Source organism: Mycolicibacterium arcueilense (genome assembly GCF_058536225.1).
In genome coordinates this window covers 1-111554 of the sequence record NZ_JBZTYL010000016.1, presented here as the reverse complement: position 1 = coordinate 111554, position 111554 = coordinate 1, and the positions used below count along the sequence as shown (strand labels likewise).

Below are 111554 nucleotides of genomic sequence, written 5' to 3'. Positions count from 1 at the left end.
CCTGCCTATCAGTGGGCTCCGGGTCGACAACTGCACTGTCGACGCCACCTCGACGACGGGCGGAAACGGTGGCATCGGCCTGGGCAACACTCAGGATCTGAACTTCGGCAAGATCGGGGTAACGCATTCTCAGCCCGTCGTCGCCTTCAGCGCCTCCGACACAAGAAACCTCTCGATCGCCGCGCTGAATTTATCGGTTACGCAGGCCGACGGGGTACCCGACGACTCGACGCCGAGCGCACTATTCGACAACTGTGAAGGTGCGATCAACGCTATGCATGTCAATTGGCCACAGGCCCCCGAGACCTGGACACCGGTTCACATCACGGCAAATGCACAACCGGTCGCAATCCGGAAGCTCTCGGTGAAGCCGAGCTCAATCATCGAACGCATGCGTACGGTGTAGGACCTGCTGGCCGCACCTGACGGAAAGGCACCCATGGCACCAGAGACCATCCGCAAAGCCGTCATTCCGGCGGCCGGTATCGGTTCGCGCCTGCTGCCGCTGACCAAGGCCATTCCCAAGGAGATGTTGCCGGTCGGCGACAAGCCCGTCATCGAGCACACCGTGCGTGAGCTCGTCAACTCCGGCATCACCGACATCACGATCGTGGTTTCTGGTGGAAAGAACTTGATAGAGGAGCACTTTCGTCCCAACACCACGCTCGTCGACCAGCTGCGCGCGGACGGCAAGGACGCGTATGCCGATGCCGTCGAGGAAGTCGGGGAGCTGTCCGCGCAGGGACACATCACCTACCTCCATCAGCACGGTCCGTACGGCAACGGCACTCCGGTGCTCAACGCCTCTCGATCCTTCGGCGGCGAGCCAGTCCTGGTGCTCTGGCCAGACGACGTGTTCGTGGCCGAAGTGCCCCGTGCCCAGCAGCTGATCCACGCCTACGAGCAGACATCGGCCCCGGTGCTGGCCCTGATGCCGATGGCACCGGAGGATTCACGCCGGTACGGAGTGCCGGTCATCAAGGAAGATCGGGATGGCGGACTACTCCGGATAAGTGGAATCGTAGAGAAACCCCAGCCGAACGAGGCCCCGTCCAACTACGCCGCGATCGGCGGCTATGTCATCACCCCAGGCGTCGTCGACGAACTGGCTGAACAAACCCGACGCTGGCATGAGGGAACCCAGACCGGCGAGATCTACCTGACCGACTCGATCAATGCCTACGCCAAAGACCATGCCGTCTACGGCCAGGTCATCCAGGGCCACTGGTGCGACACCGGCAATCCGTCCGATTACCTGGTCGCGCAGTTCGCTTTCGCCCTGGCTCATCCCGAATACGGCCCGGTGCTACGCGATCTAGCCACCCAGCTGGAAGGTCCGCTGCTTCATACGATTGCGCACGAGATCGGAGGCGACAGGTGATGTCGGACAGCAGGATCGCCATAGTCCACGAACGCTTCACCGAGATCGCCGGTTCGGAGAACGTGGTCGAACAATTAGCCCTGCAATGGCCTGACGCAGAGGTTTTTGCGGCGATCACCAAACCGGGCAGCATCCCGGACGGCATCACGCACCCTCCGCACGCGACGTGGCTGAACTATGGTTATCGCCTCCTCGGACAGCGTTCCTACGCGCCGCTGGCACCGCTGATACCAGCAGCGTTCCGGCACATGGATCTTCACGACTTCGACGTCGTGGTGGTGAGCCATCACGCCTTTGCCACCCAGGCGGTGTTCGCCACAGATGCTCCCGTGATCGCCTACGTACACAGCCCGGCTCGATGGGCATGGGAACCGTCGATGCGTGCCCAGGAAGCCGGCGGGCCGGCGGGCGCCGCAGCACTCGCCGTGCTGGGCCGGATAGCGAAAAAGGGCGAGAGCACGGCTGCCCCCAAGTTGCGCCGTATCGTCGCCAACTCGACGGCCGTCGCTCAGCGGATCAGCGAGTGGTGGAACCGGGAATCTACTGTCGTGCACCCGCCGGTCGACACTGACGGGTTCACCCCGGATCCATCGGTCGAACGGGAGGATTTCTTCCTTCTCGCAGGCAGGCTCGTGCCCTACAAGCGACCGGATCTTGCCATTGCCGCGGCAACCAAGGCCGGCGTGCGACTGATGGTCGCCGGCGACGGGCGCTCGATGAAACAGTGCCAGGACCTGGCTGGACCGAACGTGACTTTTCTCGGCCGGGTACCTCACGACGAGTTGCTCAGCTTGCACCGGCGAGCGCGCGCATTGCTCATGCCCGGAATCGAGGACTTCGGGATCGTTCCGGTGGAGTCGATGGCGACGGGCACCCCCGTCATCGCACTCGGGGCGGGGGGCGCGCTCGACAGCGTGGTCCCCGGGTCGACGGGTGCGCTGGTTCCGCTGGGTAGTGACCCGGAAATCATTGATGGATTCGTCTCGGCCATAAAGGCTTTCGACCCATCAGCATACGACGGGTCCAGCATCCGGCGGTGGGCGGAAGGGTTCTCAGAAGCCAACTTCCGCGCGAAGATGCAAACAGTTTTGGACGAAGTATTGGGGTGATGCATCGGGGCGACCGAGTCAGCCCACACCCGTACGGTTGACGATCGAATCCGGCGTTACCGACAGTGTCCGAATGGCCAGTGAGTGCGCCTTGAAAGTCTCGGCGGTGAACTGGACCGGAACCCAGGTCTCGGGGGCTTGTGGCCAACTGACGTCCATCGTGTTGATCGTGCCATCGCTGTTGTCGAAGTACGCACAAGGTATCGAGTCGTCGTCCGCCTCGTTCGTCTGAGTGATCGAGAGCTTCACCGCGCCGCCATTCAAACGGTGCGAGTTCTCTGCCAGGAACACGACGGCGAGTTGGGCGTGAGTGACGAAAACCTTGTCGATGTTCAGATCGTGGGTGTTGCCGAAACCTACGCCTCCATTTCCCTCAGATATCGATGTGGCAGTGACATCACATCCGGAGAGCTCGAAGCCCGTGACAGGTCGTGTGGTCAGTGATTCCACACGTACGGCCCAGTTGGTGCAGTTGTGTATGCTCACGTCGATCACTGCCACGTCGAAGTCGGTGAAACGGTTGTCCCCTTTGGGGTCTGGGCGGCCCAGCAGGTGTATACCCAACTCACAATCAGCGACCGTGATGTCTTCGAGCCGCACGCCGCGAGATGCCACGTGCAGCCACTCGCTTTCGGACGTGATCTGCGCCGTCGAGTCGACCATCACACCGGCGCCTGATCGCTTATCCGTTACGTCGACCCTACGCAGGAGCACCCGGTTCGCGCCTGAAAGTCGAACGCCGTTGGCCCGACCGCCGGAAACCCTGACATCGGTTATTTCGAAATCCGAGTTCGACCAATCGGTAAGGTCAGGAAAAGCGAAGGTCTGCGCATCCCCATCGAACGTGGGTCGATCGGAATATTCGGTAACCAAGGCAAGACCATCGTCCCCGTTGCCGGTCGCGGTATGGCGGCTGACACTGGCGCGTCGGCATGCGTTGAAATGCAATCCGTCGGCCGCCGTCTCATGTGCTTGCAGATTCGTGACATCGATATCGGAAACACCGACGAAGATGACACCTGCCTGCGGGCTGGACCGGACCTCACAATCGGAGAGGACCACGTTGCTGACCGGTGCGGGCGAACCGATCCACCCGTGGAGCATACTGCTCAATCCCGTCGGATAGCCGACGATCCTGATCCCGTCACCCAACGAGCGCGGCGGCCGAGATGCCCATCGAATCTTCACCTTGCGCAGGGCGATACGCGAAGCCGGACCGCGAATCAGGACTCCGTGGCTGGTACCAGTGGCCTCGGCCTCGTTGATGTTGTCCATGACAAGCTCAGCGTTGCCGTCGAACTCGATGGCCACATCGGAGATTCCGGTGATGGCGATCGCAGCCCCGCCGCTGGGGTACTGCTCGGCGAATCGGTACTTTCCATTCGGGAAGTACAGGGTGTCGCCCGCCCGCAACGCCTTGACCGCGGCCTGGATCGCAGCTGAATCGTCGGTCTCGCCGTCTCCCGTGGCGCCATAGTCACGCACATTGATCGAAGGCTCCTTTGTTGAGCGCGTACACCCCGCCAATCCCGCCAAGACAATTGCCGAAAGCGCAGAGCGTCGTGAAATGCTCACCGCGCACCGGCAAGATCGGCCGTCGATTTCTTCCCGAACGGCCATCGAGCCGCCAGCACAGCACATGCCACCGTCGACAACAGAAGGAAGATGACGAAGCCATAGCTCACAATCTGGATACGCCACACCTCGGAGAAGCAATACGCAAGAACGCCACCTGAAGCGGCGATCACGGTGTTGTACCGGACGACCTTGGCCAGCAGGAGCCCGCACAACCCGTAAAGCAGAAATGTGTAGTACCAACCCCACGCTCCGAAGTCGGAGTAAATATCGGCGAACACGGAATTGGTGAAGAAGCTGGATCCGAACGATGCGGAGTAGCCGTATACCTCGGCACCTTTCCAGCTGTTGTCCTTGGTCACTTTGTTGAACTGCAGGAACGTTGGTTCGATCGCGTTGATCGAATCGACCGGATCGCCGTCCTTCTCCCAGGATCCCTGCATGATGGCGCCCGACGCGCCCAGCTGCACCTGGGCGGGCACCGAGAGATACGCGCCCATCTGGAAGAAGTTCATCGCGATGGGGCTCGTAACGCCGACGTCGCGATAGTAATTGGCGTTGCGGAAGTAGTTGAGCACAGCCAAGAGTGAGAATCCCACCACCAGAATCGCAATAATTGCCATCCATCGGCGCCGCCGCGCACCGGGACTCCGGGACGGTACCGCCGTCTTCGCCCAAATGACGAGATAGACGACGGCTGCCATCAGCAAGGACAGCCGACTGGAGATCACCGCGTCCAAGAACAGCAGAAGGACCCCGGCCACCATCAGAGGCCACCCGACGATCTTCTTCCTCCACAGGTAGACACCTAGTGGCGCCGCGAGAATCGGGGCATAGCGGAGTGTTCCGATGCCGGCAGACTGGGATATCGACTGGCTGAACGCATTTGCCTGCTGAGAGCCCAGAGCGCCAAGGATCGACGTCGCGCTGGCGATCTGGACATAGGTGTAACCGACACCGACCACGGAGATCGCCAATACCAAGAGGAAATAGCGCTTTTCGAATTGCGAGGTGGACGTCATCGCCATCACCTTCGGAGCCGGCGGGCGACCCGCGGATCCGATCCGCCACCCGATGGTCGCCACCGCGACAATGGTCGCGTACCAGACCACCAGTAGAACAACGCCTTTCGGTTCGACTGGGGAAGGGTCCGGCCATCCTGCGAGCTTTTCGAACGGCCCGCTCCGAAATGCGCGGTTGCGCCACGCGGCCAGGGCCATCCACGCGACGAAAGACATCGTGACCGGAACCAATATGAACAGGCCCGGGGTGAACCAGGGCGGCATCGGTGCCTTCCGACGCCGGCTCGGAGTCGGCGAAACCGATCCCGACTCGCTAAGCAGCACCGCTGCCGCCACTTGTGGACTGTCGGCCGCTCCGCAGTCGGCGGGCCACCACGTCGACAACTCCCTCGAAGTCAGGGACGTATCTACGCGCCACGGTCCGGTACAGGATCCCGGTGAAGATCTCGGCGATGACGAACGAGAGGAATATCGCGATCGTCGAGTGCCAGATGAACAAGAATCCCAAACCGAGCGCGAGGTAGACCAGTGTGCTCACCACACGTCCCCAGAAAACTGCCCTGGTCTCCCCCGCTGCGCGCAGGGCCGCGAACGGCACCGTGGAGAGCAGCATCAAGCCCTTCCAGAGGCACGCGAGCAACAGGGCGACCACACCGACGTTGCTCCAAGCCGGCCCGAACACGAGCTGTCCGAATCCACCGAACGCAGCGATAAGGACTGCCGCCAGGCCGAGCAGGAATATCACACCGACAATGGCTGCCTCGCGCTTATGAGCCCGAGCGAGCAACCGATACCTGCCGTAAGAGATGATCGGCTCAAGTGCACCGGACACCGTCGAGATGACGCGAAATGCCACCGAAGCAGCCGGCCCCATCGCGTACAGCACGACCGACGTCATCGCCGGCATCACGGCGCCGACCACCGCAGTTTCCGCCGTGACCCAACTCGCCTTACCGATGTCAGGCGGCAGGCCCGAACGCCCAAACGGCGTCCGCGGCAGGTACCGCATCAATATCGCGGCGACGGCACCCGCTGCCAGAACCCGAACGCTGTGGCCGCTGTGTTGGACGGCCAGCACGAGCGCGACCACGCCGGAGACGATCAGGATCGTGGAGGCCACCGCTTCCCGCCGCCACCTGCCGCTGACCATCCCGATAGATCGGCCCACCAGCATGCCGGTCATCAGCCCGGTTGCACTCGCCATCAATACGACCGGCGACGAGACCGCCGGGCCGAAGATGAGCAAAGCGCCTGCCCCCACACTCAACAACGCGATCCACACCGGCAGGCAGAAGTTGTGTTCCGCGCCCGGAGTGGCGAGGCGTCCTTCGATGATGAACGCGTTGATCAACTGGGCCACATATACGCCGACCGTCAACGCGACGGCGAGAAAGCCCTGCACCTCGATCGGTGCGATCCGGGCGTACACGGCGATGAATATCGCGGGGAAGATGTTCAGCCCCAGGCCGGCGATGACCTGCACCACCGCATGTAACGCCCGACTTTCAGACAATGACGTCCCTGGTCATCGTCTTGCCATCCGGTGAAGACACGTCCGCGCCGTTCACATGCGGTTCTGGCTTCTCGTCGGAGTGCCGACCGAATCTCCACCACGGAAGCGACGTGAAGACCGCGTTGCGCGTCGCGGCGCTCGAGGCCGTCGCCGAACAGGCGATGTGAACCTGTTCGGAGGTATCAGTACCCGGCCGACACACGAGCACAAGATCGGTGGCCGACGCGATCGCCTCCGGAATCGAACCCGAGGAACCAACGGTGCCGGCCTTGACAATCACGGTGGTGGACGAGTCGGGTTTGGCGATCGGTTCGTTCGTCACCTGCACAGGGCCGTGCTCTGAGGCGGCCAACTCGAGCAGTGCCGCGACCGTCGATGCGCCCGAGGAGGGCGAGGCTCCGACTACAACAATCGTCCGGCCAGCATCGGGCGCACCCAGTTGCGCGTATAGCTTGCGGCCGAGCGCGATCTGATCGTCCCCCCACGCCGGACGCGGTGGTTGTCGGAGATCTACCACCGGGACGAGGATGCGGTCGACGGCCTCGCTGAGCTCCGGGGCGTCCGATGAAAGCGAAACGAGCCCAGACCGTTTGCGCCGCGCCATCATGATCAACGGTACGAGTGCGCCGCCCAGGAAAAACCCCAGTGCCGCACCGATGGTCGCACGATGAGAACTGACGTAATCGGGCGTCGGAGGCTGCAGCACCGGCAGCTTGCTCGACTGGGTGGCTTGCAGGCGGACTCTGTCACGCAACGCTTGAATCGCCGCTGCACCGGGGCCGTCCGCAGTCTGTTGCCACTGGCCGAGGGCCGGCAGAATCACCTGCATCTGTCGGTCGGTGCGTTCGGCAAGCTGCTGTCCGTACACATCGATCGTCATCTGTACCGCGCGGATGGCGTCGCTGCGCGACTTCTCGGTATCGCTGATCGCCACTACCGACGACTGGCCGTCCTGCACCACCTTCAGTTTCGGCGGCTTGTTCTTGCCCAGTCGGGCAGCCACCGCCTGGCCGAACCCGTCACCCGACAGATAGGCCACCTCACCGGCAACATATCGACCCGTGTTGTCCTGCGTCTGTGGCGTCGTTTGGCTTGCTCCACCCGCGATCGCCACCAGATCCGGCGGCTCGACAATGCGCACCAGCGCGGTCGCAGTGGTGTCCGCGGCCATCATGCTGAACAGAACGCTGCCAAGTCCTGCGCAGACACAAGCACCGATCACCGCTCCAGCCAGCAACTGCGTGATCCAATTGCGCGCTTCGACCCTCTTAATGGCAGCCAGAGCAGTCTGTGAGGCCGTTGTGTTCGCGGGCAAAACTGGTATTCACCGCCCTTCCACTTTTGTTCGCCAAGTCACCGAGTAGCAAATGCGTCAATAGGCGCCTTTCCTCTTCAGAACGGCGCCAACTGTACGCCAGATGATCACCAGGTCGCCGATCACGGACCAGTTGCCGGCATAGGACCGATCGAGCCGAACCCGGTCCTTATCCTCCAGATCAGAACGTCCGGATACCTGCCACAGACCCGTCATTCCGGGCTTCACGTGCTCTCGGTGTTCCAGGAATGCGACATCCGTCCCGGCTTCGCCCGGCACCAGTGGGCGCGGCCCGACAATGCTCATCGAGCCGCCCAGCACGTTGAACAACTGAGGCAACTCGTCGAGGCTCGTGGCCCGTAGAAATTTGCCGACCTTCGTGACGCTGGACGACGATGATCGCTTGTTGAACATGCTCTCCGCATGCTGCTCATTGGTTTGCGGCAACTTGTCGGTGCCTACATGCATCGTCCTCAACTTGAAGATCCGGAATGTTTTCTGGTCGAGGCCGACCCTTTCTTGCCGGTAGAAGACCGGGCCCCAGTCGTCGAGTTTGATGGCCAGACCCGCAAGCGCGATGACCGGCAAGGCAATGATCGTGCCGATGGTGCCCAGCACGAGGTCCAGTATCCGCTTGGAGATCATCGACACCCGGTCGTGTGTGGGCGCTTCGATGACGAACAGCGGCAAATTCTCCAGCGGGCGCAGCTGGAGCCGGTGCGTCGCCACCTCAGTCAAGCCTGGAACCACAATGAGTTCAGTGTTGATCGCCTGCATTCGCCAAGCGAGGAATTTGACCTTCTCAGGCCCGAAGTTCCCGGCATAGACCGCGGCCAGGGCGTCAGCGCCTGCTGACGCCACGGCAGCCTCGACCTCGGCGTCGTTGTTGAAACCGAGAACGGGAACGGGACCGGTGGGCAACTCGACGTTCTGCCCGATCAAGTCGCCGGCATCCGGGATGCAGACGCCGACAACCTGGTATCCCGCGCTCGGCGAGCGCTGGAAATACTCGGACAACGTACGCGCCGCATTGACATCGCCGAGCGCAACAACCCGGGAGAGGTAGCTTCCCCGCTTCCTACGTCGACGCACGTCGGCGCGCAACAGGTGCCTGACCACGAACAGACCGATCAACCCCAGGCCGAACGTCACTCCGAACTGGATCCGCGAGATCGGCATGTCCAGGAAAACCTCGGCCGCCGCAGCAAGCGCGAACGTCCAACCGGTCGCCACTCCGACGAGTCGGTATTCCTCGGCCTGCTGCCCCACCAACGTGAGATCGCGCGAATGCACATATCCGAGCGCGATCAGCCAGCCGATGTAGATCCCGATCGAAAACGCCGTGGCGGTGGTGAAGCTGGCGAAATGACGGTGCGCCAGCGAAGTTCCGATCCATTCCGCGAAGACAACGACCACTGCGAGGACCACGGCATCGGCGACCAAAACACGCCGGCGGTAGGCGGATCGCCATCTACGGGCTCGCGCGTGTGCCATCGAGGGGGACACATCCGCGGCCCCAAAAGCGCCGGGCTTCATTTCGGTGGACGCAGGCAGACGCTTATTCATAGTTGCTCCACGTGGTGTGGGTCAGAACCGGGAAACCTGACATGTTCGTGAGCAGGTCGTTGACTCTGACCCGCGATTCAGACGGATGCGCGTTTGCTAGCACCACGGCCACCGAGTCGTCACCATCCTCACGTGTTCCCCGTGATTATGGCGCTCAGGTACTGGCGGGACAACGGTTTGAGCCGCCGCGCTCACTCATTAATGGTTGCAATGTGATTGCAACCGGCCCACTCGCCCCCACCAACGCCGGTATAGTCCGACGCCAGTGTGGGTGTCCGCAAACTGTGATACCGAAGGTGGGAAATTCGTGAATCCGGTCAGCACGGCGTCCTCACCCGATTCGGATTACCCGCGGCCAGCGAACCGCTCCCGTGGGCATCGATTTATGTTCGCATTAACCAATATTCGCTTGCTGTTAGCGCTATTCCTCGCTGCGAGCGCACTTGCCGCACCCGCCTCTGCAGATCCCGAGTCCAACACCCTCAATCTGGCGTGGCCGTCTCTCGGATTACCCCGCACGATCAATCTCAGCGCCGCCAACAGCAACCAAGATTTCACGGTGCCCGTGCCCGCCGGACTGAACCCGGTCAGGCTGCACGGCGTTATTCACGCCCCGGTCAATCTCGGCCCTGGATTCTTGGAAGTCTCTGACCCAAGCGGCGGCTTTCTAGGAGCAGTGAACTTACCGCCGGTAGCCGCCAGTCAGGCGGTCACGCCCTTCACCGTTGACATTTCGGCTGCCCGCGTACGGGGCTCGGCGATCGGATTGTCGTTCACGGCACGACAGGCCGACAGCACCGGTCAGATCTGCGGGCCAATGCAACAGCTTCAAATCAGTGATCTGGATGTGGATTTCACCGGAACGGAGCCATCACCGGCGACCGTTGGCACGTTCTTTCCCCCGGTCCTTCAACGGGTTGTCATCTACGCTCCCAACGACGCGGATGCATCCGAGCAGCAGGCCGTGCTCACGTTGGCATCAGCCTTGGTCAAGCAGTACGCGCCCCAACCTCTCGGAATCGCTGTGATGAGTCAACCGCGAGGAACTACGCCACCGCCAACCGGACCGTTGACCCGTGCGGTCGTCGTCGAACGTGGTCCCGCCGGCCTCAACGTAGCCAACGCCGGGGCTGCCGGTGCGTATCTCCGACTCTCTGGTCGCGGCGACGAACTGACCGCACAGACCTCGCTGATCGTCAATGACCTGCAGTCGTTGGCGCAGGTGGACACTGCCAGGGTGTACCAGGCCGGCATCGGCCCCACTCCCAGTGGCGACACCCTTACGTTTGACCAGCTCGGGATGAAAGGCCGGGCGGAGGTGCTGCGATCCGGAGATATGTCTGTCAGCACCGATCGAGCTGCGTTGGGGGCCGGTCGCATCCAGAACGCCCAAGTTCACCTACTTGCCGATTACACACCGGTGGCGAAAGACGATGCGGGAACGGTGATGGTCCGTGCGAACGGCGTCGTCGTACACACCCAGGCCCTCGACCAGACCGGCCGACTCGACGCAACCTTCGACTTACCGAAGCAGGCGCTCACACAACGAGTCAGTCTTGATTTCGCCCTGACCTACACTCCGCGTCAGCTGTGCGGGCCCATGATCGCGCCACTCACTTTTCAGGTCGACCCCCAGTCGACCCTGACCGTGAAGCGCGGCGGATCGGCGCCTGGCGGATTCAGCGCTCTGCCTTCGGAGTTCAGCCCAAAGTTCTACGTCGCGCTTGACGGAACCAGTCCAAACCAGCTCGGTTACACCACTCGCCTCATCACTGACATCGCACGCCAGACGAAGGCTCAGTTGCTACCGCAGGTCGTGGACGTCAAAGCCGCGGCCGAGGCGTCCGATTCCGCGCTCATCGTGGCGAACGCAGACACGCTCAAACACACGACGCTGAACCCGCCGCTCAACGGTGCCGGCTCGGCCCTCACCGTCGATCTGCCGACGCAGTTGCGCGCCGACATGACCAAGGGCCTCGGATCAGTCCAGGTCTTCGCCGACAACCCACGCAACCGCACCGTCGCACTGGTCACGACCACCGATTCGTGGTCTCTGGTCGATCCGCTGATCGACTATCTCGAAAGGCCAGACATCAATTGGGCACAGCTGACCGGGGATGTACTGGCGGCCGGCGCAGCGGGAACGCCCGTCAATGTGTCGATCCGCAGTGACGACAACGAGTCTGGGCTCGCGCAGTCAGGCGGTGGCCACGGACTCCAGATTGCGGGTGCCATCGTGCTCGCGGTGGCCGCGGCCATCGGTGGAGTTCTCCTGTGGCGGCGCAGATCCCGCAAATAGGTGCTTCAGCCGGAACAGCATGAGAGGACGTGCCGTGCAGAACAGGAGGCCCCAGCTGCATTCCATCGCGACGCTGACACGGACCAACGATCGATTCATACCGACACCCGCCCTAGATGATTGCGAGGGCCTTATCCCATGAACCTGTCTCTGACCAGCGGTCTGATTCCGATAGCCCTGCAGATTCTCGCACTGGCGGCGATCGTGGTCGCGATCGGACGTGGACGGTCCCGAGAATGGCTGCGACGATGGCTGCTCGTCGCGGTACTCGCTGGGGTGGGCCTGGCGGCGGCCGGACGACTGATCGTCCGCGATCAGGGTTGGTCAGCCGACGCCATCGCGTTCGGAACGGTCTTCTGGACTGCCATGCTCGGGTTCACTGCAACAGTCTTGATCGCAGGATGGCGCGGGTCTGAGTGGTGGCGACGCCTGGTGGCAATTCTGTCGGTCGTGCTGGTCGTCGTGTGCGGGTTCTCCGCGCTCAACACGGCGACCGGATACTTTCCCACGGTCCGCGCGGCGTGGCTGCGGGTAACGCAGACTGAGCCAGAACAATGGATCGACGAATCCGAACTCGCCGCGTTGCAGCAGAAAGGTGAGGTACCCACCCGAGGCACCGTCGTGCGGGTGACCATCCCGGCCGACGCTTCAGGCTTCGCGCACCGGACCGAGGTCGTGTACCTCCCGCCGGCCTGGTTCTCCAGCAACCCGCCGCCGCAACTGCCGGCGGTGATCATGATGGGCGGAGAGTTCAACCATCCCAACGACTGGCTCCAGTCCACGGAAGCGCTTCAAACACTGGACGACTTCGCAGCACTGCACCACGGCAATGCCCCTATCGTCGTATTCCCGGACATATCAGGGAAATTCAACAACGACACCGAATGCGTCGACGGCGTCCGCGGCAACGCCGCCGCACATCTCACCAAAGACGTGGTGCCATACATGATCTCCCGGTTCGGGGTCAGCTCGAAGCCCGAGAACTGGGGGCTGGTGGGCTGGTCCACGGGCGCTACCTGCTCCCTGCTCACCGCAGTGCGTAACCCCGACATGTTCAGTGCGTTCGTCTGGCTCGACGGCACCTTGGGCCCCAATGCGGGCACGAAGGACCAGACCGTCGCGCGACTGTTCGGAGGCGACGAAAATGCCTGGGAATCGTTCGACCCCAAGACGATCATCACCCGCCACGGTCCGTACGACGACTTGTCGGCATGGCTCGGTGTCGCCGACGACACACCGACCGTCCACCGCGACGCCAGCACCACGCCGCCTTCCGAGGACTCGATTGCCGACTGGGACACCTACTCGGAGGAACACGCCCCCAACGCGACCAAACTCTGTGCCCTGCTCAGCGGCTACAACATCGAATGTTCCGTGGTCGGTTACAAGGGCGCACATGACTTCCAATCTGCCGGCGCAGCATTCGACGCAGCTCTGCCGTGGCTGGCAAGCGCACTCGGCACCCCAGATGTGCGAGATCGACAGTTGCCCGGGACCGCCGGCAAGTAGGAATGCACTGGTCGACATCGCTGAATGTTGTCATGTCGGCATAGGACGAGGAGAGAGATCTGTTGATGCGCAAAGGCTACAAAGCACTGGTCGCGCTCTCGGCCGCCACGCTCGTGTTCGCCGGTTGCGGAACACCGGACAAGGCCGAACAGTCCGAGGAAGAGGCGCCCCATAACCTCGGTTCCGTTCCTGTGACGAACGCTGCAGAACCGCTGCGAGATGCCGCCGCATCGATCGATCTCGTCACCCATATCTCCCGATCTGGGATCGATGACACCCAATCAACGCTCACCACTACCGTTTTCAAGCCCAAAGGGGACGCGCCCGAAGACGGGTTCCCGATCGTCGCACTGGCACCCGGAGCCACCGGGACTGCCCCTGACTGCGCACCGTCCGGTTCCCCTACCCTGGTCGGGCTTATCCCGACTGTTGTGGCGTTGTTGAAAGCCGGTTACGTCGTGGCAGTTCCGGACTTCCAGGGGCTTGGTCATCCCTCCACCGGTGAAGACATGGAACCGCAGTATCACCCGTATCTGGACTCGACGACGGCCGCCTACAACTTGGTTGACGGAGCTCAGGCCGCGCGGATCGTGGTACCGCAAACATCGGGTGCATGGCTGACGATGGGAATCGCCGAAGGCGGTCAGGCCGCGTGGGCGGCCAATGAGCTCGCCGACAACTACTCATACGAGCTCGAACTCGCGGGCTCCGTGAGCATGTCGCCCATGACGGACCTCGACGGTCTCGCCGACGCCGCCGAGAACGGCACCTTGAACAACGAGCAGAAGGTTGTCCTCGCCCGGTTCCTGGCCGGACTGGAAGCCGCATATCCCGATGCGATCAACCTTGACGACTTCCGGCGCGGCGCCGCCGAACAGCTGTGGGACAACCTGCTTGGCTGTCAATCCGCGCCCACAGCCGCGCAGGTCGCTGCCCAGGTTCCCCCCGATGATCTGCGACCGGCCTCCGCAGAAGCGATGGACACCCTGCGTGGATTCCTTCAAAAGGTCAACCTGCCACAGGGGCCGACACGGGCTCCGATGCTGGTCGCGTACAGCGGGACCGAACCGGCGACTCCGGCCGTCTGGACTGACCGCGCACTCAACGCGGCATGCAAGCTAGGCGACACCATCACGATCCGCAAGGATCCACAGCCCCAGCTCGATTCCACAGCGACGCTGTCATGGATCAACGACCGATTCACATCGGCACCCGCTCCGAACGACTGTGAGGGCCGTAGCTAGGCCCGCTACTTCCACAGCGCCTCCAGCGAGGTGACCGACTGGCCGAGCGCCCGGGCACTCAACGCCCGCAGGGCACGCCGCTCTACGACCTCGAAACTCGCGCCGACGTGCTCATGCAAGGCAGTGCGGCCAGCGTCGAGCTGATCGTCGAGGAGCAGGTCGACGATCTGGAGATGCTCATCGATGGTGGCGATCACCCGTTCTTCGGTGACGAAGTCATACATCCGGATCAACCGGATCCGCCGGTTGACATTGTCGAGCGTGGCGACCATCGCCTTGTTCCCGGATGCCGCGCACAGTTCGACGTGGAAAGACTCGTCGCGCAGCACCATGTCGCCGTCCGGTGGGGGCGGGCTGGCCTTCAGCCCCAGCCACTCGGCGCGCAGCGCCGCGAGCCGGTCTTTGTCGTACCGCAGCTCGTCGGTTTCCAGGATCCTGGTGATGCCGCGCAGTTCGATGGTGATGCGCAGCTCGTAGAGGTCGCGGACGCCCGGGATGTCCAACGCCACCGGGTAGTAGCCGTCGGGCCTGCGTTCGAGCATCCCGTCTGCATGCAACCGGACCAGCGCCTCCCGTAGTGGAGTCCGGCTGACGTTGAGCGTCTCGCAGAGCTGCGACTCGACCAGCCTCGTGCGATGGTCGATCTCGCCGACCATGAGCTTCTTGCCCAGGTCAAGGTAGACGCGGTCACGCAGGGAGACCGGTTCGGTGATCGGTGCCGACGTCATTGCAGTTCCTTGAGCGCGGCCACCACGTCGACGCTGGCGGCATGCGCCCCGAACACCCCGCCCTGCATGGTGATCATGTTCAGTGCCGCAACGTGATTGGCGTAGTCGGTGGCCCCGGTGGCATCCGAGACGACCAGGCACTCGTATCCGCGGTCGTTGGCGTCCCGCATGGTGGTGTGCACGCACACGTCGGTCGTGATGCCCGTGAAGATGAGGTGCGTGATGCCGCGGGTGCGCAGCACCAGGTCCAGATCGGTCGCGTAGAAGCTGCCCTTGCCGGGCTTGTCGATGACGGGTTCGCCTGGCAGATCGGCCATCTCGGGCACCAATTGCCAGCCCGGCTCGCCCCGGGTGAGGATCCGGCCGCACGGTCCGGTCGATCCGATCTCGGCACCGATCTGCGCCGACCGCCACCGCTTGTTGGCGGGCAGGTCCGAGAGGTCGGGGCGGTGCCCTTCGCGGGTGTGGATGACCAGGAGCCCGGCCGCGCGGGCCGCTGCGAGCACCTCCTGCGCGGGGCCCAGCGGCGCCCGCACCAGCGACAGGTCGTAGCCCATGCTGTCGACGTAGCCGCCCTCACCGCAGAAGTCGACCTGCCAGTCGATGTTGATCAATGCCGTCCGACCGGTGGGTATGTCACCGTCATACGGCCAGACGTAGGGGTTGGCCTCGATGGTGATCATGCGGTTTCTCCCACCAGCGCCGGTTGCACAGCGCGGACCGGCAGGTACGCCAACGCAGTGAAGGCCAACCCGCCGACCACCATCGCCACCACCGCGTCGGAAAGTTGCGGGGCGTAGAAGTGCGTCAGCAGCGCGCCTCCGGCTCCGATTCCCCACGCCGCGAACGGTTTCCAGGCAATAGCCGCGGTGGCCCGGCGGCGGGCGAACACCAACTGGTCGAGGATCAACACGATGCCGATCGGGGGTACCAGCACCCCGAGAATGTTCAGCCACGTCGCGAAGTACGACCAGATGCCTGCGACGGCGGCGACGGTTCCCACCACACCCAGCACGATCGTCAACTGACGCATGGTCTTTCCGGTGATGTTGCCGAACCCGACCGCACCGTTGTAGAGGCAGTGCGCACACACGCTGCCGAGGTTGACGAAGACGAAGACGATCGCCAACGGCACCAGGACTCCCCCGGCGCCGACCAGGACATGCAGGAAGTCACCGCCCGCCGTGCCGGGTGCGGCGGCGGCGCCCAGTGCGACCACGAACGCGCCGGCCAGCTGAGCGATGAGGTAGGCGACCGGAAACGCGGAGAATGCCGCCAATGCGCCCTCTCTGCCGTTGCGGGCCCACCGGGTGAAGTCAGCGGTCATGGTCCCCGAGTCGGCGAAGCAGGCGAACACCATGGTCACCGCGACGCCGAAGCCGAAGGCGCTCACGCCGGCGCCGCCGCGGTAATCCAGCGCCGATCCGATCCCGCCGGCGCTACCGGCGGCCAGGATCACCGCCACCACGCCGAGCGGGATGAACAACACCGAGGCCACCACCCCGATCCAGGAGATCGCACGGATCCCGACGAAGGTCAACGCCACGAACAGCACCCCGGCCAGCAGGGTGATCCACGGCGCGCTCCAGCCCATCGAGAGGTTGAGCGTGGATCCGACCATGCCCGTCTGGAAGGCGAACCAGCCGATCACCAATGCCGAGAGGAAGGCCGAGACAATGCGGAAACCCCGGGTCCCGAAGGTGTCGGCCGCGGTGAGCGCGAAGTTCTTGCCGGAGCGGCCGGCTAGGTAGCTCAGTGTGCCGACATAGCCCATCAGGATCAGGTCACCGACCACGATGGCGACCAAGCCCATGACGAAGCCGAGGTTGTAGACCACGATGCCCGCGAAGACGGCCGAGGTCATGATCATCGGGAAGCCGACCCACACCGCGGACACCGCGAACAGTGACTTGCGGGCGGTCAGCGGGACGGGCTGGTTCTCGTACTCCTCACCAAGCGCCGAATGCTGTTCGGCGAGCGCTGTATCCATGGCTGTATACCGTCGGGTATACGGATTTCCCTGGCATTTCTGTCGATGAACGTTCCGTAACGAGGTCCTCACGGGCGTCCGGCACTCAGCTTTACGTCGTCGCAACACAACAGGTGGGTCCACGTAACAGAAACGTCGTCAACTCCCAGTGATCGGCCCGCCCGGGCCGCCACCCCCAGGAGATGTTGATGGATACAGGAACCACGGCGTTCATGCTGTGTTGCATCATCGGCCTCACGCTGATGATCCCCGGCCTTGCCTTGTTCTACGGCGGCATGGTCTCGGTCAAGAGCTCGACCAACATGATGATGATGACGTTCGGCGCAGTCGCCCTCGTGGGCGTGCTGTGGGTGCTGTTCGGATTCTCGATGGTCTTCGGGACGTCCTACGGCGGATTCGTCGGCAGCTTCACCGAATTCGCCGGCATGAAGGACCTCATGGAGCCGATGACCACGGTCGCGGGGCTTCCGGTCAGCTTGTTCTCCATCTTCCAGGCGCTGTTCGCGGCCATCACCGTGGCGCTGATCTCGGGTGCGGTCGCCGACCGGATGAAGTTCGGCGCCTGGATGATCTTCGCCGCGGCCTGGGCGGTCCTGGTGTACTTCCCGGTCGCACACTGGGTTTTCGCCTTCGACGGTGTCGTCACCGAGAACTCGGTCGGCGGCTGGATCGCCAACAAGCTGCACGCCATCGACTTCGCCGGTGGCACCGCCGTGCACATCAACGCCGGCGCGGCCGCCCTCGCCGTGGCCATCGTGCTCGGCAAGTCGGCCATGTTCGGCCAGTTGCGCAAGCCGCACAACGTCCCCCTGACCCTGCTCGGCGCGGGCATGCTATGGGCCGGCTGGTATGCCTTCAACGGCGGATCCGCCCTGGCCGCAGGCAATTCCGCTGCCATCGTGATGGTCACCACCTTCGTCGCCACCTGCGCGGCCACCCTGGCCTGGATCGGCGTCGAGAAACTCAAGGACGGCCACGTCACCGGCGTGGGCGCCGCCTCGGGCGCGATCACCGGCCTGGTGGCCATCACCCCGGCCTGCGGTGCGGTCACCCCGATCGGCGCGATCTTCGTCGGCGCCATCGCCGGGGCGATCTGCGTCTACGCCGTCGGCTTCAAGGAGAAGCTTGGCTACGACGACTCGCTCGACGTGGTCGGCGTACACCTGGTCGGCGGCGTGGTCGGCACCCTGCTGATCGGCTTCTTCGCCAGCGAGGGCATGCCCAATGCCACCAACGGCCTGTTCTACGGCGGCGGATTCGACCAGCTGTGGAAGCAGGCGGTCGCGGCCGGTGCGGTGATGGCCTACTCGTTCGCGGTTGCCTTCGCCATCGCGTTCGTCCTGAAGAAGACCATCGGAATCCGCATCTCCTCCGAGGAAGAGGAGAAGGGTATCGACACCACATTCCACCGGGATTCGGCCTACGAGCTCGAATTCGCCTGACAGAAAAGATGATCCCCGGCCCGGCTGCCGAGGACCCGCATCCGCGGCAGCCGGTGACCGGGGTTTCCTCGACTTGCCGAAGTTTCCTACAGTGATACTTTGATTCTTAACAAGAGACGAAAGTGCTGGTGCTATGCCCTCCGATCTCGCCACCCTCGCCGAACAATCCGGCACCAAGTTCATCCTCGCGCTGTTCGTGGACCTGCGCGGAAAGCCTTGCGCCAAACTGGTTCCCGTTGAATCAGTCGAGCTCCTGGCCACCGAGGGTGTGGGCTTCGCCGGCTATGCCGTCGGCGCGATGGGCCAGGAACCGAAGGACCCGGACCTCGTCGCCATCCCCGACCCGGCCTCGTTCACCCCGATCCCGTTCATCAAGGAGGGCCTGGCCCTCGTGCACTGCGACCCTCACGTCGGGGGCGCACCGTGGCCGTATGCACCGCGGGTGATCCTCAAGGGCCTGATCCAGCGCGCCGCCGACGCCGGATTTGAACCCTGGGTGGGCGCCGAGGTCGAGTATTTCCTTCTGCGGCGCAACGCCGATGGCGTCCTGGCCACCGCCGACGCCGCCGACACCGCCGCCCAGCCCTGTTACGACGCGCGTGGCGTCACCCGCATGTACGAGCACCTCACCGCGATCTCGACGGCGATGAACACCCTCGGCTGGTCCAACTACGCCAACGACCACGAGGACGGCAACGGGCAGTTTGAGCAGAACTTCGAGTTCTCCGATGCGCTGACCACCGCCGACCGGGTGATCACGCTGCGCTACCTGCTGTCGATGATCGCCGGCGAACGCGACATGGTGGCCACCTTCATGCCCAAGCCCTTCAGCGACCGCACCGGCAGTGGTCTGCATCTGCACCTGTCGCTGACCAGCGGCGGTACCCCGGTCTTCCCTGCCGACGCCGACGAGCGGGGCCTGGGCCTGTCCGAGACGGCGTACGCGTTCATCGGTGGCATCCTCGACCACGCCTGCGCGCTGCAGTCCGTCGTCGCCCCGACGGTCAACTCCTACAAGCGGACCGGCGCGACCTCGACCGCATCGGGCGCCTCGTGGGCCCCGCGCAAACCCAGCTACGGCGGCAACGATCGCACCCACTACATCCGAGTGCCCGACAGTCAGCGCATCGAGTTGCGCGGCGGCGACGGGTCGGCCAACCCGTATCTCGCGATCGCCGCGGCACTGGGCGCCGGGCTCGACGGCGTCAAACGCAGCCTCGACCCGGGAGCCGTGGGAGCCCAGGGACCGGCGGCACTGCCGCCCACACTGCTGCACGCGGTCGAATCGCTGGAGACCGATCCGATCGTCACCGGGGTGCTCGACGTCGCGGGCGACGGCGTCGCCTCCTACTTCGCCGACGTCAAACGCGAGGAGTTCTTCGCCTACCACGGCACCGTCACGCCGTGGGAGATCGACCAATACCTGACGGCGTTCTAGAAGGGAGACAACACATGTGCGGGATCGTGGGGCTACACCTACGCACACCGGAGCTGTATCCGCGGCTGGGGGAACTGCTCGCCGCCATGCTCGGCGAGATGTCCGACCGCGGTGCCGACTCGGCGGGGATCGCGGTCTACGGGGACCCGGAGTGGTCACCGTACGGGCAGGGCTGTGTCTCGGTGACCGATGTCGCGGAGCGGCCCGATCTGGGTCCGGATGTCGATGTGGTGCAGGTGGATTCGACGTACCTGCTGTCGGCGGACATGGAGTCCGAGGAGCTGCTGGACCTGGTGCGGGCGGCCTACCCGACGGCACTGATCTCCGGGTTCGGCGCCGATCTGGCGGTCCTCAAAGGGGTCGGCCATCCCCGCTCGCTCACCGAGGCCTGGGGTCTGGCCAAGGCCCAGGGCTGGCAGGGTGTCGGGCACACCAGGATGGCCACCGAGTCCGCGGTGACGCCGTCGGGCTGCCATCCCTACACCGTCGGCCCAGGACAGTGCCTGGTGCACAACGGATCTTTCGCCAATCACGCCACCATTCGCCGCGACCTGCGCCGGGCCGGTGTGAGGTTCGACAGCGAGAACGACACCGAGGTGGGCGCCCGGTTCGTGGCCGAACAACTGGCCGCGGGCCGCGACGTGGCCACCGCACTCAAGGAGCTCTGCGCCACCTTTGATGGCTTCTACACCCTGCTGGTCTCCGATCACGACTCGTTCGCGGTGGTGCGCGACGCCATCGCGTGCAAGCCGGCCGTGATCGCCGAAACCGCCGACTGGGTGGCGATGGCCAGCGAGTACCGGGCCCTGGCCGGGCTGCCCGGCGTCGAGCAGGCACGTATTTGGGAACCGGAACCGGAGGTGGTCTACGCATGGACACGTTGATACGGCGGGCAGGAGCGCAGCGACCGGGGAATCTGTCGCGGTTCGATTTGCGCACAACGCCGTTGCGTGAGGTCAATGCCGCATTGCACCAGCCGGGCGTCGACGGTGACCACGTCATCGCGCATCCCGACGGTGCCCACAACGTCGCCGTCGGCCTCAACGCGCCGTTGCGGGTGACCGTCGAGGGCCACGTCGGCTACTACGCCGCTGGGATGAACCAGCTCGCCGAGGTCACGATCAACGGCAACGCCGGGACCGGCGTTGCCGAGAACATGATGAGCGGCACGGTGCGCGTCACCGGGAACGCCTCTCAGTCCGCGGGTGCCACAGCACACGGCGGGCTGCTGGTCATCGAGGGAGACGCAGCCGCCCGCTGCGGCATCTCGATGAAGGGTGTGGACATCGTCGTGGGCGGCAGCATCGGCCACATGAGCGCGTTCATGGCCCAGGCCGGACGTCTGGTGGTGCGCGGCGACGCCGGGGAGGCGCTGGGCGACTCGATCTACGAGGCCCGCATCTACGTGCGGGGCGCGGTGGCTTCACTGGGCGCGGACTGCATCGCCAAGCCGATGCGGCCCGAGCACCATGCCGAACTCGCGGAGTTGTTGGCCGCCAGTGGCTTCGGCGACGACGACACCGCCGCTTACACCCGCTACGGGTCCGCCCGGAACCTCTACCATTTCCACGTCGACAATGCGAGTGAGTACTGATGCGCGAATCCGCCACCTTCGATCGATCCACCATCGCCGACATCCAGCGGGCCGCCGAGACCGGGATCTACGACATCCGCGGCTGGGGCGCCAAACGCCGCCTGCCCCACTTCGACGACCTGCTGTTCCTGGGTGCATCCATGTCGCGCTACCCGCTGGAGGGCTACCGGGAACGCTGCGGCACCGACGTGGTGCTCGGTGACCGGCACGCCAAACATCCACTGCACCTGAACATCCCGGTCACCATCGCTGGCATGAGCTTCGGCGCGCTGTCCGGTCCGGCCAAGGAGGCCCTGGGCCGCGGGGCCAGCGAGGCAGGCACCTCGACCACCACGGGTGACGGCGGCATGACACCGGAGGAGCGCGGGCAGAGCAAGCACCTGGTGTACCAGTACCTGCCGTCGCGCTACGGGATGAATCCCGACGATCTGCGCAAGGCCGACGCCATCGAGGTGGTGCTCGGTCAAGGCGCCAAACCGGGCGGCGGTGGAATGCTGTTGGGCCAGAAGATCTCCCCGCGAGTGGCCCAGATGCGCACACTGCCCGAAGGCATCGACCAGCGCAGCGCGTGCCGGCACCCGGACTGGACCGGGCCCGACGATCTGACCATCAAGATCAACGAACTGCGGGAGATCACCGACTGGGAGAAGCCCATCTACGTCAAGGTCGGGGCCACTCGCACCTATTACGACGTGAAGCTCGCCGTGCATGCCGGCGCCGACGTGGTGGTGGTCGACGGAATGCAGGGCGGCACGGCCGCCACCCAGGAGGTGTTCATCGAGCACGTCGGCATCCCGACCCTGGCTGCGGTACCGCAGGCGGTGCAGGCTCTCCAGGAGCTCGGCGTTCACCGGAAAGTTCAACTGATCGTGAGCGGCGGGATCCGCTCGGGCGCCGACGTCGCGAAGGCACTGGCGCTCGGCGCCGATGCCGTCGCGATCGGCACTGCCGCGTTGATCGCGCTGGGCGACAACCACCCTCGCTACGCCGCCGAGTACGAGAAGCTCGGTAGCGCGGCCGGTTTCTACGACGATTTCCAGGACGGACGCGATCCGGCCGGAATCACCACCCAGGACCCGGAGCTGGCGGCCCGGTTCGACCCGGTCGAGGGCGGCCGCCGGCTGGCCAACTACCTGCGCGTGCTGACCATGGAGGCGCAGACCATCGCCCGGGCGTGCGGCAAGGCCCACGTGTGCCATCTGGAGCCCGAGGACCTGGTAGCTGTGACCATCGAAGCCGCCGCGATAGCGCGGGTTCCGCTGGCCGGCACGAACTGGATTCCGGGCCTGTGACCGCCACCGCAGATGTCGTCATCGTCGGTGGCGGACTGGAAGGGGCCGCGGCAGCCTGGGCGTTGAGTCAGCGCGGCGTCACCGATGTGACTGTGCTGGAGCGCAATACCGTCGGCTCGGGGATGACCGGGAAATCCAGCGGGATCGTGCGCTGCCACTACGGGGTCAGCTCGCTGGCCGCGATGGCGACCGTAGGTCTCGAGGTCTTCGAGAACGCCGAGCAGATCTTCGGCACCGACATCGGGTTCCGGCAGACCGGCTACGTCGTCGGCGTCGGCGAACCCAACGTCGGCAACCTTCGTAAGAGTCTGGCCGCCCAACGCGAGGTCGGGGTGCAGACCGAGGAGATCGACGCCGCCGAGGTGGCCGAGCTGTGGCCGTGGGCCGATCTGGAACCGTTCGCGGCCTTCGGTTGGGAGGCTCGCGGCGGATACGGCGACGCCTACCAGACCGCGCAGGCGTTCGCGGTCTCGGCCAGGGCCGCCGGGGTACGAATCCGACAGGCCGCCAACGTGACCGCGCTGATGCTCGACGGTGGCCGGGTCACCGGAGTCGAACTGGCCGACGGCACCCGACTCTCGGCAGGCACCGTCGTCGTCGCCACCGGGGTCTGGGCCCGGCCCTTCCTGGCGCCCTACGGCGTCGACGTGCCCATCCGGGTGCACCGGGAACAGATCGTGACGATCAAACCCGGGGTGGATACGGGCCCCGTACCGGTGTTCTCCGACCTGGTCTCACTGCAATACATCCGGCCCGAACCCAACGGCGAGCTGCTGTTCGGAAATTCCGATCTGGCCGATTTGGAGCCCGCCGACCCGGACGACTACCTGAACCGGGCCACCGACGGATTCGTCGACCTGACCGTCGACAAGGTCGGCACGCGATTTCCGGGATTCCCCGACGCGGCGATCAGCGGCAGCTACGCCGGCTGCTACGACGTCACCCCCGACTGGAACCCGGTCATCTCCGCGACCGGAATCGACGGCCTGCTGGTGGCGGCCGGATTCAGCGGGCACGGCTTCAAGATCGCGCCGGCGGTCGGCAACCTGATCGCCGACCTGGTGACCGAGGGACACAGCCGCGACCCGCGGATACCAGAGTCGGATTTCCGGCTCGCCCGGTTCGCGGAGGACAATTTGCTCAAGAGCCGGTATCCGTACGTCGGTGCCGGGGAGATGCGTTAGACGGGAGTGCAGTGAGCGACCTGCTCCGTAATGCCGGCACGGCCCGCGAACGCGATCCCCACGCACCGGTCGAAGAGCTCGAGTTCGAGGCGGCGATCGGGCGCAATGTGCGCCAACTCCGTCAGCAGCACGGGCTCACCGTCGCCGACATGGCCGCCCGGGTGGGCATCTCCAAGGCGATGCTGTCCAAGATCGAGAACGCGCAGACCTCCTGCAGCCTGTCCACCCTCGCACTGTTGGCCAAGGGCCTTGACGTTCCGGTGACCAGCCTGTTCCGCGGGGCCGACGTCGAACGTCCGGCGGCCTTCGTCAAAGCGGGCACGGGGCCCGAGATCGTGCGCAACGGCACCAAACAGGGTCACGAATATCAACTGCTCAGCTCGCTGCGCGGGGAGCACAAGCGGCTGGAATGCCTGCACGTCACGCTGACCGAGAAGAGCCAGACCTACCCGCTGTTCCAGCATCCCGGTACCGAGTTCATCTACATGCTCGAAGGCGTCATGGACTACAGCCACAGCCGCTCGGTCTACCGGCTGCAGCCGGGCGACTCCCTGCAGATCGACGGGGAAGGCGCTCACGGACCGGTTGACCTGATCGAACTGCCGATCCGGTTCCTGTCGGTGATCGCCTTCCCCGATTCGCAGGTGTGAGTCATCCCCTGCTCACTCGTAGATGCTGGTGATCCGCTGCGGGCCGTGGTGGTTGTGCCAGCCGGGCTTCATGCCGGGGGCCGGGGTGGCGTAGGTGTCCGGGCTGTACAGGTTGCCCGAGCCCTGCGGTGTCTGCGCAGCGGCAGTACCGGCCAGGCCGAGCGCGACGGCGCCGAAGACGCCAGCGGACAGGATGGGCAGTGCCAGAGCCTTGGTGACCTTCGTCATGATCGTGAATCCTTCTGTCTCAGTGAGTGTTTCGTTTTCTTCTGCGGCCTGTTCGGCCTCTGAGACAAGAATGCGATCCGGGCGGCCCCAGGTCTGTCCGGCAATCAGGCGATCAACCTGGTGAAGACGGGTTCCCCCGATCGGGGGAACGTGTCGGAGTTGGCAGGCAGCCGCGCGGGTGTCACTGTGGTTCCATGCGCCACCGTGCCCGTCAAGCGGTCCGCGACGCATCCACCTGCCTCGCCGTGATCGTTCGGATGGCATTGACCAGCGCGATCGCCGTCGCGCCCAGCCTGGTCGGCCTGGTACAGGAGAACCGAGTACGGCCGGTGGCCGCGGTCCTACCGTTGCCCGACCTCGCCGGCCAACCCTGGACGGCGGTGCCGTCGGCGCGTCCAGCTCCCGCGGCGCCGGCCACGACGGGGTCACCGCCACCCCCGGAGGTTCAGGCACCGGGCGGGGTGCACATCCCGGCGATCGCACTGGCGGCCTACCAGAACGCGGACGCCATGATGGCGCAAAGCCAACCCGACTGCGGTGTGACCTGGAACCTGCTGGCCGGGATCGGATACGTCGAGTCCACGCATGCGTTCGGCGGCGCGGCCGACGAACGCGGTGACCCCGTCCATCCCATCTATGGCCCCGCCCTCGACGGCTCACTGCCGGGCAACGAGATCATCGTCGCCGGCAGCTTTGGCGGCGGCACTCGCTACGCCCGCGCGCTGGGGCCCATGCAGTTCCTGCCGAGCACGTGGCTGCTGCACGGCGCCGATGGCGACGGCGATGGTCAGGCCGATCCGCACAATCTCTTCGATGCCACCCTGGCCGCGGCCCGCTACCTCTGCAGCGACGGTGCGGACCTGCGCAACCAGACGCAGTTGACCAGCGCGGTGCTGCGCTACAACCACTCGATGCCCTACGTCGCCAACGTGCTGGGCTGGGCGGCGGCCTACGCCACCGGCGTGGCTCCGGCGAATCTCCCGCCGCTCACCGCACCGCGTTCGCCGAGCGTCGCCGTTCGTGGGGTCGACGGCACCGCTGCATCGGCTGTCGGCTCGACGGAAACCGCCGCGCCGGACAAGACCACGCGTCGAGACGATGACCGCGACACCGGTTCATCGACACCCCGGTCGGGATCATCGGTGACGAGCAAGGGCTCCGCCAATACGAGCGCGTCGAGCGGGTCCCGGCGCAGCACCGGCACCGCCAAACCCACGGTGAAGATCGGCAACGGCCGTTCCGGCGGTGCGCGCTGACGCCGCGGACCGGCAGCTAGCGGCATTTTGGCCAACCAGGCCCCCGGGCGTACAGTGAACGACGTGCAGCGGGTGCTCCTTCTCGGACGCCGCGACGGGGTTTGACCAGACCGGCTTCCCGTCGCGGGTGTTTTGCGATCCGCCGGTCGAGTCCCCCTGATCTCCCGGAGCAAACATCATGACCAGCCCAGACGCCTACACGTCCGCCCGCACCATCACCACACCGTCCGGCCCCGGCAACTCCGGTCAGCCCGTCTGGAACACCCAGCGCGGTTCATCCATGCCGGTCAGCCGCTATCGCAGCTTCGCCGACGAGGTTCCCGGCGGCAGCCCGGCGTTCGGCCAGGGCGTCCCGTTCGACCGCACCTGGCCGGACCGCGTCATCGACACCGCACCTCAGTGGTGCGCGGTCGACCTGCGCGACGGTAACCAGGCCCTGATCGATCCCATGAGCCCCGCGCGCAAGCGCCGCATGTTCGACCTGCTGGTCCGGATGGGCTACAAGGAGATCGAGGTCGGATTCCCCTCGGCCAGCCAGACCGACTACGACTTCGTTCGCGAGATCATCGAGGACGGCGCCATCCCGGACGATGTGACGATCCAGGTGCTGACCCAGTGCCGGCCCGAGCTGATCGAGCGGACGTTCGAGGCTTGCGCGGGCGCTCCGCAGGCGATCGTGCACTTCTACAACTCGACGTCCATCCTGCAGCGCCGCGTGGTGTTCCGGGCCGACCGCGAGGCCGTCAAGACGATCGCCACCGACGGCGCCCACATGTGCGTCGAGGAGGCCAAGAAGTACCCGCAGACCCGCTGGCGCTTCGAGTACTCCCCCGAGTCCTACACGGGCACCGAGCTGGAGTACGCCGTCGAGGTGTGCAACGCGGTCGCCGACATCGTCAAGCCCACGCCCGAGTGGCCGCTGATCGTCAACCTGCCGGCCACCGTCGAGATGGCCACCCCGAACGTCTATGCCGACTCGATCGAGTGGATGAGCCGGCACCTGACCCCGCGCGACTCGATCATCCTGAGCCTGCACCCGCACAACGATCGCGGAACCGGTGTTGCCGCAGCCGAATTGGGCTACCAGGCCGGCGCCGACCGGATCGAGGGCTGCCTGTTCGGCAACGGCGAGCGCACGGGCAATGTCTGCCTGGTGACGCTGGGGCTGAACATGTTCAGCCGCGGGGTCGACCCGCAGATCGACTTCTCCAACATCGACGAGATCCGGCGCACCGTCGAGTACTGCAACCAGCTGCCCGTCCACGAGCGCCACCCCTACGGCGGCGACCTGGTCTACACCGCGTTCTCCGGCAGCCACCAGGACGCCATCAACAAGGGCCTGGACCAGATGAAGTTCGATGCCGACGAGGCTGACGTCGATGTTGATGATCTCCTGTGGCAAGTTCCCTACCTGCCGATCGACCCCAAGGACGTCGGCCGCACCTACGAGGCCGTGATCCGGGTGAACTCGCAGTCCGGCAAGGGTGGCGTCGCCTACATCATGAAGGCCGACCACGGCCTGGCCCTGCCGCGGCGGCTGCAGATGGAGTTCTCGAAGGCCATCCAGCAGATCACCGACGGCGAGGGCGGCGAGGTCTCACCCAAGGCGATCTGGGACGCGTTCTCCGAGGAGTACCTGGCCCCGATCACCCCGTTGGAGCGCATTCGCCAGAAGGTGGTGGCCTCCGAGGTGGACGGTGGTACCGACACCATCACCGCGATCGTCAAGATCGACGGCGTCGAACGCGAGATCGTCGGCGCGGGCAACGGCCCGCTGGCGGCATTCGTCGACGCCCTGGGGGCCATCGGCTACGACATCAACGTGCTGGACTACTCCGAGCACGCCATGTCGTCCGGCGAAGAGGCCCAGGCCGCAGCCTATGTCGAGGCGTCGATCGGCGGTAGGACCGTCTGGGGCGTCGGTATCGCGACTTCGATCACAACTGCATCACTTCGCGCGGTCGTATCTGCCGTCAACAGAGCCGCGCGTGCTTAGCTGACGCTGGCGTAGATCACTACGCCTGACGTCAATGGCAAGGAGCGCTCCATGGACTGGGGCTCAACGTGGGATTTCCTCTGGCATTTCCTGATCATCTTCGCCTGGATCGCGTACCTGCTGGTCCTGTTCCAGATCCTCACGGACCTGTTCTGGCGTGATCACAAGACCTCCGGCTGGGTGAAAGCCGTATGGGTGGTCTTCCTGATCGTGTTCCCGTGGCTCACGGCGCTCGTGTACCTGATCGCCCGCGGCAAGGGCATGTCCGAACGCGCCCAGGCCGCAGCGCTGGCGGCCAAGCAGGAGACCGACGACTACATCAAGCAGGCAGCAGGCCGGTCCCCGGCGCAGGAGATCGCCGACGCCAAGGCTCTGCTGGACGCCGGCACGATCACCCAGGCAGAGTTCGACGGGCTGAAGGCCAAGGCACTGAGCTGAGTCAGAAGAGCGTGTACTGATCGCTCTCTGCGGGGGTGTCGCAGAACTCCTCGATATCGGCGCCACCGACGACATGGGTCAGCAGTCCCATGAACGACTCGTCGTCGAGTAGCGGCACCCCCAGCTCGACAGCCTGGTAACCCTTGCCCTGGCTGGGTGCGGTCTCGTTGCAGATCACCAGTGAGGTCTGCTGATCCACCAGATCGGTGTAGGACAGCCCGGCGTGCAGGATGCGCTCGACGAGCTCCTCATGGGTGCGCACCACTTCCGCCGACAGCGCCACCCGCATGCCCTGCACCAGCGGCCGCCCCGGCACGAAGACACCCGGGTTGGCGTACTCGCACGGCAGCCGTGAGGCCAGCACCTTCAACGGGCGCAATTCTTCGTGGGTGACGTGGCCGTTGGGCCAGCGGCGCCGACTCACCTCCCGCAGCGGCAGCCAGACCTTGCGGTCGCGCGCCCGGGCGAGCGTCGGTTTGAGGATCTGCGCCAGCACCAACGCGTCGTCGAGCGCGTCGTGCGGCCGCATCTGGCTCACGCCCCAGTGCGCCGCCAACGTCTCCAGCCGCAGATTCTCGGTACCCAGCGCCAGCCGACGCGCCAGCTCGACCGTGCACATCACGCTGTCGACCGGCAGCTCAGCCCCGACCAGCTCGGCCTCGGCGGTCAGGAAGCTGTAGTCGAAGCCCACGTTGTGGGCGACCAGCGTGCGTCCCCGCAGGACATCACTGAGCTCGTCGACGACATCACCGAAGGTGGGCTGGCCTTCCAGCATCTCGGACGTCAACCCGTGCACATGGGTGGGCCCGGGATCCACCCCCGGATTCAGCAGGGACGCGACGCTGCGCTCGACATTTCCGTCGTCCCCGACCGCGAGCGCGGCGACGCTGACGATGCGTGCCTGCCCGGGCCGGAACCCGGTCGTCTCCACGTCTACGACCGCCCAGCCCGCTCCCGGCTCCTCCGCCGGCCTGCCCCACGCGCTGCTCATATTCGCCAGGATGGCACGCAGGCCCGACAGAGTCGGGCGGCGCGGCAGCGTGTCGTGCCCCTAAAATCGCCGGAATGCTGACCATCCGTGGGCGCGCCGCTCTGGCCGCCGGAGCAACCGCACGCTGGGCGTCGCGGGTCACCGGCCGCGGTGCAGGCGCGATGATCGGCGGACTGGTCGCCATGACACTGGACCGTTCGATCCTGGGCCAGCTGGGCCAGGGCCGCCGCAGCGTCGTCGTGACCGGCACGAACGGCAAATCGACCACCACCCGGATGACCGCGGCCGCCCTGGCGACGCTCGGCCCCGTGGCCAGTAATTCCGAGGGCGCCAACATGGATGCCGGCCTGGTGGCGGCGCTGGCCTCGGCGCGCGAGGCCGAGCTGGCCGCCCTGGAAGTTGACGAGATGCACGTCCCGCACGTGTCCGATGCCGTGGACCCGTCGGTGATCGTCCTGCTCAATCTGTCCCGAGATCAGCTCGACCGGGTCGGTGAGATCAACCACATCGAACGGACCCTGCGCGGCGGTCTGGCACGACACCGCGACGCGGTGATCGTGGCCAACTGCGACGACGTGCTGATGACCTCGGCTGCCTACGACAGCCCCAACGTCGTGTGGGTGGCCGCCGGCGGCAGTTGGTCGGGCGACTCGGTGAGCTGCCCGCGCTCCGGCGAGATCATCGTGCGCGACGGGCGGGACTGGCGCTCGACGGGCACCGACTTCAAGAGGCCGAGCCCGCAGTGGTGGTTCGACGACACGCACATCTACGGGCCCGACGGTCTCGTGCTGCCGATGATGCTGGCCCTGCCCGGCGCAGTCAACCGCGGCAACGCCACCCAGGCCGTCGCGGCCGCCGTCGCACTCGGCGCTGACCCGGCCGCCGCGGTCGCTGCGGTCTCCGGCGTCGACGAGGTCGCCGGCCGGTACCGCACCGTGCAGATCGGCTCACACACCGCCCGGATCCTGCTGGCCAAGAACCCGGCCGGGTGGCAGGAGGCGCTGTCGATGGTGGACAAGCAGGCGGCCGGCGTCGTCATCTCCGTCAACGGACAGGTGCCCGACGGCGAGGACCTGTCCTGGTTGTGGGATGTTCGCTTCGAACACTTTGAGGACACTGTCGTAGTGGCCGCCGGTGAGCGCGGCACCGACCTGGCAGTCCGACTCGGATACGCCGGCGTCGAACACTCCCTGGTGCATGACACCGTCGCCGCGATCGACTCCTGCCCACCCGGACACGTCGAGGTGATCGCCAACTACACCGCGTTCCTGCAACTGAATCGGCGGATCTCATGAGTGCTGTGCAGATCGGGCTCGTGCTGCCCGACGTGATGGGCACCTACGGCGACAGCGGCAATGCGGTGGTACTGCGGCAACGGTTGCGGCTGCGGGGCATCGACGCCGAGATCGTGGAGATCACGCTCGACGATCCGGTGCCCGACTCTCTGGACCTGTACACCCTCGGCGGCGCCGAAGACTATGCACAGCGGCTGGCCACCAAGCATCTGATCCGGTATCCCGGTCTGCAGCAGGCGGTTTCGCGGGGTGCGCCGGTGCTGGCGATCTGCGCGGCCATCCAGGTGCTCGGCCACTGGTATGAGACCTCGGCCGGTGAACGGGTGGAAGGTGTCGGGCTGCTCGACGTCACCACCTCACCGCAGGAAACCCGCACCATCGGCGAGGTCGCCTCGAAACCACTGCTGGATGGGCTGTCGCAGCCGTTGACGGGTTTCGAAAACCACCGTGGCGGAACGGTTCTGGGAGCCGATGCCCGGCCGCTGGCCGCGGTCACCAAAGGTGCGGGCAACCGCCTGGGCGACGGCTACGACGGTGCGGTGCAGGGCAGCGTCGTCGCCACCTACCTGCACGGGCCGTGCCTGGCCCGCAATCCGGAACTGGCCGACCATCTGCTCTCACAGGTGGTCGGTGAACTGCCACCCCTGGAGCTGCCCGAGGTGGATCTGCTGCGCCACGAGCGCCTGGCTGCGCCGCGCCGGGTGTAGGGGTCGCCCCCAGCTTTCGCCGAAACCGCATTCCAGCAGGCCGCTACTCGCACTTCTGCTGCTGGAATGCCGTTTCGGCGCAGCTAAGCGAAAACGTCGACCGCCGCGCCGATCCGTGCCGCGGCGTCGGTGAGAATCGGCTCCCCATGGCCGAATCCGGCCCGCTGTGCGCCGGTGGCCGCGAGAATCTCCACCGCGCGGGAGGCGGCCGCCCGGTCGGTGTTGAAGACGCCGAGGATCAGCTGTCCGTCGAACTCGGCGATCGCATCACCGGTGAGCACGGTATCGGCGGCGGGCAGGTACAGCGCGATGCTGCCCGGAGTATGGCCGGGCACCCCGATCACCCGGGCGCCGCCGGCGAAGTCGAGAACGTCACCGTCGCCGACCACCCGGTCCACTGCGCACGGCGGCCCGTTCGGCGGTTCGTCGATATCGGGGCGAAGCGTGCGCTCCCCCGCGGTCAACACCGGCACCGGGCCCGGAGTGCCGCGCACGAAGTCAGCGTCGCCCGAGCCGGCGATAACCTCCACATCGGACCAGCCGGCGATCTCGGCGGCTGCCCCGCAATGGTCCTCGTGAAAGTGCGTGAGCACGATGCGCTTGACGTGGATCCGGCGCCGCCCCAGTTCGGCGAGCGCGTCGGCGATCAGCTCGGCACTGTCCGACCACCCGGTGTCGATCAACGTCACGCCGTCCGGTTCGGTCCACAGGTAGCTGTTGAGCAGGTGGGCCTGGCCGCCGGGAATCCGCAGCCGGTACAGCGATTCCGCCATCTGGAGTAGGTCGGGCATGGCTCCGACGCTACCGATACTCGCCGAAACCGCATTCCAGCAGGCCGCTACGCGCACTTCTTCTGCTGGAATGCGGTTTCGCGACGTGGTGCACGGAGCGCGCCGTCCCAGCCGCGGGCCTTCAACGCACGAAATGCGCGCTGGACGACCTCGTGCTCCCGGTCCTCCTTGATCACTTGCATGACGTCCCAGCCAAGTTGGCGAAGCTTCGGCAACACCTTCAGATCCTTGACGTACTGGGCACGGTCGGTCTGGTGCTGTCCTCCGTCGTACTCCGAGACGACCTTGAACTCTTCCCAGCCCATGTCGGCAGTGCGGACCACCCTGCCCCACTCGTCAATGATGGTGATCTGAGTTGTCGGCCGCGGGAGCCCGGCGTCGATGTAGAGCAGACGCAGCCGGGTCTCCGGAGGTGACGCGGCGCCACCGTCGACCAACGGGAGCACAGCCTTGAGCTTGGCCACCCCGCGTGCGCCTCGGTAACGATGGGCCAGCATCAGCACGTCCTCGGTGGAGAACGGGCAGGCGTGCATGAGTGCGTCCAAACGCTCCAGCGCCTTCTTTCGGGGCAGGAAACGGCCGAGGTCGAACGCCGTGCGCGCGGGTGTCGTCACCGGTATGCCTGCAACACAGCTGATCTCGTCATCGGCGATGCGCTCGTGCCGGACGATGATGCCGCGCGGCGACCGGATGTAGTCCCAGATGAGCTCGATCTCGACCTCATCGTCCACCCACTCGGCCCCATGCAGCGCGGAGGCTGCGACCCCGGTCACGATGCCGTCACGCCGTGTCCATAGCCAGGCCGCAGTCGTGCGGTCTCGTAAGGACAACGACTGCCCCTTCGGGGCATGGACGTTGCGAAATATCGGCCGGTACCAGCGCTGCAGTTCATGACGTGTGACGACGCCGCCGGCAATCGCCTCGGTGCCGATGAGTATCTCCCCCATGGGCTGATGCTTGCCTTGGGGTACGACAGACCCGCCGAAACGACATTCCAGCAGGAGAAGTGCGAGTAAGGACCTGCTGGAATGCCGTTTCGGCGGAAAGGCTGGGGGGAATCAGGCCATCGCGCGGCGGCCCGCCAGGGCGCGGCCCAGCGTAAGCTCGTCGGCGAACTCCAGGTCACCGCCCATCGGCAGGCCCGAGGCGATACGGGTGACGGTCAGCCCGGGGATGTCACGCAGCATCCGGACCAGATAGGTCGCAGTGGCCTCGCCCTCGGTGTTGGGGTCGGTGGCGATGATCACCTCGGCCACGTCGACACCGTCGACGCGTTCACCGATCCGGTTGAGCAGCTCCCGGATGCGCAACTGGTCCGGTCCGACGCCCGACAACGGATCAAGCGCGCCGCCCAGCACGTGATAACGGCCGCGGAATTCGCGGGTGCGCTCGACAGCCTGCACGTCCTTGGGTTCCTCGACGACGCACACCAGTGAGGCGTCGCGGCGGGGGTCCTTACAGATACGGCAGCGTTCCTCGTCTGAGACGTTGCCGCACACCGCACAGAACGTGACGCCGTCACGGATGCGGCCCAGAACCGCAGTCAGCCGGTCGATGTCCGGCGGCTCGACGCTCAGCAGGTGGAAAGCGATCCGCTGCGCGCTCTTGGGCCCGATCCCCGGCAGCTTGCCGAGCTCGTCGATCAGATCCTGAACCGGGCCTTCGAACACTTACAGCCCCGGAAGTCCGAGCCCGCCCAAACCGCCGGCCAGCGGGCCCAACCGGCTCTGGGCCAGGGTGTTCACCTGGTTGGAGGCATCGGCGAGAGCACCGACGATGAGGTCCTGCAGGGTCTCGGGGTCGGCGGGATCGATCACCTTGGGGTCGATGGCCACCGCGACGACCTCACCGCTGCCCTTGACCGTGACCTGCACCAAGCCGCCGCCGGCCTGGCCGTGCACCTCGGAATTGGCCAGCGCCTCCTGCGCCTCCATGAGCTGCTGCTGTACCTGCTGCGCCTGCGCAAGCAGGGCCGACATGTCGGGTGTGCCTCCGGGTTGCATGACTGGGTCCCCTTGCCGTGTTGATTGCGTCTTGGTCTCGACTTGGTTGCTCTCGCCTGTCGGCGGCGATTTGAGCTTTCAGCCTAGTCGGCGGGCGGGCTAGCGTGGCGCCCGTGCGAGTCCCAGCCTGCGTGCGTGTCGGCACCGCCATGGTCAGCAGCGTCATCATCGCTGCGACCGCATCGGCGGTCGTCGACGCTCCCCACGCCACCGCAGCCCCCTCGAACATCGCCGGCATGATCGTCTTCCTCGATCCCGGCCACAACGGCGCCAACGACGCATCGATCAGTCGCCAGGTGCCGACCGGCCGCGGCGGCACCAAGGACTGCCAGGCCAGCGGTACGTCCACCGCGGACGGATTCCCCGAGCACACCTTCACCTGGGACACCACCCTGCGGGTCCGCGCCATCCTCAGCCAGATGGGCGTGCGCACCGCGATGTCGCGCGGCAACGACAACGCACTGGGCCCATGCGTCGACGAACGCGCATCGATGGCCAACGCGCTGCGCCCCAACGCCATCGTCTCCATCCACGCCGACGGCGGCCCGGCCAACGGTCGCGGCTTCCACGTGCTCTACTCGTCGCCGCCGCTGAACAACGTGCAGGCCGGACCGTCGGTGCAGTTCGCCAAGACCATGCGCGATCAGCTGTCGGCCTCGGGCATCCCGCCGGCCACCTACATCGGTTCGGGTGGCCTGGATGCCCGCTCGGACATCGCCGGGCTGAATCTGGCGCAGTTCCCGTCGATCCTCGTCGAGTGCGGCAACATGAAGAACCCGGTCGACTCCGCCCTGATGAAGACGCCCGACGGTCAGCAGAAGTACGCCGAGGCCATCGCCCGGGGCGTCGCGGCCTATCTGGGCACCCAGGCGGTCGCCGCCCCGGCCCCGGCGCGCTAGCTTTCGACTTCCTTCTTCAGGTTGGCCAGCACCTCGTCCTGGATCTTGCGCAGGCCGAGCGGTGCGAACGTCTTCTCGAAGAAGCCCTTGACCCCGCCGGCGCCGGTCCAGCTGGTCTTGAGATTGACCGACGATCCGGTGCCCGCGGGGGCGACGGTCCAGTTGGTCACCAGGCTGGAGTTGGCGTCCTTCTCGATCACCGTGTGGCCGGCGACGTCCACCGAGGCCTTGATGTCACGTACCCGCGACTCGGTGGCCTGCAGCTTCCAGCTGGCCACGGTTCCTGCGCCCTGACCGCCCTCAAGCACCTGGTAATCGCGGTAATGCGAGGAAAGGATCTTGGGGCGCACGGTCTGGTAGTCCGCGATCGCGGCGAACACAGCGGCCGGCTCGGCGTTGATCAGAACCGTGCTGACCGCACTGACCTGTCCCATGACTGAAACTCCTTTAACTCGTGTCTGCGGTCGCATCGTCGGCAACCTCCGACTAGCGTATATGTGTGTCTGTTGTTACGACTGACGCACAAGCTGTCCATGCCATGGGCGTGCAGCGCCTATTGGACAGTTACCGCGCCATATCGCCCAATTCGACGGTCCGGCTTGCCAAGCCCACGTCGAACCTGTTCCGCGCGCGAGATCGCAGCGATGCCAAAGGTTTGGACGTCTCGGGTCTGACCAATGTGATTGCGGTCGACGCCGAAGCCCGCACCGCCGACGTCGCGGGCATGTGCACCTATGAGGATCTGGTGGCCGCGACGCTGCCACACGGCCTGGCCCCCCTGGTGGTGCCGCAACTCAAGACCATCACCCTGGGCGGTGCGGTCACCGGTCTCGGTATCGAGTCGACGTCGTTCCGCAACGGCCTGCCGCACGAATCGGTCCTGGAGATGGACATCCTCACCGGGGCAGGCGAAATCGTCACCGCATCACCGGACCAGCATTCCGACCTGTTTCGCACCTTCCCCAATTCCTATGGCACGCTGGGCTATTCGACCCGGCTGAAGATCGAACTCGAGCCCGTCACACCGTTCGTCGCACTGCGCCACCTGCGCTTCCACTCACTGACGGAACTCGTCGCCGCGATGGATCGGATCATCGAGACCGGTGGTCTCGATGGCGAACCCGTCGATTACCTCGACGGCGTCGTGTTCAGTGCCGACGAGAGCTACCTGTGCGTCGGATTCAAGACGACGACACCGGGGCCGGTCAGCGACTACACCGGCCAGGACATCTACTACCGCTCGATCCAGCACGCACAAGGCGAAAAGCACGACCGGCTGACCATCCACGACTATCTCTGGCGGTGGGACACCGACTGGTTCTGGTGTTCACGCGCTTTCGGCGCACAGAACCCGACGATCCGGCGGTTCTGGCCACGAAAGCTGCGCCGCAGCAGCTTCTACTGGAAGCTGGTCGGCTACGACCAGCGGTTCAACATCGCCGACCGGATCGAAAAGCACCATGGCCGCCCACCGCGGGAGAGGGTGGTTCAAGACGTCGAGGTGCCGATAGAGCGTTGCGCAGCATTCCTCGACTGGTTCCTGCAGAACGTCCCGATCGAGCCGATCTGGCTGTGCCCGCTGCGGTTGAGAGAGAATCGTCACAAGGGCTCAGGCTTGTCCGGAGGCTGGCCCCTGTACCCGCTGCGCGCTCACCACACCTACGTCAATGTCGGGTTCTGGTCCTCGGTTCCGGTCGGCCGGGTCGAAGGCCACACCAACAAGCTGATCGAGACCAAGGTCAGCGAGCTCGACGGGCACAAGTCCCTGTATTCGGATTCCTACTATCAGCGTGAGGATTTCGACGAGCTCTACGGCGGCGAGACCTACAAGACCGTCAAGAAGTCCTACGACCCCGATACGCGCCTGTTTGACCTGTATTCGAAAGCCGTCTTGCGCCGATGAACGGAGAACAGCGATGACCACCTTCAAGGACCACTCGACGCACAGTACCGACCACAAGCTCAGCCTGGCCGAGATCCTGGAGATCTTCGCCTCGGGGTCGCTGCCGCTGAAATTCACTGCCTACGACGGCAGTTCCGCAGGTCCGGAAAGCGCCACGCTCGGCCTGGATCTCAAAACCCCGCGCGGCACCACCTATCTGGCCACCGCCCCTGGCGATCTCGGCCTGGCCCGCGCCTATGTCTCCGGCGACCTCGAGCCGCACGGCGTGCATCCCGGTGATCCGTACCTGCTGCTGTGCGCGCTGGCCGAGAAGATGGCGTTCAAGCGCCCGCCGGCTCGAGTGCTTGCCAACATCGTCCGGTCCATCGGCATCGAACACCTCAAGCCCATCGCCCCGCCGCCACAGGAGGCACTGCCCCGCTGGCGCCGGATGATGGAGGGGTTGCGGCACAGCAAGACCCGCGATGCCGACGCGATCCACCATCACTACGACGTGTCGAACACCTTCTACGAATGGGTGCTCGGGCCGTCGATGACCTACACCTGCGCCTGCTACCCGGATGCCGATGCGAGCCTGGAAACCGCGCAGGACAACAAGTATCGGCTGGTTTTCGAGAAGCTGCGGCTGCAACCCGGCGATCGGTTGCTCGATGTCGGCTGCGGCTGGGGCGGCATGGTGCGTTATGCCGCGCGCCACGGCGTCAATGCGCTCGGCGTGACTCTTTCGAAAGAACAGGCCTACTGGGCCCAGGAGGCCATCGACAAGGAGGGCCTCTCGGACCTGGCCGAGGTGCGCCACGGCGATTACCGCGACATCGTCGAGACCGGATTCGACGCCGTGTCCTCGATCGGCCTGACCGAGCACATCGGCGTGCACAACTACCCGGCGTACTTCGGTTTCCTGAAGTCGAAGATGCGCCCCGGCGCGCTGCTGCTGAACCACTGCATCACCCGTCACGACAATCGATCCGGCTCGGCTGCCGGTGGGTTCATCGACCGCTACGTGTTCCCGGACGGAGAGCTGACCGGTTCCGGGCGGATCATCGCCGAGGTGCAGGACGTCGGCCTTGAGGTCATGCACGAGGAGAACCTACGCAACCACTACGCGATGACGCTGCGCGATTGGTGCGCCAACCTCGTCGAGCACTGGGATGAGGCGGTCGCCGAGGTCGGGCTCCCCACCGCGAAGGTCTGGGGCCTGTACATGGCCGGATCCCGGCTCGGTTTCGAGACGAATGTGGTTCAGCTGCACCAGGTTCTGGCCGTCAAGCTCGACGAGCACGGGAATGACGGAGGCCTGCCACTGCGGCCGTGGTGGACGGCCTAGCGCCACGGCTCCTGCCTAGCTCTCGATCTTTCGCGCACCCAGTTCGTTCTGAAGCAGTTCCAGCGCAACCTCTTCGGGATCACGACGAGGCCCGGCCTCGCTCTGCGAAGCCTCGGCGAGCATCTCCGCCTCTTCCTGCTCCGGGGAGGACGGCGGTTCCGGGGCAGGCTCCGGCTCAGGTTCGGGAATGACGCGGCCCGGCCGGGTGGGGACCCGTGGCGGGGGCTTACTGGCCTTCGGCGCGGGCGGCGGGGCCGCCTCTGCCGTGCCGACCTCACAGCGGATCTGCCAGTCCACACCGAGCGCGTCCTTCAACGCCTCCCGGATCACGTCGGCATTTCGCGATTCGGTCAGCCGCTTGGCCAGCGGTGGCGAGTCATGGGACAGCACAAGGGTTTTGTCCTCGACGGCCCGCACGATGGCGCCCGAGAGCATGACCTCGGTGGTCCGACTGCGCTCGCGCACCTTCTCCCGGACCGTCGTCCACATCGAGCGCACCGCAGCCGCGTTGGGTTCACCCCCGGGAGTCACCGATGCCTGCACCGGCTGTGGCTCGGGTTCGGGCTCCGGAGGGGGCTCGGGCTCGAAGTCCGGCTCCGGCGGAAGCGGTGGCTCCGGCTCGGGCTGGGGTGCGGGTTCGGGCTGGGGTGTGGGTTCAGCCGCAGGGGGCGGCGGTGGCGGTGCGAGAACAGGTTCGGGAGCGGACACCGGCACTGGTCCACGCTCGGGCTCGGGAGCGGGCGGTGCCGGACTAGGCGGCGCCGGAGCCGGGGCGGGTTCAAGCGCCGGGGCCGGTGCCGCTTGGCTGCGGCGGGTGAAGGTCTTGGTGGGTTCGGCGGCGGGTGCAGAGTCCTCGACGGCAGCAGCGGGCCGAGCCGACGCTGCAGGCCGGGCACCCGATGACGATGCCTCGCCGGCCGGCAGCGACATGTCCAGCCGGGTCTCGATACGTTCGATGCGCTGCAGCAGCGCGGATTCGGTGTCGTGCGCCGAGGGCAGCAGCAGGCGGGCGCACACGACTTCCAGCAGCAGCCGCGGCGCGGTGGCACCGCGCATCTCACCGAGACCGGCGTGCACCACCTCGGCATACCGGGCCAATGTTGCCGCGCCCACCCGGTCGGCCTGCTCCCGCATGCGTTCCAGCACGTCGGCCGGGGCATCCACGACACCGCGGGTGACTGCGTCGGGCACGGCCTGCAGCACGATCAGATCGCGGAAGCGCTCCAGCAGATCGGTGGCGAACCGCCGCGGATCATGACCGGCGTCGATCACGGCCTCGACCGCACCGAACAGCGCCGCCGCATCGCCGGCGGCCAGCGCCTCGACCGCGTCGTCGATGAGCGCCATGTCGGTGGCGCCCAGCAGGGCCAGCGCCCGTTGATAGGTGATGTGGTTGCCGTTGGCGCCCTGCTCGGAGCCGGCCAGCAGCTGATCGAGCACCGAGAGCGTGTCACGAGGTGAACCGCCGCCGGCCCGGATGACCAGCGGGTACACCGCGTCGTCGACGTGGACGTTCTCCTCGGCGCAGATGCGCTCGAGCAGCGGCCGCATGGTGCGCGGGGCCAGCAGCCGGAACGGGTAGTGGTGCGTACGCGACCGGATGGTCGGCAGCACCTTCTCCGGTTCGGTGGTGGCGAACACGAAGATCAGGTGCTCGGGCGGCTCCTCGACGATCTTGAGCAGGGCATTGAAGCCGGCAGTGGTGACCATGTGGGCCTCGTCGACGATGAAGATGCGGTACCGCGACTGGGCCGGCGCGTAGAACGCGCGGTCCCGCAGTTCGCGGGTGTCGTCCACACCGCCGTGGCTGGCCGCGTCGAGTTCGACGACGTCGACGTTGCCCGGACCGTTCGGGGCCAGCGCGACGCACGAATCGCACACCCCGCACGGTGTGGGTGTCGGCCCCTGCTCACAGTTGAGCGAGCGGGCGAGGATGCGCGCCGAGGATGTCTTGCCGCAGCCGCGCGGTCCAGAGAACAGATATGCGTGGTTGATCCGGTTGGCGGTCAGCGCGGTCGATAGCGGCTCGGTGACATGTTCCTGGCCAACGACTTCCGCGAAGCTTGCCGGCCGGTATTTGCGGTAGAGAGCCACGGGAGAAGGCTACCGACTGCCTCCGACCAGTCGCCAAGCCCGGTTACGCTGTCGCCCGTCATCGATGACTTGGGGGATTGAGGGAGCTATCCGCAGCCGCCCTACGGGCAGGAGCCATACGGCCATCCGACGCCGCCGCCCGTGTATTCAGCGGCACCGCCGCCCGGGTATCCACCAGCCCCGTCGCCCACCAACCGCACAGCGATCGTCGCGCTGATCTTCTCGCTGCTCATCGCGCCTGTCGGGCTCGTCCTCGGCTACGTCGCCCGCAGCCAGATCCGCCGTAGTCATGAGGGCGGCGCAGGCCTGGCAGTGGCCGCCATCATCATCGGCTGGATATGGACGCTGGCCTCGATTGTGATCGCCATCGCGATCTTCACGGGCGCCGTGGTCGTCTTCACCGGCGCTGGCTCCGACACCGCCACGAGCGACGCGTCCACCAGGACCAACCCCAATCACCCCGGGACGGGCATCCGCAAGCGGGTCACCTACGAGGTCTGGGGCAACGGTTCCTCGGCCGACATCAACTATCTCGATCTCGACGCCACACCGCAGCGCATCGACGACGCGGCCCTGCCGTGGACGCTGACGCTGGACTCCACGGACCCGTCGGTCTACCTCAATATCACGGCTCAGAGCGACGGCGACTCGATCGGCTGCCGGATCACCGTCGACGACAAGATCCAGGATGAGCGGACCAGTGACGGCGCCAACGCCCAGACCTTCTGTCTGATGAAATCTGGATAGTCTGCGCGGTTTCTAGCCGAGCAGCGACTCGGTGGCCGCGAGCAGCGCGCAGGTGGCCAGGCCGTCGATCGCCTCACGCACATCGGACAACGACGGGAACGTCGGGGCGATGCGGATGTTCTTGTCCTCGGGGTCCTTGCGGTACGGGAACGACGCACCTGCCTCGGTCACCGCGATGCCGGCATCCTTGGCCAGGGCGACGGTGCGCTTGGCGGTGCCGGGCCACACATCGAGGCTGACAAAGTAGCCACCCTTGGGATCGGTCCACGATGCGATCTTCGACTCACCCAACCGGTCCTCGAGGATCTCGGCGACGAGGGCGAACTTGGGTGCGATCAGCTCGCGGTGACGCTGCATCTGCAACTTCACGCCGTCGGCGTCGCCGAAGAAGATCCGGTGACGCAACTGGTTGATCTTGTCCGGCCCGATCGACTTCTTGCCGGCGTGCTGCAGGTACCAGGCGATGTTGCCCAGCGAGCCGCCCAGGAAGCTCACCCCGGCCCCGGCGAAGGTGATCTTGGAGGTCGAGGCGAACACCAGCGGACGGTTCGGGTTACCGGCCGCTTCGGCCAGGCCCAGCACGTCGACCTGACGGATGAACTCGCCGGTGAGGGTGTGAACCGCGTAGGCGTTGTCCCACATCAGCCGGAAATCGTTTGCCGCCGTTTGCATTTGGACGAGACGACGGACAACTTCCCAGGAGTAAGTGACCCCGGTCGGGTTGCCGTACACGGGGACGCACCACATGCCCTTGATCGCCGGGTCGGCAGCGACGAGTTCCTCGATGAGGTCGACGTCGGGACCGTCCTCGCGCATCGGCACCGGGATCATCTCGATCCCGAAGGACTCGGTGATCGCGAAGTGGCGGTCATAACCGGGCGAGGGACACAGGAACTTCACGACGGGCTCTTGGATCCAGGGCCGCACCGAATCCACCCCGCCGTGCAGCAGCGAGAACACGATGACGTCGTGCATCATCTCCAGGCTCGCGTTGTTGCCCGCGATCAGGTTCTGCACCGGGATTCCGAGCAGCTCACCGAAGATCTCGCGCAGTTCGGGCAGCCCGTGCAGTCCGCCGTAGTTGCGGGTATCGGTGCCCGTGCGGTCGCGGAAGGAATCCTTCTCCGGGCCGGGCAGCGACAGCAGCGCGTTGGACAGGTCCAACTGCTCGGGGGCCGGCTTACCGCGCGTCAGGTCCAGACTCAGCTTCTTCGCCTGTAGCTCTGCGTAGTTTCGCTGTTGGACTTCATGCTGCGCGAGCAGATCGTCGCGGCCAAGAGACTGGAACGACACCGCGCGCCTTTCACAGAAGCGGAATGAGCTGGACATAAGGGGACCCCGCGCACCCGCCAGAGCCCGTTGACCCTTGCTGCCTTCCGGCCCTGGGGGAGTTCACAGGATGGACGCCGCGCGGGGTCCAAGGCGAGTGTAATACCCGTCCTTGTCCCCGGCGTTTCGGGACCGGTTCGAGCGTCCGCTACGATTGCCGACGGAGGATTCGCCTAGTGGCCTATGGCGCTCGCCTGGAACGCGGGTTGGGTTAACAGCCCTCAGGGGTTCAAATCCCCTATCCTCCGCGCTCGGGTCCGGGGTGCGACCTGCTGAATCAACCCTGATCAGCAGCTCGCACCCCGGCCCAATTTCAGTACCCGAGGAGGAGTATGGGCCGCACCGTCGCGGTGATCTGGCACGTGTCGTTTTCGATCGTGGCCGCCGGCCTCTACTTCTTTTTCGTTCTTCCCCGATGGCATGAGCTCGTCGGCGATACCTCGCCCACGCTCGGGCTGATCCTGCGCATCGTCACCGGAGTGCTGATCGGTCTGGCCGCCCTGCCGGTGGTGTTCACGCTGCAGCGGACCAAGCGTCCCGAGCTGTCCACCCCCGAGTTGGCGCTGCGGTTGCGGGCCGCTTCGATCGCCCTGCACGTGCTGGCCGCGGTGCTGATCGTCGGCACCGCCGTCTCCGAGATCTGGCTGTCCCTGGACAACTTCGGGCCGTGGCTGTTCGGGATCTACGGCGCGGCCGCCGCGATCGCACTGCTCGGCATCTTCGCCTTCTACCTGGCCTTCGTCGCCGAACTCCCGCCACCGCCGCCGAAGCCGCTCAAGACCCGGGAAAAGTCCGAGCGCCGCGGACGCAAGAAGGCCGCAGCCGAGACCGAGGACGCTGCTGAGTCGGACGCCGAGGAGACGGACGAGGCAGAAGAGGTCGACGAGACCGAAGCGGTCGAAGCTGACGAGGTCGACGCGCCAAAGGTGGATCTGACGAAGGAGAGTTCACCTTCGACAGAGGACGCCAACGAGACAGAGGACGCCGACGAGGAGCCTCAGTCGACGGCAGAGGAAGCCGAGCCGATCGAAGGCAACTCCCTGCGTAACCGGCGGCCGTCCAGCAAGAGCGGTACCAAGCGACGGGGCTGGCGCTCGCGCGGCGAAGTCGCCACCGAGGACTGACGCACACCAATCGCGTCGACATCGGCTACTTATCCAGCCAAGATGGGTATATGAGCAAAGTGAGCTCACATCCGTTCAGAACGATCGTCGCGGTGGCAGTGACCGCCGCGACGGCCGTTATCGCCCCGATTGCACCTGCCGCCGCCGCACCCGGTGACCCCGAGACGGTGGCCTCCCAGATCGAACCGTCGGTAGCCCGCATCGACACCGTCGTGGATTACCAACAGGCCTACGGCATCGGCACCGGCATCGTGTTGTCGCCGAACGGTGAGGTCCTGACCAACTACCACGTCGTCCAGGGAGCCAACTCGATCAGCGCCACGGTCGGCGGCCAGCGGTACCCGGCCGACCTGGTCGGCTACGACCGGCAGAACGACATCGCAGTGCTGCAACTGCACGGTGCGGCAGGCCTGCCGCCGGCGCCGATCGGCGATTCGGCCGCGCTGGCACCGGGGCGCCCCGTCGTCGCACTCGGCAATGCCGGGGGCAGCGGCGCACCCCTGACCCGCGAGGTCGGCACCATCAGCGCGTTCAACCGCACCGTCCAGGCCGAAGACGAGCTGACCGGCACGAGCGATGAGATCAACGGCCTGTTCGAGTTCGCCGCGCCGGTGCGTGCCGGTGACTCCGGCGGTCCCGTGGTCAACGACGCCGGGCAGGTCGTGGGTATGACGACCGCCGCCTCGGTGAACTTCCGCATGGGTCCCGGCGGCAAGGGGTTCGCGATCCCGATCAACGATGCGATGGCGATTGCCGGGCAGATCCGCGCCCGCACCCCGTCGGCCTCGGTGCACATCGGGCCGCCGACCCTGCTCGGCGTCGGTGTCCGCACCGCGCAGCGCCAGAGCGGCGGCGTGATCGTCCAGGACGTCATCGCGGGCGGTCCGGCCGACGCGGCCGGCCTGATCCCGGGCGACGTGCTCACCACCATCGACAACACCCCGCTGGATTCGGCCCGCGCCCTGACGCTGGTCCTCGATCGGCACTACCCGGGCGACGTGGTCGGCCTGACCTGGCTGGACCAGGGCGGCCAGCAGCACACCGGCAAGGCCACCCTGGCCGCCGGGCCGTAATCCGTGGTCACGCTGGACCGCCTGATCAACGTCCTGGGCGGCTACGGGGTGCGACTGCGCGCCCCGACACCTGGATCCGCTCCGGCGCCACGCTCGACCGAGCTGCGCAGCGTGGTGATGCACGAGCCGGGCGCCGTCATCGGCGATGTCCTGCTGGCTGTCGGAGCCGGTTCGGTGGCCGAGGCGGTGCAGTGGGCGAAGGCCGCGCGCGCCGTGGTGGTCCTGGTCCGCGGCCCGCACGACCCGGCCGACGACGACGAACTGACGGCCGACGACCGCATCGCGGTGATGACGGTCGAGCCCGAGGTCTCCTGGAGCGAGCTCGCGGCCGTGGTCTACGGGGTCGTACTGGAAGGCCGGGAGACCGAATCCGGTCGCGGCCCAACCGATCTGTTCGCCCTGGCCGACAGCCTCGCCGACGCCGTGGGTGGCGCGGTCACCATCGAGGACCGGCGCAGTGCGGTGCTGGCGTACTCGCGGCTGCAGCAGCACGCCGACCCGGCGCGCGCCGAGACGATCCTGAGCCGTGGGGCGCCGGAACGGCTGCGCACCCTCTTCGAGGCCCGTGGGGTGTTCCGGCATCTGGCCGAGTCCGACGACCCGATGTTCGTCGACGGCGATGCCGAGCTCGGTCTGACCGGGCGGATGGTGGTGGCGGCCCGGGCCGGTCGCGAACTGCTCGGTTCGATCTGGGTGACGTGTGCCGCTCCCCTACCCGACGCGCGCCGCGCCGCGCTGGCCGACGGCGCCCGCATGGTCGCCCTGCATCTGTTGCGCTCCCGGGCCAGCGCCGATCTGGAACGCCAGGTGGAGTCGGAGCTGGTGATCCGTCTGCTCGAAGGTGCCGCCGACGCCACCACGGCGGCGAGCCGGCTCGGGTTGCCGCAGACGCCGCTGCGGGTGATCGCATTGCGTGCCCGCACCGGGGACGAGCGGCATGCCGCGCTACTGCTGGCGTTCGAGCGAGCGACCGCGGGCTTCGGCTGGTCGCGTCCCGGGCGCAGTGCCCTGGCCGGCAACACCGTCTACACCGTGTTGCCCGGCGCCGAGGCCGACGCCGCGGGCCGTTGGGTGACGGGGCTGCGCGCCGCGTTGCCTCAACCGGTGACCGTGCTGGCCGGCATCAGCGGCCCTGCCACCGCCGCCGAGCTGGCGCTGGCCCGCAGTGAGGCCGACGAGTGCCTGGCCCTGCACGAAGTCCGGCACGAGGTGCAAGGGGACGACGCCGGCCTCGACGACAGGGTGCCGGTCTACGACGAGGCCTGGGACGAGATCCTGCTGCAGCGGCTGCGGATCGCCGCGCGCGCCGGCCGCGCCCCTCAGCGCGGACCCGTCGCCGAGCTACGGGCCCACGATCAGGCCAACGGCACGCAGTACGCGGCCACGCTGCGAGCCTGGCTGGAAGCCCAGGGTGATCTGGCCGGGGCCGGGCGAGCGCTCGGTGTGCACGAGAACACCGTGCGCTACCGGCTGCGCAAGATGATCGAACTGACTCAGCTGGACCTGGCCGATGCCCGCAAGCGACTGGCGATGATGATCGAGCTGGCGGCAGCCGAAGAGTTGTCGTAACTCGACAATCGCACCGCTTCTGTTTGTCGACATGGCGCAAACACTGAGCGCGTGAGCGGCCTCACCATGGGAGCATGTATGGGGTCGAGCGCATTGACGGTGCACCGCGGTCAGCGGTTGTCGTGGGTGCAGGCATCGTCGGCCTGTCCACCGCATGGTTTCTTCAGGAGCACGGGGTCAAGGTCACCGTGGTCGACCGCACCGGGGTCGCCGCAGGTGCGTCGTGGGGCAACGCCGGCTGGGTCTCGCCGGCGCTGACGATCCCGCTCAACGATCCGGGGGTGCTGCGTTATGGCCTGCGGTCGCTTTTCGACCCGGCCGCTCCGCTGCACATCCCGCTGACATCGGGCCCTCGCCTGCTGGCCTTCCTGGCCCGGTTCGCCATGAGCTGCCGCCTGTCGACCTGGACCCGGGTGGCCAAGGCCAACGTGCCGCTCAACGAGGAGTGCCTCGAGGCCTACGACGTGCTGACCGCCAACGGCGTGGCGGTACCCACCACCGACGGGCCGATCACCGCACTGTTCGAAACCGCCCGTCAGGCCGAGCACCTGATGACCGAACTACGCCGGATGGCCGCCGTCGGGCAGACCGTCACGGTCACCGGCCTGTCCGGTGACACGCTGCGCGACCATGTCCCGCTGGCGTCGCCGGCGATCACCGCGGGCATCAGCGTGGAGGGCCAACGCTTCGTGGACCCGGGCCGGTTCGTCCAGGCACTCGGTGATGCCGTCATCGCCAGGGGCGCCGAACTGGTCATCGGCGAGGTCACCGACGTGCGCGCCATGGGTGCCGGAGTGAACGTCGACCTGGCCGACCGATCGCTGAGCGCCGAGACCGCCGTGATCGCCACCGGCGCGTGGATGTCGAAGCTGGCGAAACCCTGGGTCCGTACTCCTGTGCAGGCCGGTCGCGGTTACTCGTTCACCGTGCCGGTGGACCGCCCGATTCTCGGGCCCATCTACCTGCCCGACGCCCGCGTCGCCTGTACGCCGTATCAGGGCAAGCTGCGGGTGGCCGGAACCATGGAGTTCCGCTCCCCCGACGATCCGGTGCAACCGCCGCGGGTCGACGCCATCATCGCGTCGGCGGCCCCGCTGCTCGACGGTGTGGACTGGGAGGCCCGCACCGATGTGTGGGTGGGCCCGCGCCCCGTCAGCTCGGATGGTCGCCCGCTGATAGGCGAAGTGGCACAAGGCATCTACGTGGCCGGCGGTCACGGCATGTGGGGACTGGCCCACGGTCCGGTCACCGGCCGACTGCTCGCCGAATACATGACCACCGGAAAGCAACCCGAGGCGCTGCGGGAATTCGATCCCCTGCGCTGACGATCCACGACTTTGCCCTGACGGGCCCACAAGCCGTCAGGGGCGGCGAGCATCCCGCCCCTGGCGGCAACTCCGCATCATCGGAAGGAAATCACAATGACTGTCAGCCAACGTATTTGGTTATCGCCACAGGCGTATGAGCGCATGCAGGTCGAGCTGTCGACGCTGCGCGATCTGATCGCCAACGAAGCGGCCTCCGATTCTGACGAGAACGAAGTGGCCATCCAGCGGGCCCGTCAGGCCCGTATCCAGCAGATCCACGACCTGCTGCTCAACGCCGTCGTCGGTGAGGATCCGCCGGACGACGGGGTGGCCGAGCCGGGCATGGTGTTGACCGTGCGCTACGACGAGACCGGCGAGATCGAGACCTTCCTGCTGGGCGTCCGCGGCGCGGAATACGGCGACCTAGAGGTCTATTCGGTGAACTCACCGTTGGGCGAGGCGATCGTCGGCGCGCGTCCCGGCGAGCAGCGCCACTACCCGGTACCCAGCGGCGAGGCCCTGCCGGTCACCCTGATCAGTGCAGTGCCGTTCGGGATGCACCTGCCGGCCGTGGGATAAGCCGCGTGCGTCCTAGTCTGTTCGGATGGCCGAACGCAAAGGCACGCCAGGCAGCCTGACCGCCGATGACTGGGTGCAGGCCGGGTATGCCCTGCTGGCCTCCGACGGGATGCGGGCACTGAAGATCGAGCGACTCTGCGAGCAGATCGGCGCGACCCGGGGCAGCTTCTACTGGCACTTCACCGACATGAAGGGCTACCGAGCGGCCCTGGTCGCGTCGTGGAATGCGTTCCTGGAGCAGGATCGCCGGTCACTGGCCGAACTCGAACACCTGCCGCCTCGCGAGCGATTGTCGGGGATGATGAGGCAGCTGCTCAGCCCGCAGCACTGGACACTGGAACGCGCGATGCGGGAGTGGGCCCGCTCCGACGACGTCGCCGCCGCCAACGTGCGGGCGGCCGACCACCGCGTGCTGGTCGCCGTGACCAAGGCCTATCTCGACTACGGGTTCAGCCCCGAGGACGCGGCGCTGCGCGGACAGGCCACGTTCGCAACGGGTATCGGCGTGCTGCATCTGATGGACTCGGCCGACGCCCTGACCACCGCCGACCGCTACGAGAGATTCCTGGATCTCATGCTGGCTCGATGATCGCGGAGAACACGCGCTCGAACAGGTCCGTCAGTTGGCCGGCGCTGGCATCGGTCAGGCCCGGGCTCCTGATCACCCGCCGCATCAAGAGGACCCCGCTCATCACCGACAGCATGGCGTCGGCGCGGAGCTGACGGTCGGGCCCGGAGAGCTGGCGGGCCAACCGTTGGCCGACGTGGCGTGCGATCGCGTCGCGCACGATGTTCACCGCTACCGGGTTCGAGACCGAGCGGAGCATGATCAGGAACGGCTCCAGCGGGTCGGCATCCGGGTCGGAGCGTTCGGTCAGCGCGATCGCAGCATCGCGCGCGAGGGCGTCCGGCTCCTCCGCGACGATCGTCGGTGGCGCGAAAGAGGTTTCGACGGCCTCGGCGAACAGCTGCTCCTTGGAACCGAAGTAGCGGTTCACCAGCATCGCGGTGACCCCGGCGTCTCGCGCGATCTCACGAACGCCGACCCCGTCGTACCCGGACAGCGCAAAGTGCCGGATCGCCGATTGCAGGATCGCCTCGCGGGTGGCGGCCGCATTGCGTGGTCGGGATGAAGCCATGCCCAGAACGCTAGGGAATAACCGGCGCCAAGTCTACGTATGTATACCTGTCAGATGTATACAGTCGTAGACATAGGAGAGTCATGGACATCGAGTTATCGGCAAAGCCATCTGTGTTCCTGGTATCCGGCGCATCCCGCGGGCTGGGCCGCTCGATCGTCGAGGCCGCGTTGGGCGCGGGGCACCGCGTCGTCGCCGGCGTCCGCTCCACCACCGCCCTGTCCGATCTGGCCGCTCAGGAGCCGGACCGTCTCGCCGTCGTCCAACTCGATGTGACCGACGACGAACAAGTGCGCGCCGCCGTAGCCACCGCGGTCGAGCGGTTCGGCGGACTCGACGTGTTGGTCAACAACGCCGGCTACGCGAACATGGCCGCGATCGAAGACTCCGACTTCGACGACTTTCGTGCCCAGATCGACGCCAACTTCTTCGGCGTCGTAAGGCTCACGCAAGCCGCACTACCCGTCATGCGTGCCCAGCGCGCCGGCCACATCGTGCAGATCTCTTCGGTCGGCGGGCGACTCGTGCGGGCCGGCTTGGGCGCCTACCAGTCGGCCAAGTGGGCAGTCACCGGCTTCTCCGGTGTGCTCGCACAGGAAGTCGCACCACTCGGAATCACGGTCACCGTCCTGGAACCCGGTGGCATGCGCACCGATTGGGCCGGGTCGTCGATGCGGGTCGCCGAGGTCCGCGCCGAATACGCCGACACCGTCGGTACGTCGATCGCCCAGAGCACTCCGGAGAACCTCGGCGCCAGCGATCCGGCCAAGGTGGCCGAACTGGTGCTCACCATCGCCGAGATGCCTGATCCTCCAGAGCGATTGCTCGTCGGACCCGATGCCTACCGCTACGCCACCGCTGCCGGACGCGACCTGCTCGCCGACGACGAGAAGTGGGAGGCCCTCAGCCTGTCCACCGCAGCCGATGACGTCACCACCGCTCAGGTCGACCCGCTGGGAGCCGTCAAATGACGACAACGAATCACAGCCCGGCCTTCGGGGCGGCGACCGTCACCCTCGGACACTCCGATTTGACGGTGCACCCAATCGGCTTGGGCTGCATGGGAATGTCACAGTTCTACGGGCCCGCCGACGACAACAAGTCAATGGCGACCATTCGCGCTGCACTCGAACTCGGGGTCGACTTCCTCGACACCTCCGACGTCTATGGCGCTTCCGACATCACTTTCGGTGTGCCGATCCGCGGCTTCGGCCACAACGAACAACTGATCGGCGAAGCGATCGCCGGGCACCGGGACGAGATCGTACTGGCGACCAAGTTTGCGGCGAAGATCAACGACACCGAGGACGGGATCGCGATCGACGGCCGGCCGGAGTATGTGCGGACTGCATGTGAGGCCAGCCTGCGACGCTTGCGCACCGACGTCATCGACCTGTACTACTGCCATCGCCTCGATCCGGACGTGCCGATCGAGGAAACCGTCGGAGCGATGGCCGAACTCGTCGCGGCGGGCAAAGTCCGTGCCATCGGGCTCAGTGAAGTCGGGCCCGACCAGATCCGCCGCGCCCACGCCACCCACCCGATCTCTGCACTGCAATCCGAGTACTCGCTGTGGGAGCGACGCGTCGAGGACGGCATCACATCGACGTGCCGGGAGTTGGGCATCACCCTGGTTCCCTACAGCCCGCTGGGCCGCTCGGCGCTCACCGGTTCCCTGAAATCCGGCAGCACCTTCGCCGCGGACGACTTCCGCGCCACCAACCCGAGGTTCTCTGCCGAGAATCTCGCCGTCAACCTCGAGCCCGTCGAGCAACTTCAGGCGTTGGCAGCAGAGAAGGGTTGCAGCCCAGGACAGCTCGCGTTGGCATGGTTGCTGGCGCAGCCGCTCGATGTGGTGCCGATCCCCGGCACCAAGCGAATCCCGTTCGTTCGGGAGAACATCGCCGCCACCGATGTTGCGATCAGTGCAGACGAGGTGGCACTGCTGGCCGAAATCTTCGCACCGGGGCGCATCACCGGCGAGCGCTACGCCCCGGTTCACGCCCGGACAGTCCGGTGAACTCGTTACTTCGGATTGCCGTCCTCGTCCCAGTTCTCGGCGACTTTCTTGCTCGGCTGCACCCGCGGCGGCTCACCGGGCATCTTGGGATAGCTCGGCGGGTACGGCAGGTCACCGAGACCGCGTTCCTCGTCGGCGGCTACCAGGTCCAACAGGGGCTGTAGCGACTGCTTCTTCTTGTCGATGTCCGCCCAGGGATCCTCGCGTCCGGCAAGGAAATCCGGCACGGTGGCGATCGTGTAGTCGTCGGGGTTGGCGGTGCGCAGTTCGTCCCAGGACAACGGGGTCGAGACCGTCGCGATCGGGGTCTTGCGGGCCGAATACGGCGAGGCAAACGTGCGGTCGCGGGCATTCTGGTTGTAGTCGATGAACAGCCGCTCGCCACGCTCTTCCTTCCACCACGACGTGGTCACCGCATCGGGGGCCCGCCGTTCCACCTCACGGGCCAACGCGATTCCGGCGCGGCGCACCGCGATGAAATCCCAGTCGGTCTTGATCCGCAGGAAGATGTGCACGCCGCGACCGCCCGAGGTTTTGGGATAGCCGACCAGGCCCAGCTCGTCGAGCAGCGGCTTGAGCACATCGCAGGCCACCGCGGCGGCCTCGGCGAATCCGGTGCCCGGTTGCGGGTCGAGGTCGATGCGCAACTCGTCGGGATGCTCGGTGTCCGGGCAGCGAACCTGCCACGGGTGCAACGTGATCGTGCCCATCTGCGCGGCCCACGCGATCGACGCCGGATGGGTCACCTTGAGGGCGTCGGCGGTGCGTCCGGAGGGGAAGGTGACGACGCAGGTCTCCAGGTATTCGGGATGCTTCTGCGGCACCCGCTTCTGGTAGATCTCCTCCCCCTCGATGCCGTCGGGGAACCGCTGCAGATGCGTGGGCCGGTCTCTGAGCAGCGTGACCATACGGTCGGCGACGGACAGGTAGTACTCCATCAGCTTGCCCTTGGTGCCGTCCTTGCCGAGCTTCGGGTAGTACACCTTGTCCGGGTTGGTGAACCGGACCTTGATTCCGTCGACATCGAGTTCGGTTGCGGGGGTTGCCATCTCAACTATCTCCCTCGAGGACGTCGTTCAGGTCGTAGTTCAGCGGCACATCGAGCTGGTCGAATGTGCAACTCGACGGTTCCCGGTCCGGGCGCCAGCGCATGAATTTCACCGCATGCCGGAAGCGGCGACCGTTCTCGGTGTTGCCCTCCATCTGGTCATACGCCACCTCGCAGACGCGCTCCGGGCGCACCGGGATCCAGCGCTTGTCGGCGGCCGAGTTCCAGCGGCTGGGGTCACCCTCGCGGACTTCGTCACCCTCCCGCAGCGGCTCCAGGTCGGCCAGCAGCTTGATCCGGTCCTTGACGCTGAACGAGGCTGCGCCACCGACCATCTGCAGCTCGCCATCAGATCGGTAGAGGCCCAGCAGGATCGAGCCGACGCCCTCCCCGCTCTTGTGGATGCGGTAACCGATGGCCACGCAGTCGGCGTCGCGGTGATGCTTGACCTTCACCATCTCCCGCTTGCCCGGCAGGTAGGGGCCGTCGAGCTTCTTGGCGATCACCCCGTCGAGCCCGGCTCCCTCGAAGGTCTGCAACCACTGCGCGCCGAGTTCGGGATCCGTGGTGGTCCGCGTGACATGGCACCACTTCTTGGACTCGACGCCCTCGATCAGCGCCTCCCGGCGCACCCGGAACGGCTCGGCGAGCAGCGACCGGTCACCGGTGGCCAGCGCATCGAATCCGATGAAGTGTGCCGGGGTCTGTTCGGCGAGCATCCGCACCCTCGATTCGGCGGGGTGGATGCGCTGCGACAACGACTCCCAGTCCAGGCGGACCCGGCCGTCGATCTCGCGGGGCACCACCACCTCACCATCGAGGACACAACGGTCGGCGAGTTCGTCACGCAGCGCGTCGAGTAGTTCGGGGAAGTAGCGCCCGAGTTCCTTTCCGCTGCGCGACTGCAACACCACCTCGTCGCCGTCCCGGAAGGCCAGTGCGCGGAAGCCGTCCCATTTCGGCTCGTATGACCACGCCCCGGCCTCGTCGGGCACCTTCGCCTGGGCTTTGGCGAGCATCGGTTCGATCGGCGGCACTACGGGTAGGTCCACGGGCTCCATCCTGGTTCATCGGGGCGTCACGGATCTAGACCGCCGCGCCGCGGCGAACTCATCGCGCGGACACCGGCGGCGGGTGGGACCAGCCGTGCTCTGCTTGACGCATACCCGATGAGGCCGCCTGAAACCCAGTACTCCCGCTCTTGTCTCGCGGCTCGGCCGGACTGTGTCGCGCATACTGAGTAGCCACAATCCACCCAATCCACACCAGGTCCGGATCCATGCTGCTACCCGTGATGCCGCCCGTCTCACCGATGCTGGCCAAGCCCGCAACGGCGATCCCACCGGACGCGTCCTACGAACCGAAGTGGGACGGCTTCCGGGCGTTGGTGTTCCGCGACGGCGACGAGGTCGAGTTGGGCAGCCGTAACGAGCGGCCGATGACCCGCTACTTCCCCGAACTGGTCGAGGCCGCGAAAGCCGAGCTGCCGCCGCGGTGCGTCGTCGACGGCGAGATCGTCCTGCCGACCGACAAAGGCCTGGACTTCGAGGCACTCCAACTGCGTCTGCACCCCGCGGCTTCCCGGGTGCGTCTGTTGGCCGAACAGACCCCGGCCAGCTTCATCGCCTTCGACCTGCTTGCCCTCGGAGACGACGACCTCACCGGCCGACCGTTCAGTGAACGCCGCGCCGCTCTGGTCGGCGCGCTGGGTTCCGGCCCCGTCTTTCATGTCACCCCGGCCACCACCGACATGGCGACCGCGCGGCGCTGGTTCGGCGAATTCGAGGGGGCCGGGCTCGACGGACTGATCGCCAAACCCCTGACGCTCACCTATCAGCCCGACAAACGGGTCATGGTGAAGATCAAGCACCAGCGGACCGCCGACTGCGTGGTCGCCGGCTATCGGCTCCACAAGTCGGGGCCGGATGCGATCGGGTCGCTGCTGCTGGGGCTCTACACCGATGACGGCGAGCTGGCATCCGTCGGCGTCATCGGCGCCTTCCCGATGGCGCGACGCCGGGCCCTGTTCACCGAATTGCAGCCCCTGGTCACCAGTTTCGAGAACCATCCATGGAACTGGGCCGCCCAGGTGGCCGCCGACCCGGACCTCGCGCTTAGGTACGGCGGCGGCTCACGTTGGAACGCCGGCAAGGACCTGTCCTTCGTGCCGTTGCGGCCCGAACGCGTCGTCGAGGTCCGTTATGACCACATGGAGGGTAGGCGCTTCCGGCACACCGCCCAGTTCAACCGCTGGCGGCCCGACCGGGACCCACGCTCGTGCACCTACGCCCAACTGGAACAGCCGGTCACCTTCGGGCTCAACGACATCGTCCCGGGCCTGCTCTCCAGCTAGTAATGGTCCGCCGGCTGCAGCCAGGTGGCGAGATTACGCACGTAATCCTTGAACACGCCCAGACGGGACGGGTCGGCCCCGATCTGCCGGCCGGGCCGGTCGGTGACGAACGAAGGCGCCCCATGCGCCAGATCCCAGTTGTAGTCGGCGAAGTGGTGGAAGGTCGACTCGGCAACGGCCCGCCCCATCGGTCTGCCCTCCGGCGTGCGCTCACCGTCGAGTGCCACCGCGAGATTGAACTGTCGGCCGGTCGCGGTGCTGCGGCCCTGAGCCACCACCGTCGCGAACGGCACGCCGGCCGAGACCGCACCCTCATGGGGGTGCGCCGGGAACCACTCGATGCGACCGGTGACGGTCCGGGACGTGCGTAGCAGCTGGTGCACCGGCTCCCCGGCGAGCACCGGCTGGTAGTCGCCGTTGGCGCCCGAGTGATAGTTGGGCCAAGAGATGTCGGGATTGTCCTGGTCGTCGCACCGCGTCAGCGGGTCCAAGCTGGCGTCGTGGAACTCGTTGACCTGCCCCAACGAGCCCAGTCCCTTCAGGCAGCTGCCCAGGTTCTGATGATCACGGGCGGTGAGCACCCCGCCTCCGAGTCCGCGGAACCGGCCGATCGCCGCGCATTCTTCGGGTGTCAGACCGTTGCCGACGTCGACGGCCATCAACCACAGTTGATCGAACCCGAGCTCGTCGAGATGGCTGAGCACCGGGTCCTGCCCGGCATGTTCGGTGCGGTTACGGGCCAGCACCTCGTGGCCGTCCGCGCGCAGCTCAGCCGCCAGCATCGAGAATCGACTGACATCCCAGTCGTCGGGATTCTCGGTGATCGTGGTCTGCAACAAAATTGTCGCCATTTGGTGAGCTTCGTTGTTGGAAGGACCCTTGGGACCCTTGAAAACCCGTGGTCTTGGAGCGAGTGTGGTTCAGCTACTCCACGACACGGTGCGCAGCTGCCGGCGTGACCGGACACCGAGCTTGACGAAGACCTTGCGCAGGTGCCATTCGACGGTGTGGGTGCTGATGAACAACTGTGCGCCGATCTCCTGATTGGTCAGCCCGTCACGGGCCAAACCGGCGATCTGCGCCTCCTGGGCGGTCAGCACGTCGCCCGAGGCCATCGGCTGTTTGCGCACCTTCTCACCGGTGGCGGTCAGCTCACGCCGGGCCCGCTCGGCGAACCCGGTGGCGCCCATCTTGGTGAACATCTCGTAGGCGGTGTTGAGATGCTCACGGGCACTGGTGCGTTGCTTCTGGCGACGTAGCCATTCCCCGTAGCGGAGATGGGTCCGCGCCAGCTGCACCCCGATCCGAGTGCGACTGAGCCGCTCGACGGACTCTTTGAACAGCACGTCGGCCTCGGTGTCGTCGGCGACGACAGCCCGGGCCGCGGCCAATACGCCCAGCCCCCAATCGGTTCCGCTGGACTCCGTACATCTTTCCAACCGCCGCACTGCGTCCTCGGCGACATCCCGCTCGCCGACCCGCATGGCGGCCTCGACCAGTTCGATCAGGGTCCAGCAGTAGAACCCGACGTCGTGGAATTCGCACGTCTGTTTGGCAGCTGTCAGGGCCTCCTCGTAGCGACCCAAGCCGTTGTAGAGCACTGCGGCGGCGTAGCCCGCCGCCCCGAGCAGTCGGCCCTCGCCCTTGGCGGTCCCCTCGGCCATACCAGCCTCGATGAGGTCGCCGGCCTCGGTGAGATCGCCGCGCCAGGCCGCCAATTCCACCTTGTGGTACTTCATCGGACGGTGACCGATCGCCTCCGAGATGGAGTCGGCCTCCTCCATAAGCCTTGCAGCTGTGACGAATTCACCTTTATGTGTCTGGACACCGGCGTGGTAGGCGATCGCCGGCGGAAGGATGGCCAACGCGCCGGTGGCGCGGGCGTAGCCGATCATGTCGGTGGCCAGCCGGTCGACCAGCTCGTCGTCCCAGATCTCATGGGCAGCGGATTCGTGCACGATCGGGAAGGCCAATGCCAACCAACGAAACGCCCGGCCGTCGTGGCGCCGGGTGTGCTCACTCCACAGCTCCAGCGCGGTGCGCAGAGGCTCGACCGCCGCGGGCAGTCCATCGGTGATCAGGTTCGCCATGCCGATGAGGAGTAGATCGATGGGCCCAGACGGTGCCTCGACCTTTTCGACCGCGGCGCGCGCTGCTTCGGCGGCCACGACGAGGGCCTCCGGTTGACTGCGCGAAGCAAACATCGCGGCGGCCAGCGCCTCCATGTAGGTCTCGCGCGCCAACTCGTCGTCGAGATTCTCCAACCGCTTGGCGGCGTCGAGCAGCAATCCGGCCGCATGCCGGACCGGTGGCGCACCCGGCAGTCCACCCCGGCTGCGGGTGAACTCCATCTGCGCCCGCAGCCTGCCCACCTGTGCCCGCTGGAGCTCGGTCAGCGGATTCAGTTCAGCCAGGGACAGCAGCTCATAGGCGGATTCAGGGGCAGCCGCCTCACGTTTGGCCTCGGCGGCCGCGATCGCCCGGGAGCTGCGCAGGGCCGGATCGGCCGACAGGATCGCCGCCCGCTCGAGGAAAGTCGCCGCGGCGGCGATCCCGCCCCGGCTCTGCGCCCGCCAGGCCGAGGCTTCCAGTTCGGCTGCCACTGCGTCGTCGGGACCGGCCGCGGCGTTTGCCGCATGCCAGGCCCGGCGGTCGGGATCGAGCTCGGGATCAGTGGCAACAGACAAGGCGCGGTGCACTTCCCGGCGGTCGGCCACGTCCGCCGCCCGATAGGCCGCCGACCGGACCAACGGGTGGTGAAACCGCATGCGGGGGCCGAACTCGATCACCCCGGCAGCCTCGGCCGGCGCCAGCGCATCCATGCCGATCCCCAAGTACCCCGCGGCACGGGAGAACACCACCGGATCACCGACCGGATCCGCCGCCGCGAGCAGTGCCAACCGACGAGTGTCCGCAGGCAGCGATTGGATTCGGCGGACGAAGCCCTCCTCCACCTGCCCGACGGATGGCCGCGTGCCCACGATCCAAAAGCCGCCGGCGCGCTCCGCGGCCGAGACATTTCGCGGCACTTCCAACAGCGCCAGCGGATTACCGCGGCTTTCGGCGATGAGCCGGTCACGGACCCGCTCATCGAGCCGCCCCAGAACCACCGAGTCCAGCAGGTCCCTGGCATCACTGTCCGAAAGCCCTTCGAGCCGCAGCTCGGGCAGGTCGGGCAGGATGTCCACGGCGGCGCCGGTGTGACTGTCCCGGACGGCGAACACCATGACGACCGGCTCCGCCAACAATCGCCGCGCAACGAAACCCAGGGTCTGTACCGACACCTGATCGAGCCACTGAGCATCGTCGATCACACACAGCAGCGGCTTCCGGTCAGCCGCGGCAGCCAACAGACTGAGCACCGCCAGACCGACCAGAAAACGGTCAGGCACCGGGCCGACGCCACGACCGAAAGCCACCGAGAGCGCGTCGCGCTGCGGCTCGGGGAGCTTGTCGAGATGATCCAGCAGCGGTGCACACAGGTGGTGCAATCCGGCGAAGGCAAGTTCCATGTCGGATTCGACCCCGGCCACCTGGGTCACCCGGAACCCCGGCGCGTGTTCGACGACGTAGTCCAGCAGGGCGGTCTTCCCGACTCCCGCCTCGCCGCGCACCACCAGCACCGCGCTGCCGCCCGAACGGCCACCCGAGACCAGGGTTCGAAGGGCCGCGCATTCGCTGACGCGTCCACGTAGAGACGGGACTGCGCCCATAATCGCCATCACACCACCGAGTCCGAATTTTGCCGAAACTTTATCAAGGCAGGCCAGGCCCGGCCTCCCCGGCAAGGTGCCTCCCGGGCCGGCTGCTGAACTAGCCGAACCGCAGTGCCGGTGTGGGCAGCGATTCGACTCCACGGTGCGCGAATTGCGTCCAGCGAGTGCGCATTTCGGCGGAAAGCTGGTTGTCGATCGCACGCTGCGGGCCGAGCATGGGGGCATCCGCCCAGGACCGCGGTGAGCCGAACAGGAACGGCAACTCCATGCAGTGGCAGGCGCCCAGCGGCGCGCCGGCCGGTATCCAGTCGAAACGATAAGTACCGACCCGGCCGCCGTGGGATCGCCAGGCCTGCGCCAAACGCTCGGCGGGGCCCGAGAACGCCTGCTTCGTGACCGCCTTCGAACCGGCCCGGACGGCGAGCCGGCCGAGGGCAGGCACCCGGTTGAGTCTGGCCACCCGCGGATCCATCGCGACGAACGGCGCGGCGTCGTCCTTGGTGTAGCCGATCAGCAGCTCGATGCGGCGCGCGGCAGCGGCGATGGCCCCGGGCACGTCTGCGGGTGCCGGCAGCGGGCCCCGGCCGAGCCGCGGCGCGAACGCCAGACCGCCCAGCAGACCGAAGCCCTGTGCGGCGGCAACGGCGGCAGCTTCTGCGGCAAGCAGCTTTTCCACGCTGGCCTCGGCCGGGTCGGCTCCGGCGAGCGAGCCGGCCATCGCCGCGCCCATGGCATGAGCCATGTCGTCGCGCCCCTCGTCCAGCTCCAGCGGGGCGCTCTGCAGGATCGCGCGGTGGAACAACCCGGCCGCCTCCTCGCACAGCATCAGCGACATGACCGAATGCGCACCCGCGGACTGACCGAACGCGGTGACATTGGCAGCGTCCCCGCCGAACGCCGCGATGTTGTCCTGCACCCAGCGCAGCGCCAGGATCTGGTCGCGCAGTCCGAGGTTGTCCGCGCCGGCCCCGGGCGGCGACAGGTAGCCGAAGATGCCGAGCCGGTAGCTCACGTTGACCACCACCACGTTGCCCGCACGGACCAAGGCACCGGGGTCGTACTTGGCAGACTCACCGCTGCCTGCGACGTACGCACCGCCGTGAAACCACACCATGACGGGTAACCGGTGCGCATCGGCCGGAGCCGTGACGGTCAGCACGAGACAGTTCTCGTTCATCGACAAGCCCGCGAGTGCGTCGCCGGTCACCCAGCCCAGACGCGACGGCCGCTGCGGGCAGGCCGGACCCGGTTGCGTCGCGTCGCGAACCCCCGACCAGGCCGCGGGCGGTTCGGACACGGCGAACCGCTTCGCGGTGCCGTAGCGCACGCCGCGTGCGCGGACCAGTCCGTCCTCGCGTTCAACCTGGATGGTGCCGCCGGTGATGTGTCGCTCGCGCACGAGGCCAACGCTAGCGTTTACCGCCGCCCGCAGCCGGGCATGCCAACAGCATGTCTGTAACCGCATTTCAGGATCTGCCGCTGGCCGACCGGGACCGGGAGTGGGACGGCGATGCCGCCGACAAACGGGTCCGCAAGTGGGCCGGTGCAGAGGACGAACCCAACGAGAAATACCGCGACGCGCACGTCTGGTACGACAAGGAGGCGAAGGACAACTTCACCGGCTACAAGTTGCTGATCGCCGACGTCGTCGGTGGCAAGCTGGAGGTCGTACCTCGCGGCGTGATGGCTGCCGGCGGGATCATGGACGGCGCCCGCGGCGGCGTCGACCTCCCGAAGGACGACATCGGCCGAGTGAAAAGCCACCTCGCGAAGTACTACGAGAAGATGGGCGAGACAGCGCCCTGGGACCGCGATTAGCTAGATTGCGGGCGTGAGCCCAACCCCCGCCGGGCGGTTCGCGCCGAGCCCGTCGGCCGACCTGCACATCGGCAACCTGCGCACCGCGGTGCTGGCCTGGTTGTTCGCCCGGTCCACCGGGCGGCGGTTCCTGCTGCGCGTCGAGGATCTCGACGACCGCACTTTTCCCGAGATCGGACAAAGCCAGGTGGCCGACCTGGCCGCGATCGGACTGACCTGGGACGAACCGGTGCAGTGGCAGACGGCCCACGAGGAACGCTACGACGCGGTGATCGGGGGCCTGTTCGACCGTGGGCTGCTGTACGAATGCTATTGCAGCCGAAGGGATATCGCCCAGGCGCCGCGAGCCCCGCACGCCCCCGAAGGGGCGTATCCGGGCACCTGCCGAGACCTCAGCGACGCCGAACGCGCCGAACGTCGCGCCGAGACCGGACGCCCACCTGCGCTGCGCCTGCGCACGGACACCTTCGTCGGCACCGTCACCGACCTGCTGCACGGCAGCTACACCGGAATCATCGACGACTTCGTGGTGCGCCGCGGTGACGGGGTGCCCGCCTACAACCTCGCCGTCGTGGTCGACGATGCCGCAGGCGGCGTCGACCAGGTGGTGCGCGGCGACGACCTGTTGAGTTCGTCTCCACGGCAGGCCTATCTGGCGCGGCTGCTCGGGTACCCGGAGCCGGTCTACGCCCATGTCCCGCTGGTGCTCAACGAGGACGGTGCCCGGCTGGCAAAACGCGACGGAGCGGTCACCCTGGCCGAGATCGGCGTCGAGCGGGCACTGGAGCAGATCAGTGCGTCGCTGGGGTGGCCGCCGCTCGACGTCGACGGCATGCTCGACCGGTTCGACCCGACCGCTCTGCCGCGGCATCCGTGGATATATCAGCCGGGCTGAGCAGAAGCCTGCCGAATAGGGCGTGCCCCTGTTAGCGTCCGGCCGTGCGCTCCCGACGAATTCCGCTGCTGGGCCTCCTGCTGATCGTCGCGGTGATGCTGGCCGCCTGCGGCGGGAAAGCCGGCAAGACCGATGAACCGCTGAAATCGTCCGGCGTGCTGCGCGTGGGCACCGAAGGCGTGTACTCCCCCTTCAGCTACCACGACACCGGCACCGGACAACTCGTCGGCTACGACGTCGACGTCGCTCGCGCGGTCGGCGACAAACTCGGCGTCAGAGTGGAATTCGTCGAAACGCCGTGGGATTCGATCTTCGCCGCACTGGAGGCCAACCGGTTCGACGTGGTGGCCAACGAGGTGACGATCACGCCGGAACGTCAGGCCAAATACGACCTGTCCCAGCCTTACTCGATCGGCGAGGGCGTCATCGTCACCCGCGCCGACGACAACTCGATCAAGTCGCTGGCGGATCTGAAGGGCAAGGTCGCCGCCGAGAACGCCACCAGCAACTGGTCGGAGATCGCCCGCAAGGCCGGGGCGCGCGTGGAAGCGGTCGAAGGGTTCACCCAGGCCATCAAGCTCCTCAACCAGGGCCGCGTCGACGTCGTGGTCAACGACAGCATCGCCGTCTACGCGTATCTGGCCGAGACCAACGACACGTCGGTGAAGATCGCGGGCACCGTCGGCGAGAAGAGCGAACAGGGCTTCGCCGCACGCAAGGACAGCGGCCTGCTGCCCGAACTCAACACCGCACTCGACGAGTTGCGGGCCGACGGCACGCTGGCCACCATCTCGCAGAAGTACCTCAAGGCCAACGCGTCCGGGGCGCCCGAAGGCGGCGCGCCTGCGCCCCGCTCCACCTGGCAGTTGATCGCCGACAACTTGTGGCCGCTGGCCAAAGCGGCTCTGACGATGACCATTCCGCTGACGATCATCAGCTTCGCCATCGGGCTCGTCATCGCGCTGGCGGTGGCGCTGGCCCGGCTGTCGCCGAATGTGGTGCTGAGCAACATCGCCCGGTTCTACATTTCGATCATCCGCGGCACCCCACTGCTGGTGCAGTTGTTCATCGTGTTCTTCGCCCTTCCTGAGTTCGGGGTGAAGATCGACCCGTTCCCTGCCGCAGTGATCGCGTTCAGCCTCAACGTCGGCGGCTATGCGGCCGAGATCATCCGCTCGGCGATCCAGAGCATCCCGAAGGGGCAGTGGGAAGCCGCCGAGACGATCGGGCTGAACTACACCGGCACGCTGCGGCGCATCGTCCTGCCCCAGGCCACCCGGGTCGCGGTCCCGCCGTTGTCGAACACGTTGATCTCCCTGGTCAAAGACACCTCGCTGGCGTCGACGATTCTGGTCACCGAACTGCTGCGGCAGGCCCAGATCATCGCGGCGCCCACGTTCGAGTTCTTCGCTCTCTACGGCACGGCCGCGATCTACTACTGGGTGATCTGCCTGGTGCTGTCGTTCGGCCAGAGTCGCCTGGAACGCCGACTGGAAAGGCACGTTGCGCGATGACCACAGAAGGCGAAGACCGAATCGTCGCCACCGACGTGCACAAGGCGTTCGGCGACTTCCAGGTGCTCAAGGGTGTGTCGTTCACCGTGCCGCGCGGCACTGCGACCACCGTCATCGGTCCGTCGGGTTCCGGTAAGACCACGCTGTTGCGCACGCTGAACGCCCTCGATGTCGCGGACTCCGGGGTGATCCGGGTCGGCGACACCGAACTCGACTTCTCCAAGCCGGTACCCAAGGACCAGCTACGCCGCTACCGGGCGCAGAGCGGCTTTGTGTTCCAGTCCCACAACCTGTTTCCGCACAAGACCGTCCTTCAGAACGTCACCGAGGGCCCGCTGATCGTGCAGAAGCGCCCGCGTCAGGAGGTGCTGGCCGAGGCGACCGAGCTGCTGGGCCAGGTGGGGCTGGCCGACCAGCGCGACAAGTACCCGTATCAGCTCTCGGGCGGCCAGCAGCAGCGCGTCGGCATCGCCCGGGCGCTCGCGTTGAAACCCAAAGTGGTGCTGTTCGACGAACCGACCTCGGCACTGGACCCCGAGCTGGTCGGCGAGGTGCTCGCGGTGATCCGGGACCTGGCCGTCGAAGGGTGGACGCTGGTGATCGTCACGCACGAAATCCAGTTCGCCCGGCAGGTTTCCGATCAGGTGCTGTTCACCGACCGCGGCGTGATCCTCGAACAGGGCCCGCCTGCCGCGGTGATCGGCGACCCCAAGGAAGAGCGCACCCGCCAGTTCCTGCAGCGGATCCTCAACCCGCTGTAGCCTTTCGCGTGGTGGCCACCGCCCACGCGGAGAGGGACCGCAGGTGGTCCAGCACCTCGTCGTCGGGATGACCGACCGGATCGTCGAGGTGTATCCGGGCGAGTTCCTCGATGGCCGACAACAGAATTCGCACCGTGGTGGCATCCGGGTCGATATCCACCCCTGCCGCGAGCGAAAGCGGACGGACCGCGACCTTCCTGGCGTAGGCGCGACCCAGTTCGATGCGCTCTCGCAGCGCCGGAGGAGCGCCGTCGGGTGGTCGCAGGATGATGCGCCAACTCGCGGGTGCCGCATGCAGGTAGGCCAGAATGCCCCTGCCCAACTGCTCCGGATCGAGGTCGGGTCGGTCTACGGAGCCCATTCCCGCGAACGCGACCGCCGACTCACGGTCCAGCAGCGCGGTGGTCAGACCCGCCAGATCGGTGAACTGCTGGTAGACAACCGTTCTGGTGACGCCTGTCCGGCTCGCAACCTGCTCGATGGTCAATGCGGGGTAGCCGTCCTCGGCCACGATGTCACGGGCCGCGTCGAGCAGCTGCGCCCTGCGCTCGGCGCCGCTGAGCCGGCGTCGCGTCATTGCCGGAGTTCCAGCAACAGGTCCACGGCCTTCGCGGCGCTCTGCACAGCGCTCTCCATGGTCGCCGACCAGTCGGTGGCGGTCCAGTCGCCGGCGAGCACCAACGAGGGAACCGAGGTCCGTTGCGACGGGCGAAGCGCGTCGGTTCCCACCACCTGTGAAAAGGTCGCCTTGGGCATCTTGACCACCTGAGCCTGAACCACGTTCGCCTCCCGCGCCGCCGGGTAGTACCGGCGCAGCAGCGCCAGCTGCTCGTCGACGATCTCGTCGTTGCTCTTGTGGATCTGCTCGTAGGCGCCACTGGTGGTCAGGCAGTACAGCCAGGCCCGTTCGGTGTTGCGGCCGTGCATGATCTGGCGGTCGAATACCTCGTCGATCACCCCGGTTCCGCCGATCAACCCCTCGAACGCCGATTCGGTACCCAACGGCCGGTCCAGATACAGGTTGGTGCTGACGATCGGGGTGTAGCCGAGTTTGTCTGCCGCGGCATAGATCTCGGGATGCTCGGGCAGATCGTCGAGTAGTCCGCCGATGTTCGAGTTGGGCACTGCGCAGACGACGGCGTCAGCGGGGATCTCCGTGCCGTCGGACAGCGTGACGCCGGTGACCCTGCCCTCGTCGATCACGATCTTTCGGGCCACCGAGCGGTACCGCACGTCGACCCCACGCTCCTCGAAGACCCTCAACGCCCCGGCGATGTAGAGCGTGTCGAGATCCACCGTGGGGTAGCCGATGGTGACCGGGGTGCGGTGTTTGACCCCGAGCCGGAAACCGGTGGCCATCACGTTGGCGAACACCTTGGCGGACTCGCGGTCAACCGGCTCGGCCGCAATACCCAGGGCCAACCAGTCCCACAGGGCTTCCCGCGCCGGAGCCGGCATGCCGACCCGCTCGAACCATTGCTCCGTGGTGAGGTCGGCCAGGTCGGCAGGCTGATGCAGGGCCTGCCAACCCAACCGCACGGTCGCACGGGCCGCACGCAGCCGGTCGCCCCAGCTCGCGTCGGGATGGACCCCGAGCAGGGTGCGTATCGCACCGACGCCGGTGGTCTGCATGGTGACCTTGCGCCCGTCGGGCCAGCGCAGCGTCGAGCTTTTCGGAAACTCGATGAACTGCCTGGTACCCACACTGGTGAGATAGCGCCACAGGTGCTCATATCCACTGGCGACCACGTGCTGGCCGTTGTCAGGTGTGTCGTCGGCGCTTTCGGCGCGCATGGCGTGGGTGCGACCGCCGAGTTGACCTCGACGTTCCAACAGGGTGACGTTCTTTCCGGCTTCGCTCAGCCACACCGCGGCGGCCAGTCCGGCCAGTCCACCGCCGATCACCACGTAGCGTCCACTCACGTCGCAGCCCCTCCGCCGATCAACTTACAAAATGTAAGTTAGACGCTGCGGCGCGTGGGCGCTACCCGACGGGCGAGCGTCCCTGGGCCGCGCGCTGCGCAGCCGCCAGCATCGCGTCGCGGAACTGCGGGTGTGCGATAGCCGCCAACGCCTCGCCGCGCTCACGAACCGTCCGGCCCTCCAATTCGGCTGCCCCGTACTCGGTGACGATCACGTCGACCTGATGCCGTGGCGTCGTGATCACAGCGCCGGGACCGAACCACGGCACGATCCGCGACTGGAGCACTCCGTCCTTCTCGAACGTCGAGGGCAGGCAGATCAACGAGCGGTCCGACAGCTCAAGCCCCGCACCGGCCACGAAATCCTCGGCGCCGCCGACCCCGCTGAACTGGTCGCCGGCAATGGTGTCGGCGACGACCTGGCCTTGGACGTCGACTCCGAGCGCGCCGTTGATCGTGACCATGTCGTTGTTGGCGCCGATCACCTCCGGCGCATTGACGATCTCGACGGGGAGGAACGCGACATCGGAGTTGGCGTCCAGCCACGCATAGAGCTCGGTCGAGCCGAACGCGAAGGTCGTCACGCTCACCCCGTCGTACAGTCCTTTGCCCACGTTGGTGACCTTGCCGGCCCGGTGCAACTGCATGCACCCATCGGTGAACATCTCGCTGTGCAGCCCGTAATCGCCCCCGTCGCCTTCGGCGAGCAGAGCGGCGATCTGGCTGGGAATCGAGCCGATGCCCGTCTGCAGCGTCGCACCGGACGGGATGTAGGCGACCGCGTGCCTCGCGATCGCTCTGTCGACGTCGGAGGGTGACGCCGAGGGAAGCGCGAGCGGTGCATCGGTCGAGTGCACGAGGACGTCGATCTCGTCGACGTGCAGCGCATGTCGATACCCTTCGAGCCCGAATGTCCGCGGGTAGGCGTCAGACGCCTCGACGACGAGCAACCGCTGCGGATCGGCGCCGGCGCGGCGTAATTCGCCCACCGTGGCACCGGCATGTAGCGACAGGGAGCACCAGCCATCCTCGTCGGGCGCTGCCGCCACGGTCGTCATCACGCGCGGCGCCTGACGCTCGAGCAGCGGAGCGAACCGGCGGAAATCCGCGGGCGCGAATTCCACGTCGGCGCCCATATCCCGCAACATCCGCTCGAACGGACCGAAGAAGCCGGACAGGTAACGGACACCGGAGCGGTTGAACAGTTCGGTCCCGACTCCGAGCAGTGCGCCGTAGACACGTAGGTCCGTCCAATCCGTGCGCTCTCCGAGTGCACGGAGGAACGCCGGCGGCTGGCCGGGCCCCAGCGGGATCCCGAGCGTGTCGGCGGTCGCCAGACGCGTGGCGGCCTGTTCGGCGGTGAGCTCTTCCGGCATGGCGCCACTCTCCCACACCGCATGGTCCGATTTCCGCCAGCACGCTGACCTGGGCGCCCATAGCGTCACCGGCATGACATCGCAGCCCCAAATGACCCGAAACACCGTGTGGTTCATGGCGATTGCCGCCGCCCTCGGCACTGCCGCGATCTATCCGCTCCAACCGGCGGTCTCCGATGTCGCCGACAGCCTTGACATCTCGGTCGCCCACGTCGGCGTCGCGCTGGCGTGCGGCCCGGTCGGCTATCTGTTGGGGCTCGCGCTGCTGGTACCGCTCGTCGATCGGTTTCCACCGAGATACGTCCTCGGCGCACAGTTCGGCGCCTTGGCCGCAGCCTTGGCGGCCAACGCCGCGGCCGGCACGATGTGGTTGCTGGCGCTCACCATCACGCTGATCGGTGCCTGTTCCACGGTCGGTGCGCAGTTGAGTTCGATCACCGCGCGCTTCGTCCCGGCGGGGCGCCGGGCCACCGCGCTGGGCATAGTCACGGCGGGCATTTCGGCCGGGATCATCGGAGGCCGCATCGCCGGCGGCTGGCTGGCCGACGTATCGGGATGGCGCGGCGCCCTGCTCGTGTTCGCCGTCGCATCGGCCATCGCCGCACTTGTCGCCGTACGGATGCTGCCTGCCACCGCCGGTTCCACCACGAGCGGCATCATGGCGACGCTTCGCGCCCTGCCCGGCCTGTACGTTCGGTTCCCGAAGCTGCGCATCGCCGCGGTGCGCGGTGCGCTCTGGTTCTTCGCCTTCTGCGCGGTATGGGCCGGCCTCGCCGTTGCGCTGGCACAACCGCCCTACTCGTATTCAGCGGAACGGATCGGCCTGTACGCCCTTGCCGGCCTCCTGGGCATCGCCGCGACGCGCATCGCCGGCACGTGGACCGATCGCGTGGGCCCGCGTCGAGTGATGCTGGTCGGCCTGGTCGTCGCGGCCCTCGGTGCGATCACCCTCGCTGTGTGCCTGGCGAACACGGCGGCCACGCTCGTCGGTCTGGCCGTGTTCGACGCCGGACTCTTCGCGGCCCAAGTTGCCAATCAGAGCACGGTTTTGGCGATCGACGCCGCCGCACCCGCGCGCTTCAACAGCGCCTACATGGTGGTGTACTTCGTGGGCGGCAGCCTCGGTACCGCCTTCGGCGCGGCCGCGGTCGGGTGGATGGGATGGCCTGCGACCGCAGCTGTAACTGCCGCGGCAATCGTTGTCGCCATGGTCCTCAGCGCCACCGACCGTCACGCTAGAGTGGCTGCCGTCGCCGAATGCCACGCCAGCGTGACAAAGTGAGGGCAGGTCAGTTGACGGGCACCCCGTAGTACCGCCCCAACACATGCGCCCGGAGCTCATCGAATTCGCCGGCCAGGATCGATGCCCGGATCTGATCGACCAGCCGGATCACGAACCGCTCGTTGTGGATCGTGCACAGCGTCGCCGACAACATCTCCTTGGCCTTGAACAGGTGCCGGATGTAGGCGCGGGAGTAGTTGGCGCAGGTGTAGCAATCGCATTCGGCATCGATCGGGGTGAAATCCCGCTTGTACCGCGCCCCGGTGATGTTGAAGCGGCCGGTCGCCGAGTAGACCGCCGCATTGCGAGCCACCCGCGACGGCGACACACAGTCGAAGGTGTCCGCGCCGGCGGCCACGGCGTCGAACAGGTCATCGGGCTCACTGATACCGAGCAGATGCCGGGGCTTGTCCGCAGGCAGTTCACTGCTGACCCAGCCGACGATGGTGGCCAGATTCTGCTTCTCCAGCGCGCCACCGATGCCGTAGCCGTCGAAACTCAGTCCCTCGGCGGCCCCGGCCTCCTGCCCGATCGAGGCCAGCCCGCTCGCGGCCTGCCGGCGCAGATCCTCGTACTGCGCGCCCTGCACCACCCCGAACAACGCCTGCCGCGGCCGCTCCGGAGACAAAGCCTGCAGCCGGTGATGCTCGGCCAGGCACCGCACCGCCCACTCATGGGTGCGCTGCACCGAGCTTTCCTGGTAGGCGCGGGTGTTGACGAGCGTGGTGAGCTCGTCGAACGCGAAGATGATGTCGGCGCCGAGCTTGTTCTGGATGCCGATCGAGATTTCCGGGGTGAACCGGTGTTTCGACCCGTCCAGATGCGAGCGGAACGTGACCCCGTCGTCGTCGACGTGAGCCAACCGTTCTTTGCCCTTGGCGATGATGTCGTCGGCCTGCAGCCGCTCGGTGTCCATCGCCAGGACCTTCTTGAACCCGACACCCAGCGACATCACCTGGAAGCCGCCGCTGTCGGTGAAGGTCGGTCCGGGCCAGTTCATGAACGCCCCGAGCCCGCCGGCCTCGGCCACCACATCCGGGCCCGGTTGCAGGTAGAGGTGGTAGGCGTTGGCCAGGATCGCTTGGGCACCAAGCTGTTTCATGGTCTCTGGCAGCACCGATTTCACGGTGGCCGCGGTCCCGACCGCGATGAACGCCGGAGTCTGGATATCGCCGTGCGGCGTATGGATGGTCCCGACCCGACCGAGTCGGCCGGGCAACTCGGCCTCCACGGCGAAATACGGCTGGTCCACACCTGGTATTCAACCGGATGCGCGTCCGATTTCCGTCACAGGGGCGGACGCGGCCATACTGCGGACGTGAATTTGGTCATGCGCCGCCCCATTGTCATTGCCACCGGATTTGCTGTGTGTCTGGCTGCAGTCGCCGGATGCTCGTCGCAGGAATCGGGTTCATCTGGGAAGTCCGGCCAGGGCCGGGTGACCTTCGGTCCCAACGACGCCGGTCCCGTGACCAGCGTCAGCTGTGAGACCAAGGACGGGCTGACCACGATCGGCGTCAAGGGCAAGATGCCGGCCTCCGTGGCGCTGACCGACGGAGAGGCACCCGTGGTGCAGTCGGTGAACATCGGCGACGTCAACGGCGAGGGGGCTTCGCTGACCTACCTGTCCGGCCTTTCGGGCGCACCGGTCGTGGCCGCCCGCGACGGCAAGGCCTACACGATCACCGGCACCGGCATGGGTATCGACCCCAACCAGCCGGGCGAACCGGTGGACATGCCGTTCGACATCGCGGTCACCTGCCCCTGAGGAAGGTCACGATCGCCTCGGCAAGTTCCTCACCGGCGTCCTCCTGCAGGAAATGACCCGCGTTCGCGATCGTCGGATGATCGATACCCTGGGCGCCCCGCATGTCCCGCTGGAAGATGGGCGCCATGGCTCCGGTGATCGGGTCGCCGTCGCTGAACGCCACCAGCATCGGGGTTTCGCCGGCCGTCAACGCTTTCCAAGCTGACCGGTTGGGGGCCGCGGCCGGGTCGTCGGGTGCGGTGGGAACAAGACCGGGCATTGCGCGCGGACCCGCGCAAAAGGTGTCGTCGGGGAACGGCGCGTCGTACGCCGCCCGGACCTCGTCGCTGACCGGGCGGCGGCACCCGGCCTCCACGAATCTGCCGACATCGATGGTCGGCAGATTCTGGATGGCCTTGCGGAACTGCCACCAGATCTCCGGCATTGGGATGTCGCCGCTGGGCAGCCCCGTGTTGGCGACGACGATGTTGGCGAACCGGTCGGGATTCTCGGCCGCCAGCCGCAACCCGATCAGGCCACCCCAGTCCTGACCGACCAGGGTCACCCGCCGCAAGTCCAAGACATCGCAGACCAGGGCCCGCATCCACTCGACGTGCCGGGCATAGGTGTGATCCTCGATGCGCGTGGGTTTGTCCGATCGGCCGAAGCCGACCAGGTCAGGACAAACGACGCGATGGCCCGCCGCGGCCAGGATCGGGATCATGCGCCGGTAGAGAAACGCCCAGGATGGTTCCCCGTGCAACAACAACACCGGGTCGGCCTCCGGCGGACCGGCCTGCACCCACGCCACCCGCAATCGGCCGCCCTCGGTGTCATCGATCTCGGAATAGGCTGGGACATAAGCAAACTCGGGAAGGTTAGCGAACCGGTCGTCTGGAGTACGCAACGTCTGCATGACGCTGAACTTACGACCGCCTCGCGCCCGCGGGGAACGATTCTTCCAATCGCATGCCCATGACCTGCATCAACCCCAATACTTCTGCCTGACAGTCCGCCAATGAAGACGGGCTGCACAACCGTGAGGAGAGCAGTGGTGAAGCGTGAGTTCCTGGTTGCCGTCGGCGGCGCCGCGATCGTCATCGCCGGCCTGTCCGGCTGTTCGTCGAGCGACAAGAAAGACACCTCCAGCGACACGAAGGCCACCGCCTCGGCGTCGGCAACGGCTTCGGTCGAGGCAGGCGACGCCAAGGCGACCACCGGTGCGGGCACCGCCAGGGTAAGCATCGACGGCAAGGACCACCAGATCGAGGGCACCGTCGTGTGCGCCACGGTCGCAGGCAATGTCACCCTGACCGTCGGGCAGGGCATGTCCGGCGTCAGCGCCACGCTCGGCGAGGGCGACCAACCGTCGGTGACCGCCGTGGCACTCGGCAATATCGACGGCGTCAGCCTCGGCTACACGCCCGGAGTGCCCGGCGGGAGCGCCGAAGCCACCAAGGATGGCAACAAGTACACGATCAAGGGTGAGGCCACGGGTGTGGACGGAATGAACCCGGTGACCAAGCCTTTCGAGCTGGAAGTCTCCTGCCCGTAGCAATCCACTCACTTTTAGCAAACATCTGGCATAGTGTGGGCCCGGACTGATCCGGGCCCACGCTCTGTTCTCAGTCGTTTTCACTTCGGACGATCTGAGGAGCACCGTGGCCGATCACCGTAAGCGCGCGCGTTCATCGGCTGCCGTGGTGGCCGGTGCCACCGCAGGCCTGGCCGCGGTGCTCACCTTCGGACATGTCGCCGATGCGCTGGCGGCCACCCTGCCGGGAGGCAATGCGGTGGTCGGTGTCGGCGGGGCGAAGAACCCGAACAGCGACCGGATCCCGAACAAGTTCCAGCGCAACTACGTGCCGTACGGCGGTGAGTTCGTCGGTACCGACCCGGGCCAGTTCTACGGCGTCAACTACCCGGCCTCGTTGCCGATCGATCAGAGCGTTGCCGAGGGGCGCCAGCCGCTGATCGACACGGTCGACGAAGCGCGCGCCGCGGCCGGTCCCGACGGGACCGTCTACATCGTCAGTTACTCCGAGGGGACCATCGTCGCCGAGAAGTACAAGCGCGAACTCGATGCCCAAAACAACCCTGACACCGGCACGTTGAAGTTCGTGTACATCGCGGCGCCCACGGTTCCCAACGGCGGAATCTATGCCCGCTTCCCGAATATGGGACCGCTCGGGCTCCTCGGATTCACCAGCACCGGCGCAGCCGAACAGTCGCCGTATGACGAAACCTTCATCACCATCGAGTACGACCCCGTCGGTGACTTCCCGGCCTACGCCAACCCACTGGCACTGGCCAATGCGGCGGCCGGGTTCTTCTACCTGCACGGCGACCCGACGCCGGATGCCACCGACCTCAACGATCCCGACGCCGTCATCGTGAAGACCGTCAGGACGCCGGGTGGCGGGACAGACACCTACATCCTGGTCAAGACCGAGCACCTGCCCTTGCTGCAGCCGATCCGCGACGTGTCGACGGCGCTGAACACCACGGCATTCACCGAGCCGGTGCTCGGCGCGATCGAGCCCACCCTCAAGCTCGCCGTCGACATGGGCTACACAGATCGCGACTACTCCGATCCCGCCACGCCGACCCGGTTCTCGTTGATCACGCCGCCGAAACCGATTGCCGAGACCCTGAATCAGCTGCCCGCTGCGCTGCAGCAGGGTGCGGACAACTTCAAGGGCGGATCGCCTTCTACTACATTGCCCTCGACGACATCACCTTCGACGGCTCCGGCTCCCACCGTCCGTGTCGCGGCAAAGGAAGCTCCCAAGGCCGTCGAGACGAATGCCGACACCGAGACCCCGAAGAAGCCGATCAAGCGGGCACCCGCACAGCGACGCGACGAGGTGCGAAACACGATGTCGGATGTGGCGAAGAACGTCAGGGACTCATTCAAGCCCAAGCCCAAGTCCGAGCCCAAGCACCGGGCCAAGCCGCAACGGGCGTCCGACACGGACAAGGCTGCCTAGAGCCCGGGATGTCATGCTGGGAACATGACTCGACGGCACCGCCCCGCCTTCGTCTGGTTCCTCTTGATCGGCCTGTTTCTTCCCGTCGTGGGATGCTCGTCGTCCCCGGACCCGGCTGACCGATTCGCCGCCTTCGCCGATGCCCTGCAACGCAAGGACGCCCACGGCGCGGCCGCGCAGACCAACGACCCCGCAGCTGCCGAGCCGGCAATCACCTCGATGTTCAACGGCATGGGCGATGCCGCCTCGGTCAAGGTCAGTGCCGAACCCGATGAGCAGACCGGCGCCACCCTGAAGTATCACTGGTCCTGGGGTGAAGGCCACGACTTCGGCTACGACACCGCCGGCACCGCCGCCAAGGCCGGTGACGACTGGCTGATCACCTGGGCCCCGACGCTGTTGCACCGAGATCTGCGGGACGGCTTGCGCTTTCAGTACAGCACCGACAGTGACCTGCAGACCCCGGTGCTCGACCGGACCGGCCAGCCGTTGATGACCTGGCAGACCGTGGGCGTCGTCTCGCTGGACCGCGCCCACGTCGATTCCGCCGCGCCGCTCGCCGCGCTGTTGAACCGCTTCGACCCCACCACGACCGCGGAATCCATCGGCGCGCAGTTCACGTCGAACACCGACGATCGCGTGACGGTGATGAAACTGCGCGAAGACGACCTCGCCCAGGTACGCGACCAACTGGCCCAGATTCCGGGAGTCGCGGTGGCCGAGCAGGGTGAGTTGCTGACTGCTGACCGCCAACTGTCTTCGCCGGCCATCGGCGGGCTCACCGAGCTGTGGCACGACCGGATCACCAAAGCCGCCGGATGGTCGGTCTATCTGGTCGACGGGGACGGCGCACCCGCGCAGCGCCTCACCGCGCAACCGCCCGCACCGACCGACCCGATGCGCACCACCATGGACCTCCGGCTGCAACTGCTCGCCCAACAGTCCGTCGACCAGGAGACGCGTCCCGCGGTGCTGGTCGCGCTGTCGGGCAAGACGGGTGGGATTCTGGCTGCCGCACAGAACACGGCCGCGGATCCCCAAGGCGCCATTGCCTTTTCCGGGCTCTACCCACCGGGGTCGACGTTCAAGACCATCACCACCGCAGCCGCGCTGGAAGCCAACCTGGCCACCCCGGACAGCCCGGTAGCCTGCCCGGGTCAGTTGACGATCGAGAACCGCACCATCCCCAACGACGACGACTTCGACCTGGGGATAGTGCCTTTGGCGTCGGCGTTCTCCCATTCGTGCAACACCAGCATGGCGGCACTGTCGGACAAGCTGCCCGCCGATGCGCTCACCAAGACGGCGCGCGCGTTCGGTATCGGGGTGGACTTCACCATTCCGGGGCTCACCACGGTCACCGGCCGGGTTCCCAACGCCGACACGGCCGCCCAGCGGGTGGAGAACGGTATCGGCCAGGGCACCGTAACCGTCAGCCCGTTCGGTCTCGCCGTCGCCGAGGCCAGCCTGGCGCACGGCTCGACGGTCCTGCCCAGCCTGGTCGACGGTGAGAAGGTGACCGTCGATACCCCCTCCGAAACGCTGCCTGCCGGCGTCACCGCGGCGCTGCGGGACATGATGCGCAAGACCGTCACCGAGGGCACCGCCAGCCAGTTGAGCGATATCCCGGATCTCGGCGGCAAGACCGGTACGGCGGAATTCGGCGACAACACACACTCACACGGGTGGTTCGCCGGGATCGCCGGCGACATCGCGTTCGCGACCCTGGTGGTGGGCGGCGACTCCTCGACGCCCGCGGTCAAGATCTCGGGAGACTTCCTGCGGTCCGCCGGCTGAACAATGCCTTTGGGTCAGGCGCCCGACGCAACCTCCAGCGCCTTGAGCGAGTCCTCCAGATGGCTGAGCATCCGCTGCAGGTGCGGCACACTGCGGCGGCAACCGACCAGACCGAAATCCAGGTTGTCGGCATTGTTGGCCAAGGTGATGTTCATCGCCTGACCGTCCAGCGCGATCGACAGTGGATAGTTGCCGTCGAGCCGAGCACCCTTCCAGTACAACGGATGTCGCGGCCCGGGCACGTTGGAGATGACCAGGTTGAACGGCGGTGCCGTGGCCCTGACGAACCCGGGAACCGCAGCCAGGCCGAGCGGGGCGATCATCATCGCCGACAGCGCCAGCGCCTGGACCCGCGGCAGTTCGGAGAACACCTTCTTGTTGCCCCGCATCGAATCCCCGATGACATTCAGCCGCTCGGCGGGGTCGTCCACATCGGTACCCAGATTGCAGAGGACCGTGCCGACCATATTGCCGCCCGCGTCGGCCTCGTGTTCGGCACGCAGGCTCACCGGCACCATCGCGATCAACGGTTGGTCCGGCAGTGCGTCCTGCTCCAACAGGTAGGCGCGCAGCGCTCCGGCGCACACCGCGAGCACCACATCGTTGACTGTGAACCCGGCCGCCCGCGAGATCCGCTGGAACCGCTCCAGCGGCCAGGACTGCGCCGCCACCCGGCGGGCTCCGCCGATCTTGACGTTGAACATGGTCTTGGGAGCCGCGAAAGGCAGGGTGAGCTGCTGTTCGAGCAGCGCCGACCGGGCCAGCTTGACCGTCGACGGCGCCAGCCCGGCGACCGAGCCGACGGTATCGGTGACGGTCCGCAGCACCGACGAACTCTGGTGTTCCCGCTTGCGGCGCGGCAGCGACCACGGCACCCGCACCTCGGTGTCATCGGGATCCTCCGACAGGGTGCGCATCAGGAGCTTCAGTGCCGACACCCCGTCGATCAACGAATGGTGCATCTTCGTGTACACCGCGAACCGGCCGTCGGCGAGCCCCTCGATCAGGTGCGCCTCCCACAGCGGACGGTGCCGGTCGAGCAGGCCGCCGTGCAGACGGGAGGTCAACTCCAGCAGATCCCGAACGCGGCCCGGGGTCGGCAGCGCCGACCGGCGCAGGTGGTAGTCCATGTCGACGTCGTTGTCGTAGGTCCAGCCGACGTTCGCGATGCCGCCGAGGATGGTGGCCGGGTGTTTGCGGAACACCGGCTGAATGTCGGTCTGGGCCACCATCTCCTCGTGCAGTTCGCGCACGAAGTCGATGCCCGCGCCCGCCGGAGGTTCGTAGAGTGCGAGGCCACCGACATGAAACGGGTGCTCCCGCGTCTCAGCGATCAGGAACATCGAATCGGTCGGCGACATCAGATCCATGGACACATTCAACGCCGTTGCGGCGGGCTCTGACGAAGACCCGGCGAAACAGGCGAAACAAGTAGCCGACTACTCATGCACCGGCCGCGGCGAACGCCCAAGATCTAGACATGCTGAGCCCGACAGCAGCACGCACCGCGCTGGCGGTGATCCGGATCCTCAATGGCGCGACCGCCCTTGTGGCGCCCGAAAGACTTCTCACCCGCCTCGGCGTCGACACCGCACGCGATCGTTCGGCCGGCTATCCGTTCCGGATGTTCGGCATCCGGACCGTGCTGATCGGGCTGGATCTACTCGTCCTGCGGGGCAGCGAACTTCGTCGGGCCGAGAACCTCGCGATCCTGATCCACGCCACCGACACCCTGTCGGCCGCCGTCACCACAGCGCGCGGCGATCTGCCGCGCCGCCACGGCGTGACGGCCACTGTCATCTCCGCCATCAACACCGCTCTCGCCGTCATCGCGTGGAAAGGATCCCGTCATGCCATCGCTTCTCACGAGGTTGTTCCTCAAGACCACTGAGGTGGTCGACCGGCGGATCGGCTGGGACAAACTTCCGCCGATACTGGGCATCTCGGTGCTGGTCGGGATCCGCGACGCGTTGCGGGAACACAACTTGTACGACACCTATCAGGGCCGGCCACCGGAGGCGCCGACCGTGGAACCGACCGACTACCTGACCGTCCGGACGGCCAACGGTTCCTACAACGACCTCTCGGCGCCCTCGATGGGCATGGCCAACACCCGATTCGGGCGCAACGTCCCGCCGGCCGAGGGCCATGCCGAAACGATGCCTGAGCTGATGGACCCCAATCCCCGGCTGATCAGCACCAAACTGTTGCAGCGCCGCGAATTCCGGCCGGCCACCACACTCAACGTGCTCGCTGCGGCGTGGCTGCAGTTCGAGACCCGCGACTGGTTCAGCCACGGCACCGACCCCAATCGGATGCTCGAGATTCCCCGCCCCGACGGTGACACCGAATGGCCCGAGGCCACCATCAAGGTCCCCGCCACGGCCGTCGACCCCACGGCCGCGCCGGGCGGTTCGACCTTTGTCAACACCGAAACCCACTGGTGGGATGCCTCCCAGATTTACGGCAGCAACCAGGATTTCCAGAAGGCCATCCGCAGCGGCAAGGGTGGCAAGGTGCGCATCGACGCCGACGGGTTCATCGACATCGACCCGGCCCTCATCGGCACTTCCGGTGGCGCGGACGGCTGGTGGCTGGGCATGGAGCTGATGGGCACGATATTCATGCGTGAGCACAACGCCATCTGCGACCGGCTCAAGGCGGCATACCCGAGCTGGGACGACGACCAACTGTTCAACAAGGCACGGCTGATCAACGCCGCGCTGATCGCCAAGATCCACACCATCGAATGGACCCCGGCGATACTCGGGCATCCGACCCTGCAGATCGGGATGCGGGCCAACTGGTTCGGCCTGGCCGGTGAGCGGGTCAAGGAGTTGTTCGGCCGGATCGGGTCCAGCGATGTGGTCAGCGGAATCCCCGGCTCGACCACCGACCACCACACCGCCCCGTATTCGATCACCGAGGACTTCGTCACCGTCTACCGGATGCACCCCCTGGTGCCCGACGACTACGAATTCCTCAGCCTCACAACCGGAGTCGAGCCGCGCACACTTACCTTCGGTGAGATCCACGGCGGCGCGAACTCCCGCGGTGTCCTCAAGAGCATGGGTGTGGCCGAGTGCCTGTACTCCCTGGGTGCCGCCCATCCCGGCGCGGTCACCCTGCACAACAGCCCGAACTTCATGCGGAACTTCCAGCGCACCGACGAGCACACGCTCGACATGATCGCCACCGACATCCTGCGCTCCCGGGAGCGAGGAGTCCCGCGCTACAACGACTTCCGCCGTGCGTTACGACTGAACCCGGTGACCAGTTTCGACCAGATCAGCGGCGGCGACGCTGCCACCGCCGCCGTGATGGCCGAGATCTACGGCGGCGACATCGAGAAGGTGGACACCACCGTCGGCATGTTCGGCGAGAAACTGCCCGAGGGATTCGGCTTCAGCGACACCGCATTCCGGATCTTCGTGTTGATGGCCACCCGTCGCCTCAAGAGCGACCGGTTCTACACCGTGGACTTCACACCGCGCGTCTACACCCCCGAGGGCATCGACTGGATCGACCACAACGACATGACCTCGGTGTTGCTGCGGCACTACCCCGAACTCGAGCCGCCACTACGCGGGCAGCGCAACGCCTTCGCACCGTGGGCGCGGATATAGGCGCTGTGCCGTGACCGGTTTCCTCAACGGCATCCCCCGCGTCGATCTGAAAGCGCGGCCGTTGTGGAAACGCGAGCTGTCCTGGGCGGTCGGGGGCAAGTTGTTCACCACCGAGCGAGCCGCGAAATTCTGGCGGCGACGGATCGCGCCGCTGGAAGGTCCGGTGATGAAGGCGACCGGCGGACGGGTCCGCATCAGCGTGGGCATACCGGTGCTCATGCTGACCTCGACCGGCGCACGCAGCGGCAAGCAGTACGAGACCCCGCTGGCCTACTTCACCGACGGCGACGACGTGGTGCTGATCGCGTCCAACTACGGGCGTGACCGTCACCCGAGCTGGTATCACAACCTGCTCGCGCACCCGGACTGCGAGCTGCACATCGGGCCGAACGGCGGGCGCTTCGTCGCACGTGAGGTCGCCGGCACCGACCGCGACCGGCTCTACGCCCTGGCCGCCGACCGGCTGAACAAGGGCTGGAACACCTACGAGCGACGCACCGACGGGATCCGCACCATCCCGGTGCTTCGGCTTTCGCCGCTCCGGGGCTAAGGGCTGCGCCGGTAGATCTCCGAGGCGATGGCGATGGCCGTGTCGTTGCACTGCTCATCGGTGAGCGGCAGGTCACCCATCATTGCCACGCTCCAGGAGATGGTCAATAGCGCCTGGCGGGCGTGATACACCGCGACCGGATCGTGGTCGGGAGCAGTCATGGCGTCGGAGACGGTGCGGAACTGGTAGCGCAGGTCGGCGCCGACCCCGAGCCGATTGAACGCCGCGTAGTTCTCGTGCATGAACCGCGTCATGGCCCGGCCGGTGCCGTGCAGCACCGTGCCGTACCGTCGCAGGACCTCGAGTCCGGTGTCCCGCCCGTCCGGCTGATCAGCAACCCAGCTCAGGATATCGTCGATGCCGTTGCGCAGATCATCGGCGAGGCTGACAACGATGTCTTCTTTGGCTGGGAAGTGGTAGTAGACAGCAGCTTTCGTGATCCCGAGACTTTCGGCGATCTGACGGATCGAAGTGTGGTCGTAGCCGTGGGCCGAGAACAGCTCAAGGGCCACTGCGCGGATCTTGTCTCGGGTGTCGGTCCGTCGACCTGCCATCCAGACCCTCCCATTACTTGACGCCCGGTAAGGGATGAGCTTAGCGTGGCCGCATCCATTACTTACCGGCCGTCAAGTAATGAATACTTCGCATCGAGGGGGGAATCCATGCACGGTTCACAGCTGCCCACAACACTGACCGGCCCGCCACTCACGGCCGTCGGGGTCGCGGTGATCCGGGCCCGAGAATTCGAACGGGATGACTGCCTCTACGCCGATCCGTACGCCGCCCGGTTCGTCGCGGCAGCACAGAGGGCATATCTCGCCCCGGGCGCGCCCGCAGGCGCCGCCGAAACCTGGGCAACAGTGCTGCGGTTGGCCGACGTGATGTACGAATCCCGCACAATCGGTGTCCGCCTCGTCGACGACGCACTAACCGAAGCCGCGGCGGCCGGGCGCACCCAGATCGTGCTGATCGGCGCCGGGCTGGACACCCACGCGTTCCGGCTGACCTGGCCCGGACCCGTGCGCCTGTTCGAGGTCGACCTGCCCGAACTCTTCGCCTTCAAGGAACCGATCCTGCGCGACGCCGTCGCGACCTGCGAACGTCACGTCATCGAGGCGGACCTGTCCGACGGCGACTGGGCGGAATCCCTGGTGGCCAACGGGTTTGATCCCGCCATCCCGACACATTGGGTCGACCATGCACTGATGACACTGCCGAGGGCCGCAGCTCGCGCCGGGGTCGAGTCGATCACGCGGCTGTCCGCGCCCGGCAGTCAGTACGGATTCCCGACCATGGGTAGCCAGAGCTTCAACACCACACTGAAGTCGGTCGACGGCGCCGCGGACCTGTATCGCGGCATGTCCAATGTCGACCGGGGCCTCGGTGACGACGCCCGGCAATGGATCGAAACCCTGGGATGGTCAACGTCGTTCAACAGTTTCGCGGAACTTGCGGCGCGCTATCCCCGCGCTGTCGGTTCGGATTCCGGCAGCGGGACTGTCACCGCCACGCGGTTGGCTGCTCGGTCGACATAAAAAAATCCCGCTACCTGTGAGAACAGGTGCGGGATTTATGGCGGTGGCGGAGGGATTTGAACCCTCGGACGGGGGTTACCCGTCACACGCTTTCGAGGCGTGCTCCTTAGGCCGCTCGGACACGCCACCGTGTGGCAGCTTACCGGGCGAGTGCCGCAAGCCCTAATCGCTTACCGCTGGGCCGCGAAGAACTCCTCCAGCAGGGCCGCGCACTCGTCGGCCAGCACCCCGCCGACCACCTCGGGACGGTGGTTGAGCCGGCGATCGCGGACCACATCCCACAGCGAGCCGACCGCCCCGGTCTTGGGTTCCCACGCGCCGAACACCACCCGCGCCACCCGGGCCAGCACCAACGCGCCCGCACACATCGTGCACGGCTCGACCGTCACGGCCAGCGTCGCACCTTCCAGCCGCCACCCGTCGCCGAGCACCCGGGCGGCCTCGCGCATCGCCACGATCTCGGCATGCCCGGCCGGGTCGCCGGTGGCCTCACGGACGTTCGCCGCGCGCGCCAACTCGCTGCCGTCGGCGGCGAACACCACCGCACCGATCGGCACGTCGCGCGGACCGGCCGTCCGGGCAGCCCCCAGCGCCGCACGGATCAGGGATTCGTCTGAGGCACTCACCGACCGAGCCGGTCGAGCACCGCCGACAGTTCGTCGGCGAAGCCCATCTCGCGGGCGATCCGCCCGATCTGTTCGTCGGCGTACAGGTCGGTCTCCGACAGGATCACCCCGAGCACGTCCTCGTGCAGACCGATATCGGACAGCACCGCGAGGTCGCCCTCTTCGAAGGGATCCGCGTCTTCGAGATCCTCTTCTTCCAGGTCAGCGTCCAAATTCTCCAGCGCCTCGGCGGCGATGTCGTAGTCCAGTGCCGCGGTGGCATCCGACAGCAGCAACCGGGTACCCGCCGGCGCCGGCCGCACGATCACGAAAAATTCGTCGTCCACATCGAGCAGCCCGAAGACCGCCCCGGCGCTGCGCAGCTCGCGAAGCTCGGTCTCGGCCGCGGTCAAACTCTTCAACGACGACGACCGCATTGGGGCGCACCGCCACTTGCCGTCCTCCCGGACAACGGCCACCCCGAAACCATCGGGCAGGTCTGCCGGTGCACGCTGCGCCTCCATGCCCGCCTACGGTAGTCGCCGACCAGCAATTTTGACAGGGATCACCCTCGGCCCCGGCCGGGTCGGTATGCCAACCTTGATGCGTGACGAACACACCCGTGTGCGTGTTGGGCCTCGGTCTGATCGGTGGCTCGCTGATGCGTGCCGCCGCCGGGGCCGGCCGCGAGGTCTTCGGCTACAACCGGTCCCTGGAGTCCGTCGCGGCCGCCAAGTTCGACGGGTTCGACGCCACGGCGGACCTCGACGAGGCGCTGCGCCGGGCCGCCGACTGCAACGCGCTGATCGTGGTGGCGGTGCCAATGCCGGCCCTGCCGCAGATGCTCGACCGCATCCGCAGCACTGCACCCCAGTGCCCGTTGACCGACGTGACCAGTGTCAAGGGCGCGGTGCTCGCCGAGGTGGAGCGAGCCGGCCTCCTGCAGAACTTCGTCGGCGGGCATCCGATGGCCGGAACCGCGCACTCCGGCTGGTCGGCCGGGGACGCCGCCCTGTTCACCGGCGCCGCGTGGGTGGTCAGCGTGGACGACCACGTCGACGCCCGCATCTGGTCCCAGGTGGCCCAACTGGCGCTGGACTGCCATGCCGTCGTGGTACCGGCCCGCTCCGACGAGCACGACGCGGCTGCCGCCACGATCTCGCACCTCCCGCACCTGTTCGCCGAAACCCTGGCCGTGATCGCCGGCGAGGTGCCGCTGGCCTTCGCCCTGGCCGCCGGATCGTTCCGCGACGGCACCCGGGTGGCGGCCACGGCACCGGACCTGGTGCGGGCCATGTGTGAGGCCAACGCCGACCAGCTGCTGCCCGCGCTGGAACACGGCATCGAACTGCTGACCCGCGCCAAGGAGACCCTGGCGGCCACGGGTTCGGTGGCCGATCTGGTCGAGACCGGGCATGCCGCGCGGATGCGTTACGACAGCTTCAGCCGCCCCGAGATCATCACCACGGTGGTCGGGACCGACAACTGGCGGGCCGAGCTGGCTGCCGCCGGACGGGCCGGCGGGGTGATCAGATCCGCTCTGCCAGTCCTGGGTAATCAAGGATGAAGCCGTCGGGATCCACCGTGATGGTGGTGTCGGCGACGGGCGAGTGCAGTTTCACCGCGGCTCCGGGTCCCGGGCTGCTGTAACTGATGTTCGCGGTCTCCACGGACAGGTCCGGCAGCCGCACGTAGACCACCGGCAACGTCACCGACTCGGCGCGTTGGTGCAGACCCGTCCGCCGGATCGGCAGCGCGTTGAAGAACGGGCTGAACACGAGGTCCACGTCGAGCGCACCGCCGAAGTCCGAGCGCTTGGTCTGGGTGTGATCCTGCACCAGCCACATGTTCTCCTCATCGCGGGCGATGGAGAGCTGGCGTTCCCGCTCGGCCAGCGTGACGGTGAGAGACAACCGCTTGGTGGCGCCGGTCTCGTCGGTGACCAGGTCGTATGAGGCCGAGAAGGCCGGGTGGGATTCGGTGGAAGCCGCCACGATCCGGCCGTAGGCCTTGATCCTGTTGCCCGACAGCTGAACCCGAGCGGATTCCATCCGGGGTTCGTCGTGCGCCCGCCAGGTCAACACTGCTGGCCAGGCACGATCCTTCTCGTCGCTCACCCGTCTACCGTATGCGACGACGCGCGGCCTTCGTAGCCGAGTCCGGAACTCCCAGCCGGACGTGACTCGAGGGCCACCTCGTCGCCGAGCAACGGCTGCGGAATCCGTCGCCGACCTCCCAAACGGCCACTACCGGGCACCGAGAGCCACACCGCGAACGCCAGCGCGGCATCGAGAATCAGGGCCAACGCCGTCACCATGAGCGCACCCACCAGCGCGATGTGAAACTGCCGCACCTTGATGCCGTCGATCAGATACCGGCCCAACCCGCCGAGACTCGCATAGGCCGCCACCGTCGCGGTCGCCACGATCTGCAGTGTCGCGGTTCGCAGACCGCCCACGATCAACGGCAGCGCGTTGGGCACCTCGACCCCGAACAGCACCCGTCGCTCCGTCATGCCCATCGACCTGGCGGCGTCCACCACGGCGGGATCGACGTTCGCGATGCCGGCGTAGGTGCCGGCCAGCAACGGAGGGATGCCCAGCAGCATCAGGGCAACCGTCGGTGGCACCAACCCGAGCCCCCACAACAACACCCCGAGCAGCAGCACGCCGAGCGTGGGCAGGGCGCGCAGCGCGTTGACCCCGGTGACGACCAGGAAGGTGCCGCGCCCGGTGTGCCCGATGACCAGTCCGACCGGGATCGCGATGAGCGCCGAGGCCGCCACCGCGACGACGGTGTACTGCAGGTGTTCGACGATGCGCGCGCTCAGACCGGCCGGCCCGGCCCAGTTGGCAGCGGTGAAGATGAAGTCGAGTGCCTGCTGGAGGAAGTTCATGCGGCCGCCTTGACGCGCGTGGCCCGCGAGGTTCGAGGCGTGCGATTCCACGGCGTGATCGCCTTGCCGGCCAACATGATCAGGGTGTCGATGACGACGGCCAGCACGAAGATCGCGATGATCCCGGCGATGATCTGGTCACTCTTGTTGGACTGATAGCCCTCGGTGAACCACGTGCCGAGGCCGCCGATGCCGATCACCGAACCCACCGACACCATCGAGATGTTGGTGACGGCCACCACCCGCAGTCCGGCGATGAGCACCGGGATGGCCAGCGGAAGTTCCACCTTGAGCATCCGCACCCACGGCCGGTAACCGATCGCCGTTGCCGCGTCACGCACCTGCTCGTCCACCGCATCGAGCGCCTCCGGCACCGCCCGCACCAACAGGGCCGTGGTGTAAAGCGTCAGCGCCACAATGACATTGGCCTCGTCCAGGATGCGGGTCGGGATGACCAGCGGCAGCACCACGAACAACGCCAGCGACGGAATGGTGAAGATGATGCTCGCGGTCAGGGTGGTCAGCCTCCGCAGCGCCGTGGTGCGTTGCACCGCCGCACCCAACGGCACGGCGATCAGCAGCCCGAGCACGATCGGCACCAGCGACAACCGCAGGTGCACGATGGTCAACACCCACAGGTCGTCGAGATGGTTCAGCAGATACCGCACGGCTACCCCAACTCCGGGACGCGGCGCTGCTCCTTGAGCGCGTCGAGCACGTCGTCGGCACGCACACCCCCGACGAGCCTGCCGTCCTCGTCGACCGCCACACCGAGACCGCTCGGCGACGACAGCGCGGAGTCCAGCGCCTGCCGCAGGGTGCCGTCGGGCGGAAAGAACGACCCGCCGCCTATGGTGCTGTCGTAGAGCTCATTGCCCTTGCGATGCACCTCGACACCGTCAGCGTTGATCCACGCGAACGGCTTGCCTGATTTGATGACCAGCCGCCACTGGCCTGGGCTCAGGTCGAGCGCGTCGATATCGTCCTCGTCGACGTGTTCGATCTGGTGCAGTGGCAACCCACTGGTGTGGAAGAACTGCAGCCCGCGGTAACCGCGGTCGGCACCGACGAAGGCCGATACGAGTTCGTTGGCCGGGTTCGACAGGACGAAGGCGGGATCGGCGTATTGCAGTAGCGCCCCGCCGCGGCCGAACACCGCCACCTTGTCCCCGAGCTTGACCGCCTCGTCGATGTCGTGCGTGACGAACACGATCGTCTTGCGCAATTCGCTTTGCAATCGCAGGATTTCGGCCTGCAGATCCTCACGGACCACCGGGTCGACCGCACTGAACGGCTCGTCCATCAACAGAATCGGCGGATCGGCGGCCAACGCGCGGGCCACCCCGACCCGCTGCTGCTGCCCGCCCGACAGTTGCGCCGGATATCGATCGGCGAGTTTCGGGTCGAGCCCCACCCGTTCCATCACGCCGATCGCGGCCTTGCGCGCCTTGCGCCGGGATTCGCCTCGCAACACGGGCACGGTCGCGACGTTGTCGACCACCCGCAGATGCGGCATCAGGCCGGCGCTCTGGATGACGTAGCCGATGCCGAGGCGCAGCTTGACCGGATCGACCGTGCTGATGTCGTCCCCGTTGACGGTGATGCTGCCCGAGGTGGGGTCGATCATCCGGTTGATCATCCGCATCGAGGTGGTCTTACCGCAGCCCGACGGGCCGACGAACACCGTCAGCGTGCCTTGCGGCACTTCGAGATTGAGGTTGTCGACGGCGACGGTGCCGTCCGGGTACTGCTTGGTGACGTTGGTAAAGGAGATCACCGCGTCCCTCTGCTCTTCGCGCAGGCGCTCATCGCGTCACCCGCCGATCGAATCCGTTGTCCCTGATCCACTTTCCGGCCGCCTCGTCCGGGTCGACGCCGGCATTGCCCTCGACTGCGGTGTTCAGCTCGATCAGGGCCTCGGTGGTGAGCTTGGCCGACACCGCGTCGAGCACGGTCTTGAGCTCATTCGACATCTTCTGCGAGGCCACCAGCGGAACGACATTGGCGGCCAGGAAGACGTTCTCGGGGTCTCCCAGAGGCACCAGGTGGTGCTGCTCGATCGCCGGTGAGGTGCTGAAGATGTTGGCGGCCGTGACGGCACCGCTGTTGAGGGCTTGAACGGTGGCCGGACCACCACCATCACTGATCGCGACGAAATTGACGGGCGCGATGTCCAGCCCATACCGGGACTTCAGGCCGACCAGCCCGGTCTGACGGGTCTGAAACTCCGATGGTGCACCGACTTTCACCTCGGCCGAATGTGCAGCGAGATCGGCGACGGTCTTGAGGTTCCAGCGCTGGGCGGTCTCGGCGGTGACCGCGAGGGTGTCCTTGTCCTCAGCCGGTGAGGGATACAGGATCGACAGGTCTCCCGGCAAGGCCTTGAACAGCGCGATCAGCACTTCGTCCGGCGTGGTGGCAGTGGCCTCCGCGTCGAAGTACTGCAGGAGATTCCCGGTGTACTCGGGGATCAGATCGATCGAGTGGTCCTGCACCGCAGGCACATACGTCTCACGGCTACCGATACCGAACTGCCGGCGGATCTGAAAGTCATTGGCCTCCAGAGCCTGGGCATAGATCTCGGCGATGATCTTGGACTCCGGGAAGTCGGCCGACCCGACGGTGATCGACTTCAGGTCACCCGAGATCGGCCCGCCGCCCAACGGATTGGCACTGCCACAACCAGACATCAAGAAGGCAAGCAGTATCGCCAGAGTCGCCAGGGTTTTGCGGTGCATCCGCGTCCTTTCGGCGGTTCAGCCTTTCTCCAGACCCTAACGGCACACCCGACATGCCGCCGCGCTTTACCTCAGGGTGTTTGCTTTGACGCCGCGACGGGCAAAGATGTCAGTATGACCAGCGATCCGTCTGCATCGCCCGATCTGCCTGAGCCGACGCCGAATGTGCCGGTGACACCGACTCCTGACCCAGGCAAGGTCCCCGATGCCGGCAAGCCCCCCGCCAAGTCAGGTAAGGCCGCCGAGCCCAAACTGACCCGCGCCGGGGCGCTGTGGTCAGCATTGATCCTGGGTTTCCTGGTGCTCATCGTGCTGCTGATCTTCATCGCGCAGAACACCGAGCCGGTCCCGATGACGTTCCTGGCCTGGCACTGGTCGTTGCCGACAGGCGTGGCCATTCTGGGCGCCGCGGTGGCCGGCGGATTGCTGACCGTCGCCGCCGGATCGGCGCGAATCTTCCAGTTGCGCCGCACGGCCAAGAAGAACTTCAAGGCCGCCCAGCGCAGCTGACGCGTCAGCCGATGGCGCGTAGGCCCGAGGCGATCGCCGGGGCCACCGCCTCGCCGACACTCGAACCGCCGGGCGCCTCGGAGCCTTGGCGCGCACGGAAGTCGATCCCCGCGGCGATGATCGCTGCCTTGAAGTACGCAAGCGCCATGTAGAAGTCCCAGTGCGCCAGGTCCTGGCCGGACTGCACCGAGTAACGGTTGGCCAACTCGTCGGCCGACGGCATCTGCGGTGAGCTCCACGCCGCTTCCATGCTCAGGATCAGGTTGAACATCGGGTCGCGGTACACGCACATCAGCGCGGCGTCGCTCAGCGGGTCGCCCAGCGTGGAGAGCTCCCAGTCGAGCACCGCGAGGACCTTCGTCGGATCCTGTGCGTCCAGGATCGTGTTGTCGATGCGATAGTCACCGTGCACGATCGAGTTGCGGCTCTGGGCCGGAACCGAATCCGCCAGGGCCTGATGCAGGCGCTTGACGTCGTCGTCGCGGGGGTCGTCGGGCAGCCGGACCAGGTCCCACTGCGAACCCCAGCGGCGTACCTGACGTTCCAGGTAGCCCGCGGGCTTGCCGAAATCGCCGAGGCCGACGGCCTCGGGGTCCACCGCGTGCAGGTCGGCCAGTACCCGGATCAGGGCGTCGACGCTGTCGCTGATCACGGTCTCGTCGCCCAGTTCGGCAAGCTCGGATGCGCTGCGGACCACCCGGCCGTCCACGTTCTCGACCATCTGGAACGGTGCACCCAACACGGAGTCGTCGTTGCTCATCGTCACTGCCCGGGCGACCGGGACCGCGGTGCCCGCCAGCCCCGCCACCACCTTGTACTCGCGGGCCATGTCATGCGCGGACGGGGTCAGACCGTGCAGCGGCGGTCGGCGCAGCACCCAGGCGGACTCGTCGTCGCACACCCGGAACGTCAGGTTGGAACGGCCACCGGCGATCAGCTCGGCGCGGAGCTCACCGCTGCGGGCGATGCCCTCCGAGCGCAGATGCCGGTCCAGGGCGGTGAGGTCGAGACCCTCCAGATTTGTCACCGTCACTGTTTACCACCGGACATTTCGAGGCAGCAGGTCCCATACGTGTTCGGTCCCGTTGACCGAGGCGACGGCCAGCTTGCCCGAGCGCGATGACAGCAGCCGGGTGACCGAGGCGTAGTCGACGTGGAAGGACAGCAGTCGCTGGGTCTGCAGGATCTGGTGTAGCAGCACGTTGATCACCCCACCGTGGCTGAACACCGCGACGGTGCCGTCATGGTCACCGACCTCCACCAGGTCCTCGACGGCGGCGGCGATTCTGGCCATGAACGCGTTCTCGTCCACGCTGCTGGGCAGGTGACCGTTCACCAACCGCGCCAGTTCTTCGGGGTTCTCCTTGGCGATCTCCTCGATCGGCACGTAGTGCGACATGTCGCGGTCGTACTCGGCGAGCCGCTCGTCGACCTCGACCTGCAGGCCCAGCTCCTTGGCGACCGGTCCCGCGGTCTGGATCGCGCGCCGCTGCGGGCTGCTGACGAGCCGGCTGACGGGGAAGCGGGCCAGGGCGGCGGGCAGCCGCTGTGCCTGGGCGAGACCTTCTTCGGACAGGTCGGGATCGGACCCTTGACCGGGCTCGCTGCGCAGCGGTAAAGCATGTCGGACGAGAAGCAGTTGCACCGTGTCACCATAGGGCCGCGGTGTAAGCCGGCCGGAGAGGGTCATCACATGGGATATGCCGACGGGTTGTTCGACCTCACCGACCGGGTCGTCCTGGTCACCGGCGGCAGCCGCGGACTGGGCCGCGAGATCGCGATGGGAGCCGCGCGGTGCGGCGCCGACGTGGTGATCGCCAGCCGCAACCTCGACTCCTGCGTGGCCGCGGCCGAGGAGATCGCCGCCGCCACCGGTCGTGCCGCTCTGCCCTATCAGGTGCACGTGGGCCGGTGGGATCAGCTCGACGGTCTGGTGGACGCGGTGTACGAGCGGTTCGGCAAGGTCGACGTGTTGGTCAACAACGCCGGCATGTCACCGCTGTACGAGTCGCTGGGCTCGGTGAGCGAGAAACTCTTCGACTCGGTGTTCAACCTGAATCTCAAAGGGCCGTTCCGGCTTTCGGCCCTGCTCGGTGAGCGCATGGTTGCCGACGGCGGCGGCGCGATCATCAACGTCAGCTCATCCGGATCGCTACGGCCCGACCAGTACATGCTCCCCTACGCCGCAGCCAAGGCCGGGCTCAATGCCTTGACCGAAGGGCTGGCCAAGGCGTTCGGGCCGACCGTGCGGGTCAACACCCTGATGGCCGGGCCGTTCCTCACCGATGTCAGCAAGGCCTGGGACATGGCCGGCGAGCCGTTCGCCCACCTCGCCCTGCAACGGGCCGGCAACCCTCCCGAGATCGTCGGGGCTGCACTGTTTCTGATGTCGGATGCGTCCAGCTTCACCACCGGCTCGATCCTGCGGGTGGACGGCGGCCTGCCCTGAGCCGGGCGCGGTAATGTAGCGCGGGTAGCAAACTTGTCATGACACCCTGACCGGAAGGTGATGCAGATGGCGGGGCCCGTTTCGCGCCACGAGCACGTCGCCTCCGAGCTACGTCAGCGCATCAGGCGTCGCGACTACGCCATCGGAGCACCACTTCCCACCGAGAGCGCGCTGTGCGCGGAGTTCGACGTGTCGCGCGGCCCGGTGCGCCAGGCTCTGGCGACGTTGAAGAACGAGGGCCTGATCCGGGTCTCCCGCGGCAAGCCGGCGGTGGTCCGCAGTCATGACGCCACCCAGACGCTGGACACGTTCACCCCGTTTACCCAGTGGGCCGAGCGTGCCGGGCGCGTCGCCGGCAACCGCACGATCGAGGTGGCGCGCCGTCGCGCCTCTGAAACCGCCATCGAGGCATTGGGTTTGACCGCCGATGACTTCGTGGTCGAGGTGTTGCGCGTGCGCCTGCTCGACGGTGAACCGGCGATGATCGAGCGCAGCACGTTCATCGAATCGGTGGGTTCGCTGCTGTTCGAGTTCGATACCGACTCCGGCTCGATGACCGACTACCTGGCCAGCCGCGACGTGTACTTCGACTCGATGGAACATGTCCTCGACGCGGTGGCGGCCGGACCGGACGATGCCGCGAATCTCGGTATCGCGCCGGGCAGCCCACTGCTGCGCGAGCGCCGGGTCTCGCGGGATCAGCACGGCGTGGTGTTCGAGTGCGCCGACGACCGCTACCGGCCCGACGTGGTCACGTTCAGCATCGTCAACGCGCGCACCAAATTCTCCTCCGCCGAGCAGACGTGAAATCCCCCTTTTCCGGGTGAAAAAGGGGGATTTCACGACTGCTCGCGGGATCAGTCAGCGGCAGGCATCCGGTTCCAGTGCGGGAGGAGCAACAGCATGGACAGCAGTGCGGCGCCGGCGAATCCGTAGAACAACGTCGACGTGCTCAGGTAGCCGGGCAGCAGTCCGCCGAGGATCGCGCCAACCGAACCGCAACAGTTGATCAACCCGGCCGCAGTCCCGGCGTGCTTCGAGGTGCCGAAGTCCACCGCGGCGACACAGGAGATCATCGCGTCGGCGCCGTACACACTCAGGCCGATCAGGCCGAGCACCACCACCATGATCCAGGCACTGCCCGTCGCGGTCAGCGGACCGAACAGCGCGAGCACCGCCACCAGGATTCCGAGACTGATCACGCAGGCCGGCACGCGTCGCGCACTGAACACGCGGTCGGAGATGCGGCCGAGCAGGATCGGGGCGATCACCCCCGCCACACCGAACGCCACCGGGATGGTCACGGCCTGGAACTTGTCGCCGTCGGCCAGTCGTTCCGCGACGATCACCGGGCCCCACAGCAGGATCGCGTAGCGGGCCGGCTTGAGCAGGAAATACGACGCGCCAAGGGTTCTCACCATGCTGTCACTCAGCACCACCTTCAGCGATTCCCGCCACGACGGGGTGGGTTCGGCGACCGCCTCGGCTTCGGGCGACTCATCGAGTTCGACACCTTCCCTCGCGTCCTGCGCAGCGCGGTACTCCTCGATCGGCGGCAACCCGACGTCTTGCGGCCGGTTGCGCTGGAAGAGCAGCACCAGCACGAACACCCCGACCACGATGGCCGCCCCGGTGAAGAACGCTGCCCGCCACGTGCCGAACACGTCGTAGGCGGCCCAGCCCAGAATCGGTGCGGCCACCAGGCCGCCGAATGCGTAGTTGGTGCTCCACAATCCGAGGACGCGACCCCGTTCGCCGATCGAGAAGAACTGGGCCATGTTGCTCAGCGTCGGGGACCAGCCGGTGGACTGGGCCAGGCCCTGCACGATCATCAGCGGCAGCAGGAACACCAGCGCGGGCAGCAGCCCCATGAACACGGTGGCGATCGCCGATATCGCCAGACCACCGAGAATCACCACCCGGGGGCCGAAACGGTCGGACACCTGGCCCCAGACGAACTGCCCCGCCGCGTACGCCGCGAGGTAGGCGGCATCGAGGTTGGCCAGGGTGCTCTTGGTCAGGGTGGTGGACAAGATCGGGTCTTCGAGGATGCCCAGCTTGGCCACAGAGAAGGCCTGGCGGGTGAAATAGAAACCGGCATAGGCGATCCAGGTGACGGCGAAGATCTGGAACCGCCAGCGCTTGTAGCGCGGAACGATCGTGGTAGGGGCGGGAATCGCGGTCTGGGTCATGAGATTGCACCTCTGGTGGGCGTGCTGCAGGCAGGCGGTGTGCTGACGGGCCGGGGCAGATTGCCGAGCGAGTGTGGCCGAACGTCAAAGGCAGGTTTCTCTTGCGAGAACGGTGCAGAGGGGGTGCGGCGGTCGGGAGGCGCGGCCTGCGACCGACCGCCGCGGGGGCGGTGGTGGTTGGCGGGCTACCGGAGGGCTGCCACCAGAGCGGGGAGATCGGCGACGCTGTCGAGAATGTGGGTGGCTCCGGCCTCGGACAGCTGAGCCCGGTTGTGGGCCCCGGTCAGCACGCCGATCGAGGCCCGCGCGCCGGCGCGCAGCCCGCTGATGACGTCCGACGACGTGTCCCCCAGGACGATCATCGAACGCACCGAATCGGTTCGGGTCTGCATCAGCGCGGTGAGCGGCATGTCCGGGAAGGGCCGGCCGCGCACACTGTCCGACGGACACAGCACCACGTCGGCGAGGTCCTGCCAGCCCAGCGCATCGATGATGGCCGACTGGGTCTCCCGGGCGAATCCGGTGGTCAGCGCGGTCTTGATGCCGCTGGAACGCAAAGATGTAATGACACCTTCTGCGCCAGGGATGGGGCTGCAGTTGCCCTCGGAGACCAGCTGCGCGTAGCAGCGCTCGAACTCCTTGTTCGCCGCCTGCGCCTGCTCCTCGTTGCCCTTCGCCAGGTGTCGGAACACCACGATCTTCGACTGGCCCATGGTGTCGGTGACGTAGCGCAGCATCTCCTCACGGTCGGCGTCGGTCTTCGACAGGGCCGCGTGGCGGTCGGCGGCCAGGAACGACTGCTGAACCAGCCCGCTGTCCTCGACGGTGGTTCCGGCCATGTCGAAGACGACGAGGCTGATCGGATCACTTGCTTTGGTACCCATTGGTTTATCCCTTCGGTTTGGATCGTTCAGACGGTGGCGGCGAGTCGGTCCAGCGTGTTGCCGACGCTGGCGTGGGCGAGGCCCATGCTGGTGGTCATGCCGATACCGGTGGTCACGGTGACGACATGGGTGCCCTCGATGGGCTGCTCGATCAGGAACTCCTGTCCGGGCGCGGAGGTGTAGACGCCCTGCCAACGCTCGGTCACCTCGATGTCATTGACGCCGAACAGTTTCCGGGCCTCGTCGAGAAGGACGGCGAAGCCCTCCTCGGACTGGAACGGCGGAGCCGAGATGTCCCGGTAGTGGGTGTCGCCGATCAGCAGTGAGCCGTCGGGCTGCGGGGTGTACATCTGGTGCAGGTCGATCGCGACGTAGTCGGGATGCTCGGTCCGCAGCCGATCAGCCACAGCGTCGGTACTCGGGAGCCCCTCGAATCCGGAGTACCGCAGCAGCGACCAGCCGGTGAACAGCGGCGCGGGCAGCGCGAAGGCCAGCGGCAGGCGGGCCCGCAGCATGTGCAGCCTGCACCGCAGCAGGCCGTCACGTTCGGCCAGCGCGGGGAACAACCGGTCGACGTCGTAGTTGACGGTGACGAACGTCGTACCGGCGCACAGCGGCCCGCGCGAGGTGTGCACCACTCCCGGCTCGAACCCGGAAGCCGCGGTGCGCCAATGGAAGTCGACGCCCTCGGATTCGAGCCAGCGGGCGATCGACGGGGCGGCGGTCCGCGGGTCGACCTGCAGATCATTCGGCAGGTACATGCCACCGGTGACGCCGGCCGGTACCACCGGGATCCGCTCGAGGATCTGCTCGCGGCTCAGCAGCCGCACCTCGCCGCCCCCGCGGGTGGTGGCGAACTCATCCATCACCGCGAGCTCGTCGTCGTGGCGGGCGACGCAGAACGTGCCCGACTCGGACGACCAGAACCCCGCCTTGCGGGACAGGTCAAGCCAGTGCTGACGGCCGTTGCGGGCGTAGTCCCGCGCGACGCCGGACTGCGCGGTGATGCAGGCGTGGCCGAAGTTCTGGACCGACGCACCGACGACACCGTCGGCGTGATCGACAACGGCGACGCTCAGTCCCCGCTGATGCGCGTGATAGGCGTGCGCGAGGCCGACGATGCCTGCGCCGACCACCACGACGTCGTAGCTGTGATTTCCCATGCGGATACTGTGGTCCGCATCACGTCAACTTGTCAATACAAGTTCGAAGTTTTTACCTCATGTCTATATATGTAAAGTCCCGTTCACCTCACGGCGTGACGATGTCGAAGTTCGGATCGGGCCGGTCCAGCACCGCCAGCAGCGACGGCAGGGCCTCTGCGTCACCGGTGACCTCCAGGCCGGGTGAGGCCGTATCGCCCGCGGCGAAGGCCAGCAGCCGCAGCTTGTTCGCGAGCTTCACGGTGGCGTGCGCACTTGCCTCGTCCGCATCGGCCTCGCGGTAGACCAGCACTCCGTTGCGCAGGGTGAGCCGGTAGTTGGCCGCGGCATCGAGGAAGGTCACGTCGATGGCCAGGTCGAGATCCCAGGCCCGCGGGCCGTTCACGTTGATCGCGAAAGTGTCGAAGATCTGCTCGGGCGTGAGCTGTCCGAGCAGCGACGGCGATGCCGAGGAAGTCGGTGTTCCGAACTTTCCCTCCCGCAGTTCGGTGACGCCGCTCAGGAAGAAGTTGCGCCACGTGGCGTTCTCCGCGCCGTAGGCGAGCTGCTCGAGCACGTCGGCGTAGAGTTCGCGGGCTCGCGCATGGTTCTCGTCAGTGAAGATCACATGGTCGAGCAGTGTTGCCGCCCAACGGAAATCACCGTCGCCGAAAGCCTTCCCGGCCAGCTCGACCACCCGGTCCGCACCACCCATGGCCTCGACGTAGCGGGGGCCGGCCGCCTCGGGCGGGTGCGGCCACAACCGGGCCGGGTTGCCGTCGAACCAACCCATGTAGCGCTGGTAGATCGCCTTGACGTTGTGGCTCACCGAACCGTAGTAGCCGTGGGCATGCCAGGCCTTCTCCAGCGCCGGCGGCAGCTGGAACCGCTCCGCGATCTCGATCCCGGTGTAACCCTGGTTGAGCTGCCGCAACGTCTGGTCATGCAGGTAGGCGTACAGATCCCGCTGCAGCGAAAGGAATTCGACAATCCGCTCACGGCCCCAGGTAGGCCAGTGATGCGAGGCGAACACCACGTCGGCGCGGTCGGAGAAGGTGTCGATGGCCTCCGTGAGGTAGCCCGCCCAACCGTGCGGGTCACGCACCAGCGCACCCCGCAGCGTCAGCAGGTTGTGCAGATTGTGGGTGGCGTTCTCGGCCATGCACAGTGCCCGGTGTTGCGGGAAGTAGAAGTGCATCTCGGCGGGCGCCTCGGTGCCGGGTGCCATCTGGAACTCGATCTCGACACCGTCGATGGTGTGGGTCTCCCCGGTTTCGCGGATGTCGAGGGTCGGCACGATCAGCGCCACCTCGCCGGTCGAGCCGACCTGCCCCAGCCCGCAGCCGACCTGGCCCTGCGGGCTACGGTCCAGCGCTGCGCCATACATGTAGCCGGCGCGGCGCGCCATCGCGGTGCCGGCATACACGTTCTCCTGCACGGCGTGCTCGGTGAAGTGCTCCGGCGCGATGATGACGACCTTGCCCGCGTCGACGTCGGCCTGGTTGGTCACGCCCAGCACGCCGCCGAAATGGTCGGCGTGGCTGTGGGTATAAATAACGGCGCTGACCGCACGGTTTCCCCGGTGCGCCCGGTACAGCTCCAGCGCGGCGGCCGCAGTCTCGGTGGAGATCAGCGGATCGATGACGATGACGCCGGTATCGCCCTCGATGAAGGTGATGTTCGACAGGTCCAGACCGCGCACCTGATAGATGCCCTCGACCACCTCGTAGAGGCCCTGCTTGGCGCACAGTTGCGACTGGCGCCACAGGCTGGGATGCACCGATGCGGGCGCATCCCCGGTCAGGAAGTCATAGGCGTCGTTGTCCCACACCACCCTTCCGTCGGCGGCCTTCACCACACAGGGTTCGAGCGCGGCGATGAAACCCCGGTCAGCGTCCTCGAAATCCCGGGTGTCCTCGAACGGCAGGCTCGTCAGGTGTGCGCGATAGGCGGCCTCGATGACAGCGGCCGGCGGCTTCTGCTCCATGCGGACGAGCCTGCCACCTCAAGGTGTCGGCACGGTATCGCGGCTCGGACTGATCCGGCTGATCTCATCAGCGCCGTGCCCGGCGTCGACTGCGGCGTCCACGTAGCCCCGGAATGCCTCCAGGGCACCGGCATCCAGACCCGCCGCCTCCGACGCCGCGATCAGATGCCGCACGGAGGCCGCCGCCGAGGACACCGACGCACTGGGATCGGTGTGCCGGTCGGATTCGGTGCGTTCGGCGATCTCACCGAAGACCGGCGGCAGGATGGCGGCGATGTTGTTCGCGTGCGGCAGCAGTTCGGTGGGGGCGATGCCGTGGACGCCGGCCATCGCCAGGGCATGGACGAACCCGCTGACCGAGGTCCAGAAGACGTCCAGCAGCGCCATGTCGAAGGCCGCGGCGCGGCCCACGTCGGCACCCACCCAACTGACCGTGGCGAGCACGTCGAACACCGAACGGTGGGCGTCGAACAGATCACGTGGCCCCGCGAAAAGAATGCTGGCGCTCGGGGTTCCGATGGTGTCGGTCGGAGTCATGATGGCCCCGTCCAGATACCGTCCGCCACGCGCGGCGACCAGTTGTGCCGTGCGGTGCGCCGAATCCGGAATGTCGGAGGACAGGCCGATGACGACCCGGCCCGCGATCGCGTCTCCGGCGGCGTCCAGGACCGCGTCCGCGGCCGCCTGATCGACGACGTTGACCAGGATCAGGTCACTGGCCGCCACGGCCTTCGCGGGGGTGTCGGCCCATACCGCACCACGGGCCCGCAGGGCGTCGGCCTTGGCGGGAGTCCGATTCCACACGGTGGTGCGGAGATTCGCCGCAACCAAGGCGCCGGCGAGCGCCTGTCCCATCGGTCCGAGACCGAGCACGCTCACGGTGGTCATGCAGCCGCCCCGTTCCTGATGCTCTCGACGATGCGGGCGAAGCCGTCACTGCCGTGGCCGGCATCGATCTGCCGGTGGATCAGCCGCTGCACCACGTCGACGACCTCGGTGCTGATGCCCTGGTCCCGGCTGGCGTTGACGATGTCGCTGAGATCGGAGAAGAGCAGGCTCTGCTGGCCCGGCACCGCGTAGTCGCCGCCGTCGATGACGGTCGCGTATTCAGCCAGCGTGGGCATGAGCGCCGGCAGCCAGGCGGCAGCGCGGGCGGCGAACTCCTTGGCGGGCACGCCCGCGGCCCCCACCATCGCGGCCCCGTGGAAGAAGCCCGCGAACATTACGTACATCGACGAGAGCAGCGCCAGGTCGTACAGCGACGCCAGCCCGGCGTCGTCACCGAAGTACTCAGTGCTGCCCCACAGTTCGAAGAACTCGCGATAGTCCGCGAACAACGCCGCCGAACCGCTGTAGAGGATCGCCGACTGCGGCGTCGCGATCATCTCCGGCGTCGCCATGATGCCGCCGTCGAGATACTCGGCCCCGTGGCCGGCGGCCCACCGGGCCAGCTCGCGTGACCCTTCCGGTGACGTCGTGGTCAGGTTCACCAGGCGGCGCCCCGCCAGCCCGTGCGCCACCGGGTCGAGAACCTCGTGCACCGAAGCCTGGTCGAACAGGCACACCACGATCAGGTCCGCGTCGAGAGCCCGCTCCGGAGTGGGTGCTGCCGTGGCGCCCTCGTCGACGAGCGCGGCCGTCCGCGCGGCGGTGCGATTCCAGACGATGGTCGGGTGGCCCGCTTTCATGGCGCTGCGGGCCAGCTGTGAGCCCATCGCGCCCAGGCCGAGGAAACTGACCGTGTGGTGTGTGGTTGTCATGCCACCATCGTTGGAGAGACACTGACCAACCGACAAGTACCCACTAAAAAGTGCGATACTTACCTTTCTGAAACTATTGACTCTGACCAGGGAGAATATCCGATGGCTCAGCTCGGCAGGTTCACCTGTGGCCTCGATGCGGCGTTCGCCGTGGTGGACGGGAAGTGGAAGCCGCTCATCCTGTGGGAGCTCCAGGCCGGGCCCAAGCGCTTCAACGCACTGCACCGCAGCCTGCCCGGGGTCTCCCAGAAAATGCTGACCCAGCATCTCAAGGAGCTTCAGCGGCATGGCGTGGTGCACCGGGAGAGCTACCACGAGGTGCCGCCGCGGGTGGAGTACTCCATGACACCGGCCGGTCAAGAACTACTCGACTCCCTTGAGCCGCTGGGCAATTGGGCTACCAAGCACATCGAGCTGATCTGCGAGGGCGAAGCAAGCTAGCCGGTTCAGGACCGATCGACCGTGTGCAGGTTGACGTCGGACAACACGCCGGCGGCGATACGGGCCGTCATGTACGTGCAGTACGGCTGGCGACGCCGGTCCGTCGGCGACCCCGGATTCAACAGGCGCAGACCGGTTTTCGCGGTGGTATCCCAGGGGATGTGACTGTGCCCGAACACCAGGACATCGGTGCCGGGATAGTCGCGGGCCATCCGGGCCTCCCGACCCGTGGCCGCACCGGTCTCGTGCACGACGGTGAAACGCAGACCGTCCAGCGTCACGTCGGCACGCTCGGGCAGTCGCCTACGCAACTCGGCCCCGTCGTTGTTACCCCAGCAGCCGATGAGGTGGGCCGCGCGTGAACTGAGCACGTCGAGCAGTGCGGGATCGACCCAATCACCGGCGTGGACAACGACATCCGCCTGATCTACCTCCTCCCACACCTGAGCCGGCAGATCCTTGGCGCGCTTGGGGACATGGGTATCGGCGATCAGCAGCAGCCGCATGCCAGCCGAGCCTACGTGACCGATGCCGGTGAGCCCGGGATCTGACACCGCTTACACTCCGACCATGGATCTACTACGCAACGTAGTTGTTTATGCGCATCTCATCGGTTTCGCGGTCATGGTCGGCGCCTGGATCGCCGAGGCCGCAGCCCGACGCTTCCTGATCACCCCGGTGATGACCTACGGCATGACGCTGTCGCTCATCACCGGCCTGGCCCTGGCCGCGCCCTGGCCCGACGTCGAGTTGAACTACCCCAAGCTCGGCACCAAGCTGGTCATCCTGGTGGCGCTCGGGGCGGTTTTGGGCATCGGCACGGCGCGGCAGCGTCGCGCGGGCGGCCAACCGGTCATGGGACTCTTCATCGCCGCGGGCGTATTGCCCCTGCTCGCGTCGGCGATCGCGGTGCTCTGGAACTGAGGCCCCAGGCCCGAACCTGAGCTGAACCTGAGACGTTCCCGTAAAGTTAACTGGCAAACAACATTTGTCGGCAGGTACGGGAACGATGGGTCACAGACACGCCATGGCAACCGCCAAGGTCATGCGCACGGCGGCATTCACCGGATGCGCTTCACCACACGGTGACATCCGGGTGCGCGCACGCACGCGTCCCGCGGAATCCGCGCGCCAGACCCACCACGGCGCGTTCGAGCAGCCGCGGAAGCGCCGCTACATCGGGCAGCTGAAAACCTCGACATCCACGGTGGCCGGCCGGTCACCGTGGATGAACGATCGCGTCACCGTGCTGCGCGGGTTCCTCGCCGAGTTGCACGGGCTGCATCTGCCGCCCGAACTCGCCCGGGTCCAGGTGGCCGGCCACATCGAACTACTGGTCTCCGTGCTGAGGCTGGACCGGCAGAGCGCGCGTCAGTTCGTCACCGACGACGTACTGCGCGAGATGGCCGTCGACATCGCCACCGCCGTCGCTTCCGACTAAGTCGCCGCGGGCGTCGGGTGCCCGACGCCGACGCGTCGAGATCGACGCCAGGGTCGTTGCTTCGCCGAAATCGCAGCCCTGGTGTCGATCTCGGCGCAAAAAAATCGAGGCGCGGTCCGCAGACCGCGCCTCGATTTTTTCCAGTGTGCGCCCGAAGGGATTCGAACCCCTAACCTTCTGATCCGTAGTCAGATGCTCTATCCGTTGAGCTACGGGCGCCTAGCGTTATTCAGTTGTGCGGTTGACAAGTCAACCGTGGCGGAGGCGAGAGGATTTGAACCTCCGGTCCCCTGTAAGGGGGACAACTCATTAGCAGTGAGTCCCATTCGGCCGCTCTGGCACGCCTCCTTTGAACTTCTGTGAGGGTACCGGACTACGTCCAAATGCCCGAAACCGCCGAGGGCACACAGTACACAGCCTCCCCTATTCTGGCCAAGTGAGCATCCGTCTGCGCCCCGAAATGGCCGACCTCCCGGCGTACGCACCAGGCAAAACAGTTCCGGGCGCAATCAAGATCGCGAGCAACGAAACCGTGCATCCGCCGCTTCCCAGCGTGCGCGAGGCGATCCTGAAAGCCACCGAGAACATCAACCGCTACCCCGACAACGGGTACCTTGACCTGCGCGAACACCTGGCCAAGCACGTCGGCTTCGCGCCCGAGAACATCGCCGTCGGCTGCGGTTCGGTGAGCCTGTGCCAGCAGTTGATACAAATCACATCTGCTCCCGGCGACGAAGTCGTGTACGGATGGCGCAGTTTCGAGATCTATCCGCTGCAGATCCGCACCGCAGGCGCGACGGGCGTTCCGGTGCCGTTGCGTGACGAGACTCACGATCTCGACGCCATGCTCGCGGCGGTAACGGATCGCACTCGGCTGATCTTCGTCTGCAACCCGAACAACCCGACTTCCACCGTCGTCGAACCCGAGGCGCTGGCCCGGTTCGTGGCGGCGGTCCCCGACGACGTCCTGATCGTGCTCGACGAGGCCTACGTGGAGTACATCCGCGACGGGTTGCTGCCCGACAGCCTCGGACTGGTCCGCTCGCACCGCAATGTCGTTGTTCTGCGCACCTTCTCGAAGGCCTACGGGCTGGCCGGCCTGCGGGTCGGGTACGCCGTCGCCGATCCGGAGATCGTGACCGCCCTGGGCAAGGTCTACGTGCCCTTCAGCGCGACCAGCGTGTCCCAGGCCGCGGCCATCGCCAGCATCGAGGCCGCCGACGAACTCCTGGCCCGCACCGACGCTGTCGTCGCCGAGCGCATCCGCGTCAGCGCGGCCCTGCGTGACGCCGGATTCACGCTCCCGCCGTCGCAGGCCAACTTCGTCTGGTTACCTCTGGCCGAACGCACTCTGGACTTCGTGGCCAGGGCCGCCGACAACCGGCTCATCGTGCGCCCGTACGGTGAGGACGGCGTGCGGGTCACCATCGGGGCCCCGCACGAGAACGACGCCTTCCTGGAATTCGCCACGCGCTGGATCGCGGGTGACGCCGGGACTCGGACAGGAGAGACGAAGTGAACGGTGTACGCGGCACGTTCGACGGATTCGTCAGCCGCGAGGGTCAGATCCCCGACGCCGAACTCGACGCGTTCTGGGCGCTGCTGCGGCCCGCGAGCATCGACTTCATGCTCGGCGAGTGGAAGGGCGGCGAGTTCCAGACCGGCCACAAGGCCAACGGATTCATGAACCGGCTCAACTGGTTCGGCAAGACGTTCCACTCGGCCGCCGAGGCCCAGCCGCTCGTGTGCCTGGACGCCGACGGCAACAAGTTCTCCAACACGGAGGCGATGAACGGCGAGGCCAGCCTGTGGCTGGAGGAGTTCCGCGGCGAGGTGACCGCGACCATGGTCTACGACGGCCGTCCCGTGCACGACCACTTCAAGGTCGTCGACGACAACACCGTCGTCGGCATCATGAACGGCAAGGCCGCCGTGGTCGACGGCCGCTACCTGTACTTCTACCTGCAGCGCGTCTAACCCTGCGGCCGGCGGCCGGTGAAGGCCAGCAACTGGTCCAGCACCGGCGCACCCTCGCCGATCTCCACCGGATCGTCGAAGCCGGCACGCACCCGCCCATCGGGCGTGATGATTCCCCGCGCCCACTCCAGGACACGCTGCGGTTGATCATCCGACACGTCGACCGACTGCCCGGTGGCCGCGGCGTAATCCCAGGCGTGCACCAGGAATTCCAGGGACAGAATCCGGGCCATCATCCGCGCCGGGGCCTCCCCCGGACCGAACGGCACGGTGCCGTCCACCCCGCGTCGACGCCACGCCGCCACGGCCGGCCGCGCCGCGCTGAGCACCTGCTCCTCGACCGAGGTGTCTGGCCTGCGTTCGGGAAGCTGCGCATCGGCCGCCGAGCCGATCACGGTGATGGAGTTCAGCAGGTGGTCCGTCAGCCCCGCCACGTCGAACTCGCGACAGGGCGTCTGACGGGACAGATCGTCCGCAGTGATGCCGCTCAGCACGCGTTGCAGCACGTCGAGGGTGGCCTCGGCGCTATCGAGTTCATCCATACTCGGTAGTGTCCACCCCATGTCTGACACGTACGAGTCCGTTTCCGTCGAGATCAAGGACTACGTCGCCCAGGTGACGCTGCTGGGTCCCGGCAAGGGCAACGCGATGGGTCCGGCGTTCTGGGCGGAGATGCCCGACGTGTTCGGCACTCTCGACGCCGACCCGGACGTGCGCGCGATCGTGCTGACCGGCTCGGGCAAGAACTTCAGCTACGGCCTGGACCTGCCGGCCATGGGCGCGACGATGCCGGGGCTGGACGCCGGTGCGAAGGCCCGGGCCGATTTCCACACCACACTGCGCAAGATGCAGGGCGCCATCACGGCGGTCGCCGACTGCCGCACCCCCACCATCGCGTCGATCCACGGCTGGTGCATCGGCGGCGGCGTCGACCTGATCAGCGCGGTAGACATCCGCTACGCCAGCACCGACGCCAAGTTCTCGGTGCGCGAGACCAAGCTGGCCATCGTCGCCGACGTGGGCAGCCTGGCGCGCTTGCCGCTGATCCTGTCCGACGGGCACCTGCGCGAGCTGGTTCTGACGGGTAAGGACATTGACGCGGCGCGCGCCGAGAAGATCGGTCTCGTCAACGACGTGTACGACGACGCCGACGCCTCGTTGGCGGCCGCGCACGCGACTGCCACTGAGATCGCCGCCAACCCGCCGCTGACCGTCGCCGGGGTCAAGGACGTGCTGGATCAGCAGCGCACCGCCAGGGTGGCCGAAAGCCTGCGGTACGTGGCCGCGTGGAATTCGGCGTTCCTGCCGTCGAAGGATCTGGCCGAGGCGGTCACCGCGATGTTCCAGAAGCGCCCGCCGCAGTTCACCGGGGAATAGGCGTCCAGCCGAGTTCGGCTTTGGCCTTCGCGTTGGACAGCGGCAGCCACGCCTGACCGAACGCGGTGGCGGGGTACGAGGCCAGCAGTCCGACCAGACGGTGCGAGATCGGCACCGGCCGCGGCCGGTGCAGCTTGCCGCTCAGCTCCCGGACGTAATCGCCGAACGACTGCGGACGGTCGTCGACGATGTTGTAGATCTGCCCGCCCCGACCCTTGTCGAGCGCGTCGGCAGTGGCGCGGGCGACGTCGTCGATGTGTACCCAGGACAGGACTCCCGGGCCGGTCAGTGCCGGCAGGGCCCACCACTTCGCGAGGCGGTGGAACAGTTCGTCGTGAATGACCCCCGGCCCGTAGAAGACGCCGTAGCGCAACACGATTCCCTCGGTTCCGCTGCGCTCGCCCGAACTGAGCACGCTGCGTTCCATGCCCCGCAGCGCCTCCAGGAACTCGGCACCGTGCGGCGGTGGCGGCCCCGGATAGGGATCGCTCTCGTCGATCAGGGGCGGCCCGTCCGTGCCATAGCCGTAGGCGAAGACGACCGATTCCGCGACGACGCGACGCACGCCCGCACGTTGGGCCGCGGCCACCAGGTTCGGTGCTCCGCGGCTCCAGAGTTCGGTGGCGGGGCCGAAGTCCTTGGGCCGTTTCGGTCCCCACTTCGGCAGCGTGGTCAGCAGGCTCACCACCGCCTCGGGTGCGAATTCGGCCAGCACCGCATCGATCTGGCCGGCGTCGAGAACGTCGGCCACCACCGGTTTGGCACCCTCGGCGGAGATCTGGGCGGTCTTGCCCGACGAGCGGGTCACTCCGATCACCTCGTGACCGCGCGCGTTGAGCTCCCGCAGCAACGGGATTCCCGGGACACTGGTTGCACCCGCCACCAGGACACGCATCTATGGTTCCCCTGCCTTCTCGTCGGACATGCTGATACGTAAGGCAATTGCCAGTAGCACCGTGGTCAGCACCAGCCCCGCAGCTTCCAGCCAACCCACCCAGTTGCCTGCGGCGTGGTTGGTGTCGATCAGGTGACTCAGCGAATGCAGGGCCCAGTGCGCGGTGGCGAAGGCCAGCGCGGGCACGCGCCAACGCGGCCACTTCAGCGCCGCCAGCATCATCAGCCCGAGCGGCAGTTCGAACGAGGCGTTGTCGAGGATGTAGTGATCGTTGCGCGTGCCGAACGCGCCGAGGGTGTCGAAGAATGTGCCCGGCGCGAACAGCATGAACAGACTGAGGATCACCGAGTAGACGCCGAACACGGCGAGGACCACTTCGGGGTAGCGCCGGGTCTGCGGCACTGGCGGCGCGGCATTGGCCATGTCACCACGCTAACGCTGCAGTGGACTCCGAGTAGGCTCCAATTTCATGGCAGATTCGGGTACCAGTTCCGGTCCGGAACTGCTCGTCGAACTCGACCGGGGCAGCAAGGCGCCGTTGCATCGTCAACTCGCCGACGGACTGCGCGAGGCCATCCGTTCCGGTCGGTTGGCCCCGGCGTCGCGGATGCCGTCCACCCGCGTGCTGTCCGCCGACCTCGGAGTATCGAGACGGCTCGTGGTCGAGGCCTACGAGCAACTGACGGCAGAGGGATTCCTGCACAGCAGCCAGGGCGGCAGCACCCGGGTCGCAGCCGTCGACGCCGCCCCCTCCGGCAGCTTCGGTCCCGACCGCGCCCGCCCGCGCTTCGACATCGACTTCGCGCCAGGCTCACCGGATCTCACCAGCTTCCCACGTCAGGCCTGGCTACGGGCCATGCGCCAGGGCCTGGCCGAGATCGAATCCAGCGCATTCGGCTACGTGGCACCCCACGGACTGCCGGCCGCCCGGAGCGCAGTGGCCGACTACCTGCGCCGCACCCGCGGCGTGGTCGCCGACCCACGCCGCATCGTGTTGTGCTCGGGCGCAACGCAAGCCGTCGCACTACTCTCCCGGTGCCTGGACGGGCCGATCGCGGCGGAGAATCCGGGATTCTGGTTGCACCGGATGATCCTGCGCCACAACGGCGTCGAACCGGTCCCGATCCCGGTGGACGTCAACGGTATCGACGTCGGCGCACTGGCTGCCTGCAATGCCACCACGGTGCTGACCACCCCGGCCCACCAATCGCCGACCGGGGTGGTGCTCTCCACCGTCCGGCGCACCGCACTACTCGAATGGGCCCAGCCCGGACGGTTGATCATCGAAGACGACTACGACGCCGAGTACCGCTACGACCGGGCGCCGGTGGGGGCTCTGCAGGGAGTCGCGCCGGACCGGGTGGTGTACCTCGGCTCGACCAGTAAGACCTTGGCCCCCGGACTGCGCATCGGCTGGATGGTGTTGCCGACCCACCTGATCGAGCGGGTCAGAACCGCCAAAAGCCTTGCCGACACCGGCAGCTCGGTGATGGATCAGATCGCGTTCGCCCAATTCCTGACCTCCGGGGGCTACGACCGCCACCTACGGCAGATGCGCCGGCGCTACCCGGCCCGACGCGACGCGCTGCTGGCAGCGTTGTCGCGGCACCTACCCCGGGCCGAGGTTCTCGGCGCGGCCGCAGGCGTCCACCTGACCGTGCGGTTTCCGGAAGGATTCCCGCTCGAGGAGCTGACCCGCCGTGCCGCCGAGTCACGCATCCGACTGGAGCCACTGGGGCCCTGTTACGCCGACCCTGTGACCGCACCGCCCGGGCTGATCCTCGGGTATGCCAACCTCACCGAGGATCAGATCGCCACCGGCGTGGAAATGCTGGGTCAGGCCGCACGCGAACTGGGCGCGGCCTGACCGTAAAGCATTGTCAGCCTGCTTCTTTGGCTGACTTCCGCTCTGCCATCTTGTACTTGACAAGAGCGACCAGAGCCTTGGGATTGCGCGCGAACGCGCCGGCGGCCTGAAGGTACAGCTTGGCCTTCTGCCCAAACGTCAACTGCTGCTCTTGTTCCGTCACTGACTCTCCCCTATCCGAGAACGTGCCCGAACAGTAGCGTGCGTCAGCTTGAGAGCTCCTACCGCCCGGCGGACTGGTCGACACTGCGGTCCGCCGGCTTGACCCCCAGCTTGCCGGCCACGTAGTCGGCAGCCTGATCCGTCAACCCGTTCACGGCGTACAGGTTGTGGGCGTTGTTGTCACTACCGCCGGGCGAGCACACCGGATCCTCCGGGATGCACAGGTCATCGGTCTTGGCGGTGTAGCGGGACCCGACCGTGATGGGCGGCGCACCGGTGTAGATCATCTGCAGGAAGCCGCTCGACGGCTTGCCGAACAACGTCACCGCGGCGACATGGTCGGCCACGTCGGCGGGCAGCGGGCCACTGATGCTCGGCGGCAACACGAACCCCTGCGGCACCGCATCCTCGGTGAGGTAGGCGGCCACCGCAGCACCCTGCGAGAAACCGCCCAGCACGATCTTGGTGTCCGGGCAGGCCGCCACCGTGGCCCTGACCTTGTTGCTCGCGTCGGCGACACCGTCGGCCGCAGTCGCAAAGTCAAGTGAGGCAGGGTAATTCACCGCGTAGACGTCGACGGACTTCCCGCCGGTCCTGGCCTGCAGCGCGTTGACGAACGCGTCCCCGACACCACCCACACCCGGCGGCTCGAACGTGCCCCGCGCGAATACCACCTGCACGTCCGCACATGAATCCGCAGAAGCCTGACCGGCAGCGGCGATGCACCCACCCGCCACGAACACCGACGATGCCACTGCCGCCAACCAACGACCAATCCGATTCATTTTTCGACCCCACTCGTTCCGACCCGCGACAACTTTTCGCACCAACTACTCCTCGATACCCAAGATCACGGCGGGGTGAATCTCTCCGAGGGTGTGATGTACGACACGTTCCGCGGGGCGCGGCGGCGGTCTTCAGGTTGCTAGGAAGCTGCGCCGACGCGCTGGCGCTCGCGTTTCTCCTCGTAGAACCGGGCACGCTCGTCAACCGCATCGAGGAACTGGGCTAGCTCCTCGCGGGCCTTCTCACCTTCTGGCCCGAAATCGGTTCGGTCGAAAATCCGCCAGAAGCGCAACACCGGCTGCACCACGTCGTCGTGATGGACGCGCAGATCGTAGATGCCGGCCTTGGCGATGGTGATCGCATTCTGCGCGAAGTCCGCCATCCCGAGGCCCGGCATCGCGAAGTTCACCACCTCGTCGCGGATGGCGATCATCGAAGCGTCGGGCGCGATGTCCAGCGCTGCCGCCATGAGATTGCGGTAGAAGACCATGTGCAGGTTCTCGTCGGCGGCGATCCGGGCGAGCAACTGATCGGCAATGAGGCAACCGGACGCCCGGCCGGTGTTGCGGTGCGACACCCGCGTCGCGAGCTCCTGGAACGACACGTAGGCCATCGCCGCAAGCGGCGTCTTGTCACCAGAGTCGTAACCCGCCACCGTATGAGCCATGCGAAGACGTTCCAGGGCAACGGGATCCACGCCGCGCGTGACGACGAGGTAGTCGCGCAGCGCGATGCTGTGGCGCCCCTCTTCGGCAGTCCACTGCCCGACCCAGGTGCCCCACGCGCCGTCCCGGGAGAAGCGCGTGGCGATCTCACGGTGGTAGGACGGCAGGTTGTCCTCGGTCAGCAGGTTCACCGTCATGGCCACTTTGGCGACGTGATCCAGCGGCGAATCCTCGGGTTGCCAGTCTTCCCCGTCCAGGAAGGCGAAGTCGCGCCCCCGACTCCACGGGACGTAGTCGTGCGGAAACCATTCCCGCGCCATCGACAGATGGCGGTCGAGGTTGCTCGCGACAACCGGTTCCAGTTCGTGGAGCACTCCGCTCTGGGCGTCCATTCCAGTCCTCCCAAGGTGTTGGCGACACAGCGGCGTCAACGCGCCATTCGTAACCTACGGTAGCGTAGGTTACGGGACCGTAGGTTATTTTTTGGTGAATGAACGGGCGCAGCGGATCGGGCGTCGGCTCACTTCGCCCCGGCCGCGCCCTTCTCCAAACCACGGAGCAACCCGAGGGACAGGAAGGTCATGGCGCCCTTGTCCTCGAACTTGTGGGCCACGTTGCCGGCGATGCCGCCTTGGACGGCGAGCTCACCGATCAGGTCGAGTTTGAGCTGCGGACTGCCCTCGGAGAAGTCGAGATCCGCCAGATCCACCCACACGATGTTCGGGCGGGTAGTGGACTCGTAGACATACCGCTTGTTGGTGAGGTCGAGGACCACCTGCCAAATGGTCTGGGAGGCATCGGGCTTGCCCGGGTCCGGGATGCGGAACGGCTGCGCGGCGTTGCGTATCACCGAGAACATGCTCGCAATGGCCTCCACCTGACTGGACGGCTCGGGCAACCGGCCGGCGTAGTAGCTGGCCCGGGCGAACCGATCGCTGGCCAGGGTGGAGCCCGGGATCGGCTGATCGCCACCCAGACCGGTGAACGACTTCACCAACTCCAACTGCTGATCGAAGGTCGGCGAATTCGTCATGACCGTGTAGTCCTTCGAGTGGTACACCCGGGCCTTGCCGTCGACGTACTCGATGATCGCCGAGTCGCCGGACGCATCGTCGAGTGCCAGGTGCAGACCCGGGCGGACACCCCCGGTCGGATCGTCCATCTGCACCACCTGGACATCGGTCTGCGCGATCCATGCGGTCGCCTCGGCGACGGTGGCGAAGTTGTCCAGGAAATACTGCAGCCAGATGGCCTGACCGAGTTGGGTCCGCGAATCGTCCGGCTCACCGTAGGTCGACTCGGCCAACCACAGGATGTGCCCGGCCAGACCGGCCTCGTTCATGCCGTCGACGGACGTGATGTCGAAGGCCGAGGCGATCACACTGCCGTACTTCGAGGTCCAGGTGAGCTTGCCCGATACCGCGTCATCCCGTTTGACGCCCCGGGGTTGCTTCCACAAATTGGTCATCAAGTCCTTGTGGAAGTCCATGTTCCTGCCGACCAGAACCGCATCGCCCGCATCGGGCCACATGACTCGCGTGCACATTTGAGCGAGCCTAGTGTCGGCGCGCATTGCTGTACGGCGAACCCACGGACCAGATCCCCTCGAGCAGTTAACCGCTATGGTCTTGGGGTATGACGTCAACGACGTTGTACAAGTTGCCTTCCGCGTTCTCGGCAATGCTTCACACGGCCCTCGCGGCAACGGTGATCGCTGCCGCGACAGCACTGTCGTGCGCCTCGAGCGCCACGGCCGATCCGATGACGGTGTGCCCGCCGAACCAACCGTCCTACTGGAATGGGCAACCGTGCTTTCCGCAACCCTGCGTGCCGCCGTACGCGCCGGGCATCCCGCCCTGTTTCATGCCGCCGCCACAGATCGGGCCGAACGGCTTACCGGTATTCGGTTGAGCTTCAACGAGTTGATCGCGTAGTTCTACCGATCTGGTTGTCCACTCCGTGACCCACGATGGCGTCATGAATCACGAACCGAGTCACCGCGGGTCGCTGTCGTTCATCGGTATCGCGGCGATGGTTGTCGCGTATCTACTGGTGTTCGCGGTGCTCTCCGACACGGACATGGCATCCAAATTCGAGAATGGCGTCGCACCACCGGGGACCGACGTGTTGGGTAACCGCATCGCCGCAGTGGGTGGCGTCGTGGCCGCAGGGTGCGCATGGGTGGCAGTTGTCGCGGGTCGCATGGTCGTCCCAATAGTGTTGGTACTCATGGCCTCTGCACCGCTGGCGCTTCTGTCGCTCGTCACGCTGCAACTCGCGTTCTGATGGTTTGCGGGCCACCGGCTGTGGCGCACCATGATTTTCCGTTGCGAGCGATAGGATTCACCTTCATGTTGCCGGCAAGACTGATCGGGGCTGCCGCAGTAGCCGCTGTCACCCTCACCGGTTGCGGGCCGACCACCGCACCGGCGCCACCAGCCGTACCCACAAGTGCGACAACCACTGCGGCACCGGCCAGTACGACGCCATCGAGCTCGACGCACGAGCCGTCCGCCGCCACCTCGGCCCCACCACTGGCCACCGATGCGCACGGCTACACGATCACGTCGATCACCGAGCCAGGCTCGCAACCGGACAAGTCGGTGACCATCCCGCAGCTGTCCGGCGGCGACCCGGCCGTCACCGCGCGCTTCAACGCTGCCATGCAAGCCTCGCGGGCCGGGATGCCCGCACAGTCCGCCGACATGAGCGTGGACGACGGCGAACTCCCCGGCGGGTTCGGCAGTGGCGTGACCAGAATCGGCTCCGGCGTCGTCGCCGGACGCATGGTGCTGCTCTGGTACGGCAAGGGCGCCGCACACCCCAATCACAGTTTGGGCACCGTGGTGATCGCGACCCACACCGCGACGCCGGTCACCGTCGACGATCTGTACCAGGATCGCGCTGCAGCGCAGGCCCGGCTGCGGACGCTGCTGCCGCAGCTGGACACCAGCGGGCGGCTCAATGCGGGCTCGGTGTCGGGCGATGACATCGCCGATAATTGGCTGCCCACGCCGGCCGGGCTCGAGGTCTACGTGTCGGTGGCCCATGTAATGGGTGACTACGTGGTCGTGACGGTGCCATGGGACCAGATCGCAGATCAGCTGCGGCCGGGGATGCTCGATGCGCTGCGGGCGGACTGAGTAGCGACTGACCGATGGCGACCGGACACCGCCGAACACGCGGCCGAACTGGCACAGCGCGCCGTCGACGCCGCATTCAACGTCGACGGCATCGAACTTGATTACAACCCAAGATCTCTGGAACACGTGGATGCCATCCTGGGCGGCGGCCGGGAACCGGGCTCAGGCACAGCCATTCCAAACCCTGGAAGTACTTACGCCGAGGATTACTGCCAGCATGTGGCTGTTGCATTTTCTGTGCGGCTGATGATTCCCCTGGCATGTCGTTGGATGTGGCAGGGGATTTGTCGTGTCTGGTGGTGCTCTAGGTGGCTGGTTGTGTGTTGTGGAGGCGTAGCAGGTTGATGACGGTGGCGGCGAGGTGCAGTTCGGCGGTGACTGCCGGTAGTCCTCGGCGGGAGAATCGGCGCAGTTTGATCTGGTCTTTGAGGTGTGCGAAGACGGGTTCAACGGTGGCGCCGCGGCGTTTGTAGCGTTGCGCGTTGACGGGGTTGCGTAGCCGGTGACGCATGGCGTCTTTGGGTGCCAGCTCTGCCGGTGGTGGCCCGTCGGTGGGATCGTTGCGTGCCTCGATGTGCAGGTCACGGTTCTTTCCGGGGGCGATGAGCCGGTCAGGACCAGCGGCGGTGAGGTTGTCGTCGGTGAAGTAGCCCGAGTCCATGAGCACCAGACCGATCTGCTTGCCCAGCGTGGCGGCCTGTGTGGTGGCTTCGGTGATGGCCGGCAGGTAGCAGTGGGTGTCGTTGGCGTGTTGGCTGGTGTGCACGCCCAAGACGTAGTGGTCATCGGTGACGGCGAACTGGGCGTTGTAGGCCTGCACCGAGCCGCCGCCGGAACCTTCGAGCATCAACCGGGAATCGGGGTCGGTGGTGTTGACCGGGTCTGCCATGCTGCCGCGGGCGTGTGCCCGTCTGGCCCGACGATCACGTGCCTGAGCGGCTTTGCCGCGCAGGACAGGATGATGGCCGGCTGCGATGTCTGCCTGGACCTTGTCCAAGGCCTTTTGGGCGGCCTTGAGCTTGCCGCGGGCATCGCGACGGG

General features: G+C 66.6%; 111 protein-coding genes, 4 tRNA genes, 1 other RNA gene and 1 pseudogene (1 of these 117 running past the window's edge). 59 read left to right on the top strand and 58 right to left on the bottom strand.

Translation table 11 applies throughout. From position 1 onward, the window contains the following. The 3 genes in view from AC4LGL_RS19190 to AC4LGL_RS19180 are tightly spaced (at most 33 nt apart) and all read left to right on the top strand, a layout consistent with a single transcriptional unit that may run on beyond the window. Nucleotides 1–406 carry the 3' portion of a glycosyl hydrolase family 28-related protein gene (locus tag AC4LGL_RS19190; RefSeq protein WP_491840168.1) on the top strand. Its footprint begins 1148 nt before the window's first position, so 406 of the gene's 1554 nt are visible here — the last part of the coding sequence; its start codon lies beyond the left edge, outside the window; the stop codon is at nt 404–406. 33 nt (nt 407–439) lie between these two features. Then, nucleotides 440–1381: a UTP--glucose-1-phosphate uridylyltransferase gene (locus AC4LGL_RS19185; protein ID WP_491840167.1), complete on the top strand. Its 942-nt coding sequence runs from the start codon at nt 440–442 to the stop codon at nt 1379–1381. Next, nucleotides 1381–2490: a glycosyltransferase gene (locus AC4LGL_RS19180; protein WP_491840166.1), complete on the top strand. Its 1110-nt coding sequence runs from the start codon at nt 1381–1383 to the stop codon at nt 2488–2490. The genes AC4LGL_RS19185 and AC4LGL_RS19180 overlap by 1 nt, the downstream gene beginning before the upstream one ends. An 18-nt stretch (nt 2491–2508) precedes the next feature. On the opposite strand, the gene AC4LGL_RS19175 is transcribed toward AC4LGL_RS19180, so the two are convergent. From AC4LGL_RS19175 to AC4LGL_RS19155, 5 genes are all read right to left on the bottom strand, one after another. Beyond that, nucleotides 2509–4110 (bottom strand): glycosyl hydrolase family 28-related protein, encoded by a 1602-nt coding sequence (locus AC4LGL_RS19175; protein ID WP_491840165.1) that lies wholly within the window; start codon nt 4108–4110, stop codon nt 2509–2511. Then, a complete protein-coding gene (locus AC4LGL_RS19170) occupies nt 4062–5285 on the bottom strand; it encodes an O-antigen polymerase (protein WP_491840164.1) in 1224 nt (407 codons plus the stop codon). Before AC4LGL_RS19170 ends, AC4LGL_RS19175 begins: the two co-directional genes overlap by 49 nt. 115 nt (nt 5286–5400) lie before the next feature. After that, on the bottom strand, nt 5401–6600 hold the full coding sequence (locus tag AC4LGL_RS19165) for an MATE family efflux transporter (protein WP_491840163.1): 1200 nt from the start codon (nt 6598–6600) through the stop codon (nt 5401–5403). Continuing rightward, entirely contained in the window at nt 6593–7774 is a 1182-nt protein-coding gene (locus AC4LGL_RS19160) for a CpaE/TadZ family protein (RefSeq protein WP_491840162.1), read from the bottom strand. Before AC4LGL_RS19160 ends, AC4LGL_RS19165 begins: the two co-directional genes overlap by 8 nt. A 198-nt stretch (nt 7775–7972) precedes the next feature. Then, on the bottom strand, nt 7973–9481 hold the full coding sequence (locus AC4LGL_RS19155) for a sugar transferase (protein WP_082449131.1): 1509 nt from the start codon (nt 9479–9481) through the stop codon (nt 7973–7975). An 817-nt stretch (nt 9482–10298) separates the two neighbouring features. Here AC4LGL_RS19155 and AC4LGL_RS19150 point away from each other — a divergent pair. The 3 genes from AC4LGL_RS19150 (at nt 10299) to AC4LGL_RS19140 (ending at nt 14533) form a co-directional block, all read left to right on the top strand. Next, nucleotides 10299–11780, top strand: coding sequence for a hypothetical protein (locus AC4LGL_RS19150; protein WP_491840161.1), 1482 nt, complete (start codon nt 10299–10301; stop codon nt 11778–11780). 138 nt (nt 11781–11918) lie between these two features. Then, the gene (locus AC4LGL_RS19145) at nt 11919–13289 is read left to right on the top strand and encodes an alpha/beta hydrolase-fold protein (protein WP_491840160.1); all 1371 of its coding nucleotides are present in this window, start codon (nt 11919–11921) and stop codon (nt 13287–13289) included. A 65-nt stretch (nt 13290–13354) separates the two neighbouring features. Continuing rightward, on the top strand, nt 13355–14533 hold the full coding sequence (locus AC4LGL_RS19140; protein ID WP_491840159.1) for a lipase family protein: 1179 nt from the start codon (nt 13355–13357) through the stop codon (nt 14531–14533). Nucleotides 14534–14538: 5 nt separating this feature from the next. On the opposite strand, the gene AC4LGL_RS19135 is transcribed toward AC4LGL_RS19140, so the two are convergent. Genes AC4LGL_RS19135 through AC4LGL_RS19125 form a run of 3 tightly spaced genes read right to left on the bottom strand, consistent with a single transcriptional unit; the run spans nt 14539 to nt 17251 of the window. Further along, a complete protein-coding gene (locus AC4LGL_RS19135) occupies nt 14539–15261 on the bottom strand; it encodes a GntR family transcriptional regulator (protein WP_491840158.1) in 723 nt (240 codons plus the stop codon). Continuing rightward, nucleotides 15258–15944: a biuret amidohydrolase gene (biuH, locus tag AC4LGL_RS19130; protein WP_491840157.1), complete on the bottom strand. Its 687-nt coding sequence runs from the start codon at nt 15942–15944 to the stop codon at nt 15258–15260. Before biuH ends, AC4LGL_RS19135 begins: the two co-directional genes overlap by 4 nt. Next, on the bottom strand, nt 15941–17251 hold the full coding sequence (locus tag AC4LGL_RS19125; RefSeq protein WP_491840156.1) for a cytosine permease: 1311 nt from the start codon (nt 17249–17251) through the stop codon (nt 15941–15943). The genes biuH and AC4LGL_RS19125 overlap by 4 nt, the downstream gene beginning before the upstream one ends. A 188-nt stretch (nt 17252–17439) precedes the next feature. On the opposite strand from AC4LGL_RS19125, the gene AC4LGL_RS19120 reads away from it, so the two are divergent. From AC4LGL_RS19120 to AC4LGL_RS19090, 7 genes are all read left to right on the top strand, one after another. After that, nucleotides 17440–18693 (top strand): ammonium transporter, encoded by a 1254-nt coding sequence (locus tag AC4LGL_RS19120; protein ID WP_090517592.1) that lies wholly within the window; start codon nt 17440–17442, stop codon nt 18691–18693. Between the two features lie 133 nt (nt 18694–18826). Continuing rightward, on the top strand, nt 18827–20131 hold the full coding sequence (glnT, locus tag AC4LGL_RS19115) for a type III glutamate--ammonia ligase (RefSeq protein WP_491840155.1): 1305 nt from the start codon (nt 18827–18829) through the stop codon (nt 20129–20131). 14 nt (nt 20132–20145) lie between these two features. Then, nucleotides 20146–21015: a class II glutamine amidotransferase domain-containing protein gene (locus AC4LGL_RS19110; RefSeq protein ID WP_491840154.1), complete on the top strand. Its 870-nt coding sequence runs from the start codon at nt 20146–20148 to the stop codon at nt 21013–21015. After that, nucleotides 21003–21725 carry a protein glxC gene (locus AC4LGL_RS19105; protein ID WP_491840153.1) on the top strand — a complete coding sequence of 241 codons (723 nt, stop codon included), beginning with the start codon at nt 21003–21005 and terminating at the stop codon, nt 21723–21725. The genes AC4LGL_RS19110 and AC4LGL_RS19105 overlap by 13 nt, the downstream gene beginning before the upstream one ends. Then, on the top strand, nt 21725–23017 hold the full coding sequence (locus AC4LGL_RS19100) for an FMN-binding glutamate synthase family protein (protein WP_491840152.1): 1293 nt from the start codon (nt 21725–21727) through the stop codon (nt 23015–23017). Before AC4LGL_RS19105 ends, AC4LGL_RS19100 begins: the two co-directional genes overlap by 1 nt. After that, nucleotides 23014–24201, top strand: a complete 1188-nt coding sequence (locus AC4LGL_RS19095; protein WP_491840151.1) for an NAD(P)/FAD-dependent oxidoreductase — start codon at nt 23014–23016, stop codon at nt 24199–24201. The genes AC4LGL_RS19100 and AC4LGL_RS19095 overlap by 4 nt, the downstream gene beginning before the upstream one ends. A gap of 11 nt (nt 24202–24212) precedes the next feature. Next, nucleotides 24213–24851, top strand: a complete 639-nt coding sequence (locus AC4LGL_RS19090) for a type II toxin-antitoxin system RelB family anti-toxin (RefSeq protein ID WP_064878781.1) — start codon at nt 24213–24215, stop codon at nt 24849–24851. A gap of 12 nt (nt 24852–24863) precedes the next feature. On the opposite strand, the gene AC4LGL_RS19085 is transcribed toward AC4LGL_RS19090, so the two are convergent. Further along, the gene (locus AC4LGL_RS19085; RefSeq protein WP_491840150.1) at nt 24864–25079 is read right to left on the bottom strand and encodes a hypothetical protein; all 216 of its coding nucleotides are present in this window, start codon (nt 25077–25079) and stop codon (nt 24864–24866) included. Nucleotides 25080–25273: 194 nt separating this feature from the next. Here AC4LGL_RS19085 and AC4LGL_RS19080 point away from each other — a divergent pair, with 194 nt between their 5' ends. From AC4LGL_RS19080 to AC4LGL_RS19070, 3 genes are all read left to right on the top strand, one after another. Then, entirely contained in the window at nt 25274–26335 is a 1062-nt protein-coding gene (locus AC4LGL_RS19080; RefSeq protein ID WP_491840149.1) for a lytic transglycosylase domain-containing protein, read from the top strand. A gap of 178 nt (nt 26336–26513) precedes the next feature. After that, complete coding sequence (gene leuA / locus AC4LGL_RS19075; RefSeq protein WP_491840148.1) at nt 26514–28331, top strand: 2-isopropylmalate synthase; 1818 nt, start codon at nt 26514–26516, stop codon at nt 28329–28331. 51 nt (nt 28332–28382) lie between these two features. Further along, nucleotides 28383–28769 carry an SHOCT domain-containing protein gene (locus AC4LGL_RS19070; protein ID WP_491840147.1) on the top strand — a complete coding sequence of 129 codons (387 nt, stop codon included), beginning with the start codon at nt 28383–28385 and terminating at the stop codon, nt 28767–28769. 1 nt (nt 28770) lies between these two features. On the opposite strand, the gene AC4LGL_RS19065 is transcribed toward AC4LGL_RS19070, so the two are convergent. Beyond that, nucleotides 28771–29760 (bottom strand): DEDDh family exonuclease, encoded by a 990-nt coding sequence (locus AC4LGL_RS19065; protein WP_491840146.1) that lies wholly within the window; start codon nt 29758–29760, stop codon nt 28771–28773. Nucleotides 29761–29834: 74 nt separating this feature from the next. Here AC4LGL_RS19065 and AC4LGL_RS19060 point away from each other — a divergent pair, with 74 nt between their 5' ends. Further along, nucleotides 29835–31055 (top strand): Mur ligase family protein, encoded by a 1221-nt coding sequence (locus AC4LGL_RS19060; RefSeq protein ID WP_491840145.1) that lies wholly within the window; start codon nt 29835–29837, stop codon nt 31053–31055. Further along, nucleotides 31052–31762 (top strand): type 1 glutamine amidotransferase, encoded by a 711-nt coding sequence (locus tag AC4LGL_RS19055; protein WP_491840144.1) that lies wholly within the window; start codon nt 31052–31054, stop codon nt 31760–31762. Before AC4LGL_RS19060 ends, AC4LGL_RS19055 begins: the two co-directional genes overlap by 4 nt. Nucleotides 31763–31845: 83 nt before the next feature. Here the strand turns inward: AC4LGL_RS19055 and AC4LGL_RS19050 are convergent, their stop codons facing one another. The 4 genes from AC4LGL_RS19050 to AC4LGL_RS19035 form a co-directional block, all read right to left on the bottom strand. Further along, a complete protein-coding gene (locus AC4LGL_RS19050; protein WP_491840143.1) occupies nt 31846–32553 on the bottom strand; it encodes an MBL fold metallo-hydrolase in 708 nt (235 codons plus the stop codon). Nucleotides 32554–32600: 47 nt separating this feature from the next. Next, on the bottom strand, nt 32601–33500 hold the full coding sequence (locus AC4LGL_RS19045; protein ID WP_491840142.1) for a type IV toxin-antitoxin system AbiEi family antitoxin: 900 nt from the start codon (nt 33498–33500) through the stop codon (nt 32601–32603). A 111-nt stretch (nt 33501–33611) separates the two neighbouring features. Continuing rightward, nucleotides 33612–34223: a recombination mediator RecR gene (gene recR, locus AC4LGL_RS19040; protein WP_003883644.1), complete on the bottom strand. Its 612-nt coding sequence runs from the start codon at nt 34221–34223 to the stop codon at nt 33612–33614. Continuing rightward, the gene (locus tag AC4LGL_RS19035; protein ID WP_054603655.1) at nt 34224–34556 is read right to left on the bottom strand and encodes a YbaB/EbfC family nucleoid-associated protein; all 333 of its coding nucleotides are present in this window, start codon (nt 34554–34556) and stop codon (nt 34224–34226) included. Nucleotides 34557–34705: 149 nt separating this feature from the next. Here AC4LGL_RS19035 and AC4LGL_RS19030 point away from each other — a divergent pair, with 149 nt between their 5' ends. After that, on the top strand, nt 34706–35455 hold the full coding sequence (locus AC4LGL_RS19030) for an Rv3717 family N-acetylmuramoyl-L-alanine amidase (RefSeq protein WP_491840258.1): 750 nt from the start codon (nt 34706–34708) through the stop codon (nt 35453–35455). Here the strand turns inward: AC4LGL_RS19030 and AC4LGL_RS19025 are convergent. Further along, the gene (locus AC4LGL_RS19025) at nt 35452–35889 is read right to left on the bottom strand and encodes an SRPBCC family protein (RefSeq protein ID WP_036442858.1); all 438 of its coding nucleotides are present in this window, start codon (nt 35887–35889) and stop codon (nt 35452–35454) included. The genes AC4LGL_RS19030 and AC4LGL_RS19025 overlap by 4 nt on opposite strands. Nucleotides 35890–35954: 65 nt before the next feature. On the opposite strand from AC4LGL_RS19025, the gene AC4LGL_RS19020 reads away from it, so the two are divergent. Then, complete coding sequence (locus tag AC4LGL_RS19020) at nt 35955–37358, top strand: FAD-binding oxidoreductase (protein WP_491840141.1); 1404 nt, start codon at nt 35955–35957, stop codon at nt 37356–37358. A gap of 13 nt (nt 37359–37371) precedes the next feature. Next, complete coding sequence (locus tag AC4LGL_RS19015) at nt 37372–38685, top strand: class I SAM-dependent methyltransferase (protein ID WP_491840140.1); 1314 nt, start codon at nt 37372–37374, stop codon at nt 38683–38685. 15 nt (nt 38686–38700) lie between these two features. On the opposite strand, the gene AC4LGL_RS19010 is transcribed toward AC4LGL_RS19015, so the two are convergent. Continuing rightward, the gene (locus AC4LGL_RS19010; protein WP_491840139.1) at nt 38701–40779 is read right to left on the bottom strand and encodes a DNA polymerase III subunits gamma/tau; all 2079 of its coding nucleotides are present in this window, start codon (nt 40777–40779) and stop codon (nt 38701–38703) included. Nucleotides 40780–40920: 141 nt separating this feature from the next. On the opposite strand from AC4LGL_RS19010, the gene AC4LGL_RS19005 reads away from it, so the two are divergent. Then, nucleotides 40921–41526, top strand: coding sequence for an MmpS family transport accessory protein (locus tag AC4LGL_RS19005; protein ID WP_491840138.1), 606 nt, complete (start codon nt 40921–40923; stop codon nt 41524–41526). A gap of 12 nt (nt 41527–41538) precedes the next feature. On the opposite strand, the gene AC4LGL_RS19000 is transcribed toward AC4LGL_RS19005, so the two are convergent. Together AC4LGL_RS19000 and ffs are read right to left on the bottom strand one after the other, a co-directional pair. Beyond that, nucleotides 41539–42819 carry an aspartate aminotransferase type Ic gene (locus AC4LGL_RS19000; RefSeq protein WP_491840257.1) on the bottom strand — a complete coding sequence of 427 codons (1281 nt, stop codon included), beginning with the start codon at nt 42817–42819 and terminating at the stop codon, nt 41539–41541. Nucleotides 42820–42853: 34 nt separating this feature from the next. After that, nucleotides 42854–42948, bottom strand: an RNA gene (gene ffs / locus AC4LGL_RS18995) — signal recognition particle sRNA small type. A 69-nt stretch (nt 42949–43017) separates the two neighbouring features. Here ffs and AC4LGL_RS18990 point away from each other — a divergent pair. The 7 genes from AC4LGL_RS18990 to AC4LGL_RS18960 all read left to right on the top strand — a co-directional run bounded on the left by AC4LGL_RS18990 (nt 43018) and on the right by AC4LGL_RS18960 (nt 49096). Beyond that, nucleotides 43018–43103 (top strand) — tRNA-Ser (locus tag AC4LGL_RS18990). An 84-nt stretch (nt 43104–43187) separates the two neighbouring features. After that, nucleotides 43188–43979 (top strand): lipid uptake coordinator LucA, encoded by a 792-nt coding sequence (lucA, locus tag AC4LGL_RS18985; protein ID WP_491840137.1) that lies wholly within the window; start codon nt 43188–43190, stop codon nt 43977–43979. Between the two features lie 50 nt (nt 43980–44029). After that, the gene (locus AC4LGL_RS18980) at nt 44030–45052 is read left to right on the top strand and encodes a S1C family serine protease (protein ID WP_491840136.1); all 1023 of its coding nucleotides are present in this window, start codon (nt 44030–44032) and stop codon (nt 45050–45052) included. A 3-nt stretch (nt 45053–45055) separates the two neighbouring features. Further along, on the top strand, nt 45056–46621 hold the full coding sequence (locus tag AC4LGL_RS18975; protein ID WP_491840135.1) for a PucR family transcriptional regulator: 1566 nt from the start codon (nt 45056–45058) through the stop codon (nt 46619–46621). 74 nt (nt 46622–46695) lie between these two features. Continuing rightward, complete coding sequence (locus AC4LGL_RS18970) at nt 46696–47946, top strand: NAD(P)/FAD-dependent oxidoreductase (RefSeq protein WP_491840134.1); 1251 nt, start codon at nt 46696–46698, stop codon at nt 47944–47946. Between the two features lie 96 nt (nt 47947–48042). Further along, entirely contained in the window at nt 48043–48507 is a 465-nt protein-coding gene (locus tag AC4LGL_RS18965) for a GreA/GreB family elongation factor (protein ID WP_491840133.1), read from the top strand. 25 nt (nt 48508–48532) lie between these two features. Continuing rightward, entirely contained in the window at nt 48533–49096 is a 564-nt protein-coding gene (locus AC4LGL_RS18960) for a TetR/AcrR family transcriptional regulator (RefSeq protein WP_491840132.1), read from the top strand. On the opposite strand, the gene AC4LGL_RS18955 is transcribed toward AC4LGL_RS18960, so the two are convergent. Beyond that, a complete protein-coding gene (locus AC4LGL_RS18955) occupies nt 49080–49646 on the bottom strand; it encodes a TetR/AcrR family transcriptional regulator (RefSeq protein ID WP_491840131.1) in 567 nt (188 codons plus the stop codon). The two genes, AC4LGL_RS18960 and AC4LGL_RS18955, sit on opposite strands and share 17 nt — an antisense overlap. An 83-nt stretch (nt 49647–49729) precedes the next feature. Here AC4LGL_RS18955 and AC4LGL_RS18950 point away from each other — a divergent pair, with 83 nt between their 5' ends. Then, complete coding sequence (locus AC4LGL_RS18950) at nt 49730–50617, top strand: SDR family NAD(P)-dependent oxidoreductase (RefSeq protein ID WP_491840130.1); 888 nt, start codon at nt 49730–49732, stop codon at nt 50615–50617. Continuing rightward, the gene (locus tag AC4LGL_RS18945; RefSeq protein WP_491840129.1) at nt 50614–51666 is read left to right on the top strand and encodes an aldo/keto reductase; all 1053 of its coding nucleotides are present in this window, start codon (nt 50614–50616) and stop codon (nt 51664–51666) included. Before AC4LGL_RS18950 ends, AC4LGL_RS18945 begins: the two co-directional genes overlap by 4 nt. Before the next feature lie 5 nt (nt 51667–51671). Here AC4LGL_RS18945 and ligD read toward each other — a convergent pair whose 3' ends face one another. Both ligD and AC4LGL_RS18935 read right to left on the bottom strand, forming a co-directional pair. After that, on the bottom strand, nt 51672–52715 hold the full coding sequence (gene ligD, locus AC4LGL_RS18940) for a non-homologous end-joining DNA ligase (RefSeq protein ID WP_491840128.1): 1044 nt from the start codon (nt 52713–52715) through the stop codon (nt 51672–51674). 1 nt (nt 52716) lies between these two features. Further along, on the bottom strand, nt 52717–53775 hold the full coding sequence (locus AC4LGL_RS18935) for an ATP-dependent DNA ligase (RefSeq protein ID WP_491840127.1): 1059 nt from the start codon (nt 53773–53775) through the stop codon (nt 52717–52719). A 218-nt stretch (nt 53776–53993) separates the two neighbouring features. Here AC4LGL_RS18935 and AC4LGL_RS18930 point away from each other — a divergent pair, with 218 nt between their 5' ends. Then, a complete protein-coding gene (locus tag AC4LGL_RS18930; protein WP_491840126.1) occupies nt 53994–55067 on the top strand; it encodes an ATP-dependent DNA ligase in 1074 nt (357 codons plus the stop codon). Here AC4LGL_RS18930 and AC4LGL_RS18925 read toward each other — a convergent pair. From AC4LGL_RS18925 to AC4LGL_RS18915, 3 genes are all read right to left on the bottom strand, one after another. Beyond that, the gene (locus tag AC4LGL_RS18925) at nt 55064–55918 is read right to left on the bottom strand and encodes a hypothetical protein (RefSeq protein WP_491840125.1); all 855 of its coding nucleotides are present in this window, start codon (nt 55916–55918) and stop codon (nt 55064–55066) included. The two genes, AC4LGL_RS18930 and AC4LGL_RS18925, sit on opposite strands and share 4 nt — an antisense overlap. Before the next feature lie 69 nt (nt 55919–55987). After that, nucleotides 55988–58789 (bottom strand): helix-turn-helix transcriptional regulator, encoded by a 2802-nt coding sequence (locus AC4LGL_RS18920; protein ID WP_491840124.1) that lies wholly within the window; start codon nt 58787–58789, stop codon nt 55988–55990. Nucleotides 58790–58880: 91 nt separating this feature from the next. After that, entirely contained in the window at nt 58881–60182 is a 1302-nt protein-coding gene (locus tag AC4LGL_RS18915; protein WP_491840123.1) for a carboxylesterase family protein, read from the bottom strand. A 50-nt stretch (nt 60183–60232) separates the two neighbouring features. On the opposite strand from AC4LGL_RS18915, the gene AC4LGL_RS18910 reads away from it, so the two are divergent. The 4 genes from AC4LGL_RS18910 (at nt 60233) to AC4LGL_RS18895 (ending at nt 63771) form a co-directional block, all read left to right on the top strand. Beyond that, nucleotides 60233–60601, top strand: a complete 369-nt coding sequence (locus AC4LGL_RS18910) for a hypothetical protein (protein ID WP_491840122.1) — start codon at nt 60233–60235, stop codon at nt 60599–60601. A gap of 13 nt (nt 60602–60614) precedes the next feature. Then, entirely contained in the window at nt 60615–61496 is an 882-nt protein-coding gene (gluQRS, locus tag AC4LGL_RS18905; RefSeq protein WP_491840121.1) for a tRNA glutamyl-Q(34) synthetase GluQRS, read from the top strand. 95 nt (nt 61497–61591) lie between these two features. Continuing rightward, nucleotides 61592–63010 carry an ABC transporter permease subunit gene (locus tag AC4LGL_RS18900; protein WP_491840256.1) on the top strand — a complete coding sequence of 473 codons (1419 nt, stop codon included), beginning with the start codon at nt 61592–61594 and terminating at the stop codon, nt 63008–63010. Continuing rightward, the gene (locus AC4LGL_RS18895; protein WP_491840120.1) at nt 63007–63771 is read left to right on the top strand and encodes an amino acid ABC transporter ATP-binding protein; all 765 of its coding nucleotides are present in this window, start codon (nt 63007–63009) and stop codon (nt 63769–63771) included. The genes AC4LGL_RS18900 and AC4LGL_RS18895 overlap by 4 nt, the downstream gene beginning before the upstream one ends. Here AC4LGL_RS18895 and AC4LGL_RS18890 read toward each other — a convergent pair. The 3 genes from AC4LGL_RS18890 to AC4LGL_RS18880 form a co-directional block, all read right to left on the bottom strand. After that, on the bottom strand, nt 63758–64348 hold the full coding sequence (locus AC4LGL_RS18890) for a TetR/AcrR family transcriptional regulator (RefSeq protein ID WP_491840119.1): 591 nt from the start codon (nt 64346–64348) through the stop codon (nt 63758–63760). The two genes, AC4LGL_RS18895 and AC4LGL_RS18890, sit on opposite strands and share 14 nt — an antisense overlap. Continuing rightward, entirely contained in the window at nt 64345–65694 is a 1350-nt protein-coding gene (gene hpnE / locus AC4LGL_RS18885) for a hydroxysqualene dehydroxylase HpnE (RefSeq protein ID WP_491840118.1), read from the bottom strand. Before hpnE ends, AC4LGL_RS18890 begins: the two co-directional genes overlap by 4 nt. 61 nt (nt 65695–65755) lie before the next feature. Beyond that, nucleotides 65756–67069, bottom strand: a complete 1314-nt coding sequence (locus AC4LGL_RS18880; RefSeq protein ID WP_491840117.1) for an acetyl-CoA hydrolase/transferase family protein — start codon at nt 67067–67069, stop codon at nt 65756–65758. Between the two features lie 73 nt (nt 67070–67142). On the opposite strand from AC4LGL_RS18880, the gene AC4LGL_RS18875 reads away from it, so the two are divergent. Then, on the top strand, nt 67143–68351 hold the full coding sequence (locus tag AC4LGL_RS18875) for an MFS transporter (protein ID WP_491840116.1): 1209 nt from the start codon (nt 67143–67145) through the stop codon (nt 68349–68351). A 7-nt stretch (nt 68352–68358) separates the two neighbouring features. Here AC4LGL_RS18875 and tgt read toward each other — a convergent pair whose 3' ends face one another. Continuing rightward, a complete protein-coding gene (gene tgt / locus AC4LGL_RS18870) occupies nt 68359–69603 on the bottom strand; it encodes a tRNA guanosine(34) transglycosylase Tgt (RefSeq protein ID WP_491840115.1) in 1245 nt (414 codons plus the stop codon). A gap of 66 nt (nt 69604–69669) precedes the next feature. Between tgt and AC4LGL_RS18865 the strand changes: the two genes are divergently transcribed. After that, on the top strand, nt 69670–70119 hold the full coding sequence (locus AC4LGL_RS18865) for a lipoprotein LpqH (RefSeq protein WP_491840114.1): 450 nt from the start codon (nt 69670–69672) through the stop codon (nt 70117–70119). Here AC4LGL_RS18865 and AC4LGL_RS18860 read toward each other — a convergent pair. Further along, a complete protein-coding gene (locus tag AC4LGL_RS18860; RefSeq protein ID WP_491840113.1) occupies nt 70106–71014 on the bottom strand; it encodes a haloalkane dehalogenase in 909 nt (302 codons plus the stop codon). The two genes, AC4LGL_RS18865 and AC4LGL_RS18860, sit on opposite strands and share 14 nt — an antisense overlap. 138 nt (nt 71015–71152) lie before the next feature. On the opposite strand from AC4LGL_RS18860, the gene AC4LGL_RS18855 reads away from it, so the two are divergent. The 3 genes from AC4LGL_RS18855 to AC4LGL_RS18845 all read left to right on the top strand — a co-directional run bounded on the left by AC4LGL_RS18855 (nt 71153) and on the right by AC4LGL_RS18845 (nt 74885). Further along, a complete protein-coding gene (locus AC4LGL_RS18855) occupies nt 71153–71653 on the top strand; it encodes a lipoprotein LpqH (RefSeq protein WP_491840112.1) in 501 nt (166 codons plus the stop codon). Between the two features lie 106 nt (nt 71654–71759). Then, nucleotides 71760–73088, top strand: a complete 1329-nt coding sequence (locus AC4LGL_RS18850; RefSeq protein ID WP_491840111.1) for a PE-PPE domain-containing protein — start codon at nt 71760–71762, stop codon at nt 73086–73088. 24 nt (nt 73089–73112) lie between these two features. Further along, on the top strand, nt 73113–74885 hold the full coding sequence (locus tag AC4LGL_RS18845; protein WP_491840110.1) for a penicillin-binding transpeptidase domain-containing protein: 1773 nt from the start codon (nt 73113–73115) through the stop codon (nt 74883–74885). 14 nt (nt 74886–74899) lie between these two features. On the opposite strand, the gene AC4LGL_RS18840 is transcribed toward AC4LGL_RS18845, so the two are convergent. Beyond that, nucleotides 74900–76255 (bottom strand): WS/DGAT/MGAT family O-acyltransferase, encoded by a 1356-nt coding sequence (locus AC4LGL_RS18840; protein WP_491840109.1) that lies wholly within the window; start codon nt 76253–76255, stop codon nt 74900–74902. A 110-nt stretch (nt 76256–76365) separates the two neighbouring features. Here AC4LGL_RS18840 and AC4LGL_RS18835 point away from each other — a divergent pair, with 110 nt between their 5' ends. From AC4LGL_RS18835 to AC4LGL_RS18825, 3 genes are read left to right on the top strand one after another with little or no spacing between them, the layout of a single operon-like run. Next, complete coding sequence (locus AC4LGL_RS18835; protein WP_491840108.1) at nt 76366–76776, top strand: hypothetical protein; 411 nt, start codon at nt 76366–76368, stop codon at nt 76774–76776. After that, nucleotides 76736–78511 (top strand): peroxidase family protein, encoded by a 1776-nt coding sequence (locus AC4LGL_RS18830; protein WP_491840107.1) that lies wholly within the window; start codon nt 76736–76738, stop codon nt 78509–78511. The genes AC4LGL_RS18835 and AC4LGL_RS18830 overlap by 41 nt, the downstream gene beginning before the upstream one ends. A gap of 10 nt (nt 78512–78521) precedes the next feature. Then, a complete protein-coding gene (locus AC4LGL_RS18825) occupies nt 78522–79061 on the top strand; it encodes a nitroreductase family deazaflavin-dependent oxidoreductase (protein WP_491840106.1) in 540 nt (179 codons plus the stop codon). Here the strand turns inward: AC4LGL_RS18825 and AC4LGL_RS18820 are convergent. Beyond that, a complete protein-coding gene (locus AC4LGL_RS18820; protein WP_491840105.1) occupies nt 79058–79615 on the bottom strand; it encodes a TetR/AcrR family transcriptional regulator in 558 nt (185 codons plus the stop codon). The genes AC4LGL_RS18825 and AC4LGL_RS18820 overlap by 4 nt on opposite strands. Nucleotides 79616–79723: 108 nt before the next feature. Between AC4LGL_RS18820 and AC4LGL_RS18815 the strand changes: the two genes are divergently transcribed. Continuing rightward, a complete protein-coding gene (locus tag AC4LGL_RS18815) occupies nt 79724–80596 on the top strand; it encodes an SAM-dependent methyltransferase (RefSeq protein ID WP_491840104.1) in 873 nt (290 codons plus the stop codon). Between the two features lie 38 nt (nt 80597–80634). On the opposite strand, the gene AC4LGL_RS18810 is transcribed toward AC4LGL_RS18815, so the two are convergent. The 3 genes from AC4LGL_RS18810 to AC4LGL_RS18800 all read right to left on the bottom strand — a co-directional run bounded on the left by AC4LGL_RS18810 (nt 80635) and on the right by AC4LGL_RS18800 (nt 81725). Beyond that, nucleotides 80635–80725, bottom strand: a tRNA-Ser gene (locus AC4LGL_RS18810). A gap of 41 nt (nt 80726–80766) precedes the next feature. Beyond that, nucleotides 80767–81222: a nucleoside deaminase gene (locus tag AC4LGL_RS18805; RefSeq protein ID WP_418009426.1), complete on the bottom strand. Its 456-nt coding sequence runs from the start codon at nt 81220–81222 to the stop codon at nt 80767–80769. Continuing rightward, on the bottom strand, nt 81219–81725 hold the full coding sequence (locus AC4LGL_RS18800) for a tRNA adenosine deaminase-associated protein (RefSeq protein WP_491840103.1): 507 nt from the start codon (nt 81723–81725) through the stop codon (nt 81219–81221). The genes AC4LGL_RS18805 and AC4LGL_RS18800 overlap by 4 nt, the downstream gene beginning before the upstream one ends. A gap of 98 nt (nt 81726–81823) precedes the next feature. Here AC4LGL_RS18800 and AC4LGL_RS18795 point away from each other — a divergent pair, with 98 nt between their 5' ends. Further along, nucleotides 81824–82768: a prephenate dehydrogenase gene (locus AC4LGL_RS18795; RefSeq protein ID WP_491840255.1), complete on the top strand. Its 945-nt coding sequence runs from the start codon at nt 81824–81826 to the stop codon at nt 82766–82768. Here the strand turns inward: AC4LGL_RS18795 and AC4LGL_RS18790 are convergent. The 5 genes from AC4LGL_RS18790 to AC4LGL_RS18770 are packed head-to-tail and all read right to left on the bottom strand — an operon-like array spanning nt 82731 to nt 86835. Continuing rightward, on the bottom strand, nt 82731–83318 hold the full coding sequence (locus AC4LGL_RS18790) for a putative glycolipid-binding domain-containing protein (protein WP_491840102.1): 588 nt from the start codon (nt 83316–83318) through the stop codon (nt 82731–82733). The genes AC4LGL_RS18795 and AC4LGL_RS18790 overlap by 38 nt on opposite strands. Then, on the bottom strand, nt 83315–84097 hold the full coding sequence (locus AC4LGL_RS18785; protein WP_491840101.1) for an ABC transporter permease: 783 nt from the start codon (nt 84095–84097) through the stop codon (nt 83315–83317). Before AC4LGL_RS18785 ends, AC4LGL_RS18790 begins: the two co-directional genes overlap by 4 nt. Further along, a complete protein-coding gene (locus AC4LGL_RS18780) occupies nt 84094–84765 on the bottom strand; it encodes an ABC transporter permease (protein ID WP_491840100.1) in 672 nt (223 codons plus the stop codon). Before AC4LGL_RS18780 ends, AC4LGL_RS18785 begins: the two co-directional genes overlap by 4 nt. A 2-nt stretch (nt 84766–84767) precedes the next feature. Then, nucleotides 84768–85874 (bottom strand): ABC transporter ATP-binding protein, encoded by a 1107-nt coding sequence (locus AC4LGL_RS18775; protein WP_491840099.1) that lies wholly within the window; start codon nt 85872–85874, stop codon nt 84768–84770. 28 nt (nt 85875–85902) lie between these two features. After that, the gene (locus tag AC4LGL_RS18770) at nt 85903–86835 is read right to left on the bottom strand and encodes an ABC transporter substrate-binding protein (protein WP_491840098.1); all 933 of its coding nucleotides are present in this window, start codon (nt 86833–86835) and stop codon (nt 85903–85905) included. A gap of 114 nt (nt 86836–86949) precedes the next feature. Between AC4LGL_RS18770 and AC4LGL_RS18765 the strand changes: the two genes are divergently transcribed. Further along, nucleotides 86950–87345, top strand: coding sequence for a LapA family protein (locus tag AC4LGL_RS18765; protein WP_055118451.1), 396 nt, complete (start codon nt 86950–86952; stop codon nt 87343–87345). Nucleotides 87346–87349: 4 nt separating this feature from the next. On the opposite strand, the gene AC4LGL_RS18760 is transcribed toward AC4LGL_RS18765, so the two are convergent. Both AC4LGL_RS18760 and AC4LGL_RS18755 read right to left on the bottom strand, forming a co-directional pair. Continuing rightward, entirely contained in the window at nt 87350–88372 is a 1023-nt protein-coding gene (locus AC4LGL_RS18760) for a phosphotransferase family protein (RefSeq protein WP_088305307.1), read from the bottom strand. A 9-nt stretch (nt 88373–88381) separates the two neighbouring features. Beyond that, a complete protein-coding gene (locus AC4LGL_RS18755) occupies nt 88382–88990 on the bottom strand; it encodes a histidine phosphatase family protein (protein ID WP_491840097.1) in 609 nt (202 codons plus the stop codon). Between the two features lie 48 nt (nt 88991–89038). Between AC4LGL_RS18755 and AC4LGL_RS18750 the strand changes: the two genes are divergently transcribed. Together AC4LGL_RS18750 and AC4LGL_RS18745 are read left to right on the top strand one after the other, a co-directional pair. Then, nucleotides 89039–89794 carry an SDR family NAD(P)-dependent oxidoreductase gene (locus AC4LGL_RS18750; protein WP_491840096.1) on the top strand — a complete coding sequence of 252 codons (756 nt, stop codon included), beginning with the start codon at nt 89039–89041 and terminating at the stop codon, nt 89792–89794. Between the two features lie 60 nt (nt 89795–89854). Then, on the top strand, nt 89855–90601 hold the full coding sequence (locus AC4LGL_RS18745) for a GntR family transcriptional regulator (protein ID WP_491840254.1): 747 nt from the start codon (nt 89855–89857) through the stop codon (nt 90599–90601). A 50-nt stretch (nt 90602–90651) separates the two neighbouring features. Here AC4LGL_RS18745 and AC4LGL_RS18740 read toward each other — a convergent pair whose 3' ends face one another. From AC4LGL_RS18740 to AC4LGL_RS18715, 6 genes are all read right to left on the bottom strand, one after another. Continuing rightward, nucleotides 90652–91986: an MFS transporter gene (locus tag AC4LGL_RS18740; protein ID WP_491840095.1), complete on the bottom strand. Its 1335-nt coding sequence runs from the start codon at nt 91984–91986 to the stop codon at nt 90652–90654. 185 nt (nt 91987–92171) lie between these two features. Then, nucleotides 92172–92870 carry a phosphonatase-like hydrolase gene (locus AC4LGL_RS18735; protein ID WP_491840094.1) on the bottom strand — a complete coding sequence of 233 codons (699 nt, stop codon included), beginning with the start codon at nt 92868–92870 and terminating at the stop codon, nt 92172–92174. A 26-nt stretch (nt 92871–92896) separates the two neighbouring features. After that, nucleotides 92897–94033: a TIGR03364 family FAD-dependent oxidoreductase gene (locus AC4LGL_RS18730; RefSeq protein ID WP_491840093.1), complete on the bottom strand. Its 1137-nt coding sequence runs from the start codon at nt 94031–94033 to the stop codon at nt 92897–92899. 88 nt (nt 94034–94121) lie between these two features. Next, a complete protein-coding gene (locus AC4LGL_RS18725; protein ID WP_491840092.1) occupies nt 94122–95999 on the bottom strand; it encodes an alkyl/aryl-sulfatase in 1878 nt (625 codons plus the stop codon). An 18-nt stretch (nt 96000–96017) separates the two neighbouring features. Continuing rightward, complete coding sequence (locus AC4LGL_RS18720; protein ID WP_491840091.1) at nt 96018–96887, bottom strand: NAD(P)-dependent oxidoreductase; 870 nt, start codon at nt 96885–96887, stop codon at nt 96018–96020. Then, the gene (locus AC4LGL_RS18715) at nt 96884–97759 is read right to left on the bottom strand and encodes an NAD(P)-dependent oxidoreductase (protein ID WP_491840090.1); all 876 of its coding nucleotides are present in this window, start codon (nt 97757–97759) and stop codon (nt 96884–96886) included. The genes AC4LGL_RS18720 and AC4LGL_RS18715 overlap by 4 nt, the downstream gene beginning before the upstream one ends. 102 nt (nt 97760–97861) lie before the next feature. Here AC4LGL_RS18715 and AC4LGL_RS18710 point away from each other — a divergent pair, with 102 nt between their 5' ends. Further along, the gene (locus tag AC4LGL_RS18710) at nt 97862–98200 is read left to right on the top strand and encodes a winged helix-turn-helix transcriptional regulator (protein WP_491840089.1); all 339 of its coding nucleotides are present in this window, start codon (nt 97862–97864) and stop codon (nt 98198–98200) included. Nucleotides 98201–98205: 5 nt separating this feature from the next. On the opposite strand, the gene AC4LGL_RS18705 is transcribed toward AC4LGL_RS18710, so the two are convergent. Continuing rightward, the gene (locus AC4LGL_RS18705) at nt 98206–98706 is read right to left on the bottom strand and encodes a metallophosphoesterase family protein (protein WP_491840088.1); all 501 of its coding nucleotides are present in this window, start codon (nt 98704–98706) and stop codon (nt 98206–98208) included. 64 nt (nt 98707–98770) lie between these two features. On the opposite strand from AC4LGL_RS18705, the gene AC4LGL_RS18700 reads away from it, so the two are divergent. Together AC4LGL_RS18700 and AC4LGL_RS18695 are read left to right on the top strand one after the other, a co-directional pair. Continuing rightward, entirely contained in the window at nt 98771–99124 is a 354-nt protein-coding gene (locus AC4LGL_RS18700) for a Fe-S protein (RefSeq protein WP_491840087.1), read from the top strand. A 103-nt stretch (nt 99125–99227) separates the two neighbouring features. Beyond that, a complete protein-coding gene (locus AC4LGL_RS18695) occupies nt 99228–99641 on the top strand; it encodes a hypothetical protein (protein ID WP_491840086.1) in 414 nt (137 codons plus the stop codon). 146 nt (nt 99642–99787) lie between these two features. Here the strand turns inward: AC4LGL_RS18695 and AC4LGL_RS18690 are convergent. Both AC4LGL_RS18690 and AC4LGL_RS18685 read right to left on the bottom strand, forming a co-directional pair. Then, nucleotides 99788–99860: transfer RNA gene (locus AC4LGL_RS18690), tRNA-Arg, on the bottom strand. Nucleotides 99861–99897: 37 nt separating this feature from the next. Further along, nucleotides 99898–99989, bottom strand: a tRNA-Ser gene (locus tag AC4LGL_RS18685). A gap of 88 nt (nt 99990–100077) precedes the next feature. Here AC4LGL_RS18685 and hisC point away from each other — a divergent pair. Both hisC and AC4LGL_RS18675 read left to right on the top strand, forming a co-directional pair. Beyond that, the gene (gene hisC, locus AC4LGL_RS18680; RefSeq protein WP_491840085.1) at nt 100078–101160 is read left to right on the top strand and encodes a histidinol-phosphate transaminase; all 1083 of its coding nucleotides are present in this window, start codon (nt 100078–100080) and stop codon (nt 101158–101160) included. Further along, on the top strand, nt 101157–101618 hold the full coding sequence (locus AC4LGL_RS18675) for a DUF4334 domain-containing protein (protein WP_491840084.1): 462 nt from the start codon (nt 101157–101159) through the stop codon (nt 101616–101618). The genes hisC and AC4LGL_RS18675 overlap by 4 nt, the downstream gene beginning before the upstream one ends. On the opposite strand, the gene AC4LGL_RS18670 is transcribed toward AC4LGL_RS18675, so the two are convergent. Beyond that, the gene (locus tag AC4LGL_RS18670; protein ID WP_491840083.1) at nt 101615–102160 is read right to left on the bottom strand and encodes a TIGR03086 family metal-binding protein; all 546 of its coding nucleotides are present in this window, start codon (nt 102158–102160) and stop codon (nt 101615–101617) included. The genes AC4LGL_RS18675 and AC4LGL_RS18670 overlap by 4 nt on opposite strands. A gap of 19 nt (nt 102161–102179) precedes the next feature. Between AC4LGL_RS18670 and AC4LGL_RS18665 the strand changes: the two genes are divergently transcribed. Continuing rightward, nucleotides 102180–102995, top strand: a complete 816-nt coding sequence (locus AC4LGL_RS18665) for a crotonase/enoyl-CoA hydratase family protein (RefSeq protein WP_491840082.1) — start codon at nt 102180–102182, stop codon at nt 102993–102995. On the opposite strand, the gene AC4LGL_RS18660 is transcribed toward AC4LGL_RS18665, so the two are convergent. Then, nucleotides 102982–103890, bottom strand: coding sequence for an NAD-dependent epimerase/dehydratase family protein (locus AC4LGL_RS18660; RefSeq protein WP_491840081.1), 909 nt, complete (start codon nt 103888–103890; stop codon nt 102982–102984). The genes AC4LGL_RS18665 and AC4LGL_RS18660 overlap by 14 nt on opposite strands. Beyond that, nucleotides 103891–104313 carry a hypothetical protein gene (locus AC4LGL_RS18655; protein ID WP_491840080.1) on the bottom strand — a complete coding sequence of 141 codons (423 nt, stop codon included), beginning with the start codon at nt 104311–104313 and terminating at the stop codon, nt 103891–103893. A 46-nt stretch (nt 104314–104359) separates the two neighbouring features. On the opposite strand from AC4LGL_RS18655, the gene pdxR reads away from it, so the two are divergent. Continuing rightward, a complete protein-coding gene (pdxR, locus tag AC4LGL_RS18650; protein WP_491840079.1) occupies nt 104360–105757 on the top strand; it encodes a MocR-like pyridoxine biosynthesis transcription factor PdxR in 1398 nt (465 codons plus the stop codon). Nucleotides 105758–105770: 13 nt separating this feature from the next. Here pdxR and AC4LGL_RS18645 read toward each other — a convergent pair whose 3' ends face one another. The 4 genes and pseudogenes from AC4LGL_RS18645 to AC4LGL_RS18630 all read right to left on the bottom strand — a co-directional run bounded on the left by AC4LGL_RS18645 (nt 105771) and on the right by AC4LGL_RS18630 (nt 108916). After that, complete coding sequence (locus AC4LGL_RS18645) at nt 105771–105920, bottom strand: hypothetical protein (RefSeq protein ID WP_165612908.1); 150 nt, start codon at nt 105918–105920, stop codon at nt 105771–105773. Between the two features lie 58 nt (nt 105921–105978). Further along, complete coding sequence (locus AC4LGL_RS18640; RefSeq protein WP_491840078.1) at nt 105979–106704, bottom strand: cutinase family protein; 726 nt, start codon at nt 106702–106704, stop codon at nt 105979–105981. 145 nt (nt 106705–106849) lie between these two features. Beyond that, nucleotides 106850–107762: pseudogene (locus AC4LGL_RS18635) on the bottom strand (acyl-ACP desaturase); the annotation flags it as partial. A 128-nt stretch (nt 107763–107890) separates the two neighbouring features. Then, a complete protein-coding gene (locus AC4LGL_RS18630; RefSeq protein WP_491840077.1) occupies nt 107891–108916 on the bottom strand; it encodes a bile salt hydrolase in 1026 nt (341 codons plus the stop codon). 223 nt (nt 108917–109139) lie between these two features. Between AC4LGL_RS18630 and AC4LGL_RS18625 the strand changes: the two genes are divergently transcribed. The 3 genes from AC4LGL_RS18625 to AC4LGL_RS18615 all read left to right on the top strand — a co-directional run bounded on the left by AC4LGL_RS18625 (nt 109140) and on the right by AC4LGL_RS18615 (nt 110513). Continuing rightward, complete coding sequence (locus AC4LGL_RS18625; protein ID WP_491840076.1) at nt 109140–109304, top strand: hypothetical protein; 165 nt, start codon at nt 109140–109142, stop codon at nt 109302–109304. Nucleotides 109305–109347: 43 nt separating this feature from the next. After that, nucleotides 109348–109656 carry a hypothetical protein gene (locus AC4LGL_RS18620; RefSeq protein WP_491840075.1) on the top strand — a complete coding sequence of 103 codons (309 nt, stop codon included), beginning with the start codon at nt 109348–109350 and terminating at the stop codon, nt 109654–109656. Between the two features lie 65 nt (nt 109657–109721). Beyond that, nucleotides 109722–110513, top strand: coding sequence for a hypothetical protein (locus AC4LGL_RS18615; protein ID WP_491840074.1), 792 nt, complete (start codon nt 109722–109724; stop codon nt 110511–110513). 304 nt (nt 110514–110817) lie between these two features. On the opposite strand, the gene AC4LGL_RS18610 is transcribed toward AC4LGL_RS18615, so the two are convergent. Next, on the bottom strand, nt 110818–111554 hold a 737-nt coding region (locus tag AC4LGL_RS18610), incomplete at its 5' end, for a transposase (protein ID WP_491840073.1).

What these genes read in the sequence shown, in the direction of transcription:
- AC4LGL_RS19185 (WP_491840167.1), top strand. Translation starts at nt 440, where the DNA reads ATGGCACCAGAGACCATCCGCAAAGCCGTCATTCCGGCGGCCGGTATC.
- AC4LGL_RS19180 (WP_491840166.1), top strand. Translation starts at nt 1,381, where the DNA reads ATGTCGGACAGCAGGATCGCCATAGTCCACGAACGCTTCACCGAGATC.
- AC4LGL_RS19175 (WP_491840165.1), bottom strand. Translation starts at nt 4,110, where the DNA reads ATGGCCGTTCGGGAAGAAATCGACGGCCGATCTTGCCGGTGCGCGGTG.
- AC4LGL_RS19170 (WP_491840164.1), bottom strand. Translation starts at nt 5,285, where the DNA reads ATGGCCCTGGCCGCGTGGCGCAACCGCGCATTTCGGAGCGGGCCGTTC.
- AC4LGL_RS19160 (WP_491840162.1), bottom strand. Translation starts at nt 7,774, where the DNA reads ATGATGGCCGCGGACACCACTGCGACCGCGCTGGTGCGCATTGTCGAG.
- AC4LGL_RS19155 (WP_082449131.1), bottom strand. Translation starts at nt 9,481, where the DNA reads ATGAATAAGCGTCTGCCTGCGTCCACCGAAATGAAGCCCGGCGCTTTT.
- AC4LGL_RS19150 (WP_491840161.1), top strand. Translation starts at nt 10,299, where the DNA reads ATGCAACAGCTTCAAATCAGTGATCTGGATGTGGATTTCACCGGAACG.
- AC4LGL_RS19145 (WP_491840160.1), top strand. Translation starts at nt 11,919, where the DNA reads ATGAACCTGTCTCTGACCAGCGGTCTGATTCCGATAGCCCTGCAGATT.
- AC4LGL_RS19140 (WP_491840159.1), top strand. Translation starts at nt 13,355, where the DNA reads ATGCGCAAAGGCTACAAAGCACTGGTCGCGCTCTCGGCCGCCACGCTC.
- AC4LGL_RS19135 (WP_491840158.1), bottom strand. Translation starts at nt 15,261, where the DNA reads ATGACGTCGGCACCGATCACCGAACCGGTCTCCCTGCGTGACCGCGTC.
- biuH (WP_491840157.1), bottom strand. Translation starts at nt 15,944, where the DNA reads ATGATCACCATCGAGGCCAACCCCTACGTCTGGCCGTATGACGGTGAC.
- AC4LGL_RS19125 (WP_491840156.1), bottom strand. Translation starts at nt 17,251, where the DNA reads ATGGATACAGCGCTCGCCGAACAGCATTCGGCGCTTGGTGAGGAGTAC.
- AC4LGL_RS19120 (WP_090517592.1), top strand. Translation starts at nt 17,440, where the DNA reads ATGGATACAGGAACCACGGCGTTCATGCTGTGTTGCATCATCGGCCTC.
- glnT (WP_491840155.1), top strand. Translation starts at nt 18,827, where the DNA reads ATGCCCTCCGATCTCGCCACCCTCGCCGAACAATCCGGCACCAAGTTC.
- AC4LGL_RS19110 (WP_491840154.1), top strand. Translation starts at nt 20,146, where the DNA reads ATGTGCGGGATCGTGGGGCTACACCTACGCACACCGGAGCTGTATCCG.
- AC4LGL_RS19105 (WP_491840153.1), top strand. Translation starts at nt 21,003, where the DNA reads ATGGACACGTTGATACGGCGGGCAGGAGCGCAGCGACCGGGGAATCTG.
- AC4LGL_RS19100 (WP_491840152.1), top strand. Translation starts at nt 21,725, where the DNA reads ATGCGCGAATCCGCCACCTTCGATCGATCCACCATCGCCGACATCCAG.
- AC4LGL_RS19085 (WP_491840150.1), bottom strand. Translation starts at nt 25,079, where the DNA reads ATGACGAAGGTCACCAAGGCTCTGGCACTGCCCATCCTGTCCGCTGGC.
- AC4LGL_RS19080 (WP_491840149.1), top strand. Translation starts at nt 25,274, where the DNA reads ATGCGCCACCGTGCCCGTCAAGCGGTCCGCGACGCATCCACCTGCCTC.
- leuA (WP_491840148.1), top strand. Translation starts at nt 26,514, where the DNA reads ATGACCAGCCCAGACGCCTACACGTCCGCCCGCACCATCACCACACCG.
- AC4LGL_RS19070 (WP_491840147.1), top strand. Translation starts at nt 28,383, where the DNA reads ATGGACTGGGGCTCAACGTGGGATTTCCTCTGGCATTTCCTGATCATC.
- AC4LGL_RS19065 (WP_491840146.1), bottom strand. Translation starts at nt 29,760, where the DNA reads ATGAGCAGCGCGTGGGGCAGGCCGGCGGAGGAGCCGGGAGCGGGCTGG.
- AC4LGL_RS19060 (WP_491840145.1), top strand. Translation starts at nt 29,835, where the DNA reads ATGCTGACCATCCGTGGGCGCGCCGCTCTGGCCGCCGGAGCAACCGCA.
- AC4LGL_RS19055 (WP_491840144.1), top strand. Translation starts at nt 31,052, where the DNA reads ATGAGTGCTGTGCAGATCGGGCTCGTGCTGCCCGACGTGATGGGCACC.
- AC4LGL_RS19050 (WP_491840143.1), bottom strand. Translation starts at nt 32,553, where the DNA reads ATGCCCGACCTACTCCAGATGGCGGAATCGCTGTACCGGCTGCGGATT.
- AC4LGL_RS19045 (WP_491840142.1), bottom strand. Translation starts at nt 33,500, where the DNA reads ATGGGGGAGATACTCATCGGCACCGAGGCGATTGCCGGCGGCGTCGTC.
- AC4LGL_RS19035 (WP_054603655.1), bottom strand. Translation starts at nt 34,556, where the DNA reads ATGCAACCCGGAGGCACACCCGACATGTCGGCCCTGCTTGCGCAGGCG.
- AC4LGL_RS19030 (WP_491840258.1), top strand. Translation starts at nt 34,706, where the DNA reads ATGGTCAGCAGCGTCATCATCGCTGCGACCGCATCGGCGGTCGTCGAC.
- AC4LGL_RS19025 (WP_036442858.1), bottom strand. Translation starts at nt 35,889, where the DNA reads ATGGGACAGGTCAGTGCGGTCAGCACGGTTCTGATCAACGCCGAGCCG.
- AC4LGL_RS19015 (WP_491840140.1), top strand. Translation starts at nt 37,372, where the DNA reads ATGACCACCTTCAAGGACCACTCGACGCACAGTACCGACCACAAGCTC.
- lucA (WP_491840137.1), top strand. Translation starts at nt 43,188, where the DNA reads ATGGGCCGCACCGTCGCGGTGATCTGGCACGTGTCGTTTTCGATCGTG.
- AC4LGL_RS18980 (WP_491840136.1), top strand. Translation starts at nt 44,030, where the DNA reads ATGAGCAAAGTGAGCTCACATCCGTTCAGAACGATCGTCGCGGTGGCA.
- AC4LGL_RS18970 (WP_491840134.1), top strand. Translation starts at nt 46,696, where the DNA reads ATGTATGGGGTCGAGCGCATTGACGGTGCACCGCGGTCAGCGGTTGTC.
- AC4LGL_RS18965 (WP_491840133.1), top strand. Translation starts at nt 48,043, where the DNA reads ATGACTGTCAGCCAACGTATTTGGTTATCGCCACAGGCGTATGAGCGC.
- AC4LGL_RS18960 (WP_491840132.1), top strand. Translation starts at nt 48,533, where the DNA reads ATGGCCGAACGCAAAGGCACGCCAGGCAGCCTGACCGCCGATGACTGG.
- AC4LGL_RS18955 (WP_491840131.1), bottom strand. Translation starts at nt 49,646, where the DNA reads ATGGCTTCATCCCGACCACGCAATGCGGCCGCCACCCGCGAGGCGATC.
- AC4LGL_RS18950 (WP_491840130.1), top strand. Translation starts at nt 49,730, where the DNA reads ATGGACATCGAGTTATCGGCAAAGCCATCTGTGTTCCTGGTATCCGGC.
- AC4LGL_RS18945 (WP_491840129.1), top strand. Translation starts at nt 50,614, where the DNA reads ATGACGACAACGAATCACAGCCCGGCCTTCGGGGCGGCGACCGTCACC.
- ligD (WP_491840128.1), bottom strand. Translation starts at nt 52,715, where the DNA reads ATGGCAACCCCCGCAACCGAACTCGATGTCGACGGAATCAAGGTCCGG.
- AC4LGL_RS18935 (WP_491840127.1), bottom strand. Translation starts at nt 53,775, where the DNA reads ATGGAGCCCGTGGACCTACCCGTAGTGCCGCCGATCGAACCGATGCTC.
- AC4LGL_RS18930 (WP_491840126.1), top strand. Translation starts at nt 53,994, where the DNA reads ATGCTGCTACCCGTGATGCCGCCCGTCTCACCGATGCTGGCCAAGCCC.
- AC4LGL_RS18925 (WP_491840125.1), bottom strand. Translation starts at nt 55,918, where the DNA reads ATGGCGACAATTTTGTTGCAGACCACGATCACCGAGAATCCCGACGAC.
- AC4LGL_RS18920 (WP_491840124.1), bottom strand. Translation starts at nt 58,789, where the DNA reads ATGGCGATTATGGGCGCAGTCCCGTCTCTACGTGGACGCGTCAGCGAA.
- AC4LGL_RS18910 (WP_491840122.1), top strand. Translation starts at nt 60,233, where the DNA reads ATGTCTGTAACCGCATTTCAGGATCTGCCGCTGGCCGACCGGGACCGG.
- AC4LGL_RS18900 (WP_491840256.1), top strand. Translation starts at nt 61,592, where the DNA reads ATGCTGGCCGCCTGCGGCGGGAAAGCCGGCAAGACCGATGAACCGCTG.
- AC4LGL_RS18895 (WP_491840120.1), top strand. Translation starts at nt 63,007, where the DNA reads ATGACCACAGAAGGCGAAGACCGAATCGTCGCCACCGACGTGCACAAG.
- AC4LGL_RS18890 (WP_491840119.1), bottom strand. Translation starts at nt 64,348, where the DNA reads ATGACGCGACGCCGGCTCAGCGGCGCCGAGCGCAGGGCGCAGCTGCTC.
- AC4LGL_RS18880 (WP_491840117.1), bottom strand. Translation starts at nt 67,069, where the DNA reads ATGCCGGAAGAGCTCACCGCCGAACAGGCCGCCACGCGTCTGGCGACC.
- AC4LGL_RS18875 (WP_491840116.1), top strand. Translation starts at nt 67,143, where the DNA reads ATGACATCGCAGCCCCAAATGACCCGAAACACCGTGTGGTTCATGGCG.
- AC4LGL_RS18860 (WP_491840113.1), bottom strand. Translation starts at nt 71,014, where the DNA reads ATGCAGACGTTGCGTACTCCAGACGACCGGTTCGCTAACCTTCCCGAG.
- AC4LGL_RS18845 (WP_491840110.1), top strand. Translation starts at nt 73,113, where the DNA reads ATGACTCGACGGCACCGCCCCGCCTTCGTCTGGTTCCTCTTGATCGGC.
- AC4LGL_RS18840 (WP_491840109.1), bottom strand. Translation starts at nt 76,255, where the DNA reads ATGGATCTGATGTCGCCGACCGATTCGATGTTCCTGATCGCTGAGACG.
- AC4LGL_RS18835 (WP_491840108.1), top strand. Translation starts at nt 76,366, where the DNA reads ATGCTGAGCCCGACAGCAGCACGCACCGCGCTGGCGGTGATCCGGATC.
- AC4LGL_RS18830 (WP_491840107.1), top strand. Translation starts at nt 76,736, where the DNA reads ATGCCATCGCTTCTCACGAGGTTGTTCCTCAAGACCACTGAGGTGGTC.
- AC4LGL_RS18820 (WP_491840105.1), bottom strand. Translation starts at nt 79,615, where the DNA reads ATGGCAGGTCGACGGACCGACACCCGAGACAAGATCCGCGCAGTGGCC.
- AC4LGL_RS18815 (WP_491840104.1), top strand. Translation starts at nt 79,724, where the DNA reads ATGCACGGTTCACAGCTGCCCACAACACTGACCGGCCCGCCACTCACG.
- AC4LGL_RS18800 (WP_491840103.1), bottom strand. Translation starts at nt 81,725, where the DNA reads ATGGAGGCGCAGCGTGCACCGGCAGACCTGCCCGATGGTTTCGGGGTG.
- AC4LGL_RS18785 (WP_491840101.1), bottom strand. Translation starts at nt 84,097, where the DNA reads ATGAACTTCCTCCAGCAGGCACTCGACTTCATCTTCACCGCTGCCAAC.
- AC4LGL_RS18770 (WP_491840098.1), bottom strand. Translation starts at nt 86,835, where the DNA reads ATGCACCGCAAAACCCTGGCGACTCTGGCGATACTGCTTGCCTTCTTG.
- AC4LGL_RS18765 (WP_055118451.1), top strand. Translation starts at nt 86,950, where the DNA reads ATGACCAGCGATCCGTCTGCATCGCCCGATCTGCCTGAGCCGACGCCG.
- AC4LGL_RS18750 (WP_491840096.1), top strand. Translation starts at nt 89,039, where the DNA reads ATGGGATATGCCGACGGGTTGTTCGACCTCACCGACCGGGTCGTCCTG.
- AC4LGL_RS18745 (WP_491840254.1), top strand. Translation starts at nt 89,855, where the DNA reads ATGCAGATGGCGGGGCCCGTTTCGCGCCACGAGCACGTCGCCTCCGAG.
- AC4LGL_RS18740 (WP_491840095.1), bottom strand. Translation starts at nt 91,986, where the DNA reads ATGACCCAGACCGCGATTCCCGCCCCTACCACGATCGTTCCGCGCTAC.
- AC4LGL_RS18735 (WP_491840094.1), bottom strand. Translation starts at nt 92,870, where the DNA reads ATGGGTACCAAAGCAAGTGATCCGATCAGCCTCGTCGTCTTCGACATG.
- AC4LGL_RS18730 (WP_491840093.1), bottom strand. Translation starts at nt 94,033, where the DNA reads ATGGGAAATCACAGCTACGACGTCGTGGTGGTCGGCGCAGGCATCGTC.
- AC4LGL_RS18725 (WP_491840092.1), bottom strand. Translation starts at nt 95,999, where the DNA reads ATGGAGCAGAAGCCGCCGGCCGCTGTCATCGAGGCCGCCTATCGCGCA.
- AC4LGL_RS18720 (WP_491840091.1), bottom strand. Translation starts at nt 96,887, where the DNA reads ATGACCACCGTGAGCGTGCTCGGTCTCGGACCGATGGGACAGGCGCTC.
- AC4LGL_RS18715 (WP_491840090.1), bottom strand. Translation starts at nt 97,759, where the DNA reads ATGACAACCACACACCACACGGTCAGTTTCCTCGGCCTGGGCGCGATG.
- AC4LGL_RS18710 (WP_491840089.1), top strand. Translation starts at nt 97,862, where the DNA reads ATGGCTCAGCTCGGCAGGTTCACCTGTGGCCTCGATGCGGCGTTCGCC.
- AC4LGL_RS18705 (WP_491840088.1), bottom strand. Translation starts at nt 98,706, where the DNA reads ATGCGGCTGCTGCTGATCGCCGATACCCATGTCCCCAAGCGCGCCAAG.
- AC4LGL_RS18700 (WP_491840087.1), top strand. Translation starts at nt 98,771, where the DNA reads ATGGATCTACTACGCAACGTAGTTGTTTATGCGCATCTCATCGGTTTC.
- AC4LGL_RS18695 (WP_491840086.1), top strand. Translation starts at nt 99,228, where the DNA reads ATGGCAACCGCCAAGGTCATGCGCACGGCGGCATTCACCGGATGCGCT.
- AC4LGL_RS18670 (WP_491840083.1), bottom strand. Translation starts at nt 102,160, where the DNA reads ATGGATGAACTCGATAGCGCCGAGGCCACCCTCGACGTGCTGCAACGC.
- AC4LGL_RS18665 (WP_491840082.1), top strand. Translation starts at nt 102,180, where the DNA reads ATGTCTGACACGTACGAGTCCGTTTCCGTCGAGATCAAGGACTACGTC.
- AC4LGL_RS18660 (WP_491840081.1), bottom strand. Translation starts at nt 103,890, where the DNA reads ATGCGTGTCCTGGTGGCGGGTGCAACCAGTGTCCCGGGAATCCCGTTG.
- AC4LGL_RS18655 (WP_491840080.1), bottom strand. Translation starts at nt 104,313, where the DNA reads ATGGCCAATGCCGCGCCGCCAGTGCCGCAGACCCGGCGCTACCCCGAA.
- pdxR (WP_491840079.1), top strand. Translation starts at nt 104,360, where the DNA reads ATGGCAGATTCGGGTACCAGTTCCGGTCCGGAACTGCTCGTCGAACTC.
- AC4LGL_RS18640 (WP_491840078.1), bottom strand. Translation starts at nt 106,704, where the DNA reads ATGAATCGGATTGGTCGTTGGTTGGCGGCAGTGGCATCGTCGGTGTTC.
- AC4LGL_RS18630 (WP_491840077.1), bottom strand. Translation starts at nt 108,916, where the DNA reads ATGTGCACGCGAGTCATGTGGCCCGATGCGGGCGATGCGGTTCTGGTC.
- AC4LGL_RS18620 (WP_491840075.1), top strand. Translation starts at nt 109,348, where the DNA reads ATGAATCACGAACCGAGTCACCGCGGGTCGCTGTCGTTCATCGGTATC.
- AC4LGL_RS18615 (WP_491840074.1), top strand. Translation starts at nt 109,722, where the DNA reads ATGTTGCCGGCAAGACTGATCGGGGCTGCCGCAGTAGCCGCTGTCACC.